The sequence below is a fragment of the Photobacterium gaetbulicola genome (assembly GCF_003025515.1).
Classification (GTDB): Bacteria; Pseudomonadota; Gammaproteobacteria; order Enterobacterales; family Vibrionaceae; genus Photobacterium; species Photobacterium gaetbulicola.
This window is the reverse complement of record NZ_PYME01000006.1, coordinates 1-115,343: the sequence shown is the minus strand read 5'-3', so window position 1 is coordinate 115,343 and position 115,343 is coordinate 1. Positions and strand designations below refer to the sequence as shown.

The following is a 115,343-nucleotide window of genomic DNA, read 5'->3' as shown; positions in this document are numbered from 1 at the left end:
CATTGCTGGCATAGCAGTCGTCACGCTGGTGTTCTCGACTGGCGTCACTGCCCCAAAGATCTGAGGCAAACTCAAGCCAACCAGTACCATAAATAGGCACGCTACCGCTGTTGATACTTTGGCGTCTTCAGCTGATTCATGCTGGGATTTCATCATGCAGCCAAGTACAAATGCAGGGAGCAATACTTCAAAGTGAATATCTGTAGAAATATAAAACAGCTCACAAAGACCAGCGATCAATACGGAATAGCCAACAATCGACCCGGCAGACGAAGGGATATTCCACTTGTGCAGATACTTATAGCCAATTACCAGAAGTACCAGCATAAGGAGCAATGTCATCCCCAAAGCAGGACGCCAGCCGACTACCAAAATAGTGAGCGGGATCATTAACAGAACGGTATCTAAGTCATCAAAAATAGCCAGAACACGGGCTTTCTTGAACATCCAGGTCGCCCCAAGACCGGCCGCAGCAAGCATTGCAAACAGCACACCAGCAGAGGTTGGTGCCGCAAAGCGTCCTATTACCAGGGTTTCTTTCCATGCGTCAGCATTGAACCATAGCTCACTGGGCATCAGCACAAAAATAAAGTACAGCACTACAGCTATCCAAGGAAACGTTGCTGTGGTCATAGCAACAACATAATCCCAGCTGTACTGCTTCAAATTGTTTTTATCAATTTCAAATTCACGCCCTACGTTAATCATTATATAAGCCAATGCCGACATAGTGACAACCATCAGAACAGGTTGCCATGCGCTATAGCCTTCGATATATAGGGGCAGCAATTGTGATAGAAACAAGCCAACCAAAAGTAAAATTGAATAGAGTATGACTTTTTTCACATTGACACCTTATTAAGAGTAACCTTCATTCTACAAACGTCATTTTTGTATTTTTCTTGAGTATGAATATATTGGTTAAACTTATTGCAGTGTTTTATTTAACGTATATAAAAGTATGATTCTGTAATTCAAATGAACTTTTTATTTCTTACTTCAATAAAGGTTAAACAAATATTTCTCAGATTTACATAATGAAATAAATTGGCGGCGATAAATAGGCAGGAAACGTATCTGATTCACAAAAAAAGCGGAAGAAATTGTGTAAGTGAATAATAACCTTAACTCGGGTTTTTCTTCAAGTCTTTTCTGTCTAACCGATAAAAGAAAACATCCTTGCACCTTTCGAATTACTTATTAACAGTTTTCAATATTTACATACCTAAATTACGTGTTGAAATGAGAAATAAGCACCTTGTGGCACATAACGAAACCGCTACAAGTAAAACTGATTATTACCCCTTCACGGCAAGGTAAAAACCAACGTCTGCAACATGTGTTTCAATATCATAACTGTGATATAGCTCGAAACATGGGCGCTGATCAATCACTAAACCCGCTGATTTAACTTCCTTTTCAAGCGCTTCCCAATTTTCTGGGTATTCTGATTTGTGCCTGACTATCACCCTGCGGGTACAGTATTTTCCGGCAGGCAAGATTTGCGATGACACATCGCCCCCAATGGCCGTATTGGCTGGTACTGTCAAACAAATATCAGTACGACACTGTGCCGGTTCGGTCTGGTCAGGATCGTCATGATAAATAAACAAACACTGCCCACCCTGTAAGCCATGCTCCCCGGCCCACCGGTAAAGAAGGTCAACGGCAGGCTCATAATTTTCACCATAAGGGCCTTTTACTCTGATACATGCCAAGTGGATATCGCCAATCGTTACGCTTTTCATGTCATTACCTACACAACGAACTAGTATTAGTAATGTAATTTCACTAAACCGATCAGGTTCCCAATAAGGTTAGCCTATGTTTGAGTGGCTCAAAAATATCTTTAACCCAACACCACCCGATCAGGACAATGTCATTGATCAACACAAGCCTGATGATGAAGATGATCAACTAGATCGTTATGCCAAAGGTAGCCCTGCGGATGACTCTCCACATGGAGAACACCATGATGGCGGAGACGACGGCGGCGACTAATTTATTCCCCCATATGTTGCTTGATACAAGTCAAATCTCACTGAGATAAGTGGTAACTTTTGGCTGCCTCTAACTACAATAGTACTGATGGTTAAATACACAGTCGGAGGCAGTTATGAGCTTAGTACCTCGTGATTCATGGTTCGACTTCTCACAGATGTTTGATCATGCCTTTCCTACTTTAAGACATAGACTTGATGCCGATGTCTATTCACCAAGAATCAATATTGTAGAAAAGGACAAAGTCTTTGAAATAACCGCTGACTTGCCGGGTGTCAACAAGAACGACATCTCTGTACAGCTATCCAATGGATCACTAACCATTGAAGCGGTAACCAAAAAAGACGAACAAGAAGAGAAGGAAGGTAAGGTTATCCGAAAAGAACGCTATGAAGGAAGACTCATGCGGAGTTTCTACCTGGGCCACAATATACAACAGGAAGATGTCCATGCACGCTTTGATGATGGCGTACTCACCATTGAGGTTCCGAAAGTGGAAGGCAGTTCGCCAACCAGCACCAATGTCGAGATAAAATGACATTGCGCCGCTAATTTCATAATTAAGAGGCTAGCAACTAGCCTCTTTTTTCATAACGCTACATTTAAACATGAAAGCTCACTCGCTTACCTTTATAATGGTGGTTTTTCTTTAGCAACCTTGTTCTTACTGCCATGGCCAAAGCAAAACCCGCAGTCAGTATCGAGACGTATGGTATCCATACGACTTGGGATGCTGAATCCAAACACCTGCCAAAAATCAAAACTTTTACCACCGACGTACCCGCTGAAATTGACATCGAGTTTGGTTTTACGGTCAATATTAAGAAAGCCCGTGGTGAAAAAATCCGCTATTGTATCTATCACCCGGGCATAACTGATGAGGATGGTGATGAATTGGACCCATTCGACGGAGAACTCCATGTCCGCACTAACGACTGGGACTTCTACCTTGGTGATACAATTTGGGAGCCGATTGCCAATAAAATCGGTAAATGGCGCATGACTATTGAACTTGGCGGTAAGGTGGTCGCCGAAAAAACCTTTAACCTTTACGCCAAAGACGAGGCTGAATTCTGGAAAAGACGTGGCTACTAGATTAAATAAAAAAGCAGCTCACATAACACACACTCATTTGCTAGGTTTCTAATGTATACAAAACACCCTGCTGACACAGTCATCGTACTCGACTTCGAGACTACCGGCCTATCGCCTAATATGGGTGACCGCGCTATCGAGATTGGTGCAGTCAAAATCCAAAACGGCATTGTGATTGATCAATTTCAGCAATTGATGAACCCTGGCTTCCGCGTCAGCAGCTTTATCGAAGGCTACACCGGCATCACCAATAAAATGTTGGATTCGGCTCCCAGTTGCCATGCGGTGATGGACGAGTTTGCCGATTTCATCCAGGGCTATAACCTCATTGCCCACAACGCCTCTTTCGACCAGCGCTTTCTGGATGCCGAGCTTGGTATGCTTGGCCGCCAGTACAACGGCAGTTTTGTCTGCTCAATGTTACTGGCCCGTCGCCTGTACCAGGATGTGCCCAACCACAAACTGGGCACACTGGTTAGTGAGTTAGACATTGCCAACAACGGTACCTTTCACCGGGCGCTGGCGGATGCGGAAATGACGGCAAGACTTTGGTTACGTCTCATCGATGAGGTTAAAACACAAACCAACCTTCAAACCGTGTCTTTTGATGTGATGCGTAAGTTGAGTAAGACTAGCAAAGCGTCCATTCCGGCCTTGTTCAAAAAACTCGCCGCCTGATCCCCCAAAGCGCCGCAATGTGGTACCCAAAGCCAATCACTTGTTCGGCTTGGGTACCTCTTTTGCAACCCGACTACAAAAGCTTCTCTTGCAACCAGTTAGAAATATCCTTGATTTGCGGATAACAAACTTGATGCTCCATTGGGTATTCTCGCCAATGAGGTGCAAAGCCATACGCCGTCAATGCGGCGACAGCCTGCTTCCCCATCGACGTCAGTACAACAGGATCATAGCTGCCATGCATTACTTCTATATCAAGCTGTTTGTTAGCACTGCTGAGCTGGATCTCTTCCGCGGTAGGGAAATATGTCGATAGCGCCAGCAGTCCCGCGAGCGGTTGCGGATAAGTCAATGCCACTTGATAAGCAACCGCCCCACCCTGGGAAAAGCCGGCCAGTATAATTCGCTCACTGCGAATACCGCTCGCCACCTCGTGATCCACTAGCCTTGCAACCGAACTGGCCGAATCAAGCAGCTGCTCGGTATTGAGTTTTCTTCCCGCTCCCATTTCAAGGATGTCATACCAGGCCGGCATCACCATCCCGCCGTTAATCGTAACGGGAATGGACGGTGAGTGGGGAAAGATAAAACGAATGGCCGCTTCTTTGGGTAGGTTTAATTCGGGAACAATGGCCTCAAAGTCGTGCCCATTAGCGCCAAGTCCATGTAACCAGATAACGGATGCGTTTGGGGTCACCGGCGGTTCAACAATTACGGCTGATAGGGGGTGTGTCATGATGTCTGCGTCCTGCAATGGATTGTTGTCGTGAAGTTTATAACAAAGCCACCCAAGCAGCTATACACTCGGATGGCTCTCAGAAGGCTAAGAATTGCGATCAAAGTTACTCAGGCACAACCCGTGCGGTGCGGCCATCAACATTGACACGTACTCGCTGACCGACACTGAACATCATATTGGGATTTGCTTCCTGCACAATCGCAATAGTCTCACCAGTGTCATCCATTTTAATCGTCAGGTTAACCCCATTTCGCCTTGTCACACCTTCTGCCGCTTTGCTGCCCGCATAACCACCCAGGACCCCACCACCGATTGCCGCTATATCGGAACCTGAACCCCCGCCAATTTTCGACCCCAAAATACCGCCTACCGCAGCACCCGCGATTGCCCCAACCGCTTGGCCTTCGCCCTCAATGGTGACCGGTTCAGTTTTAACGATAACACCATAACGTACCTGCTGAATCGTCCGGGTATCTGCCACCCCATAAGAATCCCCGTAGGGGTTACTTGAACATCCAGCCAAAGATATCCCCAACAAGCCCAACAGCAATACGACCGGATACAACAACCTTTTCATGCCGACACCTTATCCACCTAGGATCCTGCCTTAAGTATAGCGGGAACATGCCAAGCCTCTAACGGGGTCCTCCACGGCTTCTTGTCCATGAAGTGGATGAATATCGAGCAACCGAACGAAAATACATGCTTGCCCGATGAAAAACCGTTGCATTTTTTTACTGACACTTTAATTTACGTGCACGCCTAGACTTTAAAGCCGCTTACCGCTTTGGCTTCGATACAAGCAATGAAGACTCCACTTTCACTTCCCAAGTTCATCACATTGATCTTCGGCCTATCGCTTGCATCCCTATCGGCCTATATCAGTTTTCTTTTTCAACCCGGTTTTGAACATAGTCGCTACCCCGTCACACTAGCCGTCGAATCTTCGGAGCAAAGGCTCGGTGATGAGGAGGTGTGGCACTATTCTCTGCTCCATCAACATCGGCCTATCGGCTGGATAACACTAAGCTCTCCGCCGGTATCACAACGGCACATTGAACTGCAGCAACGTTCACAACCTGTCACACACCTCATCCAAAAGCATGAACGACGCACCCTGGTCAGTTTATGGTTTTTAGTTGCAATGACTGCCATCGCTTTGCCGCTGTCCGTCTATATGCTCTTTAAAGTCAATCACCGACTAGGCGGCTGGAAAGAAGCAAATACCCAATACCGAAGCATTGCCGAACCTCACTGAGGCTTACGTGCTCAAAAACGTAAATCACCCAAACGGTTCCAACAACGGCCTGCACTTTGGCACTTGCTAACGTGCTCATTGTTAATGCTTGCGATAAAGAAATTATGCTCAACTACAGACCCAGAATTGACTATCCACTGCTACTCGCTATCAGCTTGCTGATTTTGCTCGGCTCGCTGACCGTATGGAGTGCAAGTGGCTTCAGCGAACCAATGCTCGAGCGCCACCTGATCCGTGCGCTGATAGCCCTGATTTGCTTGGTTGTAATGTCAGCCATTCCGCCCATCAAATACCAACATGCGGCCCCCTATCTCTACGGCTTGTCGGTGGTGCTGCTGCTTGGCGTCATTGTCATGGGTGACAGCACTAATGGTTCACAGCGCTGGCTGGCACTTGGTCCTATCCGCTTCCAGCCATCGGAGTTGGTAAAAGTTGCCATTCCCATGATGGTGGCCTGGCTATTAGTGGTGGATGCAGGGCGGCCCGACTTGAAAAAAATTGGCCTGTGCCTGCTGGTTACCGGCTTACCAGCCGGGTTGATTTTTATTCAGCCTGATCTTGATGGTGCTATTTTCACTATTATCTACGCCCTTTTTGTTCTGTATTTCGCGGGAATGAGCTGGAAGATCATTGGTTCATTTCTCGGCGGCATTGCCACGGCCGTACCCTTGCTGTGGTACTTCGTCATGGAGGCATATCAAAAAAAGCGTGTCACACAATTCCTCGACCCAGAATCCGACCCGCTTGGCGCCGGCTATCAGATCATTCAATCTCTCATTGCTATTGGCTCTGGGGGGATTAAGGGGAAAGGGTGGACCAATGCAACCCAGGGTCACTTAGGTTTTATCCCAGAAAGCCATACCGACTTTATCTTTTCTACCTATGCCGAAGAGTGGGGGTTTATTGGTAGCCTGCTGTTGTTGGGGTTATATCTTTTTATCACTGGCCGGGTAATTTGGCTCGCTTGTCAGTGTGAGTCACCATTCAACCGCTTGGTCAGTGGCTCGCTATCACTGAGCTTTTTCTTGTATGCCTTTATCAACATGGGCATGGTGAGTGGTGTGCTGCCCGTCATGGGCAGCCCCCTGCCTTTCTTTAGCTACGGTGGTACCGCAATGATCACCCAGGGCGTCTGTTTTGGCATCATTATGTCGCTGTGCCTCTATAAACCCTACAAGAGCAAATAGGTAACTGTTACCGAAGCAAGCTCTGCCCTTGGCCCTCCCCCGGACCGTCCACCAGCCCAGGGGAGTAATGGGATGTAATCTAACCCATAAAGCCCTTACTTTAAGGCGATTCCGCCAACCTTACTTCACGAAGAACATGTCTTTGGCGTAGATGTTGCCCTTCGGGTTATTGGCAGGAAATCCTTTCAGATTAGCCTTGACCAAACGGGTGTGATTATAGTGATAGAGCGGGATCACCGGCGCAGCATCATTGAGAATACCTTCAGCCTGATTGTAGAGCTGGTAACGCTCAGACTCCTTAGCGGCTGTGGCAGCCAGTGCCAGCAAATCATCAAACTTGCTGTCACAGAAGCCGGTTTCATTACTCACGTGGCCACATTGGAAACTCCCGAGCACTGATGAAGGCTCGGCAAAATCGCCAAATGCATAAGAGCGCGCTACGGTAAAGTCGCCCGCGGTTTTCGCCGACAGGTAGGCGTTCCACTCCATATTATTCAGCTGAACATTGACCCCAAGCGGCTTCCACATCGAAGCAATAGCCAGCGCAATTTTCTTGTGATTCTCGCTGGTGTTGTAAGTCAGCTTAATCGTTAGCGGCTTACTCGGTCCGTAGCCGGCCTCAGCCAACAATGCTTTAGCCTTTTCCAAACGCTCTTTGCGATAGGCTGCCTTAAACGACGGCACGGCACCTTCGTATCCGGCAATAATATCTGGCACCACCGAATAGGCGGCAGGTTCACCCTGGCCCGTCACCTTGTCCACCAAAAGCTCTCTGTCGATAACCATACTCAATGCACGTCGAATATCGGCATTATCAAATGGTGCGACGCGGGTATTAAAGGCGTAAACGTATGAACCAAGGAGACGCAGTGCCTGAATTTGCTCTGGGCTTTCTTTCATCAGCTTTTGGTAATACTCAAGCTGGACCCGGTTGGTCATATGAATTTCACCAGCCTGGTAGCGGGTTAACTCGGCATTTTGTGATGACAGAGCAAGATAAGTCACGCCTTCAATCACTGTTTTTGCATCGTCGCGATAGTGTTGGTTTCTGACCACTTCCACCTTTTCATTGGGTACCCACTGCTTCAGGGTGTAAGCTCCATTTGAAACAAAGTGTTCCGCACGGGTCCAGTTGTCTCCGTGTTTTTCAACCGCGGCCTGCGGCACCGGGAAGAAGGTTTTGATACTCATCATGCTGATAAAGTACGGGGTCGGACGCGTGAGCGATACCACCAAGGTCCGTTCATCCTGCGCTTTAACACCCAACTCAGAAGACGGCTTGTCACCTGCGACAATCTGATCGGCATTGACCACATTGGCCGTTTGGAAATTAAAGCCGGTACTGTTACCGGTTTTGCTGTCGACAGCGCGCTGCCAAGCATAGACAAAATCGTTGGCGGTCAGCCGGGAGCCATCAGACCACGTCAGGCCATCGCGCAACACAAAGGTCACCGTTTTACCGTCTTCAGAGATAGACCAAGACTGTGCTTGACCCGGTATCGTTTCACCATCGAGGTTTTCGATCACCAAACCTTCAAAAAGATCGTTGACGATCACATCACCCGGGCTCCCCGAGCCCACAAAACCCGGATCGACGGTATCCGGCTCGGCACCGTTGGCTCGTACCAAATACTGGTTTTGTGCAAGTTCAACACCTTGGGGAACATCGGCTGCAGCCAGGTAAAACGAGGGTAAAGCAAGCGCAGCACTGATCGCTGCGGAAAGTACAAACTTCTTCACTGCAAAGTCCTTTTATATAGTTATATATCCAGGCTACTTGGTATGGCCTGTTTACTTGATAGAAGATACTCGACTAACAATACTTCCTGATGTCTGAGTGACCTATCAATACAACGCTATATTGTCCTGCAAATCAATATGAAATGAACACAACCAACAAACTCAGAACAATCGTTGCCTTCTGGAAAAAGGACAAAAATCAGCACTAAAAAATGATTGATTTACAGTATACTTTTCTAACATTCAATTATGTTATTGATATCCCCTGGCTGCCAAGCAGGATATGGCCACACTACTCACAAAACCTGATAACTATGCTCGTTACCTCCGAAGATATTTACGATACCAAATCTTTGATTGACTACCTCGATAGACACCAAGACAGCCTAGCCATTAAGCCTGTCCACTTCGAGAAAGGCCACACCCTACTCACCCAAGGACAGCAAGTAGAGCAAGTGTTGTTCATCTTGGAGGGTGGCATCGTTTTGCACCGCCAAACCGTGCACGGCCGCCGTTTCCAGCTTGGTACCTACCAATACAATGGCTTTCTTGGACTAATGGAGCTCTTCTCTGAAAAGCCCTGCTTTTATACGGTATGCGCCAGCAGCAAATGCCGTGGATACCTCTTTGATGCGAAACAGTTAACACAGCTGATTTACCACACACCGGAGCTCGCCAAATTTGTATTCAAGCACATTACCTCGAAATGGTATCTATCTGTCGAAAAGATGACGCGAAATATGCTGCATACGATCAAATATTGCGTGATTGACGAATTGCTCGCGTTTGACGAACAGCAGCCGGGGGAAAAGTTATTTATCAACAAAACCCTTGAATCTGAGCGATTGGGGACCAGCATCCGTGTATACAACAGAATTATCAAACAACTGCAGGTCGATGGAGCGATAGAAGTAGGCAGGAATTTTGTCCGCGTCAGCGAGCGGGGGCTGCTAGAAGAAATTATGGAGAAGGAAATTGATAAGTAGCTGGCCGATCCACGACCAGCTACTGGTTAGCAGACAACCAAAAACTTAATTCCAGCGCTCATGCTTGAGCAGGTCCTCGGTCGTGAAGTTTGGATAGGCCTGCTCCCACATCTTCAAACCGTTATATTCATCGCTTGAGTATTGCTCGAAGAAGGCGTCGAGATCGGCAATCATCTTCACGCGCAGCTCTTCGCGTGGTGGCTCGGATAAGTAACGCTCCCCCATCGGGCTGCTCAAATTATACCAATGGTCCTCGGGCTGCTTGTTGACTTCCGGGTTCGGGTAGTAACGTACCAGCTTCCAGTGCCCGTTCGAAATCATTCTCGAGTTGCCACGCTCAGCAAACTGGTACTCGCGCCAGTTGCGAACCCGCTCTCCTTTCAGCATCGGTAACAGGGTCTTACCCGGACCGTAGCTTGTATCGTACTGCTTATCACCCGCCGCCAAGTCCAGTACGGTTGCGTGCAGATCGATCAAGTCAACGAACTCACCACGCACCTGCTTTTGTCTTACATACTTTTCAGGACCGGACACCACAAACGGTATGCGAACGGTCTCTTCGTAATAGTTGTAAGGGAATGACGCATTCACTTTGCCGTATAACCCATACTGCCCCATCAACAGACCGTGATCAGAGACAAACGCGATGACGGTATTGTCAAGCAGGTCACGTCCTTCAAGGCCATCGATCAGCTTACCTAGCTGATCATCGAGCAGGGTCACCGCAGCAAGGTATTGGGCCAAGGTTTCTTCGTGATTATCCGGCACTAACGTATAGTCACTCATGTGCTCGAGCACCGAGTTGCCACCAAAAGCCACCACCTTGTGTGCGATACCACGGTATTTCGTAACCAGGCGCTCGGGGAGCCCTTCAAATGGGAAATGCGGCTCTACGTAATTGAGGCTGACAAAGAAAGGTTGCGTGCTTTGCTGATCGATAAATTTCAGCGTTTCGTCAGTCAGAAATTGTGCTTGAATACCCGTATACTCCATGTTCTCGCCATCACTGGAGAACAAGACGGTACCTGAATGGAGGTACTGGTTTTTCCATCCCGCCTGCAGGGCATCATAGCTTAGCCAACGGTCAAAACCGCGAATCGGATCCTTGCTGTCAGTCGTGGCATGCCACTTACCAATCAAGGCCGTGCGGTAACCTTCGTCTTGCAAGCGTTCCGACAGCAGTTTCTCTCCCTCTAGCCAATCAGCATCGAATTTTGGGTCTTCGGCCAAAAAATCATACACCCCATGCTGCGAAGGCATTTTACCGGTATGAAACGATGCACGGGCCGCTGAACTGACCGGGGCTGGCGTCATTCCGTTTTCGAACCGAACACCATTTTCAGCGAGATAATCTAAATTAGGTGTTTCAATGATGTCCTGGTTGCGAAAGCTGGTTGCCCACTGCCCTAGGTCATCAGCCATAATGACGATGATATTCGGCTGATCAGCGGTACTTGCGCTTTCTGCGGCTTGTACAAGCGGCGAGCATGACAATGCCGCCAATGCGCACCCTTTGGCAATGGCGCTTAGTTTAAACATGACACGTACTCCATTTACTGCTGTTGAGATTCTTTCTTTTGGATGATTTGCATAATTGCTGCAGGTGGATAGTTGTGCAGGTAGAGCTTTTTCATCATCGCCAGATATGGTGATGCATAGTGAAAAAACGCTTTGTATCCTGGACAAAGATAATTGAGATCCGGCTTACCGGACGCAGAGATGGCAAAACGATGTTTTGGGCATCCACCGTGGCAAAGTGGGCGGCATTCGCAGCGGCGGCAGTCTTCACAGAGCGAGTCTGATTTTGCGGCCCCGAACCGCCGGTTCGCATCGCTACGGTTCATTTCTGCGATAGTGGATTCGTGGATATTGCCCAACTTATACTCGGGATACACATAGTGATCACAGCTATACAGGTCGCCGTTTGCCTCTAGGGCAAACGCACTGCCGCACTGTGGTGCAAACACACAGATTTGCGCAGGCTGGCCACATACCAGGGCAAAGGTATTTTCAAACAGCTGGACAAAGACCTGACCAATATCATGCCTCACCCAGTGGTGGAATATCTGGCTCATAAACTGGCCATAAGCCTTAGCATCGACGGACCAGTCGCAGAGCTGCCCGGCGATTTTGCTCTCAGGGTTGATCAAGGTGAGCCCACTAGCGGTAGCTTTGCTGGCTTTTCTTTCGACCAGAGGGATAAATTGCATGTGGCTGCTACCAAGTCCTTTGAGGTAGCGATAAACCGAGAGGGCATGATCAACATTGGCCCGGCTAACGACGGTTAAGGTATTAAATTCAACCTTGTACTGCTTGAGTAGTAATATCGCCGTCTCGACTTTGTGATGAGTCGCTTTTCCTGAACGGGTACGACGGTAAATATCATGTAGCTCAGCAGGCCCATCGATCGAGATACCAATCAAAAAGTTATGTTGATTAAAAAAAGCACACCACTTTTCGTCGATTAAAATACCATTGGTTTGAAAGGTGTTGATGACTTTCTTGCCCCTGGCATACTCATGCTGCAACCGTACAGCCTGTTCAAAAAAAGCCAGTCCTCGTAGCGTTGGCTCTCCGCCCTGCCAGGCAAAAACCACTTCGTTACCACTTTGCGCCTCAATGTGCTGCAAGATATAGGCTGACAGTGTTTCGTCTCCCATCATCCAATCTTGTCCGCGTTCGGGGTACAGTTTTTCTTTTTCTAAGTAGAAGCAATAAGAACAATCAATATTGCATTTTGAGCCTGTCGGCTTCGCCATAACATGACAGCCCGAAGGGCTCCAGGTTTGTGTATTCATCTGCTACCACCAACGTTATGTATCGTTTGCGTGCGGATGTTAGGTAACTTCCAAACGAAGAAATAGGACATTTGTCCCTCTCGATAAAACTCTTTTTATACTGTGATTTTCAGCAACTTTTTCTCTTTTAATGTTCGTGCTCGCAGTAAAGCGCTTAAACATTTGCCATAATTTTTTCTACGCCGTTAATCAAGGAAGAAACAGGATTTACCGTATGAAAGACGAAACACTATCGATTCACAGTGGTTACGAAACCTGCCCCACAACCAAAGCAGTCGCTACCCCTATTTACCAAACTGTTGCCTATGAGTTTGATGATGCCCAGCATGGCGCTGATCTCTTTAATTTGGAAGTTCCGGGCAACATCTATACCCGAATAATGAACCCAACCAATGATGTACTGGAAAAACGCATGGCCGCATTGGAAGGCGGTATTGCCGGGCTTGCCGTCAGCGCAGGAAGCGCGGCAATCAACTATGCCGTCCAGACCCTAGCTGAGGCTGGCGATAACATTATTTCCACCCCGCAACTATACGGCGGTACCTACACCCTGTTCGCCCATATGTTACCCAAGCAAGGAATTGAGGTACGCTTTGCTCCTGATGATAAGCCTGAAAGTCTGGCTGCACTGATCGATGAAAATACCAAAGCTGTCTACTGCGAGAGTATCGGTAACCCGGCGGGCAATATTGTCGATTTAGAAAAAATTGCAGAGCTTGCCCACCAGCAGGGAGTACCGGTGATCGTCGACAACACAGTGGCTACCCCAGCCCTGTGCAAACCCATCGAGTTCGGTGCCGATATCGTGGTTCACTCACTGACCAAATATGTCGGTGGTCATGGCACGACCCTTGGTGGGATGATCATTGATTCGGGTAAATTCCCTTGGGCCAAATTCAAAGACCGCTTTCCGGTATTAAACCAACCAGAAGCGTCGTATCATGGTGTCGTCTACACCGAAGCATTTGGCGATGCCGCCTTCATTGGCCGAGCCCGCACCGTACCATTGCGCAATACCGGCTCAGCCTTATCACCAATGAATGCATTCATGCTGCTGCAAGGGCTGGAAACCCTGCCGCTTCGCATGGAGCGCCATACCGAAAACGCGCTGAAAGTCGCGCAATACCTAAAACAGCACGATAAGGTGAGCTGGGTCAGCTACGCCGGGTTATCCGACTCTCCCTACTACCCACTTGCCGAAAAATATATGAAAGGAAAGCCGTCGGCAATTCTATCGTTCGGGCTAAAAGACGGTTATGACGCCGGGGTGCGCTTCTATGACGCACTGAAGATCTTCAAGCGATTGGTCAATATCGGTGATGCAAAGTCGCTCGCCTGCCACCCCGCCTCCACAACCCACAGGCAACTGAGTGAAAGCGAACAGGCTCAAGCCGGTGTCAGTCCCGAGATGATCCGCCTCTCCGTCGGCATCGAACACATCGACGATATTCTCGAAGATTTAGAACAAGCCCTGAACGCATAGCTTCGCTGATCGTGTAAGTAACAGGGCTAAACGGCAAATTACGTTTTGTTTTTGCATGTTTAGCCCTATTCTATTTACAGGACAACAGCACAGGTAGATAGCAACTTGCCGTATTCAGTCAATGCCCATGACAGCCAGAACATCATCAAAATAGCCACCTTCAACTTATGTAACTACCTTGCTCCGCCCGATGCCTTCTACGACTTCGAAAACATCTATTCAAAGGCGCAATGGGACAAGAAACAAGCATGGATCCAGGCCTATCTGGCTGAGCAGCAGCCGGATATCATCGGTTTTCAGGAGGTTTTCTCTGTTGAGTCATTAAAGGCGCTAACCCAGCAGGCCGGGTACCCCTTCTTCAGTACTGTCGATAATCCAAACGTCCTTGATGACTACATCTATGACAGCCCTGTTGTTGCCATAGCATCTCGCTTTCCTATCCATGATGTAGCGGCTGTTTCGCCTGAACCCACGCTCAACGCCCCACTAGGGCTAAGTAGCAGCTTTGCATTTAGCCGAAAACCGCTCAGAGCCACTGTCCAGCTGCCGCAGGTAGGCCCCTGCGACTGTTATGTCGTCCACTTCAAATCTAAAAGACCCATTGCCAGCGAAGGGTTTTCCTTGTCAAATACCCCAAATCTTCCCATTTCTGATCCAGCCATTGACGACTTTCGCTCACAAGTTCTTGGCCAATGGGCTTCCACCCAACAACGGGTCGCAGAGGCTGCTCACCTGCTTAATTCTATCTGGTTACGCAAAATGGAATCGGAGTATCCGGTTATTTTAATGGGTGACTTCAATGATGAATTAGAGACCAGCGGATTGCATCACTTGCTGGCAGATGGTGGGCGGCATAAAAATGGGGCTTTTTCCGATGCTATCTCACAGCGTTACCGCCTTCAGCATAGCTGGTCATTGTTTCAAGCCAGCCTTTGTCACCGAGAAGCGCGCGACTGGGAGACCAATGAGTCGGTAGACGACCTTGCCAAGATCTCTATGCCGGTTGCGGTAAAACACCCTAGCCCATACACCTATTATTACGGTGCTATAGGCATGGTGCTCGATTACATCTTGTTGAGCGGAGAATTTGACCCCAGTTTCAATGAGAGCCTGGCCGAGGTATACGATTACCATCTTTACGACCGCCACCTGATCAGCCCTAGCTACGATATAGACAGCCACAGTACGGATCACGCCATCGTGATGGTCACCGTCCGTATACGCCAATGAATCCTGAAATAGCCACCATAAAGAGAGTGTCGAACTTAATGCTCTAAAGTTACCCATTCCGCTCAACCTCGCGACAGAATGTAAGCGCCTTCTCACAATGTCATGCAAATAAATACACCCAACAAGCAATAAAGTGATCAATACTGCAAAACCAAACACGTTTAACCTTTAGTATTACGCCACTTTATTCATAAAAATCATAAGTTAATATGAAAAAACACCTTTTAGCCTCAACCATTCTTTTTGCATTGAGCGGCCAGGGCTTTGCCGCAGATGGCGACCTTGTTGATGTCACAATTCTCGGGACATCCGATATTCACGGGCATTTCATGGCATGGGATTACGCCAGTGATAAAGCCAATACCCGAGGTAGCTTGAGCCAAATCGCCACCAAAGTTAGAGAGGTCCGCGACCATACTGACAACGTCATCTTGGTCGATGCGGGGGATACGATCCAAGGTAACTTTGTTGAAACCTTTAAAGATGAGCCAGTTGACCCTATGATGCTCGGTTTCAATGAAATGAACTACGACGTATGGGTACTGGGTAACCATGAGTTCGACTTTGGCCTCAAGGTACTCAACCGCTCGCTGACACAGTTTCAGGGAACCTCTTTGGCCGGTAACATCCAGCGGGCAGATGGCAACCCGTTCCTTCCGGCCTACACCATCATCGAAAGACAAGGGATCAAGATTGGTGTCATCGGCATGGACACGCCAATGACACAGGTTTTCGCCGAAGGCACAAACCGCCTGGAAGGCATGACTTTTACTAACCCATCGCTTGAGGTAAAAAAAATCATCAAGCAGATTGATGACAAAGTCGATGCCATTGTCCTTGTTGCCCATATGGGGCTTGATAACGAAAACAACATCGCGGCAACAGGTGTCACTGATATCGCCAACGACAACCCAGAGCTCGATGCCATTGTCGCTGGCCATATGCATACCCGTATCGACAAGGCTGTGGTAAATGGCGTGATTGTCACCGAGCCAGATAAATACGGCCGTGCCCTCTCTCGCATCGACCTCCAGTTTGAAGAAAGAAATGGCCAATACACCTTGGTCAACAAAGACAGCTTTACCTACAAGATCAATGGCATCGATTCCGATAAAAAAATGGACGAGCTGTACTCTCCTTACCACAACAGACTTCGTGAACAGGCAAATCGTGTAGTAGCTGAACTCACCGGTGTCGATCTGGTACCACGAAACGAGATCAGAGGGATCCCACAGGTACATATCCAAGACACGGGTATCAGCACCCTGTTCCAGGAAGCCAGTATGTACTTCGCGCCAAAGGCCAACGTCATTGCCCTACAGATTGATAACGACTATGCCGAGCTCAATGTAGGCCAAATCAAAGCCAAGGATATCGCTTACAACTACCAGTATGCAGGTGGAGAAATCACTGTTTACGAAATGACAGGTGAAGATCTGAAAACCTACATGGAGTGGTCAGCCGGTTACTTCAACAGTGTGACTCCAGGTGATGTCACCTACAGCTTCAACCCAGAGCGTCGTGCATCGAAGTATTCGACCAATGACTTTTTTGCCGGTGTGACCTACACCATCGATCTCACCCAGCCGCAAGGACAGCGCATCAAGGATCTTCATTTTGCTGACGGAACTGCAGTCACCGACACAACGCCGATCAGATTGGGCATGAACAGTTACCGCATGGGCCACCTGACAAAAGCCGGCGGTGTATTGGAAGGCAAATCATTCCCGGTATTGTTCGATACTGAAGCCGAATACGGCGAGGAAGCAGGTACCATCCGAAACCTCACCATCCGTTACCTGGCCGACGTGAAACAGGGCAAGTACGAAGGCAAAGCAATGCAGCGCTGGGCTCTATCAGGCCTCGAAGGCTATGATAAAGAACGCGAAGTTGTCAAAACACTGGTTAACGAAGGCAAGATTTCTGTGCCGACTAGCGAAGATGGCCGTTACACCAACATTGCGGCCATTAATGTCAAAGGACTTGTCTTTGCTTCTCAACAAGATGCAACTGCCTATATCAAGACGCAGGAGCAATTGCTTGAGGGTGACGTCACCGCGCATCAGGCCGTAGCGATCGAACGAAATATCATCATTGCCAAAGCGCTGAATCATATCTGACGAAGCATGCTCTGACTACGGCTTGGTTGATCGCACCTGACGTGTCCCTGTCTCAGTGATTGTCCGAAATCAGGCCCATAAATTAAGCCCTCTAATAAAGAGGGCTTTATTTTTTAATCGACAATATACGCCATCCAACTACTCAATTTAGCTTATTTACCATACACTTCTGTATAGCTTACTTTTATACCGTTCAAAGATAAGGAAATCATATGTCTAAAAAGGTCTATTGTATTGCCCAATTCAAGCCTAAAGCCGGTCGCGAGCAGGAGTTGTTTACCGCCCTTCAGGCACTAGAGCCCAACACCCTGCGGGAGGATGGCTGCCTACAATATATTGTCACCAGGCAGCTCAAGAGTGCTTTTGCCGAGGGGAGTTCCATGCCCATTGCTTTCAATGAGATCTGGTCAGATATATCGGCTTTCGAAGCCCATTGCCAAAGAAAGGAGATCCAAGCTTTCTTTGCTACTCATTGCGAAGCCAAAAGCGGGGCTGCCGAAGACTGGAACGTGTGTATTTACACTGATGAACCTGAAAGCTTTGATGCGCCACTACTGGGCTGAACCACCAGGTTACCTACATTGAGACTTTTATACGCCTCATGAAATTGCAGTAAACGCAATCTTGCGAACTCTTCTCGCAACTCGCGAAGCTACGCTTACATGAGGCACCTACAGATATCTATGATCTTATGTCAGAACATCAGCAACCAGCCGTACCATCAAGATATACGTTAGCCATCTTGTTATTTGAAGGCTTCGATTTGCTCCAGGTATCAGCAGCAATTTCTCTTTTTCACTCATTACCTGGAAAGTTCGAGATCCTGCTCATTTCTGAAAACGGGGAGTCGGTGGCCAGCCAGCAACAAGTCGTGCTAAATGCAGACCTGAGTTATCAAGCATTAATGGCTTATGACATACTCTATGTGCCGGGCGGCAGTGGCATAGAAACAGTGACGGGCAGTGAGCCGGTGGTCAGTTGGCTAGCAAAACAATGTAGACACGATACCTTAGTATGTTCATCGTGTTTGGGCGCCGCACTGTTGGCGCAAGCGGGGCTGCTTGAAAATCACACGGCAACAACCAACAAACAGCATTTCAATTGGGTAACGCAATTTGGCAAACAGGTTAACTGGAGACCTGTCGCGCGCTGGACACAAGACAAGCGAATTTTCACCTCATCCGGCAATACCGCCTGTTTAGATATGTTCATCGCAATCATTGCAGAATATCTCAATGAAGAAACGGCTAGAAAGCTTGCGATTGCCCTCGAGTACCTATGGATCAATGATCCGGAAGATGACCCATTCGCGCCGCTTCATATCGTGGAGTAACCCCTGCTCCTCAGCACCCTTCCTGCCACATCACATGGCAGTCAGCTTTTTTAGCGGCTTGTAGCATTTCAATGAGCGGTGTAGCACGAGTATGGAGGCTGATCACTGGCTCCATATCTAACTCTGCCACATCGTCAACATCGCCAGCGTCTTCATCCGCAGCCTTCAACTCCAGTTGGTGTAGCTTGTTTATTTCGCTGGTTAGCCGGCATAACGCATCATCGATGTCTTGGGGATCGAGTGCTCCCGGAATATTTTCGCAGTGCCCCATAAACCGGAGCATTTGTTTGGCTACATCACCGAACATGACAACGTTACCATGCACTTTACACTTAAAAGTCACTAGCATCTCTCGTACCTCTGCTTATCACGACGGGCATAAAAAAAGCCAGCAAACCCACCGGAAATTGCGCCAAACAAGTGGCTCTCGTAGCTAATCCACTCTCGGGTCGGTAAAAAACCCCATACCATTGAGCCATAGAAAAACATGACCAGGATGGCAATCGCAATAGATTTAACGCTGCGATACATGATGGCATACATCAGTAAATAGGCCCACAAGCCATAAATTATGCCACTCAATCCGATATGGTAGTGCATCCGGCCAAATAACCAGACTCCAAGACCACTCCCCAACCAGCTAATCATAAATATAGCTATCAGCCGGGCTAACCCGGTGCGGGTTAGCAGAAAAGCCAAGACAGAAAAAGAAAAGATATTACTGATCAGGTGCCCCCATGAGCCATGGAGGAAGGGATAGGCAATGATACCGGTAAAACCAGTGAAGTGACGTGGTAACAGGCCAAAATCAGACAGATAGCCGGCCGTAAGGATATTGAAGACATGGACAACCGTAATGACGACCACAACTGCCGCAATGAATTTAAATGAATCTTTGTCTTTCTCAGCCAGCTTCATCGCCTGTAACCATCAAATATAAGCAGCCTTATCTAATCATCCATCATTGGCGGCCATCTACCAAAAAGACTGTCTCGGTTTGTAATCAATATCAACCTTTTGCCGCTGTCTCTTGCCCGCGATAAGAAAATTCTTACCGAAAAGGAGCCTAATCTGATTCAACGTCTCACTGGCTAGCAGACGGCGCTCAGAGCTATGCCAGCAACGGTTGGTCGTCAATTTGACCGCTGCAATCGCATCCGGAGAGCCATTAATAATGGATTGGCACAACGCTTGGGCGCGTAGCATCGGCTGTGGCACCACTTCAGTGACTAAATTCAGCGCATTAGCTTGTTTAGCTTCAAGGATTTCGCCTGTCATCGTCAAGCGCATAGCCACATCTTTTGGTACTACTTCACGCAATGACATCAAACCCGCCATATCCGGCATTAGGCCCCAGCGTATTTCCATTATCGACAGCTCAGCATCCGGTGCTGCAATTCGAAAATCAGCCCCCAGAACGATTTGTATTCCCCCGCCCCAGCACTTGCCTTCGATGACGGCTATCACCGGACAAGGAAGCTTGCGCCAGTTGCGCGATACTCGCTGGGCCATATTGGCATTGCCTGGTAACCATTTCGCTAGCAGCGATATAGCATTCGACCGTGATGTCACCACACTTTTGATATCAAGGCCGCTGCTGAAATTGCCACCCGCCCCACGAACAATAACTGCACGAACGTCCTTTCGCTTGCGAAGATCACGGCTAACTTTATCCAATTCACGGAACAAAGGCATATCCAAAGCGTTGCACTTATCAGGCCTATTGAGTACAACAGTGACGACACCGTCCTTCTCTTCAACCAGCAATCGTGTCCATGACATAAGCACTCCTTTATGTGGTCAGTCCAGTTACACCATAGACATTAACACAATTTCAACAAAGCACCGCATTGGAAATTCATCTTTGTGGCGGCACAAAACCTTTTTTTTCGGCATAGAGTCGCCACTCAGAGGCCGTAGAGGAAGATATTGGCTCAATGGTATCAACACTTGCCGCTATATTTCCGCCGGAACAGGTCGTTCCCGTGGGTTCTATCGAAGCTCTGAACACGGGATAACTGTGGGTGCTGGAAATACACCACTCGGCATCCATCTTGCCACCTTTGCTGGTACAGATATCGGCCATAAAGCGCTGGAATTCCTCTATCGACCCCTTCCCCTCATCTAAGCACCACAAGCGCTTGTAATGAATATAGCCGTCACGGGGATGATACACCTTGCCAGGTAACAGTGAGGTAAAATCCCACCCTCCCCCTCTTGTTGCGTTAACGTACTGCGCAGAAAGGCTAGCAATGTCTTTGCTATCATCAATTGTGGGTTTGGCATAATGCTGGCTTCCACAAGCTTGTACCAGACTACAACCAAGCAGTACCACAAAAAATTTGCCCATGTATTCACCTTACCTATGGATTAAGACATGACACTACATAATTGAACCAAACAACAATATTGAAGCTTAATAGTCAGTAATTTACGTCTTATTCTCTGCTTTATTAAGCATAGTGAGTATTTCCGTTTAACTCTATCTCATTTGTATTCCAAGTCTATACCCAGCAAATTAATAGCATTAACTTATATAAGCAATTACACTTGCTTAAGCTATGATTAAATCAATCAATTCAAAGTATGATGTGAGTAGGATATGTACTTAGAGCCTGATTCAAGATTATTAATTGCGGATACAACAGAAGTTTTGGATGCATTTCTAGACAATGGATTACACAAGGAATATGAAATTTACTGTCAATTTCCACATAATATCCATCTTCAAGAAAAACTAAGAAACATTGCCCCTTTGTCTGTTGAATTCAACGATGGCATTATCATCAGCGGAAAATAAATTAATAATACCCGCCTAGACCAGCTATATTTTTATAGGTGATTTTATGGCTAAGCCTTTAATATTTCTGATAGTTGCTCTAATCTCTGCCTGCACTAAAGATGTCGTTACGGATTACAGTACGGCAGTTGATTATTCCAATTACAGAACTTACGAGTTCGCCGCCTTCTCTACAACACAGGCAACAACATTAGACGGCAAAAGGGTTGAGGAGGCTATAGCAATCCAGCTCCACACCAAAGGCCTTACCGCCGTTAATGAAAACGGTGACTTACTAGTTAGACATTCAATCATTGAACAAAGTGATTTCAAATCTTATGGCACCTCTGTGGGTTTAGGCTACGGCCGTCGCAATTTTGGTGTTGCCTATTCCTCACCTGTCCATATTCAAGAATATCAATATGGAAAAATCGTTGTAGAGCTTATCGACAACCAATCAAATATTGTCGTCTGGCGTTCTACTTCACAACGTAAGCTTACCGAAAATATGACACCTTCATCACGGCGTACATTCATTAACACTCAAATAAATGAAATGTTTAAAGAATACCCACCGAAAAAGTAAGTTATTTTCATCACACATATAATTACAAGCAACAATTCGAACGAATTTTACAAACTTATTAAAATTAGTATTTAAATCCAGCCAGTAAAGTCAAAGTAACTGATACCACTCATATAGAATATTGGACATTCAACATCGCTATAACAGAAATTATCTCAAACATGAGACATTTACTTTCTTTACTTATCAACTTAGATAAACTAAATAAAAAAGCCTGATATAAATCAGGCTTTTTTATTAATGTTTACTTATTATTTATCGCGGCGCTTTTTCACATCTTCTGCAAGTTGGCGAAGAACTTTCTCAGTATCATCAAAACCAATACAGGCATCAGTAATACTCTGACCATAAGTCGGCTCTTGACCTTCAACGATATCCTGGCGCCCTTCAACAAGGTGGCTTTCAATCATTACCCCGAAAATAGCTTTATTACCTTCTGCGATCTGGCTGCCAACTTCTTCGGAAACCAACAACTGACGCTGATACTGCTTGAGGCTATTGGCATGGCTGAAGTCAATCATCACCTTCTGGCGCAGGCCAGCACTTTCAAGCTGATCGGTAATCGCCTTCACATGCTCCTTGCTGTAGTTAGGCTCTTTGCCGCCACGTAAAATAATGTGGCAGTCCTCATTACCCGCCGTTGAGACAATCGCTGAGTGGCCGTATTTGGTCACAGATAGGAAGTGGTGCGGCGAGCTCGATGAACCTATCGCATCGGTGGCAATTTTAATGTTACCGTCTGTGCCGTTTTTGAAGCCTACAGGACAAGAAAGGCCCGATGCCAACTCACGATGTACCTGAGATTCTGTGGTACGGGCACCGATAGCCCCCCAACTGATCAGATCTCCCATGTACTGCGGCGTGATCATATCTAGGAACTCACCCGCTGTCGGTACGCCCATATCGGTTAGATCAAGCAACAGCTTTCGCCCCATACGGAGACCATCGTTGAGCTGGAAGCTGTTGTCCATGTATGGGTCGTTGATAAGTCCTTTCCAACCCACAGTGGTACGCGGCTTTTCGAAGTAAACCCGCATAACCACCTCAAGTTCACCTTTTAGCTCTTCACGCAGCGCCTTTAGCTTCTGGCCGTATTCAAATGCCGCCTTGGTATCGTGAATCGAACATGGGCCAACAATAACCAACAGTCGATCGTCCTCATCGTTTAAGATATTGTGAATTGACTGACGAGCTTGATATACCGTTTCAGACGCATTTTCAGTTGCAGGGAAACGCTCCAGTACAGCGACCGGGGGGAGAAGTTCTTTAATTTCGCGAATGCGAACATCATCGGTTTTATACATTGTTACTTCCTAATTTAACGCACCTGCCTGCTGTAAACAAAAAATTACAGACTTGATTGACAGTATATTTCAAATCCAATTGACTTTAACTTATCCGTCTTTTATGAGCAGTGCAAACGCTAATTGGTAATTTTGGTGATTTTTTTTCAAATTGGCGACAAATTAATCAACCATATGCATAACCAGTGATATTTCACCATTATTTCACGGATATCGGCCCATATTCGACTCATGTCTTTGAATTCTCTATTACAAAGCAATAACATGGTGCTATACAAAGCTTGGTTTGGGAGAGGTCTGGATGACCGAAGAAACCGTAATTTCGTTTCAGAACATCAATAAGTGGTACGGAGATTTCCAGGCACTTAAGAACATAAATCTAAACATTCCTCGCGGCGAAAAACTGGTGATATGCGGCCCGTCAGGCTCGGGCAAATCCACCCTGATCAGGTGCATCAACGGTCTCGAACAATTCGATGGCGGACAACTTAGCGTGGCCGGCAAGCCACTTGATGCACAGCATTTAAAGCGCATTCGAGGCCAAGTTGGCATGGTTTTCCAGCATTTCAATTTATTTCCCCACATGACCGTACTGGATAACCTTACGTTAGCCCCTCGGCGGACACGAAAACTGAGCAAGTCCGATGCTGAACAAATGGCGATGGAATACCTGGAACGTGTCCATATCGCTCACCAGGCAGATAAATACCCTTCGCAGTTATCTGGCGGCCAACAGCAACGGGTCGCTATTGCCCGCTCGCTGTGTATGAAACCCGATATCCTGCTGTTTGACGAGCCGACCTCCGCGCTCGACCCAGAGATGATCCGAGAAGTACTGGATGTAATGACTGAGCTCGCCAGAGAAGGCATGACTATGATTTGTGTCACTCATGAAATGGGGTTTGCCAGAAAAGTGGCTGATCGCGTGGTCTTTATGGACGAAGGCGAAATCGTCGAGGTCGCCCCTCCAGCACAATTGTTTGATGCGCCACAGCATCCAAGAACACAAATGTTCTTGGAGCAGATCCTTAGCTATTAAGGGATAAACTATGGTTCATAATATCGCTGGCCCTTCATGCAGGCTAAAAGCCATCGGGCGTATTTCCAAACCTTTTTTCACCGGTTTATTGCAAGTCATTTTAGTCGCTGTCTTCTTGCTTTGGTTACTCGATACCGGTGCCGAGGCAATGAACTACCGCTGGCAGTGGTACCGGATTCCTCAATACCTCTGGTTCTTCGAAGACGGAGAATGGTTTCCCGCCGAGTTGCTTGAAGGGCTGAGGGTCACCCTGCAGATTTCGGCTGTCAGTTTGTTGTTGACCCTAGCCATTGGATTGGTGACCGCACTGCTTCGCGTGTCTGGTTCGGTAATTGGCCGTGGCGTCTCCTGGGGATACGTCGAGCTGATCCGCAATACGCCATTACTGGTGCAAATATACCTACTGTATTTCGTTTTCGGCCCCGTACTCGGGCTCGAGCGATTCACAACCGCGGTGCTTGCGCTATCGCTTTTCCAGGGGGCATATACGGCAGAAATTTTCCGCGCAGGGTTAACCAGTGTTGATCGGGGACAATTCGAAGCCAGCAATAGCCTCGGACTCTGTGCTCTAGATAGCTATCGCTTTGTCATCTTACCCCAAGTCATCAAGCGTATTTTACCCCCGCTGACCAATGAAGCTGTTTCTCTTGTCAAAAACTCTTCGATTGTCAGCGTCATGGCTATTTTCGATTTAACAACAGAAGGACGAAATATCGTCGCTGATACCGCGATGCCATTTGAAGTCTGGTTTACTGTTGCCGGCATCTATCTTGTCGTCACCCTCACGCTCTCTGGCCTGGCGGCTTGGTTAGCATACCGGCTCGACACCCCCTCTCATTAATTCAAAGTATGTGTTTAATCCGCACAAGGAGAAAGGAAGCATGAAACGATTACTCTCAGCATTGATTGCTGTTATGGCCTTAACAATGGCCTCCGTATCGACTGCGGCTGAAAAAAGCGCACTGGTCGAAGTCAAGGAGCGCGGTACATTGCGTGTGGGACTCTCGACATTTGTCCCGTGGGCAATGAGGGATAAACAAGGGGAGCTGGTTGGCTTCGAGGTCGATGTGGCACGGCAGCTGGCTAAAGACGCAGGGCTGAAAATCGAATTTATCCCGACCGCTTGGGACGGCATCATTCCGGCTCTGCTTGCTGGTAAGTTCGATGTGATTATCGGCGGTATGTCGATTACCCCCGAGCGTAATATGAGTGTCTTATTTACCAGCCCATACGCCCACTCCGGTGTTCAACTGGCCGCACACAAGGAGCTTGCGGCAGATAAATCCAGTTTCGAGGACTACAACAAACGCAGCGTCACCCTTGCCGTACGCCGTGGTGCCTATACCGTGCAAACCGCGAAGAAGTATTTCCCCAAAGCAAAATTGCGCCAATTCGATGACGAAGCCCAAGCCTTCCAGGAAGTCCTCAACGGCAATGCGCACGCGGCCTTGGCATCGTCACCCAAGCCTGAACACATGGCCATCCAGTACAAGGACAAGCTGTATATTCCATTTGATGAGCGCCTGAGCCGTGGTTCGGAGGCTTTTGCAATCCGCCATGGCGAATTTGATTTGCTTAATTTCTTCAACAACTGGATTTTGCTCCGCACCGAGGATGGTTGGCTGAAAGAGCGCCATGACTACTGGTTCACCACTCTTGACTGGGAAAACCAGATCGCAAAAGGACAATAGCCATTGCAACATTCACACATACAAGCCATGCCGGGCAAAAAAAGTCCGGTAGCATGTAAACTGGGCAAGCTCGATGGGCTGTTAATGCTGCTGATCGCTGCGGCTATCGGCTGGCTTTGGTACCGCTCGTCTGCCGGGGTGCACTACCAGTGGAATTGGCACAAGGCGTTTACCCTTATCATGACGCCAGGCAGAAATGGCGAACTGCCCTATTTTTTTCAGGGGCTCATTGCCACTTTGCGCCTCAGTTTGTGGGGGATGCTGTTTGCTGGCAGTCTTGGCTTGCTGCTTGGCCTCGCGCGCCGGTCCAGCTGGTTTGTCTTTAGGTTCCCAGCCCAGGCCTATATCCAACTGGTCAGGAATATCCCGCCTCTAGTCTTCGTATTTATCTTTTATTTTTTCATTTCCAGCCAACTAATTCCGGTTTTGGGACTGGAAAGTATATTAAGAGACACCCCAAGCGATATCGGCTACTGGCAGTCTTTCTTATTCGGACCAGCCAAGCTTTGGGAGAACCTATTCTCTGGGGTGCTGTGTGTTGGGCTGATTGCCGCCGCCTATATTGCCGAAATCGTCCGCTCAGGCATAGACGCCATTGCCAAAGGGCAATGGGAGGCCGCTGACTCCTTGGGCTTAACACGGTTAGACCGGTTCAGGTTTGTCATCTTCCCTCAGGCCTTGAGCGGGATCGTCCCCCCTCTCGCTGGCCAGTTCATTTCCTTGGTCAAAGATTCATCCATTATCTCGCTGATTTCTGTTCAGGAATTAACCTTTGTCGGTAGTGAGATAGCTAACTCGTCAGGATTGATTTTCGAAATTTGGTTATTGGTGGGGGCGGGCTACCTTGTCCTATGTTTCAGCCTGTCTGTGCTATTTGGCAAACTTGAAAAACATACCCAAAAACATCATCAAACAAGATAGCTTCATCGCGATACTTCTAAAGATTGGGGTACAGGTGAACATGAAGGGAGCCGGTTTATGGCTCCCTCTTGATTTGAAACACACTGAGCTTCCTGTTGTGAAGCTCCCTGTCTCCTATATGTTCCATCCCTATTTTTTTCATTACCTGGCGCGCCGACATGTTGCGAATACAGGTAAAGCCAATAATGCTATGAAAGCCTGCCTCTCGAAAACCATATTCGAGGATCGCCCGGCCAATCTCTGTAGCGTACCCTTGATGCCAATGATCTTCGCAGATCACCCATTCAATCTCAGCGGTTGAATCGTTGTCGCCATAGGGATGCAACCCCACTCGGCCAATCAAGGTATCGCAACCAGATAGGATCAGCGGGCAGTTAAAATAGCCACGGCGCCCATCTGGCATTGAGGACTCAACATGGTATTTCTTCAACTCATGCCGTGCCTTTTCTTCAGACCAAGGCTCTTCTTCCGTAAAGGTATGAACTGATTGATTGGACATTATCCGGTATAAACCAGCAAGATCGTCTTCATCCCATGGCCTGGTGTAAAGACGTTGAGTTTTAATACTCGGTGACACATCTAAAATCATATTCATCCCTCTTCTGAGGGCCTAGCGGTACTTTAGCACTAGGCCCATTGGTTAACGAAAGGGAACACTAGCTCCCCTTCCTACCCAATTGTTCTGACCACTCCGGCCATAGCTTGTCAAAATCCATATGCGCTTCAAGCATGTCAGCAACTCGGTCTATACCTTGCTCGCGGATCAAATCAAAATCCGGTGTGCACGTTGCAGCTAGGCCCGCCCATTTTAAAATGGCATCACAGGCTGCTTTATGCTCAAAGATCCCGTGCAAGTAAGTGCCAAACACTTGATTATCGATACCCAATTTGCCATCAAAGCCATCGGCTAGATGAATCGGCGCCTCATGATCTATGCCATTAGTCACACCGGCATGGATCTCGTACCCCCTGACAGGAACACTGTCCTGCCCTGGCATCGTCAGGCTGCCTCTAACTTGCTTTAGCTGCTTGTTAGGTGCTAAGACTGTTTCGATCGGTAGATACCCCAAGCCTCGGCTGGTTCCGGGCTCACCTTCAATGCCATCAAGATCTGCAATAGATTCACCAAGCATCTGATAGCCACCACATATCCCCATCACCTTGCCGCCTAAGCGAAGGTGGCGGGCGATTTGTTGGTCCCACCCTTGTTCCTTAAGGTAGTCCAAATCACTGCGAACACTTTTAGTCCCTGGAATAATGATAAGATCAGATGGCGGAATTTGCTGCCCTTTACCGATAAATTGCAGATTTACCTGTGGATGCATACGCAATGGGTCAAAATCAGTATGGTTGCTCACTCGTGTTAATACCGGCACCGAAACTCTCAACTGATCGCCGTCGGCATCTACCTGCTGAACATCGATAGCATCTTCAGCCTCCAGCATCAAACCATGCAAATAGGGCAGTACGCCCAATACCGGCTTGCCGGTTTTCTGCTCCAGCCAATCCAAGCCAGATTCAAGCAGTTTGATATCGCCGCGGAAACGGTTAATCACAAAGCCTTTCACCCGTGCTTGTTCGCTGTCCGATAACAAGGCCAATGTACCGTACAAGTGAGCAAATACCCCACCACGGTCAATATCGGCAACGATGATCACCGGAACATCAGCCTCTTCGGCAAACCCCATATTGGCAACATCATTTTCGCGTAAATTAATCTCGGCAGGGCTGCCAGCTCCTTCGATAATAACCGTCTGGTATTCCTGCTGTAGGATATTGAAGGACTCCATAATGGGGCCCAAGACAACTTTTTTGTAGTTGTGGTATCCCACCGCATCCATATCAGCCAGAGCCTTACCCTGTACGATAACCTGAGCACCGATATCGGTATTTGGTTTAAGCAAAACCGGATTCATATGTACCGTAGGCTCGATCATACTCGCCTGAGCCTGGACGGCCTGTGCTCGCCCTATCTCGCCGCCATCTTTAGTTACCGCACTATTGAGGGCCATGTTTTGTGATTTGAAAGGGGCAACTTTGATATTTTTTCGCGCCAATACCCGGCACAAGCCTGCAGCCAAAACACTTTTTCCTGCATCAGAAGTTGTGCCTTGTACCATCAGGGCCTTGGTTGTTGATTGCATTTCTTCTCGCTTAATACTGCTGTGTGACTGGCCACTGGATTTGCGGCCAGTGGACGCCATTTTCATCTGTCATTACCGTAACACGGTAACGGGCGGCGTAAGGTAAATCGATACGATGAAGATAACTCGTGCTTCTAGGCATCTCCAATAAAATCCGCATCAGCTGTTTCATCACCCCTGCATGGGTAACTAGCAAGATATTTTGCCCAGAAAAGTTAGCAAGCAAATGTTCCCATGCATGTTGAATGCGTATATCGAATGCTTTCAAGTCTTCCCCACCATGCGGGGTCGATAACCAGGGGTTTTGCCAGTATTTCTCCAAGATGGTACCGTGCTGCTGCCAGAGGCTATCCTGACTTTGACCATCCCATTCACCGAAGTCCATCTCTTTCCAGTGGCTGAATTGCTGGCAAGGTAAAGTAAACTGCTGTGCGAACAAATTGGCAAAGTCACAGCATCGCTGCAGAGGGGAAGTGATCACTTGCTCAATATCATCCAGCCCTTTTACAGCACTTCGCATTTGCTCCAGGCCTGCCGGAGTAATTGGGAAATCAGTGTGTCCACGCAAGCAGCCGTGCCCCTCCGGTAAGCCATGGCGCAAGATATCAACCCTTGTTTTCATACATCGAGCCATTTACGCCCCCTTTAAATGCTGCGGAATGCCAGCTGTCACAAATGTCACCCTGTCCGCCTGTTTGGCTATTGCCTGATGTAACCATCCGCTTTCATCAACGAAGCGCCGGGACATCTCTCCCATCGGCACTATGCCCTGCCCGACTTCATTGCTAACAAGGATAATATCTCCTTTAGCACGACTTAGAGCGGCAAGAAGTTCGTCCTTTTGTTGCTGCCAAACAACGTCGTAATCTTGATTGAACAGGCAGTTAGTCAGCCACAACGTCAAGCAGTCAACAAGCAAGCAGCTCCCCGGAACAGAGTGCTCAGCGATGGTCTTTGGCAACCCCACCGGCTCTTCAACCACTCTCCATTGGTGGGGACGGTCTTGCCTGTGACGCTCAATACGCTCAGCCATTTCCGCATCTCCTGCGGTCGCCGTTGCGACATAGATAACCGGCTTGCCACTCGCTTGGGCTGTAGACTCAGCATATCGGCTTTTCCCCGAACGAGCCCCACCCAATACCAACTCAATTGTCATTCATCAACCTTGTATTCATTCTCAAGCAAGAGAGCAATGACACTCCCCCACCTAATGCTTGTCCATGCTCACCCAAATCCAGATGTAATATGTCATTATCGCAATGAAAAATCTGATTTTTTTAGTTACCATAGCATTTTATTATAACGCTCATTTCAGCTTACAATACTATGTTTCATCTCAATAACCTATGGCCCGACGGTCTTGTTTGGCTTGCACTTGCTGGCACTGTACTTAGTCTTTTCGTTAGGCCACAGGTTTGGCCTGCGATGCTGAGCATTACAGCCTTAACAGCACTATATTTTTCCCGTATCTCTCCGCTCGCGCTCACTATCGTTGTACTAGGCCTCGCTGTCGCCAAACTAAGCCATCGCCAGAAAAGCGGATACAAGGTTCTGTGCCACATATTCGTTATCACATGGGCGCTCTTTCTCGCTCTGCACCTCATACCAGGCTTCGATAACCTGCTGGTCGTCGAAAAAGCGGTCACAGGTTCCGGCAGCATTCCATTTACCATGTATTTAAATTTGGACAAGCCATTGATCGTATTCGGGTTGCTTTTGCTTTCCCCGACGATGCTCAAGCATGATGGGTCAATAACCCGCCCACAAATAGTGAGCCTTGCGGTACTGTTTTTAGCCTTGCCTCTGATTGCATGGGATACCGGGATCGTTCATCCTGAAAAATCGGTACCTGATTGGATTTGGCTGTTTATTCTCAATAACTTGTTATTTACTTGCGTCGCCGAAGAGGCCTTGTTTCGTGGTTATATTCAGCACAGCTTGGCCCGACGCTTTAGCCCTAGCGTCGGGATCGGTATTGCGAGCTTACTGTTCGGTTTTGCTCACTTTTCTGGCGGTGTTTGGTTCATTGCCATCGCGACACTTGCCGGTCTGCTCTATGGCTTTACCTACCATTGGACCGGAAGACTGCTGTACGCTGTCTTGATCCATTTTGCCTTTAACTTGGTACACCTTTTGTTCTTTACCTACCCACTGGCAAATTAAAGCAAATAGCCAATATGAACCATTTCTGAATAAGCAACTCATCATTAATTCAGATCAACTTGTGTTTAATAGAACCATCAACACAAGGAGACCGAATCATGATTAAGAATACTGTTTTTGCTATTGCCACTGCCGCTATCATTCTGCCAACCGCAGCACTTGCTAGCGAACACAACAAAAATGAAATGACATTGAACTATTCTGGCCCCGTAGAAACAGTTAGCGTAGCTGATCTGCTAAGTGATACCAGCATGTTTACGGAAAAAGAGACAATTGTCGAAGGGCACCTGATCAAACAAATCAACGCCGACACGTTTATTTTCAGCGATGGAACCAAAGAGATCCAAGTTGAAATCGATGATGATATCAATATGCCTGCCGCCATTAATGCCACAACCAGACTCCGCCTGTATGGCGAATACGAAGGTGGCAATACGCCAGAAATTGAAGTGGATCGTATTCAGCTGCTATAAGGCCACAGAACACCGCACAATCCGGCATAGCTCTTGGGTTATGCCGCTTTTGACTATTTGTCGTATAATAGCCCATCAAAAACAGTATAAATTCGTGACATTAGTCACAACAATAAAGGTTAGATATTTATCATTAACCTCACTCTCCATAAGTTAACCTTTCCCTGAGTCTCAACTTTACAAAGCGTCACACATCGGAGCTAAGTCTCAGGGTGCACCGTGCTATACTGCCCGCAGAAAATCAAGATGAGTCGATACATGTCAGATACTTTGTTGTTTCATAAAACTTACCGTCACCCAACCAGCAAAGATTGGGTTGTATTTGTTCATGGTGCGGGCGGCAGCTCTTCTATCTGGTTCAAGCAGATAAAGGCCTATAAGCAGCACTTCAACCTGCTCCTTCTCGATCTCAGAGGCCATGGTCGATCCAACAATATGTTCCAGGACATGATAAAAAACCCTTACACATTCAAGTCTGTCACCACAGACATCGTGCAGGTTTTAAATCACCTCAAAATTCAATCGGCGCATTTCGTCGGCATTTCTCTGGGTACAATTATTATTCGTAACTTGGCCGAGCTCGCACCAGAAAGGGTAAAAACTATGGTGCTCGGCGGCGCGGTAACACGCCTAAACACGCGTTCACAGTTATTAGTCACCGCGGGAAATATGTGCAAACACTTCATACCTTACATGTGGTTGTACAAGTTATTTGCTTACATTGTGATGCCGCAAAAAACACAGAAAGAATCACGGCTGATGTTTGTCAATGATGCCAAGAAGCTCTGCCAGAATGAGTTTAAACGCTGGTTCAAACTCGCTGCCGACGTCAATCCGATAATGAAGTACTTCAAAGAAAAAGAGCTACCAATTCCGACACTTTATTTAATGGGTGGCAATGACTACATGTTCATCAAGCCTGTTAAAGAGATGGTCAACAAACATAAGCACAGTTATCTCACTGAATTTGAAGACTGCGGCCACGTCTGCAACGTAGAGCGCCCGGACGAGTTCAACCACCACTCAATTGAATTTATCCAGCGACATACCCTAGCCGCATAATCAGTACGATAGCCATATTTTAAATCGATCCCAGACAGAAATGGCCAGTTTTTTTAGCTGGCCATTTTTTGTTGGGGTATTACAGCACTTAATTGGAAACGGCCAGTAGAGCTTGTGCCAAGTAACCTAGATGCTGCTCTTGCAAGCCAGCGATATTGATACGGCCATCGCCTACTGCATAGATTGCATAATCATCTCGCAATTGACCAACCTGCTCTGGTGAAAGCCCCGTCACCGAAAACATCCCTTTGTGTTGCTGAATAAAGTCGAATTGATTTGAGCCCAACGCCTGCACCTCACTCACCAAGCCAGCACGCAGCGTCAGCAAACGTTGCTGCATTTCATTGAGCTCTTGCTTCCATATTTGGGTCAGAGCGTCATCTTGCAGGATAGTCGCAACCAACGAAGCCCCATGATCTGGCGGCATGGTATAGGTAGATCGCGCAAGGTTGAGGATTCGCCCCTTGGCTTTTTGTGCCTCCTGCAGAGTTTCCCCGACCAAGATTGCCGCTCCGGTACGTTCACGATACAACCCGAAATTCTTAGAGCAAGAAGTAGCAATGACCATTTCTTCGATGTTGTCAGCCATAAACTGCAAACCAGCGGCGTCTTGCTCAAGGCCATCACCAAAACCTTGATAGGCAATATCAACAAAAGGCATAAAACCATTTTTGTTAGCTAACGCGGTAATAGCCTGCCAATCGGCAAATGAAATATCAGCACCGGTTGGGTTATGGCAGCAGCCATGCAATAAAACCACATCTTTCGGGCCCGCCTTCGCTAACGCCTGTAGCATGGCCTCGCTATTAACCTGCTTTGTCGCCGTATCAAAGTATGGATAGTAACGGACTTTTAGCCCGGCCGCTTCCATCACAGGCTTGTGATTGACATAGCTAGGGTTGGAAATCCATACGGTGGTGTCAGGCTCTGCAAGGTGGATCAAGTCACCCAGCATCCGTAATGCCCCGCTAGCACCTGGCGTTTGTACCGCAGCAGCTCTTGGCTTGGCTGATGTCCCGGTTAACAAAAGATCCATCATCAATTGATTAAACTGCTCGTTTCCGGCAAGACCAACATAGGCTTTTGTTTTCTGGCTAGCTTGTACTTGCTGCTGCGCTAACTGTACCGCTTGCATAATGGGAGTTTCACCCTGGCTATTGCGGTAAACACCAATTCCAAGATCAACCTTTTCCTCTCGGGGATCGTCGCGATAAGCAATAGAAAGCGATAGGATGGGATCGAGCTGCGCTTCGGCAAGTTGCTTAAACATGATTAAAATTCCGTTTCGTTGACATTCATATCTATCAAGCTATCACTTCAACTCAATTCAGTCATCATGAATTTGCAACATTTTCATTTTGTTTAAAATTCAATAATGTGAAGCTCATCGTAACTAGTCGTTGATCTAGATTAATCCTTTTTTGACTTCTTTTGCAGTCTCTCAGTAAACGCCTAAATTTAAGGTAGGAAAACTTCGTTTTGTCTACTTGTTCATGCCTGACAGAAAACCTGCATGAACATGCATCTTAGTTGCATGATGGAGGTCGAAATGAAAAACAGAGTCGATGTACGCACCCTGCTCAGTGTCTACGAGAAAATTAAGAGCCAAGGTAAAACCATTGAGTTTGGCAGCCAACTTGAAGATATTAAGTGTACTGAGTCACCTGATGGCTACAGCGTCAGTTTATCTGACGATAAAGTTACCCTCGATATCAATTTCCACAATACCTACCACTTTCATACCATGAATGAAGATCCCGAATCGGTCATCAACCAAACAACGACTGAATTCCACAATAATAACGAAGCTCAGATCCAGGAATTTGTTCACAAGCTAGAAGAAATTGACAAAAATTACTGAGCTTAACCAACCTTCGATTTAGACGCGCAATTTCGCCCCCTCTGAAATTGCGCAACTCCTTCTTATGCCAATCTCTTTATGACAAAGGCCTGACAGTCCTATGACAGATTGCTTACGCGCAACATATATGATCTTCGTCGAAACTTTATTGCACCAGCTAGAGAACGGGATGCACTATTCAGATTTCATTCATGTTCGCAATCGTATGCTTTTATGGAATGCTGAGGATTTCGAAATGCCTAATCAGCAAGCTATCTTGATGGGAATGATGTTATGCAACTACAACAATTAGAGAATAATCAGGTGGATACAGTACTTCTCGCATTAGATGAGTGCTATCGTAGACTTGAAGAAGCAGAGATCTCAGCCAAAGAGCTCACCCAGGCAGGTTTTACATTGATGTTCAAATCCGCCTATCAGTCGCTTTCTGGCCGGAATCATTAAGCACTGCGCCATGAATTAAAAAAGCTCAAGTTCTTCAACTTGAGCTTTGCTACTGGTCAAAATACCAGAAACTTAGAAATCCCAATCTCGGTTCTGCAGTACGACCCGATAGCCGTCGATATCTTCAAAGGTTTTACCAACCTGCTCCCAGTAAGGATTACTTGACTCGACTACCGAAAAACCTGCATCGATCATATGCCTGCAAGCCCGTTCCCAAGCCTGGCTACAATCTACATAGAAAACCAATAGGTGCTCATTACTAGGGGCCGTCCCCACTTCCGAGCCAATCTTGTGCACAAACTCGATATGATATGGATGCTTCTTATGCCCCAGAACGACACCATCGAAACCATCATAATCTTCAAATTGCTTCAATAAATCAAAGCCGAGTGCCTGTTGGTACATCGCTGCAATTTGGGTTACGTTATCTGTTGGTCTGACCACTCTGAGTGTGGAATCTAGCGGTATCATTTTGAAATTAAACTCCATTTAACTTGTTACTCGCTAAGTGTATTCCTCAGACAAATCTTATTCAACAGAGTTGATAGCAGCAGCATACATTCCTTGATATTGGTCACACCCTGCTAGCAATTTTTACGTACAACAGTTGATCGCACCCCTGTTTTCAGGCCGGCATAGTCATTCAAAATCAAAACCACTGACTAAACCCCAACCACCAAATAAAAGAAGTGGCACTATGGCCACTATCTTGTTCACTGCAGTATTAGCACCTTCACTACTTCAATTCGCCCTCAGCCAATAATGACAAGGCGTCAGCAGAATACTTCTGAAAGCTAATATCTGATTTCTTTGGTGGATAGATATACTTCGTCACTTTGACAACATACTTTGCAATTACGTCGCCGACTGGGTTTTTCTCATCATACCAAAAAGTATCAATATCCTGTTTTTTCCCTATATCCCACTTCATATCAGTACGGATAAACTGATGCTCTGCAGGGATTTCTAATAAATCACGGTACATAATCAGACTCCATTTTTATTTCACTGAAGTCATCATTCCATAATTTATATTTGGGCTTTTCTTCACATGTCACAGTTTACAAAACCGCCAGTTACTGACTGCGTAATCTGCGACCCAGACAATTTTTCATCATAAATATCGAACAAAAGACTGCTCAGTAGCGCATACTATCCCGCATTACAGTGCACCAGTTGTCGCTTGTTCGACTCGGCCCGTAATTCACATCGCGATTTATCCCACAAAAAGCCAGGTGGGAGTCGCCCTTTCTCCACCACAAAAAATACATCTTCCGCAGGTTCCGCCAATAAAGTCGGCAAAGGGGCTTGGTTTAGTTTTGCTTTTCCAACAGAGTAGAACTGCGCTGAAAAAGGTCGCTTGTCGATATAAATCAATTCGCTATTTTCTTTTTCTACCTGCTTTACCCACTGAGAAAGCAATACTTTCTCTGATTCTTTCCCGGCTAAGTTATTGGCCAATAATATCGTGGCAACTACTAACAGCCCGGGAGTAATCAAACCGAACTTGAAGACCTTGTCAGAAAGTGGCCTTTGACTATGGTAGCCCGCGACCAATAAGCCAAGAGCAGGCAAACCCGGCATCACGTAACTAGGCAAAATATTACCCGCCATAGTGAAAAGCAGCATTGGGGACAGCATCCAGCACCACAGGTAACCCATATAACCCTCGGAACTTTGAACGACCTCTCCCCCCTCACGGAATAAACGGATGATCTGATAGAGCAAAACTGGCGCCCATGGCAAGGCGGCTAAAAACCAGAATACCCAGATAGTCCCTCTTATTTCGTCATGGGCTGAGCCGTACAAGTCTCCTTCCCACCCACTAACGACGAAACGCTTGATATGTTCACCAACAATAAAATAATTAATGAAACCCGGCGTCTTCCATTCAGCCAGGATGTACCATGGCAAAGAAATAACTAGGAAGACAACTACCCCCCCTTTCCAAGGTAAGCATGAAGGGATACGGCGCCATCTTTGCTCCTGAGCCAGCCACATCACCAAGCTTATCCCCACAAGCACCAGTGTCAGCGGTCCTTTTGCCAGCATCCCGATGGCCAAGCCAACAAAGAACAGATACCCCCATAGTCGACTGGCTTTTTCCCAGGCCAACCAAAAGCTGACCATACTCATGGTCACCGCAAACGTCAGGGCAGTATCGGTCATAACAGCGCCTGATATGACAATAAATGCGGTGGTTGTAGATAAAATAGCGACAGCCAGCCATGCCTCATTCTTTGTCCGTACTTTTGCAGCTAGTAGCCAAGTGATGATCAATATCGCAATTCCAACCGCAAGATGGGGCACCCGAGCCGCGAACTCATTCACTCCCATCAGCTCAAATCCACCAGCACTCAGCCAGGAAAACAACGGAGGCTTTCCCCAGAAAGGCACGTTATAGTCAAACATCGGGGTGATCCAGTTGCCTGTCTCACTCATGATTCGCGCCATTTCACCATAACGGGCTTCCGTGGTATCCATCAGCGGATAAAAGCCCAAGGTCGCTAACCTGACAAGTACCGTTCCAACGGTAAGCAATATGGCATAGTGGGTCAAAGATAGCTTTGCTTGCGAGTACTGAGTCATGCCTGAACTTCCTCTGGAACAACAGAAGGCACGGTCTGTTTCTCTTCCATCACAACAAACAGCGGTCTCTGCTTGGCCTCAATAAATAAGCGGCCTACATATTCCCCCATCAAACCGATGGACAGCAGCTGTACCCCGCCAACCAGCAGAACAACAATCATCATGGATGGATAACCGGCAACGGGATCACCCCAGAGTAAGGTTTTTGCAAGAACAATCATCGCCAAAAGCATGGCGGAAAAGGAAGTAATCAGTCCCGCCCCTGTTGCAATGCGTAATGGCCGGGTACTGAATGAGGTAATCCCCTCAAATGCAAGATGCATCAGCTTACGGTAATTCCATTTTGTTTCACCCGCCAAGCGCGGATCTCGGTCGAATTGAAGCGTTATCCGCTTAAAACCCGGCCAGGCAAATAAACCCTTCATGAACCGAGTTCGTTCTGGAAGTTTATTGATTTCATCAATAACGCGACGGTTAATCAGGCGAAAGTCCCCGACGTTCTCTGGTATAGGAATATCACTGAGTCGGTTAATTAACCGATAAAAAGCCGCAGCGGTAAAACGCTTGAGCCATCCCTCTCCCTGGCGGCTGCCGCGCTGCATATCAACGACATCGTATCCAGCTTGCCACTGGGCCACCATCTCAGGGATCAACTCAGGAGGATCTTGTAAATCGGCATCAATTAACACCGCCGCTTCCCCTGTCGCCGCCTTTAATCCCGCACTCATTGCGGCCTCTTTGCCAAAATTTCGGCTAAGGCGAATTGATTTCACACTGTGGTAAGCGCTACGGAGGTGACTGGCTTTTTTCCAGCTGCTGTCAGTGCTACCGTCATCGACATAAATGATTTCGCAGTGTTTGCCTAATTCATCCAGCGCTTTGCTCACCCTATGGTGGCAACGGCTGATGACCTCCTGCTCGTTGTACATGGGAATGATGACTGTAATGAACGGGGTTTGTTGCCTAAAAAATGACTGCCGCTCCCTGTGCTGGGACAAAACCGTAATGGAAGACATCGCTCACCTCAAAATGGCATAAGAAAACTAGTGAGCACTAGGGTATTAAAAGGCATGTCAGAAAAAGGTCATTGACACTTTTTTCACTCATTGTTGTCCATGATAATGTGTTACGCAGAGGGTCATTCTACTAGGATACCGCTTCTTTCATTTTGTTTAGGTACCTTCATGAAATTACTATTGGTTGAAGATCATCAAGATATTGCTGGCGTCATTTTTGATTTCTTTGAACTAAAAGGCTACACACTTGATTATGCCAGCAATGGCCAACACGGCTTTGAGCTTGGTAGCAGCGATCATTACGACCTTATTATCCTTGATGTTATGTTACATAAGATGGATGGCTTCCAAGTGTGTCAAAAATTACGAGAGCGTGGCATTGATACGCCGATCCTAATGCTAACGGCCCGAGATACCCGCGAAGATACCTTAGAAGGTTTTTCCCATGGGGCAGACGATTATCTGGTTAAACCGTTTGATCTGGATATTTTAGAAGCCCGTATCAAAGCACTTACCCGCCGTCGCATGGGAGAAACGGCATTGGCCCAACTGAGTTTTGGCGAAATGACTCTTGATCTAAGCTCGCATACGGTCGAGCGAGGAAACTGCAGCTTTGCCCTTAACCCAACCCTGTTTACTATCCTCAAGTTGCTAATGATCAAGGCACCTAAGGTCGTGAGCAAGCAGGAATTAATAGCGGCCTTGTGGGGCGACAATGAGCCTGAAGGTAATGTACTGAGAAGCCATATCTACCAATTACGCCACCAAATCGATAAACCCTTCAAGCGTGCATATATCAAAAATGTCCCTAAGGTGGGCTACCAATTGGTTGATGAGGATGAACTGTGAAGCAACAATTGAAAACCGTGAAGAGTGCCAAGCAGCTGACGGTAACCTATTTTTCGATCATCGCTTTTGCCATCATCACCCTGCACTTTTCCCTGCTTGATGCCACTTTGGAAGATTTTGAACAAATTAACGCCAATAACAGGCTACAGCATGCTAAAGCCGTTGCCGAAGAAGTATTGCAGGAGCAGAGCAACATCACACAATTTGCTATCCCCCCTTTTACCCATGCTTACCTGGATCCTAAGCTGCTCCCTCCGCAAGTCCGTTTCCCTGAAAATACCCCATGGGACAAAGCTTTTGAAATCAGGAGTCAAGGCGCTGATGACACCGAATACTTCGCCATGAAGACCCGTATCACCGACAACAAGACCGACAAAACCCTCTATTTGTTATTTTCAGATTACATCTACGAAATAAGCGAAGAGCAGGTCTTCCTCAATCAACTAAAGCAACTTGGCATTTCGATTCTGCTGCTTGTCGTCAGTTTTGTGGTTGTGCTCAAAGCCTCTGCAAGACTGACAAACCCGCTAACCCAGTTGGCCAATGATATTGATTCACGTAACGCCGGTGATTTATCCCCAATCGCCCCTCCATCTGGGATCAATTCCCGCGAGGTCCTGCAACTGGTCGATAGCTTTAACCTCTATGTCAACCAGATAAATGAATTGCTCAATCGTGAACGATCTTTCAACCGCTATGCCAGCCACGAATTACGTACGCCACTGATGGTCATGAAAGGTGCAACATCACTGTTGGGGCAATCGGATGATCCTGCATTCATTGCTAAACAACAAAAGCGCCTCGAGCAAGCCACTTCTGAAATGAACGATTTCGTTACCACCTTGCTGTCACTGACACGAGAAGAGGATATGGATAACATTTCCAGCCGTCAGCTTGACAGGAAAGAGCTCGAGGAAATAGCCAGTGCTCATACCTCATTACTCTCGGGAAAGCATGTTGACTGGTATGTCGAAGCCCCTCAGCCAATAGAAATCAAAATGCCTGAGAATGCATTTAAGATCTTACTGGGTAACCTTATTAAAAATGCCTTCGCCTTCACGGAACAAGGCCATGTCATCATTAGGATGACTCCATCGGCAATTATGGTCGAAGACACTGGCACCGGGTTGAAAAGCAACGAAACAGGCCATAAAGGGTATGGCTTGGGATTATTAATTGCCGCGGATATCTGCCGGAAATATCACTGGCATCTTCACCACAAGACCAATCAGTATCAAGGTTGCACAGCGACTATCTCATTACAGGCAAACGAAAAACCCAACGGTCTGACAGAATAAAATTAACCCCCATACCAAGCAGTATCCCGGGTACCATCGCCAAGTAAGGCCACCACATAGCACTATCTATAGGTATCAATGAAGTGGTGGCCTGCTCAAGACCAGTGTTCATCAACAACCAGTAGCAACCCCAGTTAGGTAAAAAACCGACACAAGATGCACTCAAGAACTGCAACCATTGCTGAACAGAAGGGCGACTCAGCGCTTGGTCAAATGTGAAGTGCCGATTGAACCACCAGTTTGAACTCGCTGCAATCCAAAAGGCAATCGCCCTTGCCAACTCAACCGCTACAAACCTCGATAACGTGTATGTGGCAATCACATCAACCAGGAAACCACCTGCACCAACCACGGCAAACTTTAAAAAGCGTTTATTTTTCAAAGAACTCAAATCATCTAGCCCAATGACGTCATTAATCGGTTGAGGATAGCAACCGTAAAGTCAAAAAAGTGTCCAAATTCATTTTGCGCTGGCAGGAAAAGACTTTTTTTTCACTCATTGTAGGTATAATAGCGCCAGTTTATTTCTCATCGGTAACAAACGGAAAAGTATGAGCAAAGTGTTTACTTTCCTAAAAGGGATGGCAATGGGAGCGGCTGATGTCGTACCCGGCGTCTCTGGCGGAACCATCGCATTTATTACAGGCATTTACGACACACTTCTTGAAAGCATTCGCCGTGTAAACCCAAGCTTGATCGGCATTTGGCGTAAAGAGGGGTTCAAAGCTGCCTTTGAGCATATTAACGGCACCTTCCTGATCTTGTTGCTGTCGGGGATCCTGACCAGCATCTTTACCCTGGCCCGTTTTATAACTTGGATGCTCCACACCCATCCGATACCTCTATGGTCATTCTTCTTTGGGCTGATCATTATTTCGGTGATCCATATGTTCAAGCAGATCAGCAAGTGGGGCTTAACGCGCCTGCTCTCGGTTACCGCCGGAGCGGCTTTTGCCTATGGTATTACCGTTTTGCACCCACTAACATTGGAGCCGACCTACTTCAACATCCTACTGGCCGGTTCTATCGCCATTTGTGCCATGATTTTACCGGGGATATCAGGTAGCTTTATCCTGCTACTACTTGGTATGTACGCACCCATTCTTGGTGCGGCAAAATCACTGGATATTGTTACATTGGGCTTGTTTGCCTGTGGCTGTGCCATTGGTCTTCTGACTTTCTCCCATGTTCTATCGTGGGTATTGCGGAACTACCGTGATATCGCGCTGACTTTCCTTACTGGTTTGATGATTGGTACCTTGAGCAAAATTTGGCCATGGAAAGAGACATTAACTTGGCGCACCAATTCCAGCGGTGAACAAATTCCTCTACTTGAACAAAACCTATCGCCTTTCAGCTTTGAGCATGTGACAGGACAACCAGCCCTGCTTGGCTATGCCATCGTTGCAATGCTGCTGGGAATCGGCTTAGTCTGGGGACTGGAAAAAGTCGCAGACAAATAGCGACAGAAAAGCCGCCAAAATGGCGGCTTTTTATCATTTTTATCTTATCTCGAAAGAGGTTGCTTAGTAGTACTGGAACATCTTCTGAACGTCTTGGTAGTTCTGAGTTTGCGTCAGAGAAAGCATTAGTAGAATACGGGCTTTCTGCGGATTCAGAGACCCCGCAGCCACAAATCCATATTTGTCATCGTCAACCTCTGCATCCAAGGTTGTTGAACCAGAAGGCGTACGTGAACTGCGTACTACCATAGTGCCGTCTTTACTTGCTTTAGCCAGCTCATCAAAAATGGTGTGGTACATATTACCGTTACCTACCCCAGCACTGACGATACCGTCATAGTTTGCTTCCATCATGGCTTTCACTGGCAGTGCCGATGCATTGGCGTAGTTATAGACAATGCCGACTTTCGGTAGGCTATCGACTTTTGAAATATCAAAGACGGTTTCTGTTGTGTGCTTGCGCTCTGGGCTGCGCTGATACTTCACGTCACCATTATGAATGTAACCCAATGCACCTGTATTTGGTGATTGGAATGTGTTGACTGATGTGGTATTGGTCTTGGTTACATCGCGAGCATCGAACACTGTATCATTCATTGCAACTAATACGCCGCGGCCAGCCGATTCAGTATCCGTAGCCGTTACCACAGCGTTGTACAAGTTCACCGGCCCATCAGCACTCATCGCCGTAGACGGACGCATTGCTCCTACAAGCACCACAGGCTTTTCACTTTTTACTGTCAGATCTAGGAAGTAGGCCGTCTCTTCCATAGTGTCAGTACCGTGGGTAATGACAACACCGTCAACATCATCTTTTGCTAGAAGCTCGTTAACGCGTTTTGCCAGTGTCAGCCACACTTCATCATTCATGTCTTGTGAACCGATGCTGACAACTTGCTCACCAGAGATGTCTGCTAACTTAGTCATCTCAGGGACTGCATCAATCAGCGCATCGACCCCAACCTTACCTGATGTGTAGTTTGACTCGGTGCTAGATTGGCCTGCCCCCGCAATGGTACCGCCCGTTGCCAATATCTTGATATTAGGCAAATCGCCAGCAAAGCTCATTGAGCTCAAACACATACCAGCTAAGAACATACCTACTGAAACAGCATTCTTCTTCATTTTCATTACCTTGTAGTTTTTTATTTCATCATAAACTTTATGAGTAAGATACTATTCCAAATAGATAATACTTTTGTGGTATACATCACCTTTTATAATATTAAAAAAGTGATCCCAATTACACATTGCGCGACTAAGCTCAATCCATTAACTGATTTTCTAAACCTTACAAACAGTTGCCAACATACCATCACATGATTAACACCAACACCAGCCAAAGGCGAACCCATCCATCACCCTCCTCACAAAATTCAACATCTGTTCGAAATCATTAACCAAGCCAGTGATATAATTCACAAATACTTGTAATAGAGGCAGATGATACAGCCAGTGGTACGAACAAAACGTTATAGATATGTTTTCTTTGCCCTAGCGGCTTTTTCAAGCAGCTATGGCTTCTTTCATTATGTGGCTCCTGCTCTTTCTGCTTCTTGGATGAATTTTTCAACAGGCCAAAAAGCTGCCATGTCAGCACAATACTGTTCATTGGGTAAAGAGGGCTGTGAAATAGCAGGTCGGCACATTAAACTGGACCGAAATATCATCAAGCCTATGGAGCCCGCTAAAGTCCAGGTGAGTTGGCCCTCCTTACCTTCAAGCACTAAGGCACTCGAACTGACGTTGGAAGGAAGTGAAATGATGATGGGGACTTATCGCCTGTCTTTGCACCGTCAATCAGATACTGATGAGTTTTCAGGAGAGTTGATGCTACCATTTTGTGTATCAGAGGAAATGACCTGGGTTGGTCAAATTACTCCAGCGACGAGTAATTCACAGCAAGCAGTTTATATATCTGTAAGGATGATGAAGTGAAATATCAATGGATAATACTCGCACTAGCCCTGACAGCCGGGCTTATCACCAGCATTGTTGTTGATCGACAAGCACCTGCACCTCAAACTGGTGCCCCTATCAACTTGCTCAAGAGCGGAAATGAAAGTGTTGACTTGTATGACCCTGATGACCAGCGTATTCGGGTAATTTATTTCGGTTATACCCACTGCCCCGATGTTTGCCCGACCTCCTTGGCCGTTCTGTCAGCGGCCCTCAAGCAAATTGACGATCAGCAAATTGATAAGCTGTGGCCAATTTTTATTACCTTGGATCCTGAACGCGACACACCTGAGAAAAGTGCCCAATATGCACAGTACTTCCATAAAAAAATTATAGGTATGACAGGAAGTGCCGATCAGACAAAAGCGTTGGCAGAAAAATATGGCGTATTATACATGCGTACGGAGCTGGAAGGGTCAGCATTAGAATATGCGGTTGATCACAGCTCATACTTTTATTTTCTTCGCGCTGATGGCACATTGGTTGAAAAAGTACAACATACCTTGAACCCGAATATTCTGGTCGACGCCATCAACCGCGTTCTCGCCGAGGAACACGTCCCGGTGTAATTTCCCAATACCGCATAAATAAACCCGCTCAGGCGGGTTTTCTCATCTTTGAGAGAAAAAAAGCAGCCTCTTTCTTCACTTTCAGCAGCAATTTGCGCAACTTCTGCCATAATGAACTTGCCGACTGAAACTTTTAACAATCAGTCTGTAGTGGCAAACAAAGGAGAAGAAAGAAAAATGAACCGTTCATTATCTATCCTTACCGGTATTATTCTGAGTGCAACACTTATTGGTTGTTCTAGCTCAGATGAAGTTGACCAAATGCAGCAACTAACCAATAAAGTTGATATGCTCTCTGATCAGGTAGGCGCACTACAAAGCCAGCAAGATCAAATGGCTGGTGCAGTTAACGATGCTCGTGCAGCATCAGATGCTGCGTACCAAGAAGCAATGCGAGCTAACCAGCGTATTGACAATATTGCTAGTTCCTATAGTAAATAAAGCTGAAGAGTGGCGCTTCTTGCGCCACTCTTTTATTTATTCAAGTCCCAATCACTTCCAAGAAACTATACCCTTTGCCTCTTACTGTTTTTATATGTTGCTTTGGCAACCCTGATTGAACTATTTTGCGACGAATGTTGCTTATATGCATGTCAAGATTGCGGTCAAATGGACTCAATTCTTTCTTAAGTACGGCTTTTTGTAATTCAGCCTTAGAAACAACAATACCGTTATGGCGAACAAGATACTCCAACAAATCACTTTCTGTATCAGTTAAAGGTATTCGCCTTAGTTGCTCAGTAATCTCAACTTCTGCGGTGCAATTACTGCTTCTCTGCTTTTCTAATCCAACCCGACGCATTGTGGCTTTAATTCTAGCCAGCAATTCAGGTACTTTAAATGGCTTCGCCATATAATGATCAGCACCAGCTTGTAGGCCATCCAGTAATGATGCTTCGTCACCTAATGCCGTTAACATAATTATTGGTGTCGCAAAACGCTGGCATATCCTGCGCGCGAGTTGCATGCCATCAATATATGGAAGCATAACATCGAGAAGAACGAGATCAACCGGCAGCTGCTCTAAATAAGCCAGGCCAGTTTTACCACAATGAGCACAGTGGACTTCATACCCTTCGTCTTCAAGAACTTCCTGAAGCAGTTCACAAAGAACAATATCATCATCTACAACGAGAATTTTAGACACAAAAATCCACACTAATCAAAATCATTATCATTCAATCAGCATTATCATGCCTATATGCAACTCAATCAAGAAGATTGTGGCGCTCGCAACAAATTCGTGCAGACATACTGTTCATCCGTTTGGTAATTAGTAGTGAAAAGCAAAATTGAGCCACATCAAAAACCTTTATTTTTCATTAAGTTTTTATATTATTTTCATGAAACTGAGGCTTGACTTTACTGAAGCCAGCATGGCTATTAGCCCCCAACCATTTCCCACAGAGTTACTCACAAGTTTTGTGGATAATAAAGTTATCCACAGCCTAGTTCTTAATATTCCCCCCACGCCACCACCTTAAGTTCCCTCCCCTGAAACCGGCTCAAAACCACAAAACAAACCACCAAAAACAACCACTACGACACAAAATCACCATATATCAGCCATTTTTCCAACCAAAAGCATAGAAAAAGGAGTATTCATCTTTAGCCCCGGACCAGAAAGAGCAAAATACTCGAAAAGAAATCGTTTTCATATCACCACCTTTAAACATAATCGACATAATCACGAAGCAGGATATAGATTCCTTATTTTTATACACATATGGCAATTTAAAACTCAAACAATCACCATAAAAACGTTTTCTTTTTTTTACAGACAACCATACCAATAATTCTAAGCAGCTGAATTACAATAATATTATTTGCAACTAAACAATAAAAACAAAAATACCAACAAAACCCATTTGACAGCAGTTTTTTATTCACTAAAATACGCGCCGTTTAGCTATAAATCAGTACAATTATTTTAAGACGTTTGAGGTGTTTCAATGGCAGGCGACAACAACTACAGTCTTGGCCCTGTGCCAAAATCGGCACGTAAAGGGGTGGTTTCACTTACCATGGTAATGCTGGGTTTAACCTTCTTTTCAGCAAGTATGTGGACAGGAGGAACCCTAGGAACCGGACTCTCCTTTGATGACTTCTTCCTCGCTGTTCTTATTGGTAACCTCATCCTCGGTATCTACACTTCTTTCCTCGGCTACATCGGCGCCTCCTCTGGCCTCTCTACTCATCTTCTTGCTCGATTCTCTTTTGGTTCTAAAGGCTCATGGCTCCCATCTTTGCTGCTTGGCGGTACACAGGTCGGTTGGTTTGGCGTTGGTGTCGCCATGTTCGCGATCCCGGTTCAAAAAGCCACAGGCATTGATACCAATATCCTGATTTTAGTTTCTGGCTTGCTGATGACGGCCACGGTATATTTTGGGATCTCCGCTTTGATGGTTTTATCCGCGATAGCAGTGCCTGCCATCGCTTTGCTGGGCGGATACTCGGTTCTTGAGGCGATAGGCAGTACAGGGGGAGTCGACGGACTCAAGGCCATTACTCCTGAAAACCCAATCGAATTCTCAACGGCCCTTGCACTCGTTGTCGGCTCATTCGTTTCGGCAGGTACATTAACAGCCGACTTTGTCCGCTTCGGCAAAAAACCTATGGGTGCCGTCATGGTCACCATGATTGCCTTCTTTATCGGTAACTCGCTAATGTTCATCTTTGGCGCTGCGGGTGCCGCGGCTACCGGTCAGTCTGATATTTCTGAAGTGATGATTGCGCAAGGGTTGCTGATTCCAGCAATTATAGTGCTTGGCCTGAATATTTGGACCACCAACGACAATGCCCTTTACGCTTCTGGCCTAGGCTTCTCGAACGTGACGGGGTTGCCAAGCAAGTATCTTTCGATGGCAAACGGTTTAATCGGTACACTATGTGCGCTATGGCTGTACAATAACTTCGTAGGCTGGTTAACCTTCTTATCGGCGGCAATTCCTCCAATTGGCGGCATTATCATTGCAGATTTCTTGAAAAACCGTCATCGTTACAAAGATTTCGCAAATGCCGAATTCAAAACAGTTAACTGGGCCGCAATTATTGGTGTTGCGGTTGGTGTTGCTGCCGGTCACTTCTTGCCTGGCGTCGTACCAATCAATGCGGTACTAGGTGGCGCTATCAGTTACCTTATTCTTAACCCGGTGCTAAATCGCGAACCCACAGCCTGTGCAAGTAACGCGTAAGGACAACTAAGATGCAAACCTCAAATATGCTAATAAAAAACGTCACTATCAAAGGCAAGGATGGCCTGCATCAGATTCTGATTAATGAAGGTAAATTCCACTCAATCAAGCCAATTGAGGAGCAAATTGACTTTTCAGGCACTGTTATTGATGGTGAAGGCGGTATGGCGGTACCACCTTTCTGTGAACCTCATATTCACCTTGACACCACTCAAACTGCCGGGGAGCCTAACTGGAATATTTCAGGTACTCTGTTCGAAGGAATTGAGCGCTGGGCCGAGCGTAAGTCGATGCTCTCCATCGCAGATGTGAAGGCGCGTGCCAAACAGACCCTGAAATGGCAAATCGCCAATGGTGTTCAGCATGTCCGTACCCATGTCGATGTATCAGACCCAACTCTAATCGCCCTAAAAGCGATGCTGGAAGTTCGAGAAGAGATGAAAGAATGGGTAGATATCCAAATCGTGGCATTTCCACAAGAAGGTATCCTATCCTACCCCAACGGCAAAGAACTTCTGGAAGAGGCAGTCAAACTGGGGGCCGATGTCATTGGCGCAATACCACACTTCGAATTTACCCGTGAGTACGGTGTAGAGTCGCTTCATTATGTATTCGAGCTGGCGCGCAAATATGATCGCCTCATCGACGTTCACTGTGATGAAATCGATGATGAGCAATCACGCTTCGTGGAAACCCTAGCGGCACTTGCCCATAAATTTGAAATGGGTGACAAAGTCACTGCTAGCCACACGACGGCGATGCACTCATACAACGGTGCTTATGCCTCACGCCTGTTCCGTCTGCTGAAGATGTCGGGGATCAGCTTCGTAGCTAACCCATTGGTGAACATCCACCTACAGGGCCGTTTTGATGACTATCCAAAGCGGCGCGGTGTCACCCGTGTAAAAGAGATGCTGGCATCTGAAATCAACGTCTGTTTTGGGCATGATGATGTGTTTGATCCATGGTACCCACTTGGTACAGCCAATATGATGCAAGTTCTGCACATGGGGCTGCATGTATGCCAAGTAATGGGCTACGATCAGATCAATCAATCTCTGGATCTGATTAGCACAAATTCTGCTCACACTCTGAACATCCAAAACCGTTACGGTATCGAACTGGGTAAGCCGGGTAATCTGCTTATCCTTCCAGCTGAAAGTGGTTTTGATGCAGTACGACGTCAAGTCCCTGTCCGCTACTCAGTACGTGGCGGCAAGGTGATTGCAGAAACCCAACCAGCCGTCACACATATCCAGTTAGCAGAAGGGAAAGAGCCAGTAACATTCTGCCGCTAACGAAATCAGCCACCCTTTGGGGTGGCTGATTCATTTGGACTAAATCTCAATCATACCGCTTTTTGCAACAAAGCAATATCAACAGACAGACAAGACTGAAAATATTCACTGCTCCCCCACCATCAGCGATGAGCGCGCAATTATTCGGGCTGATGCCTGACACGTTAGGATTACAGTCTTCGTCCGTTTTTCCATCACCAGACTCACCACCACTTCCTCCCTCCCCCTCATTATTGCCTCCTTCGATAAAGTCGGGATTCGTCACTGGCGCCTCAGGAATCGTACCCACATTTTTCTCAATCCATTCGTAGTAATTCCCGACTCGAGCGTAAAATCCAGGTCGAAGATACGCACCGCAAACTGGGGTGCCGACAGGCCCGCCACTTACGATGCCAAGTTGAACCCAATCGCCGTCAGAGTTCTTTGCCACCAAGGGGCCGCCACTATCGCCTTTACAGGAGTCAGGGCCATAGTTTAGGGGGGCACCAGTATGGTCGAACAAGACATCAGGTGGCAAAGCACATACTTTGGTTAAGTTTGTTGGGCTATCAATAACGTAATGTGCATCATTTCCTCTTTCCAGCAAATTAAAGCAGTCAGCTATAGGCAGATAAGATAAATTAGCCTTCATCAATGTATCAGATATACCTGTCCCATCACTCTTTGTTGACCCCCAGCCAGAGACCATTACATTTTCTGGTCGACTTGCCTCATTCCACTCGCCACTTAATTTAGACTCTAATCCTTGGGCAACTTGACTATTTGCTAGTTTAATCGAGCTGACCCTGGGAAATGGAAAAGAGCGATTTACCCGAAGTAATGCAACATCATTATCCAGCGCTAACTGAGTGACTTCTTTTATTTCTTTTCCGTCATCATCCACGGTAATACTGATTACAGCATAGGGCGAATAATCAGGATGTACGACTACATGACTAACCTGATATAAGTCTGAAGGATCAGTCACTTCACTCCCTAAAGTGCCGACCATCACCGCTAAATTATTCGGCGGCACCGTATATTCATTGCCGATATCTCCCTGTACAACACAGTGGGCAGCTGTTAGCACCCACCTCTCATTGACTATACTCCCACCACAAAAATGTGAAGTATCCGCTGTCGTATTTCTTAGAGATGCCATCCATCTCAAATCATCACCCGGCCTGACCGGTGTACCACCCACAACATAACTTTCAATATCTGCACCGTGTCCTATTGCTGAAATACTCATCAATAAACCGACAAGGCCGCCACCCCATATCCCTTTCATTATTTTTCACCCATTTAATCCCGTAGGTATCTGTTTAAAATAACAAACTGAATTAATACGTAGTCAGGGGGACGAATGAATTGCGAGGCGGCTAATAAAATATAACGACAAGAATGAAAGAGCAGCATTGTTTTTATTACACAGCCACAAAAAAGCAAAGCGAGCCTGAGGTTAGCTCACTTTGCTTGTTAAGAACTAGCTGGAAACTATAAGCCTATGCTTGCACAACTAACTCGTTCAATATCAAAATTGGCGTAGGTCTCACCTAAAAAGTCAGCTGCCAGTTTGGGGTAGAAACCATTATCGTACGCGCGCCTGACTTCATCCATATCAATGGTATAGAGTTTGATGCCGAGCTTTGTCACTTCATCCGGTACGCAAACTGTATTGCTCCCCGCGCCAAAGCAAACATCTCCTCTTGTATCTATAACACCACAGTCAGTATCATCTATATCTATGCCTAATGTTCCCAACTTGTTATCCAAATCGGCTTCCGAGCCAGCGGGAAACTCATCGGGTAAAGTGATCGGGTACGTATTTTCGATGCTTTCAATACTGGTATACCCTTGCGCTCCCGCAATTTCAGCCCCGGTGACGGCAAATACTTCAGCATTGCCCGAAAGCGTATTAACCACATCCTCATCATCACATCCAATAAGTGCTAAAGCTGAAAATAAAAACAGTGCCTTTTTCATAACTTTTCCTATTGTTCTATCTATAACTGCTTGGATAGGCTCTTAGAGCTTAGTCTCATTTCAACATTACACCCTACAATTTTGTTGCATTATTTTTACTTAACTTTTTAATTCGGCTGTTTTTTGTCCGTAAATAGATGAGAGTATTGTGATCTTGATCTTCATTCCTTTTCTTCTCAAAATTAAATGGCATAATAAACCGAACAATTACCCGTATGGGTAAGGAACACCATTACACTTCCTTGGAATATTCCTATGAGCATTGAATCTATCGTTAAAGAGCGCGCTGGCGCTAAGTGTGAACTATGTGGTTCAGAAGACAGTCTGAGCGTTTACGAAGTACCTGCTTCTCCTGACCAAACCGCAGGTAGCTGTGTGATGGTATGCGGTACTTGCCGTACAGAAATCGAAGACGCAGAAACACTGGATCAGAACCACTGGCGTTGCCTAAACGACAGCATGTGGAGCCAGGAGCCAGCGGTTCAGGTTATGGCTTACCGCCTACTTAAACGTCTATCTTCTGAAACCTGGGCACAAGACCTGCTAGATATGATGTACATGGAAGAAGACATGATCGAGTGGGCAGAGAAAGGTATCGCCCTTGCTGAGCTAGATGCAATTAAAACCGTTGATGTAAACGGTACACCACTTGAGGCTGGTGACAACGTAACCATCATCAAGGATCTACCAGTTAAAGGCTCAAACCTTGTGATCAAACAAGGTACAGCTGTACGTGGAATCCGCCTGACAGATAACCCACTGCATATTACAGGCAAAGCTGCAGGCACCAACATGGTTATCATCGCAGCATACTGCAAAAAAATGTAATTGAATGGGCAGCCATCTCATGGCTGCCTGTCTCCCCTCCTGTTTTTCTCCTTTCCCCCTCATTTTATTCCTAACATGTTTGCTCTGCGGTAAAAAACATGTTTAGATTACTCGCATCTTCAGGCAGATATGCCAGAAAAAACTTTTTTAAGGTCAATATCTGTTTTTGACCGAATAAACAAAATTTATCCGTTAGTCGGGGAGCCAAGCGCTGAGACCACGTAGTGGGACCCGTTGAACCTGATCCATTTAATAATGGCGTAGGGAACTAGCTAGACTGCTCTATTTCGCCCCTTATATAGGGTCGATGGCAACGGCTACCTTGCGTCTAAAATTAGAGGTAGTTATGCCAATATCATCAAACACTCCTATTACCCTTACCATTGCTGGCTCTGACAGTGGCGGCGGAGCTGGTATCCAGGCCGATATCAAAGCAATCTCAGCGACAGGTGGCTATGCCTGCTCGGTAATCACCGCCCTAACCGCACAGAACACTCAAGGTGTCTCCGGTATCCAGGCCATTGACCCGGCCTTTGTAGAGCAACAACTGGATGCTGTCTTTACCGATCTCGATGTTAAAGCGGTAAAAATTGGCATGTTAAGTGATGCGAATATTATTCGTATGGTCGCTAGCAAGCTGCGCCAATACCAACCGAGATTTTTGGTAGTAGACCCGGTTATGGTGGCAACAAGCGGCGACTTGCTGCTTGAACAGGATGCCATCTCAACGCTAAAAGACGAGCTGCTTCCGCTTGCCGATGTGATCACCCCAAACCTGCCTGAGGCTGCTGCGCTGATTAGCAGCCGCCTGCCAGAGAACGAGCAGCAAATGGCTGACATGATCTCTGCTTTACGAGCAATCGGGTCCCGTTCGATTCTGCTAAAAGGGGGCCACTTGGAAAATGACACCTCCAGTACTGATTTGCTGATCCTCGAAAATGATGTCGTGCGTATGAGCACGCCGCGAATCGCAACCCGCAATACGCACGGTACCGGGTGCACCCTGTCAGCTGCTACGGCTTCTTTCCTTGCTCAGGCGTATCCGCTAGAAGAAGCCGTTAAGCATGCCAAAACCTACATAACCAAAGCAATCGAAAATGCAGATGCTCTCCAGATTGGCGCTGGTCACGGCCCGGTAAACCATTTCTTTGCTGGCCATTTTAAGCCCGAGTAAACATGGAAGCGTTACACCGATGAACAAGACTTTTACGGCTCATACCAAGGGAATGACAGTCTGTATCGAGCAATTAACACTTAGGTACAATGATGCCCATTCTCCTCTGTTCAACCAGTTAGATATTAAGCTTCCGGCTGGGCAATGGACTTGCCTGCTCGGTAAAAGTGGTTGTGGGAAGACTACTCTGCTTCGCCACCTGGCAGGGCTTCTCGAGGACAACGTTGCCTGGAGCGGTTCGATAACCACCAGCAATGATTGGCCGTTGGCTGGCAATCTTGCCTATATGGCACAACAAGATCTGCTGTTGCCATGGCTCAATGTCCTTGGCAATGTCTGCTTGAGTACCCGCTTCGGCGCTAGTCAAGACGCCAATATACCGAAAGCCATGGCATTGCTCGATGCGGTGGGGTTGGCTGACAAAGCCGAGGTCATGCCTAACCAGCTCTCAGGGGGGATGCGCCAACGTGTCGCTCTGGCCCGTACCTTGATGCAAGACAAACCCGTAGTATTGATGGATGAGCCCTTTTCAGCACTCGATGCCGTAACCCGCCATAAACTACAGTCACTGTCTGCACGCCTGCTTGCTGGAAAAACCGTCTTGTTGATAACCCATGATCCGCAAGAGGCACTTCGTCTTGGGCACCATATCTACATGATGGCAGGCTCACCAGCCTCAATGAGTGCCTTGCCGATCCCGTCTGGTCCCCCACCAAGGCAATTTGACGGCGAACTTGCTGCCCACCAGCAAGGAATTATCAACCAGCTGGAGAATGACTATGCCTGAACCTGTCCTATCGTCAAAGCTACCAAACCCCATGCTAGAGCAGCAGGCCGTTAGTCAGGCGTTTCGCAAGGGAAACAGTACCGTCTTGTCATGGCCAATTACCCGCTTTGTCACCAGCATGGCGATCATCTTGGGGTTGTGGCAGGCCTGCGTGGTACTGTTCGGCTTGCCCCCCTTTATCTTGCCTGGCCCCGTCGCCGTGCTGTCCAAGCTGGTCGAACGCGCGGATGTACTCTGGCATCATACCATTGTCACAGGAACAGAAGTCGTATTCGGCCTTCTTCTGGGCTTGGCTATGGGGCTATTTTTCGCTCTGCAAATGCTGCTATTCGAGCCTTTGCGCCGTTGGCTCCTGCCAGTATTGATCACCAGCCAGGCCATACCGGTATTCGCTATTGCGCCCATTCTCATGCTGTGGCTTGGATACGGCATGGCATCAAAAATTGTCATGGCAGCTTTGATCATCTTTTTCCCGGTCACCACCTGCTGCTATGACGGACTTCGCCATACCCCCAAAGGCTACCTGGACTTGGCAATGACCATGGGGGCGACCCGCTGGCAACAGCTATGGCAAATCCGTCTTCCCGCAGCCCTGCCTGCTTTAGCTTCAGGGGTACGGGTTGCGGTTGTCGTTGCCCCCATTGGTGCAGTCATCGGCGAATGGGTAGGCTCAAGTGAAGGACTGGGCTACCTCATGCTCCAAGCCAATGCACGGATGTTTGTCGATGAGATGTTTGCCGCATTGTTTATCTTGGCCTTTTTCTCCATCAGCCTGTACTTCATCACCGACTTTTTATTAAAGAAAGCCATTCCATGGCAGAGCCAATAGTTAATTAACGGAATGTTTTTCTTCGCTCAACAACAAGGAAATAAAATGAAAGCCACTCTTTATTCAGCGGGTAAACCGCATCTTATTGCTGCCGCAGCACTTATGCTGGCATCCTTCAGCTCGTCGGCACAAGAAAAAGTCACTCTCATGTTGGACTGGTTCGTCAACCCCAACCACGGCCCGATTATTCTAGCTCAAGAAAAAGGGTGGTTTGCTGAACAGGGTTTGCAGGTTCAAATTCAAGAACCCGCGGATCCAAGTGTGCCGGATAAGCTGGTGGCCGCAGGCCGAAGTGATCTTGCAGTGTCTTACCAGAGCACGCTTATCTCCAGCACAGCTGCAGACCTTCCTCTGGTGCGTTCAGCCACATTGATCTCGGGCCCGCTGAACTCCCTGATCGTACTGGACAAGTCAGGAATTAAATCACTGGCTGATTTGAAAGGTAAAAACATCGGCGTCGCAATTGGCGGGAACGAAGATGCTACTGTAGGTACCATGCTTCGCTCAGAAGGTGTGGATATGGATAGCGTAAAAATTATCAATGTTGGTTGGGCACTATCCTCTTCGCTGGCTTCTGGAAAAGTGGATGCCATTTGGGGCGGCTTGCGCAACTTCGAGCTTAACCAACTCGCAATCGAAGGCTACGACGCAACGGCCTTCTACCCGGAAGAGCACGGTGTGCCACCGTACGACGAGCTTATTTTTGTTGCCAATAAGCACAAATACAACCCAGAGACCATTAACAAGTTCAACACAGCTATCGAAAAAGCAACGGTATACCTGATCAACCACCCGGAACAGGCATGGAAAGAGTTCGTTGCCTACTCGCCAGATACGCTGGACAACGATCTCAACCGTCGAGCCTGGGAAGATACTCTTACTCGCTTTGCCCTTCGCCCGGGAGCGGTAGAGCTAAAGCGCTATGATGAATACGCCGAGTTCATGAAACAGCACAACATCATAAAAACACTACCAAAAGCCAAAGATTACGTGCTGACGTATTAAGCGTAATGCATTTCGCGAACAAGGACACACCATGAAGTATCAAGATCTGATCAACCATTGCCAACAAGACTGGGGCGATTACACCGAGCACGAATTTGTCAATCAGCTGGCGACAGGTGATTTGAACAAGTACGCCTTTTTCCACTACCTGAAACAAGATTATTTGTTCTTAAAACACTATGCCCGAGCATACGCCCTCGCTATCTTCAAATCCTCAACCTTGGCTGAGATGCGAGAGCCACTACCAGGCTTGAATGCATTGCTTGAGTCGGAGATGAATCATCACATTGAGTATTGCCAAAGCTGGGGGCTGTCAGCCACAGAGATGGAAGCTGAGCCCGAAGATTTCGGCACCGTCTGTTACACCCGTTATGTATTAGATACGGGTATGGCTGGCGATCGCACCGACCTATTTACAGCTCTGGCACCCTGCGCGATTGGCTATGCGGTTGTGGGACAGCGGCTAAAAAAATGGTCTGAAACCAAACTTGAAGGTAACCCATATCGCAGCTGGGTTGAACTCTACAGTGGTGAAGAGTATCAATCTGGGGTCGCAGAAACCATTCGCCGTTTGGATACCATGCTGGAAGAAATTCCGCTTGAAAGTCAACGAGGCCAGCGCCTATGTGAAATATTCAAAACCGCTACCCGTATGGAAGTCGCTTTCTGGGAGCAGGGCATGAATGCTGCGCGATAAAAAGCAATAAACAAAATAAAAGCCCTGTCTTTTGAAACAGGGCTTTTTTAACGGCAATACAAAACCGATTCAATCCTAGCCAAGTAGGTGTTCCTCGAAGCCCAGCTCAACCAATTGTTGATAAGCCTGCCAAACCTCATCAGGAATGTCTTGCTCTACCGAGTAGCCATAAGACGGATAGACCCTTATTCGCTGTAGATCTCCGAGCATGACATTAATCACATCGCTGTATGACAATGTCTCGTTGGGGTATTCGTCAAAACCAATCGGCGGCGAAGATACAAGTACCTTCTTACCTGGCCAGTTCTGCTGGAATGTAGCGTAAGCACGCCGTTCCATAAACGGCTTTTGCACGATGATAAAACAGGAAGGATCTAACCCCTTCACCTCAAGCAAGGCTCGGGTAAACTGGACATTTTCACCGGTATTGGTGGATTGAGGCTCAATCAGAATGGCATGCTCCGGCACACCCATATCCATAGCCACTTCTGCAAACGCTTCAGCCTCTGACCCCTTGAACATCCCCCGCGTCAATTCACCTTCACCGCCAGAAAAAACGATGTATGGGGCATAGCCATCGAGAAACAATCTTGCTGCATGCTCGGCGACTCGAATGTCGTTACTACATAATACAAAAATGCAGTCGCTTGGCGAGAGCGTGTTATTAAGATGATGATAATTCCACACTTTTGTTGCTAAAGCATGCACACTTGATGCCATTGCAATACTCCTTATTGCTGAAATCGCGAAAACGTACCCTAAAAGGCTATGATGCAAGGATTCTGTGACTGATGCGTGACATTCGACAGCGATAGAGCGGTATTAGCGAAGCCACCACTCTGGCGCCAAGGTACAGCTTTTATCACCGGCCATCAACCAACCCTGCTCAGCTTCAATGGTTAGCTGAAGGTTCATAGTTCGCTCAACCAGTGTTTCTAATTCCGCTAGCGTTTCGTCATTGAAAAACACCACGGAGATATTACCGTACTGGCTTACTTTTGCCTGATGCTGCTTCCACCAAACCGGGGCCGCATTGTCACCATAAGCAACAATAATGACTTTTTTTGCCTTGTGAGCAGCTTTCTTCAAACGCTTCTCGTCTGGCAGGCCCAGATCAATCCATAGTTCAATTTCATCACTAAGGTTTTTCTGCCAAAGCGCTGGCTCATCGGCTTCACAAAGCCCCTTAGTGAACTGCAATTCCTCATCAGCATTAAACCCCCATGCTATGAGTCTAAGCATCAAACGTTGTAGGGTCTCTGATGGGTGGCACGCCAAGGTGTGCTGCTGGTCGATGTAAACATGGCGATCTAGATCAGCAACATTGAACTGGGCTTTGTAGATAGTGGCTTTAAGTGCCATAAAATTATCCTGGGAAAATAAAATAATAATATAAAAATGATAAACGCAGTGTAGTTTGAACAAGGAGAAGGTTCAATTTCAATTGCCTGACATACGCGCAAATATCAATCAACAAATGAATTTAAGTTAAAAAAAGACAAATATTATCTATTGGTACGTGTTCTCAGCGACTTCAGTTCATCACTTAACCAAGCTAAATACGCTAAGCCCACGAGCAACTAACTGCTCCTTTTTGCACTTCGATAGGCGCTTGATACGATATTCAAGTTGCATGGCCAGTCGTTTATCACCGACACACTCCGACCATACCAACTGCAGTGGGCCTTTGCCCTTCAAAAATTTGGCTCCCCGCTTGGTAGAAACGTGCTCGTTGAACCGTCTTTCTACATCGGTCGTCACACCGCAATACAGCTGATCGGCAGCCGTCCTAATTAAATAGACCGACCATTCACCCATTTTATTTTTTTGGTTATCGCAATTGGCAGGTTGGTTGCTTTCAGACCCCGTCATGCTAAGTTACTACCTTCACAAAAAAGCCCAGCAATTGCTGGGCTGGCAACATAGATCGCTTATTGGACACTTATGAAGTTAAAGATTCAAGCATTGCCTTGAGCTCTTCCACTTCTTTCTTAAGCTCTGCAACCTCGTCTTCCAAGGCCGTCAGCCGCTCAGAAGACGGTGACGATGGGCTTCCTACCGCAGCGCTTTGCTGTTGTAACGCTTCAATGTCAACTTCGCCACTGAACAGATGCATATAGCGGAAATCTCGCTTGCCCGGCTCTTTAGGCAATTGGATAACAAACGGCCCTTTCGGGTGCTCTGATAGAGTACTCAGTACGGCTTCCACTTCTTTGACATCGGCAAAGTTGCACAATCGATTGGTGCGGGTACGCAACTCTCCAGGCGATTGAGGACCACGCAGCAACATCACACAGATAATTGCCTTCTCTTGCTTACTGAACTGGAAAGTACTGAATTCCGTGTTGCAGAATCGGTGCTGATATTTAGCCACTCGACTCCCGAAACCCGCGGTGACTTCTTGAACAAATCGCTTTGTTTTTAATGCTTCCAGCGTGTCTTGCACCGTAGCTTCATCAAGCGACATCACAGGCTCGCGATTACTTTTTTGGTTACAAGCCGTTGTCAGTGCATTCAATGTTAATGGGTACTGATCAGGTGTAGTTACCTCTTTTTCAAGCAAGCAACCTAACACGCGCGCTTCTGTCTGCGAAAAGCAAATATCCATGATCTCCCCTCACCCTTTTTCTTCTTACAATACAAATTCCATTGAGCATAGCCGAAAACAAGAGCGTCATTGTATATTGGATGGCTTCTACTCAAGAGAATGTATACTGCCAGGGACTTGCCCTTTAAATAGCAGATTATCATTGCAGTGAGCGACAGCAAGCAGACAACAAGTTATTTGGCTGCAAAACAGCCAAATAACGCTTGATATGACACAAAATGTTAACTGGATCAAAGAATAAGAAGTGAGAGATTACGTAAATTCTGCAGCGACGAAGCGATTGCGCCCCTGCTCTTTGGCCTTATAGAGTACACGGTCGACTATCTGATACATATTATCAACTGTCTCTAGCCCCGTTGGTACCCACGACACCATACCTTGACTTACCGTCACAATTTCAGCCGTAGTCGACTTTGAATGAGGGATTTCAAGTTTCTGTATACACTGCTTTAACCGCTCGCACTCGCGAACCGCGCGCGTCTTATCGCAATTACTTAGCACAACAACAAACTCTTCGCCGCCATACCTGGCCGCCAGCTCGCCGGCTCGACTAAAGCTTTTCTTCAGCTCCGCCGCAACCATCTGCAAACAACGATCCCCTTCAATGTGGCCATAATGATCATTGAACAGCTTAAAATGATCGACATCGAGCATAATCAAAGTAAGTGGAAAGTTATTACGGCCATGCCATGAAATAAACTCGGTCAGTTTTGTATCGAGGTAACGACGGTTTGCTAATTTGGTGAGACCATCTTCATTGACTTGCTGAGAGAGTTTTTCATTGGCTAGCTCAAGGCTTTTTGTTGTGTCCTTAAGCTGATGACGCATATAAGCAATGCGCTGCATGGCTTTGAGTTTTGCCGCCAGTACAATGTTGTTTACGGGCTTAACAATATAGTCATCCCCGCCCATATCAATTGCTTTGGCGATCATTTCAGGCTCGTCGTGACCGCTTAAGAAGATAATCGGCACCCAATCAGGATGTTTGATTCGAATTTGCTCGGCAACCTCTGTTCCACTCATATCCGGCATGCTGACATCAAGCAACAGCAAGTCGGGATCAAACAATGGATATTTTTCAATAGCATCCTGACCTGAAGCGACAGCTTCAACCACATGCCCGAGGCGTTGTAGCCTCATGGCTAACTGCATCCTCTCAAGATGCACATCATCTACCAGTAGTATCCGCATCGCTTCCATCTAAGCATCCTATTGAGATATTGGCTTTTCCTTAAGCTATTTATAGCACACAATGCAATGCCGTAAGGTTTTGGTTAACAAGTTTATGCAACTCAGTTACAGCTATCACTTTTCAAGGTATTCGGCGACTCTTCCTTCAGCGGCAGGCGTTGGGGCTATGCATCATCTCACAAAGCTTGCGCTGATAATCGTGAGCAAATTAACGTGATTTGTTGCTATGTTCCGGTATCTTATAGCCAAAGCCATCAGGGTGATTGGCTATACCTGTTGACTTTTAGATAAAGGGCTATAGGATTCCCTCCCTTAACCAAATCATGCTTTAGGAATTAGCTATGTCTGATATTGAGAAAAAAGAAGATCAAACGATTGAAGAAGTAAAATTCACACTTGACGATTGTTCACCAGAACTACGCCAAGTTGTTGAGTTTGAAGAGGTGCCAGAAGAGCTTCTTGACATGCTAATTAACGTTTACAAAGCATCTGAGCCAACTTCTCGTGAAGCTTGGGATCAGCTACCAGCAAGTGCTCAAAACGTACTGGACAACTTCGAACAATTCCACGCTCTGATTGCACTAAGCCAGAGCTATTCAGGTGTCGATTTTCTTGGCGAAATGCAAGAAACTGAAAAGCCTTCAGATATGACCGATGAAGAGTACACAGACTACAAAGCAGTGATGCTTGATAAGGTACTTCACAACTGTGTCAAAGACATGTGTAAGCAGTTGAAAAAAGCTCGCCGTAACCCGCCAATGAAGCGTGAGTTCCAAGAGATCTTCAAGAAATAAGCAACCTGATTCAGGGAAAATTATCTAAATTTCAGGGAGAGCCTATGTGCTCTCCCTGCTTTTATCTCTAAGTAATTATTCGCATACCAATTATTTTTTTTCATGATAAAATAATCGCCTTAAATCATTCGAGCGTTACCTATTTGGGCATATACGCCAATAAGCTATTAAAATATAAAATAAAAAGGTTCTGAGGTATCAATGCCTGGCCAAAAACAGTTCAAATTTACCAATGAGCTTATTTTCATCCCCGCTCTGGGAATCATAAAGTCAGACACAACCAACCAAAAGCTCAACCTCTCGGAGCAATACATACTGCTCTACCTCATTGAGCATGTTAATAGCGCCGTTACAAAAGAGGAGCTGCTAAAAGCTGGCTGGCCTGACCGCGTCGTCTCTGAAGCCTCTCTGTTTCAAGCTATCCGCAGCTTGCGCGTGAAACTGCAGGAAAAAACCAAAGGCGAGATCATTGAGACACTGCCACGCGTCGGCTACCAGATTACCCAAATTACTGTCGAGAAGTATTCCAATTTATCGGCATCCAAAGTCATTAAAAAAACAGCTCCCTTTTTACCATACATAGCCGTTGCTATTTCCATATTCGCAATTGTGCTGACTGGCATACACTTTTGGCTGTCGGGGTATAAATACCCAGACAAACCCCACTACTTTACTCGCACCACCATGTTCCAAACCAGCATAGTCACGCTGGTTGCAACCAGCGAAACAGGTATTGGCGAACTCCAAAATAAACTTGATGAGCTTCACCTCGCCTATAACCAAATCGACAATGCACCAGAATTAGACAACGTTAAGCTCTATGCCTTTAAAGGAGAAGATTCCTACTCACTGGCTTGGTGTCGCGTCGATAAAAACAACCACTGTCTGCCACAGACTGACTTTTCCTACCAAATCGACGAAGATGGGTGGTCGCTATTCAAGTTAAAAGTGCTCCAGGAGCTACCACTATCACGACAAGACCCAATTGTTCAGACCGAACTTGCCAGAGAGCCGACTTCTCAGGTCTTTCTCAACTTCATTGATGACTCGGGTATCGATGCGCAGGTGGTGTATTACTACATCACACAAGATGAGGACAACAAGCTGAACTTCTCATACCTGAATTTCATTTCCGAAGAAGACACGGGTTACCACCATGCTATGTCGATCAGCTCTGCAGCCTTAACCGTGATAGAAAATGAGTCCCCATTTATCTCTACAATTGAAGTGAAACCTATAATGTATCATTGGGCTTACCAGCCTAATGAGTTTGTCAATGAAGACACATCGACGGCAATACGTATCGAAAGCAAGGTGAAAAATCAATTCCTGGGCAAAACGATTGGCTATAGTTACCTACTTTACCAACAGCCTTTCATTGATCTGGTCCTTAATGATCAAGTGGGCATTTATTGGGTTCACAACAGTGAAAAGAACGCCAAAATTTTCAACTACAAACGCCAGCTTCTTAACCAATAATCCGCATATTACAGATTGAATGCAGCTCTAACGGGCTGCTTTCTTGATCACATCCCGCCACCATTCAATAAAAACCAATCATTTTTACAAGCAAGATATGTGTTTTGGTAGACTTAACCATAACATTAGCTTTTAACCCAGCGCGATTTGCTGGTGTAGAACAAAAGAACAATACAGAATGAGTATAAAAAACAAACACCAAAAACATTCGTTGCTATTGATACTGACGCTATTTTTCTCGGGTTGCGCTGTTTATGCAGGACTTACCCTGGATCAGCTTTATGGTAAACCCCAGCCCCAAGAAAGGTTAGCACCGGCCGACTCTCCCATTGCCAATCACTATCTAGACGAGGTCAAGCCCATTATTGAAAATCGCTGTGTGGTTTGCCACGCCTGCTACGATGCGCCTTGTCAATTGAAACTGTCATCAGCAGAAGGGGTCGATCGAGGAGCCAGCAAGCAAAAAGTCTATGAAGGCACCCGCCTTTTGGCGGCCAATACCACCCGGATGTTTATTGATGCGCAATCAACAGCTGAATGGCGCGAGAAAGGTTTTAATCCGGTGCTGAATGAACGTGTGCAATCGGAAGAAGCCAATACCCAAGCTGGGGTTATGGCGAGGATGCTGCAGCTAAAACAGGCCCACCCTTTACCAGATCAGAAAGTTCTCAATCACGATGAGTGGGATTTTTCTTTGGATCGTGATCAACAGTGTCCGACCATCGAGGAAATGGCTACCTATGAACAAAGCTACCCAGAGTGGGGAATGCCCTACGGCCTCCCCCAAATCAGTGATGAAGAGAATCAGGTGTTGATGGACTGGCTGGCCAATGGTGGCATGATGACAGCGGCACCGGCACCCGGTCAACAAACCCTCGGTAAAGTTGCCGAGTGGGAGACTGTACTCAATGGAAGTAGCCTTAAGCAACAACTGGCTAGCCGCTACATCTATGAGCACTTGTTTGTTTCCCATCTCTACTTTTCCGACGAACGGCAGCCGACTTTTTTCAAACTCGTTCGTTCTCGTACTGCGCCAGGCACCCCCATTGATCTCATTGCCACTCGACGCCCTTACGATGATCCTGGCGTCGACCGTGTCTACTATCGCTTTCAGCCGGTAAGAGAGAGTATTGTCGACAAAACACATATGCCTTATGCACTGAACCATGCCAAGCTTGCCCGTTTGCATACGCTCTTTATCGAACCAGATTATGAAGTAACCTCACTGCCTAGCTACGACCCGGAGATTGCAGCTAACCCGCTGATTGCTTTTAAGCAAATACCGGTTGATAGCCGATACCGCTTCATGATCGACAATGCACAGAATACCATCATGGGCTTTATCAAAGGACCGGTATGCCGTGGGCAGCTCGCGCTGAATGTTATCAATGATCACTTCTGGGTCTTCTTTGTTGATCCTGCAATGGCCAATACCCCATCGGTTGATGAGTTTTACGCATCACAAGCAGAGAATTTACGCTTACCGGCTGAAAACGAAAGTAACACCCTGCCCATATCTAACTGGATCTCTTACGCCAAGCAACAAGGGCGGTTCCTCAAAGCAAAGAACGCCTTTCTCAACGATGCGTTCGAGAATGGCGAGCACCTCACAACAGACTTGATCTGGGATGGTGACGGCTACAACGACAATGCTAGCCTTACGGTGTTCCGTCATTTTGACAGTGCCACAGTAACAAAGGGACTCGTGGGAGATCATCCCAAGACCGCCTGGGTTATTGATTATTCCCTACTCGAGCGTATCCACTACCTGCTGGTGGCGGGTTTCGACGTATACGGTAACTTTGGCCACCAGCTGGTCACGCGTATGTATATGGACTTCTTACGTATGGAAGGCGAGTCTAACTTCCTCTCTCTCCTTCCGGCTGATGTCCGCCGACAAGAACTGGCCTACTGGTATCAAGGAGCAGGCAAGCACCTGAGTGATTATCTTCAGGGTGATATAAACGCGTTTGAACAACCAACAGGTATTAGCTTCCATACACCTCAGCCGAAGAATGAGCTATTTGGCATGTTGCAACAAAAGCTTCAAGTTGTATTACCCGACCGCTATGATTTCACCCAATCAAGCATGTACGCAAACAACTCGCAAGCCTTATACCAGTTGAACCGACTTAGCGGAATTCAAGCGAGCTTATTGCCCGAAGTGACATTCATTATGGTAGAACCCGCCCAATCAGGCCGACAAGCTGAGCTGTTTACCCTGATCCGCAATAGCGCACATAAAAATATCTCTAGCCTGTTCGATGAGGAGTCGAACCGTCTATACGAGCAAGATAACGTCACTTTGGTCAGAGGACTACTGGGCAGTTATCCAAGGGCATTTTGGTATCTGCAAGAGGCGGATCTAAAAGATGCAGCCAATCAGATAAACACCATTCAGAGCGAGGAGGATTACCGCCAATTCCTCGACCGGTATGGATTGCGTAGAACCAGCCCGGATTTCTGGTCTTTCAGTGATAAGTTAAACGAGCTAAACCAGCGTATGTTCCCAATTGAAGCTGGGTTACTTGATTATAACCGGATAGAAAACCGCTAAGACAAGCAATCATGACTACACTTTAGGCCCCGAAAGGGGCCTATTTTTATGGCGCTTGTAAAAAATCACAACTGTAAACAAATGAAAAGACAAGTTAATTATTGCCACCAATATGTTTAAATAACGTAAAACAAAACCCCATGCATATTACACGAAAGGAATCAGTCATGACGCTCAGCAACCAGCCCGCGGTGTGGGACAGTTTTATCCGTGGCTATCACTGGTTACAAGCTTTTATTGTCGGAGGCTTGTGGTATACCGGCAGCGAAGGACTAATGGACTGGCATTTTAGCCTGGCCTATCTATTGTTGGCGCTGTTATCTACACGCCTGATATGGGGCATCATCGGCAGTGAAACGGCTCAGTTCCATCGCTTCGTGCGATCTCCCCGAGCTGTGATCCAATATTTGGCAACTAGCACTAGGGGCAATAAGCAGACGAATCCCCCATCAGCAGGCCACAATCCTGCGGGCGCTTATATGGTCGTTGCTTTTATGCTGCTGCTCATCGCCCAGCTGGCAACAGGCTTATTCGCTAACGACGATATTATATCTGAAGGCCCCTTTGCCTATCTTGTCAGCGGTGAAACAAGCAGCTTTCTCACCGAGATCCATGCAGTAAATTTCAATCTCATCCTTGGTGCCATCTGCGTACACCTTGCCGCGATAATGCTCTATTTTTTACGCAAAGATAACCTCGTCACGCCCATGTTGACGGGAAGGAAGGCCATAGGAACAAACAGTGCACCGAAGATGACCAACGGTCTTTTTGCCTGGGGGATCTTCCTCATTATTGGCACGATTGTCTATTTTACCCTCGGCAAGGAAGTCGTGGCTTACCTGCTATGATCAAAAATGCCAGACATACGTCTGGCACCTACCTTCCTTGCATTTTATCTTACCGGCATTAACGCCGTCGAAGCCAAGGCTTAGCGATACTTATAATCACTATGGCAAGACTTGCAATTTTTAGCCGCTTCACCAAATGCACGCTTCGTCGCTCGCTCGTCACCGTCTAGCGATACTTTAGCTAAATTCGCCATATCGGTTTGAAACTTGTCCAGCTTAACACTGAAACCGTCCCAATCAGACCAAATTTCTGGCTTGGCTTTGGTCTGGCCCTTATCCGTTCCATCCACTTTAAAAGCTTCTTCTGGCATATAGGACAACTGCGAAATAAACTGGGCGCGTTGGCTAAATGTTTGCTGATCCCACTCTTTGCGTCCCTTAACCATTTCTGCCAAATCACCAAAGTTAGTCGCGATCATGGTAAAAGCGGCTTGGCGATATTCAATTGCATCTTCGGGCTTTTCAAAAGGCGTTGCAGATACACTGGCTGCAAGCATAACACCTCCTGCAACAAGAATTTTTTTCATGACTTCTTCCCCTTTGTTATTATTCCATTTATAGCGAACCAAGCATTCACCCTTGGGTTTTGCATACTTGGTAGCATATGTGAAATGATACAGCGGGTTACAGACATGTAAACAACCCGGCATTGAAGATTACATTTATTTACATTACATAAAAAAGAGCAAAGTCATGCTAGGAACACTCAGTAAAATGAAATCCCAACTCAGCAATGTGGTTGAATACCACCTGCCTGTTGGCGATGAACTACTTCCACTCAACCCACTGATTGGCAAGCACCTCAAGCTCACCCACACAGGCAATATCTATTGTGATGCCTGCGGAAAGAAAACCAAAAAAAGCTACTCTCAAGGCCATTGCTTCCCATGCATGAAGAAATTAGCACGTTGTGACATGTGTATCATGAAACCGGAAACTTGCCACTTCGCTCAAGGGACATGCCGTGAACCTGAATGGGGAGAGGAGAACTGTATGGTTCCCCATTATGTCTACCTATCGAATACATCCGGCTTAAAAGTCGGTATCACGCGTCATACCCAATTGCCAACCCGCTGGATTGATCAGGGTGCAACACAAGCATTACCTATTTTGAAGGTAAAAACGCGCCAAATATCCGGCCTTGCCGAAATAGCACTGGCCGAGCTAGTGGCGGACAAAACCAATTGGCGGGCAATGCTCAAAGGGGATAATTCACCTATCGCACTTAAGGAAGAGGCCCAACGCCTATTGCCGGAGGTAGCCCAAAAGGTTAATCAATTGCTTGAGCTATACGGGGAGGATGCGGTAGAACAGCTTGAAGAAGAGATCGTAGAGATCCAGTACCCTGTCACTGAGTACCCGAAAAAAATAGCGTCGCACAACTTCGACAAAGAGCCAGTTGTCGAAGGCATATTATTGGGGATCAAAGGCCAGTACCTGATTTTTGACACCGGCGTCATAAACATCCGCAAATTCACCAGCTATGAAGTCTCGGTTGAAACGCCATAAGGCAAAAAGCAAAAAGCAAAAAGCAAAACGGCTGAAGGTAACTCAGCCGTTTTCGTAATTACTTCACCTTGGGTTGAACATACTTCCGATTACTGTCTACCACAGCAACATCGCGAATAAAATTCACCCCCAGCACAATCCCTTTGCCAGCCGTGAGCGCGAACTCGGTTAGCTCATTGAGCTCACCCAATTTCGCCCTCAATTTAACAACAGCCTGAGGCGAATCGCTTTTCTTCTTGAGCCAACGCTCGACCGGCAATTCAACCTCTTGCCCCCCTGCACTGAACTTGACCCAATCCTTGCCGTCCCGTTCAAATGCCTGAACATTGCTTACACCAATAGAAGAAAGTGACTTACCACCATCGACCTTGGCACGAATATGTTGTTGGGCTTGGGCTATCCACAACCATTCTTCACTGCCCAAAATCAATTTACCGTCACCGGTTTTGGTCACAACCGGCTGGGGTTTAGATTGTGGCTTTACCTCAGGCTCAGGAATTAGCTCTGGCTCAGGTAGTGGCTCGAGGATCACCGGGGGCTCCGGTTCAACAACCGGTGGGGTAGTAACGGGTTGCTCCACAACGCCACCACCAACTTCAGGCTCGACGGTGGGCTCAGTCTGTTGTCCTGACTGCTGAGCACAACCCGCTAGCAATAGTAGCGCAAAATAAACTGCCGACTTTCTCATTCTATTCATCCCTACAACATCAAGATTCGCTATACGACCAGATACTTACTTCACAACGACATTACTTATAACATAGTACGGTCAATCATTGGCTTCATTCGAAAAATGATTTCCCCGCTCACACTATAACGGCATTACTGATACGACACAGTGCCATATTCTGCCGTTGCTGTCTGATTAAAGGTAGTCAGCTTATTTTGTATCCAGGCTTCGTCATACCAGCCCATGTTTCGACTGTGCTTGGCATCATCCCACAAACTGAAATACCAACGCCTCAGTTCAAACCCCGGCGGCAGACTCACGGCTTGCTGGTAGCGTTCGGCAAGCCTCATTTCCGGCCTCACATCATACAGATGGAAAATATCCATTTCCCGGTGTTTAAACCCTACATCACATGGGTCTAAAACGCCGGTTACCTCGAAGCTTTTTGGATCGACCAGTATATTCCCAATATGACAATCATCATGGATCAGTGAAGAGATGGGCGAAGCTGTAGACAGGATCTCATCCTTCATTGCCCAAAGAGATTGGTATGCCTGTTTTTGCGCAGGAGAAAAAGGTGAAACCTCACTGATAATATATCGGTATACCGGCCCCATCCAATCTGAAAAAGCCGTAGTCAAACTGGTGTAAAATTGCCCCCGTTCGGATTCAAAGCCCTGAGGAGCATTGATTTCGTGCATTGTGTGCAAAAGCGCAAGATAGCTTTCAGAAAAACGCTCAATAGCGATGGGATCATTAGGAATTTGATGGGCCGAGATCCCTTCTAACCACTCCAGCATGATAAATTCGTAGCCTTCCTCCCGACCGAAATACAATACCTCAGGTACTGGGCATGTTAACGCCTGCCGCAAGCGTTCGAGCCCTTTGATTTCCTTTGCCTGCCGCCCTATCTCTCGGGAAAACTTCACCACAACCTTGGCTTTTTCTGATGCAAGGAATACCACCCAGCCATAAAAAGTTTCATGGATTTCACTAAGATCCGGAGCCTGACGAAACATTGTCCTGTAGCTAAACTCTGCGATTTTTTTTAGCTGTTTTCTATTCAACCTAGCTTCCTTTATCTGACATTGACTTTTACTACCCCTTAACGGTTAACGCGATTATTTTATATAACTAATTGTTTTGATTAACCTTACTATACAATAACCTGTTAAAAGCCAATTTGCGGTTGCCGAAGTCAAATATGAGTTCAAGCTCTCATAAAAATTACCCAAATAACGCAAGTTACTTGGGTATCTGATCACTGAATAGCAATGCCAAGGACGTCAGCCAATGCTGCGAGTTGCTGCTCGGAATCTAAACGGAGCGACCAGTTCACGCCTGATCCCACAGCCGTAATCACGTTCGCCCCCTTGCCAAGCAAGGTAATATCATCAGCGGAGGCCTGTAACGACACCCGCGCATCGCCGTCGAGCCGAACCACAACTTCACGCTGATTAGCTATGATACGGCCCGCAGAAAAAATGATCGTCATGATTCCACCGCCTTCTTGTGTCTCATCACTGCAATCGTCAACCGGCTGGTACATACCATACGGCCCCGAGGGTCCTTGATATCAATCTGCCATACCTGGGTTGTCGCCCCTAAATGCACAGGATAGGCTTTGCCGACAACATGGCCACTCCGCATTGCTCGGAGGTGGTTGGCATTGATATCAAGGCCGACGCAATATTTGCCATCATCGACACACATATTGGCAGCCAGCGAGCCCAAGGTTTCGGCCAGTACTACCGAGGCGCCGCCATGCAACATTCCGAGCGGTTGATGCGTGCGAGGCTCAACGGGCATAACAGCGGAGAGGCTGTTGTCGTCAAACGTCGAATACTCAATTCCCAAGTGCTCGACGAGTGTATTTGTCGATGTCTCATTTAAACTTTCAAGAGTGAAGGATTTTTTCCAAATACTCATTACGTTATCCAAACAATCTTATTTGGAGAGAATGATACAGCAACTGTATAATTCCGCTATTGCGGTTTAGATTAAAAATGAAAGGAGTCTTAGATGAATCGCTTTCGACCTTTCGCGGCTGCGGGCTTTATTGCCTCTGCAATCGCGCTTACAGCTTGCAGTAGCTCCCCCACGGGCAGGCAGCAGGTACTGCTGTTCTCTGAGCAGGATATGTCTCAGTTAGGGGCACAGTCATTTGATGCCTTAAAAGAGCAAGAAAAAATCCATACGGATGCAAAAACCAATCAGTACGTTCAATGTGTGACTGATGCATTAACCGCTCGCCTAGGTGGACCTCAGGTCGCAGATCAATGGGAAGTCGTGGTCTTTGACAGCGATCAGGTCAATGCCTTTGCCTTGCCCGGTGGTAAAATCGGCGTCTATACTGGCCTGTTGAATGTTGCGACCAATCAAGATCAACTTGCGACTGTCATTGGCCACGAAATTGGCCATGTCTTGGCCCAGCACAGTAACGAGCGGCTGTCCCGAACTCAACTTGCCAACATGGGGCTGCAAATTTCCAGCGTCGCTATGGGCGGAGCAGATTACCATGATGCCGCCATGGCGGGCCTAGGTCTTGGGGTGCAATATGGCGTCTTGATGCCTTACGGCCGAGCCCAGGAGTCTGAATCCGATATTATTGGTCTGAGGTTAATGGCTGAGGCAGGCTTTGACCCTAATGAAAGTGTCAGCCTATGGCAGAACATGGCGAAAGCATCTGGGGGCAATCAACCGCCTGAACTGCTCTCGACCCACCCGTCTCACTCGACCCGGATAGACGACTTGCGGGCAGAAATCGCCAAACTGCCAAGCTACAGCACGGCAAAACCACAATGTAGAATGTAACTGTGAAGCACCCAGATGCGGTGCTTTACTCCAACTTCTCTTAATTCAATATAAAGATGCAATGAACTTAGACACAAAATGGCTTGAAGACTTCTTAATGCTGGCAGACATGCAGCATTTTTCCCGAGCCGCAGAAGCCCGGCATATCACTCAACCGGCGTTTGGCCGGCATATCCGAGCGCTTGAGAAAGCCGTCGGCCACACATTGATTGACCGAACGACAACGCCTATTAGCCTCACCGCCGCTGGCAGACAATTCCGAACCATTGCCCAAAACCTGGTTTCACAGATGGAGGCAGGAGTAAAGATGCTCAATGGCATTGAGCAACCCCTGCAAAATCCGATTCGCATCGCCACGCCCCACTCGCTGTCATCACCGACTCTGCTGGATTTGACAGAATTCATCAATCAAGAGCACAACCTACACTTTTCTATCGATATTTTACGGGTTGATTTTGCCGTGGAGGCGCTAACCGAAGCAAGTTGCGATTTTTTGCTAGGCTTCGAAATTCTCTCGCTGCTTCAGCCGCCATTTCAGAACCTGTGTATCGGCCATGGTGACTTTCTGCTGGTTTCCGCCGCAGACGAGCGAGGAGGTGCACTATACAACCCGCTGGAAATGAAATGCCCGATACTCAAATACAGCGCAGAATCATACAGTGCAAGGCTTATCGAGCAGTATCAACCGCAATTCGAATCACTCAATACTTACCCGGTGTTTGAAAGTTCGATGTGTCAACTCCATAAGGATATGGCATTAAGGGGAAAAGGGTTGGCTTGGTTACCCGATGCCCAAATACGCCGAGAACTGGATACCGGCAAGCTGATTGCCGTCTCCCCGCAACAATTCCGGCTTCCTTACCAGATCAGGCTATACCGCAATTCCGCCCCTTTACGACAAGATGCCCAGCAACTATGGAACTATCTACAGCACAGCGTAAAAACAGGTTGGCAAATCAACCGGTCATGGCAGCCCAACTAATACATTAGTGCCAATTGCGTTATTCCCACCCAGGTTAATGCCGAATCGGCACTGGCATACCAATAATTGCATTTCACTTTACAGTTGATCGGAGCGATACTCCCGCCCAAAGGCAAACGTTTGCGCAAATTATTGCGTCAAAGAGGTAACCGTGAAAACAGCTCCAATCACGCTCACAGAATTCTATCACCGCTTTCCTAAAGCCGATCTTCACTACCACCTGCTAGGTGGGGTTAGGCTTGAAACTATGTTGTGGTTTGCAAACAAATACGACATTGTACTCAGTGAACTTGAAGCCAAAGCCTACTATCGCGCTTATCAAGCAGAAACGGGAATTGTAAAAGGCGGCATTGAGGCACTTACCTTCCTCTACCAGTTAATGCGTGAACCGAGCGACTATGCGAAAGTACTGCTGGAAGTCGCTGAAGACGCCCATGCTTGTGGTGTTAAGTATATCGAGACATTCTGGAACCCATCGGATACCCCCCTGAGCTACGCCGAAGTCACGTGTGCACTCGCTGATGCGATTGACAGTGCTTACCAGAACATGGGAATCGTTATTCGCCTGGTCCCTTCTATCAACCGCGAGAAGTCACCGGAACAAGCCATCGCCATGTTGGAGGACATGATTGCCGCCCCCCACCCCTATGTGCTAGGTATCGGCATTGACTACAAAGAGCACGACGCCCCGGTTGAGAAGTTTTGGAAAGCATACCGTTTAGCAAAACAGCATGGCTACAAACTGACAGCTCATTGCTCTGAGTTTGGCTTACATTGGCGCAACGTCGAAACTGGCATTGAACTGATCGGTGTAGACCGTATCGATCATGGTTATACCATCGTTGATAATCCAGCCCTGACCAAAGAGTATGCCGAGAAAGGGATCCCTTTTACCGTTATCCCATCCAATACCTACTACTTCAAACAGTGGCCGCGCTACCAAGACTGGTGCTTGCACCACCCTATCAGAGCGATGGCCAAAGCGGGTATGAACATCATACCCTGTACCGACGACTGGCATATACACAACACAGACAGTGCCAACTGTTACAGGGTAATGGTCGAAGACTTTGGTTTTGACCTTGAGAGTTTGAAACAAATGATGCTCAACAGTATTGAAGCATGCTGGATGCCTGACAGTACTAAGCAACAATGGCTAGCGGAATGGAGCGATGAGTTCGATCTGCTCAGGTCAAATTTGACCACTGAGCCAAGCATCTCGCCAGAAATGAAAATTTGCTACCGACGCTAATCACATCGACGAATATTATAAAGACATGTAGAGGGAATCCATGGAAACTATCGCTGACAAACCAGCTTTGAGTATTGCTAAGTGGTTTGACTTTAAGGGGAATAACACCAATTTAAAAACCGAGATCATTGCCGGTCTTACAACCTTCGCAACAATGGCCTATATGATTGCGGTTGTACCGGGAATGATGAGTAAGGGCGGGATCCCGTTCGAGAGCGCGCTGACTGTCACGGTGCTGATGACCGTTATCACGACAATTGCGATGGCGCTTTATACCAACCGCCCTTTTGTGCTGGGTCCAGGCCTTGGCAGTGTTGCGATCTTCTCATTCACCTTGCTGGGCAACGACGTCCCTCTGAGTATTGCTGCCGGTATTGTCTTTATCAGCGGTGTACTGTTTATGCTGGTCTCCTTTCTCGGTGTTCGCGACTTTGTGGTCCGTATTATCCCGCACAGTGTGAAAGTCTCTGTGGGTGTCGGCATCGGTTTGTTTATCGCCCTGTTGGGATTTAAACAAGCAGGTATCGTAATCGCCGATCCCCGAAAGAATGTTCTGATTTTTGGGGATCTTGCCTCTATTGAAGTGATCACCGCTGTACTCGGCTTTTTCATGGTGCTCTTCTTCGTTTCTCGGAAGATCCAAGGCGGTATCATTCTGGCTGTTATCCTCACCACCCTTCTAAGCCTTCCTTTGGGGATCACATCTATTCCGGCTAACTTCTTTAGCGTACCAGGCAGTATTGATAACATGGTATTCCAGCTCGACGTGCTAGGTGCACTCAGCCCGGCATACCTGCCATTTTTATTGGCTTTCTTTATTCCCGACTTCTTCTCGACACTGGGCGCCATGCTCGGCATAGGCGCACAAGCAGGCTACCTGGACAAAGACGGCAACCTACCGGGTATCGAAAAAAACTTTCACGTTGACTCCAGTGCCACAACCTTTGGTGCACTATTCTCGTGCCCGGTAATGACCACTTATGTCGAAAGCTCGGCTGGCGTTGAGTCTGGCGGACGAACAGGCTTCACCGCTTTGGTCACTGCAGCCTGCTTCTGCCTCACCCTCTTTCTTGCCCCGCTGGCTGGTATGATACCTACTGTTGCTACAGCCCCTGTGCTGATGTACATCGGTATAGCCATGATGAGCTCGATGAAGAAGATCAACTATGACGACATCACCGAATATCTGCCTGCTTTTGTCTGTGTGGTAATGAGCGTCTTTAGCTTTAACGCGGGGAATGGTATTGCTGCCGCTATGTTGGTATATGCCTTCTTAAAGCTAGCCACAGGACGGTATAAGGAAGATCACTGGTCTGTATATCTGATTGCCTCTTCGATGATTTACTACTTCTATATCATCTCTTCACATTAATTATGTACATAAAATACCGGCAAATCGCCGGTATTTTTTATACATTCAAGCAAGCTGATGAACCTACTACTATTGCTTTAACTCTTCAAATTTTTCACTCAGCTCACTGGCAGTATTTGAAGCTTTGTCAGATACATCTTCAAAAACATCCTGTACCTCTTCAAATGATCGTGAATCGGTGAGATCTTCAATTTGATCTTTATAAGTCACACCGATATAAATCCCCAAACCAACCAGTGCCAATACTATATATTTCAACATCGCAATCTTCTCTACGCAAACTCAATCAAAGAGGCAATTCCCGCCTCTAATTAAATTATATGACTTCAAACAAAAAACAGCTTCCGAAGAAGCTGCTTAATAAAACATATCTTTAGCGCACTAGGCTAATAAGAGACTTGCCCAGCAGCCACTCAAGCTCTTTCTGGCTCTCCTCACCAAAGCGCTCAAGGCATAGATCATAGAGCCTATCGATGCCGCGTTTGGCAAACTCACTGGTCGTCTCGGATGAAGCAATGTGATGAAACAGAAGACGCAATGTCGCTTTAAACTTCTCATCATCCAGTGCCGCAATCCAGCTAGAAGAAAAACCAGCTAGGCCATTGTCCAGATCAAGTTTTTCCACAAACAGCCGAAAAATACGGCCATCCAGTGCAGTGGCGAAATCTTGCTTTTTAGGGAAATGGTGGCTAATGCCTGTACGAGAGATCCCCGTTTGCTTGCTAAGGGTGGTGTAAGACATTTTGTCGTATCCCAACGTCAAAATTTGATCCACCACCGCATCCATAATCGTTTGGATGGTAATTTCAGTATCTTCTTTACTACGCTTTGGCATAATGCGTTGACTCTATGATTCTAATTGATCACCCAAAGACCCGCCGGACTCCAAAGCGGGCTACGTAACCATTTAAGCAAATGTGTTGAAACCCTATTCGATGCCACTTTGTTACAAGTAATAAGTCACACAATACAGGATATCATTCCATTAATGGATAATATTACCGTTTAACCTTTAGTTTCAAGTACAAAAGTGTCATGAAATGAAAAGCTAAGTTCGCATTTTATTTGCGCCAACATCATCTATACAAGTGACTATCTTTCGTTAATGAGGCAACTTTATCATATTGCTTAGCTCTTAAAATTAGCACTTTCGACTAATTTTACGTAATTCCACAAACAAGAATAACTTCATTCATGACATAAAATTATCACTATTGTAATAGAAACATGGATTTATGGACATGCCATTAAATGTAAAAAAATTGTACACCTGTTTGAATTTTGTTCTATTTTAATCTCTGAAAGCTAATTATTTTTTTCGGGGTTGCTTTAGTTGGGTGGTTTTCATAGACAGAAAAACCGCAAATATCTACTTGACCAAACAATGGATTTAGCATTACTTTAACAAAAACACAACACGGAAGGATCGAAGTATGACTCTACCTCTGCAATCGGATCGCTTAAGGGATACTCTGATGACTCAACCACTGCCAACTGAAATGATACTCAAATGGGCAGAAGAACGCGCAGATGATGTGTATCTTCGCCAGATCATCAACCGTCAATTTGTAGATTTCACCTATGCAGAGGTAGCTGACAAAGCATTGCGGCTAGTCAGCGCTCTCCGTGCCCAAGGGTTCAAACCCGGCGATCGTATCGCCCTGATGTCCAAGAACTGTGCCGAATGGTTTATCACCGATCTTGCACTCATGCTGGGAAGCTACATCAGTGTACCGATCTTCCCTACTGCAGGCCCGGAAACGATCGAACACTGCTTGACCCACAGTGAATCGAAAGCAGTGCTGATCGGTAAGCTTGATGACAGCAAGGCCGCTATCTCGGTAATGGAAAAACACCCTGATATTGTTTCCATCGCCTTCAACTATCCATCGGCACCGAAATGTGACCACGACTTCAATACCTTGCTCTCGCAACATCAACCTTCTGAAGAGCGTCCCAATCACCAGCAAGATGATTTGATGTCTATTGTCTATACCTCAGGCACCTCAGGGTTGCCGAAAGGGGCAATGCTCAGCTATGGCTCTTTTGCTTGGGCAGCACAACGACTGGTTGATCATATCGGCATGCAAGATGGCGAGCGCCTTTTCTCTTATCTGCCGCTCGCTCACATCACCGAACGCGTCTATATTTTCGGTTCATCCGTGATGTCAGGGATGCAAGTTGCCTTCCCTGAGTCACTCGATACCTTCATCGACGACGTTAAAATGCACCGCCCAACCCTGTTCATTTCGGTTCCGCGCCTGTGGACAGTGTTCCAGCAACGTATTTTGGAAAAGCTGCCGCAAGCTAAACTTAACATCCTGCTCAAGATCCCGTTTATTTCGGGTGTCATCAAACGCAAGCTAGCTGACGGGCTAGGCTTGAACAAGGCTCGAGTCCTAGGCTGTGGATCTGCACCGGTGTCGCCAGCTCTGCTACGTTGGTACGAAAGCATCGGCCTCAACATTACCGAAGCTTGGGGGATGACGGAGAGCTTTGCATACAGCACACTCAACCACCCCTTCCGCAGTGATAAAATCGGTACCGTTGGTAATGCCGGTCCTGGCGTCGAAATCAAGGTCTCAGCCGATGAAGAAATCCTGGTGCGTGGTATGGGGTTATTCTCCGGCTACTACAAAAACGAAGAAGCAACCAAAGAAATGTTCGATGAGGATGGCTGGCTGCATACCGGTGACATCGGCTTTATGGATGAGGACGGCTACCTATCAATTCAGGGGCGTAAGAACGATACCTTTAAGACTGCCAAAGGGAAATTTGTCTCACCAGTCCCAATCGAGAAGCGTATCTTTGAGCTTGCCAATATCGAAATGATGTGTGTAGTGGGTTCGGGTATGCCTGCACCCATCTTGCTGGCTGTACCGCATGACTTCCCCAACTTTGACCGCGAGCGTTACGCCCGTACGGCTGAGCGCGTTATCAATACCCTCAACCAAGAGCTTGAGTCACATGCCAAAATTAAGGGGGTGCTGATGATAAAAGAGCCTTGGAGTATTGAGAACGGTATTCTGACGCCAACATTGAAAATCAAGCGCCATCTGCTTGAGAAGAAGTATCACGATATTGGCGCTCACTGGCCGAAAGATAAACTGGTACAGTGGGAAGAATAACGTCTGACTAGCCATCAAAACATCGCCCCCGCATTAGCGGGGGCGTTTTTTTAACCAGAAAATTAGAGCTTGTAGCGTTGTACTTCCTGCTCTAGCTGCCCTGCTAACGCTTTTAAAGACTCAGCTTGTCGAGCAGCTTCCATGGCTTCTTGTGCCATTTGATTGGCAACTTCTTGGACACCCTCGGTATTGCGGCTAATTTCAGCAGTCACACTTGATTGTTCTTCGGCTGCCGAGGCAATCTGCGTCGCCATGTCACTAATCACATTTATCTCGCTGGCAATACTATTGATACTGTCACCTGCCGCATCGACATCCTGTACGCTGGTATCAGCCAGCTGATGGCTATCGTTCATCACCGTGACTGCGTTATGCGTTGTCGACTGCAAGGTCTCAATCATGGTTTGAATTTCCTGCGTTGAAGTATGGGTACGCTGAGAAAGAACGCGAACCTCATCGGCAACAACCGCAAACCCGCGCCCCTGCTCTCCGGCACGAGCGGCCTCAATGGCAGCATTAAGCGCCAGCAGGTTGGTCTGCTCGGCGATATCGCGAATGGTCGAAAGAATAGTACTGATTTTCAGCGCATGCTCATTGAGATCTTCAATAATGGATGCTGCATTGGTCACTTCACTGGCCAAATTACCAATCGACTGCTGACTCTGCCCTACTTGGCGATGTCCATCCCCCGCTAGCGAAACTGCCTGCTCTGCTGTTTTCGCCGTATTCTCAGCGTTGCCTGCGATTTCTTGTGTTGCACTTGCCATTTCGGTTACCGCCGTCGCCACCATAGTGATCTCATCTTGCTGCTGGCGAATATTGTGGCTACGCTGAGTTGACGAAGTCGCGGCATCTGCTGCGTTACGGTTTAGCTCCAGTGCAATATCACGCAATTTAGACGCCATTACATGCTGATGCGAAACGAACTGATTGAAGCTTTCGGCCAATTGGCCAACCTCATCTTGGCTGTTTACCGGGATCCGAGCGGTTAGATCCCCTTCCCCATGGGCAATATCAGCCAAGGCCGCTGATACTTTTTTCAATTCACTCAGCTGCTTTGTCAATAGCAAACTGATCAAACCGCCCACAACAACCAGAATCACCAGGCCGATAAGCAGCTCGTCAAGCAACATGCTCTTGAGCGGCGCTTCAAGCGCAGACTTATCCATCACCATTACCAGCGCCCAGCCCGAATTAGGGACGGCATGAATTGCTACGGCACGCTCGCGACCATCGAAATCACTAAGGAAATAACCGTCATCCTGCATTTCACTTCGCAGCAAATGTGAATTCAGTCCCAGATCAGTAATGGGCTTTAGCTGCATATCCCGGTTAGGGTGAGCGACAATCACCTGGTTATCCATATCAAGTAACATGGCATAACCCTGTCCTAGTACCGGAATATTCAATACATCACGCATCAAGTCACCGAGTGCCAAGTCTGCACCTACGACACCTTTTAGCTGACCACTCTGCATCACCGGCTCGGCCAAGGTAACAACCAATGTCTGCATGGTGTGGCTCATATACGGCGCGGTAACCACTGCCTCGCGCGCGGATGAGGCCTCCTGATACCAGCCCCTTTCACGTGGATCATATCCTGCACGGTTCAGGGATGGGTCTTGGCGGTACATATCACCAAGCTGGTTACCGTAAAAACTCAAACTGAAATCGCCGGAGAGATGCATTTGCTTCAGATGCTCAACGATATTTGGCGCATTATTGCCGGCCATCGTATTTACCACAGCGTTGACTGCAGCCTGTTTGTTGGCTAGCCAGTCACCGATCCCTTTGGTAACCGCTACCGAGGTATTACGGCTTTCACTTTCAATTGATTGCCAAGCCTGGGTTTTCATTGAATGGTAAGAGAAACCGCCAAGGGCTGTAGCGGTAATAGAAATAGCAACAAAACTCGACAATAGCAGTTTTGTTTTTAAGGATAATTGCATAACGTCCCTTTATCTCGAAACAAAATTGGTGCGATTATAGTGTGTGGCACGAATTAATATCATGATCTACCACTAAAAACGCCTGGCTTATTCAAAAAAATCAAGTAGGTATGCATAGCTATTTCTAGTGGTCATTTCTATTTATAACGACCAACTCCTCATAATACTCAAGAAATAAATGGCATTTTGTCTGTATTCGCACATACAACATACAATCACTTGGGTATATTCATTTTCGGTTCACGTACAATCAGTTACAATTCAATGTATGAATAGAAAAAGCAAATACATAGCCATTTTGTCACTTCTCTTTTTTGCAGTTTCAGCACTGGCAAGCGTTGAGCTGGAAATTGAAGAAGACCACGACGACGTTATGCGAGCAGTTCAACAAGGGCTGGTACAGCCTTTTTCGTCTCTACAATCCAAAGTCGATGAACAGCTTCACGGCCGGATCATTCGTGTCGAGTTAGAAGAGGATGATGACATTTGGATCTATGAATTAAAGCTTATCGACCCCAATAATAATATTGTCAGAGTGGAATACGATGCGAAAACGTTAACCATTCTCGAAATAAAAGGCCGGGGTCTTGAAAACATTATCAAGGTAGACCAATGAAAATACTCGTCGTTGAAGATGAATTAGCCTTGGGCGAACAAATTGTTGAAGGTTTAGAACATAGCGGCTGGGTAGCCGAACTCTCCAGTGATGGCATCGATGCCTTATACCGTGCCACCTCTGAGCCATGGGACGGTATCATCCTCGATTTAGGCCTGCCTAAATTAGACGGCCTGACGGTGCTCAAAGGCATTCGCGACGAGAACGTCACCTGCCCCGTCATTATTCTCAGTGCCCGTAACGAACTCACCCAGCGTGTCGAAGGGCTAAATGCCGGTGCCGATGATTACCTGACCAAACCTTTCCAGATGATTGAACTGGTAGCCCGTTTGCGTGCACAGGTCCGACGCTCTACCGGCAATGCCTCACCCGTTATCCAAATTGGCGGTCTGAGCCTCGATACCCGCACTTCAAAAGTAATGCACAATGGTGAAAGTATCGATCTTACCGCGTTGGAGTTTAAGGTGCTCTCGTACATGATGCACAATGCCGATAAAGTCATTTCCCGTACCGAGTTGGTTGAGCATATTTACAAGCAGGACTTTGACCGCGATTCCAACACGATTGAAGTGTTCATTGGCCGCATACGCCGCAAAATCGGCGGTGATGTTATCAAAACCGTAAGAGGACTCGGGTATCGTATCAATGCCGATTAGAGCCCCACACACCTCTTTACCAAGCTTACGCAGCCGCTTGCTTATTGCCGCGGCTGTGTGGCTATTAGGTACTACCCTTACCGCTGGTTACCTGATGCCATCGTTCATCAAAACTTACCTGGTTGATCAGGAAAAACACCAGCTTTATATCTATCTTGACGAATTAACCGCACAGATAGATGTCGACAACAAAGGGAATTTGATCCCTCCAAGAGCCCTGTCTAACCCTCGCTTCCAGCAACCTTATAGCGGTCTGTACTGGACTTTGAATGTTGCCGATAACGAATTTCGTTCTCGCTCATTGTGGGATACCCGTATCACCGGTGATGACGAATCAGGTTATGCTGGCCCCAACAAGCAATCGCTAATTGTCTTGACCCGAAATATTCTTCTGCCCGAACTGGATGAGCCTGTCACCTTGACGGTTGCAATCAACCAAGAAAGATTGCTTAAAACCCTCAACCAACTCACCGGCGGCTTGTGGCTTATTTTACTTGTCATGGCAGGCGGTATCCTGTGCTTAATCTGGCTGCAGGTAAGCTGGTCACTCTGGCCGCTGCGGCGCTTGCAAAATAATTTGAAACAAGTCCGTGAGGGAGAAACCTCGGAATTGAGTGGGGTCTACCCCGCCGAGATCCGTCCGGTTGTCGATGATTTGAATGCCCTGCTATTTCATTACCAAGAGTTGCTAGAACGAGCACGCAATCACGCGGGCAACCTTTCGCACGCTCTCAAAACACCGATAGCCATTCTTAATAATGAGGTTGCCCACCTCAATGTTCAGGAACGGTCAAAGCTTGAACCTTTGCTGCAGCAGCTTCAGCAGCACATCGACTACCACCTCGTCCGGGCACGAATGGCAGGGGCAAGTAACATCCTGTCAGCTAAAACTGCCCCTTCAAGCCGAGTTGATGCTATCTCCATGGCGATGGACAAGGTATATGCACACAGGGGCGTTGTGCTCGTTAACGAGCTGGACAGTGATTTGCAGGTCGCAATCGAAAAGCGGGATCTCGACGAGATCTTGGGTAACCTGATTGAGAACAGCTACAAATGGGCCAATAGCTTGATAAGGGTCCACCAGCCAGAGCAAACTTCGGAGTCTGTATTGCTGGTTATTGAAGATGATGGCCCCGGGATTGACGATGATGCCTATCACAACGCCCTCAAGCGTGGCGTTAGGCTTGATGAAGCCACGCCCGGAACAGGTCTGGGATTAAATATTGCAAATGAATTAGCCCATAGCTACCGGGGTGAGCTTAGCCTTAGCCGGAGCCAGCTTGGCGGATTAAAAGCATCAATCAAGCTGCCCAAGCCAAGAAACTAACAAGACAGGCTCTCCTACAACAGCCCACCTGGCGAGCAAGTGCTCGCCTTTATTCTTAATGGCGATAGCGTTAAGAATGACTACTACGGCCAAAGAGTCAGATTCAATATTCTGACAACCACACCCAGCACGAGAGAGGCCACGCCCAACCGATACCATTTGAACTCTTCGACGGACATGCCAATACGGTTATAAAACATCTTCAAAACACCAGTCCAGTCGCTTGTCCGACGGCCATACAAAATAATCCCGTTTCCTACCATGGCTAGCCCAGCCAGAATCAACAGGTACTCGGCAACGGTCATTGATAACTGCAGCATGGTGTACTCCCTTTTTTATCATCTACACTCTGATTTAATGCCATTCCCACTAATAGCTCAATTAGACCAAGGTAGAGTTAAACGTCTCTCGGCGGACGGCTTTAATAAAAAATGCAACGAACCGCAAACTTTATATGCTTATTCAAGGCGTTTAGTGTAGAATCCTGCCCCCGGAATTTCTAACGAAGGTATCGAGGCGACATGCAATTACTCGAAGCAAAACTACATAAAATTGACCGTCATAATTACCGCAGCTACTCCAGCTTGCGCGGTGAATACCATTTCGTTGACTTCGATTTCTTCATTGATATCACTCAATCAGACCCTTTTGCGCCAGCATCACGTGTGCGTGCACGCCGCAAGTGGTCATTGACCGATCTTGAATGGCTAAAAGAGCAGTCCCCTGACTACCAGCGTGCAGCTCGTGACTTCATTGCCCGCCATTTCGCTGAACTGGCCCAGCAGATCAACGAGATTCAAATCGACCGCCCGGGACAAGCCGTTCTAGACCGCACCGCCGTTGTCTTTGACGATGACGCACTTGAATTGCGCTTTCGCGTAGATTTGCCATCAGACGGCCGTACAATCATTGCCAAGAAAACGGCAAACCTGCTGACGTTCACCATGCCAAAGATCATCCGTCGCGCCACGATCGCCCGTGAATTGCCGATGGACGAGCTAAAGCGTCATTGTGAAACCGTCGAAGATCAGGTGGCACTGCGCAAGCAGCTTGCGGATAAAGGCTTAATGGCATTTGTTGCAGACGACAGTATCCTTCCTCGCCTGGCCGGTAACAGTGACCTGCCGATGGCTGACGCCCTTCCGTTTGTCAGCCCAGAGAGCCTTGCGGTTGAACTGGAAGCACCTCACCGCGGCAAGATTCGCGGTATGGGTGTCCCTAAAGGTATTACCATGATTGTCGGTGGCGGCTTCCACGGTAAATCAACCTTGCTAAATGCCATCGAGAACTCGGTCTATGACCATATTCCTGGTGATGGCCGAGAGTACATTGTTACTGATGAATCAGCGTCGAAGATCCGTGCAGAAGACGGCCGCTGTGTACACAACGTCGATCTAACGCCATACATCAGCAACCTACCAATGGGCAAGGACACCAGCATGTTCTCTACCCAGAATGCATCAGGTTCCACTTCCCAGGCCTCATGGCTACAAGAGTCTATCGAAGCCGGCTCTAACGCCCTACTGATTGATGAAGACACCTCTGCGTCAAACTTCATGATCCGTGATGAGCGCATGCAGGCCCTAATTGCCAAGGACGACGAACCCATCACCCCGCTTGTCGATCGTATTTCATTGCTAAGAGACCAGCTAGACGTATCGGTATTGCTGGTAATGGGAGGCTCAGGTGACTACCTGGACGTCGCCGATACGGTTATCCAGATGCACAACTATCAGGCACTGGATGTGACCGAGAAAGCGAAAGGGGTTGTCGCGTCTCACCCTACCCGCCGCCAGCTGGAGGGAAGTAGTGAAATCGCCCGTCCGCGTACGCGTAAGCTCAACCGTGCCGGCCTAAAAGCACAGCTGGAAGACGGCAAGTTCCGTATCCAGGTCAAAGACAAGACGTCTATGCGCTTCGGCCGTGAATTCATTGATCTTCAAGCACTGGAGCAAGTCGCCGACTCGAGCCAACTGCATGCTATCGGTTGGTTATGGTTCCAGATTGCACAGGGCAAGGGCTGGGAAAAATCACCAAGTAAAGCCTTCAGCCAGATGCTGGCGAGTGATGAGTGGTTCCGTACCATGCCGAACTACGGTGATATCGCCAAGCCGCGAGTGATTGAAGTCATGGCTGTACTGAACCGTATGCGCAAAGCTGAATTCAAATAATTCATTCTACATAATCAAAAGCCCACAACATTTGCATGTTGTGGGCTTTTTTACACCGGTAATCCGTTAGGTTTCATTCTGATTAATGGCGACGCTGGAACTGATTCATCAACCGCTCTAGACCTTCCAAGCGCTCCACCAGCATCCGGGTACTTTCCACCGAAATATCACTGGTTTTCTCTGTTTCATTGCCTAATAGATTTATCTTCTGAATATGCTCAGAGATATCGGCACTCACCCCCGCTTGTTGCTCAACCGCCGCGGCGATTTGATGGCTGCTATCCGTTACAACATCCAGGACATGGTTGATTTCCTTCAACTGTTCCCCCATTGCCAGGGCTTGTTGACGGCAATGTTCCGACTGTTCGCCACCGCGTTCTACAGCGGCGACTGCCTGGCCGGCAATATCCTGAAGCTGGGTGATCATCTGGTGGATTTCACCGGTCGATGATTGGGTTTTCTGTGCCAATGAACGGACTTCATCGGCAACCACAGCAAAGCCTCTTCCCGCCTCTCCGGCACGAGCGGCTTCTATTGCTGCATTGAGGGCCAGAAGATTAGTTTGGTCAGCAATAGTCCCAATCACATCGAGAATACCCTCGATTTGGCGGCTGCTTTCTGACAATGCATTAATCACCCTTTTTGAGTCATCCAGCTCATTGTGCAAAGCATTAACCGACGTAATGGTTTCCTCTACCCGCACTAGCCCGCTATTGGCGACTTGCTGCGCCTTCACCGTCATTTCAGACGCATTCGATGCATTTTCCGCCACCTCTCTCACGGTTGAGGCCATTTGATCTATCGCCACCCCAACTTGCTCTGTGGCAAGTGTCTGCTCTTGTAAATTAGTTTTGATTTGCTGCGTGTGAGCAAATTCATCCTCGGCCGACAGCAGGATATCCGCTGACGTTTCACTGGCTCGCCCGACAATGGCTCGCACCTCGGCCCGCCGCATCCTCAGCGCCAACTCTATCCCAGAATAATCGTCATACTTTCCGGTATAGATCGGCTCCATCAGTGAATTGTCATACGCTTCACGGGCCAGCGCAGTAACCGCAGACAAGCGTTGTTGCGCATACAGGTTAACCATTAGGCCTAGCAGCAGTGCGGCACTTGTGAGTATCGAAATAACTGAATAGCTAGTTACGGCCTGAAATGTACTGAGTAGCCCTGTAATAACGAGCAGTACATTCAGTAGCGCCCCGTATCTCAGGCGAAAGCCGCTGCTACCACGCTTGCCCTCGTTGATGGCTTTATAAGTGCCCTCTGCGCGCTTTATCTCTTCTTTACTTGGCCGACTGCGTACAGACTGGTACTCAATCACCTGCCCTTCGCTGTTGACGATTGGCGTAACGAACGCAGAGACCCAGTAGTAATTTCCGTTCTTGCACTTGTTCTTCACCAATCCCATCCAGCTTTTGCCTGCTTTGACATATTGCCAAAGCTGCGCAAATGCCGCTTTGGGCATATCCGCATGCCTTACTATGTTATGCGGGTTATCAACTAATTCCTGGTTGCTATAACCGGCGACGTCACAAAAGCTGGTATTAGCATAAGTAATGGTGCTAGTGGGATCCGTCGTTGAGATCAGATTCCAAGAGGATGAATATTCGACTTCCTGCCCTGGCTGCGAAATATTCTGAAAATGTGTGTTTTCCGCTTTCATTTCTGTCACTTATTGTTTTTTTACCGGTTCTAATAAAAACACTCAGGCGAGCAAACTATCGCTTCTCGCAGCCGCTTATTGTGACATTAATTCCAAAGTATCAATTTGATTTATATTAATTATTCTAAAGGCATCAACCAATTGTACGCGTGTTTAGCCATATTCATTCCTAAACCCGAACCACAGATCAAAACGACGAGGCCATTGCCTCGTCGTTTTTAATCTTTATGCTCGGTTTGCAACCGCGGCAATCTAATCCCCTTGCCCCAGATGAGCCTTGAGTTCTGGCAATGCCTGTTTCATGGCTTGGTAACCAACATTCATCGCGGCGGTGCGTTCTACTGAACCACCAAAATTTACTAAACTCGGGTCGGGTGATACTGGCGCCAGCACTATCTCTGCACTATCAATTTCTTCTTTGGTGGCTATGCAGCTTTGGATCCAGAAGGTGTTCGCCATAGTATCAACAGCAGTGTACTTGAGAGGTGGTGGCAAGCTACAGAACACATCAACAGCAATCACAATATCCGCCCCAAGTTGGCGAGCTGCATAGACTGGCACCAGTGACAGCACTCCCCCATCCACCAGGATATCTTCATTGTGATAAATTGGCACAAACACCCCAGGTACACTTGATGAAGTTTGCACGGCTTCACCAATATCTCCTGCAGTGAACATTACAGCCTTCTGCTGGGTCAAGTTGGTAGCAACAATACCGGTTGTGACAGGCAAATCGCTGATATCTTTATACCCGGTATGCTTGTTCACCCATCTTGCCAAGGCTTTGCCTTTTATCAGCCCCTTGCGAGAGAGATTGATATCAACAATCTCATGCTCGGCAAACTCAAACATCTTACGTTCAACATCAGGGTATTCGTGACTGCTATATAGGGCAGCAGCGATCGAGCCCACCGATGTGCCGGTGACAATATCAGCTTTGATTCCGGCTTCTTCCAAGGCCTTCATCACCCCCAGGTGCATCATGCCGCGAGACGCACCGCCGCCGAACGCAATAGCCAGCTTAGGCTTATCGTCTTTTGAAGATCGCCCGTGCAAAACTTGTGGCATCGCCTCTGCCGTTGACACCATGTTAATATCGACAGCCGTAAGGTCATCGTATTTATTGACAGTTGAGCACCCGTATAAGCCAGTCAACAGCAACAGAGAAATAAAGTGACGGACTACTTTTTTAAACGCGGTGTTATTCATTGCCAACTCCTATTGCTTCCATTTCTTTGCTGTCCTGTTGCTTGGCATATCTAGCAATCATTGGGAACTCGGTGTGAACAATACGCTCAGACCACAACTGCTCAGGAATATGGCTAAATGTCGCAGCATAACGAGGCATGATTTCAAGTACTAACGTGGCGATATTATCCAGCTCTAGCGATTCTGCATAGGCTGGCAATGAAAGCGCTATTGCAGACGTTTTCGCCACTGGAGCAAGGTGCTCAAACTGATCCCCCAATAACTCTGGCGTTAGTAAATAAGGGGTTTGCTGATCACCCAGCTCATAATGGCGCTTCAACACCATATATTTGTTTGGAATAGACTCTTTCGAGCTCCACCATTTGCCATCGACAGCAGCGAGAACCTGTTTTGCCTGCGCCTTATCGACTATACCCAGTTCCTGCAAGCTTGCGTTCAGCCATAAGCTTACATTCTGATTGTATTCCTGTTCACTCAACACGTTACGATGTTGGATCAAGTTAAGTACAATCTTTGCACCCAGCATATTGGAGTACAGATCTTCAAGCGAATAGGCAGAAATGGTTTCTGGCCAACCAGAAAAACTGGTATAGCCATGCCACTGGGCAATTTCATGAGATTCCGCTTTAAAGTATGCCAATCGGGCCGCCAAGTGTGCAGCTACTGACCACTGCTGCTTATCAGTCAGCGCTGATACATCGAAAGCCCTCATTTCAATATAGCGAGGTCCAAGCTCGGCAGGTAAGTCTATGCGGTGGGCTTGTCCCAAATTAGCCAAAATTTCGAAGAATAAACCAATGGTGTCATCTGCAGTATCGCGTACATGGGCAAGATCTATAAAGCCGCCTTGTTGGGTGTACACAATACCGTTATTTTCACTACCACCATGATCCAATACCGAAGAGGAAGCTGACGTGTAGTAATAAATCCCACAGGCAAATTTATGTGGGCCGATATCGCTAAGACCTACCACGTTATTTAGGCGAAAAAAAGGCACCGAAACCAAACCAAGCTTTACCTTCTGCATATCGCCGAAGGCGCAGCACGGACGTACGTTTTGAGGCACGGTTAACTTCGGGTAACGGGCTTCTTGCAATTGCCATGGTTGGCTTGTCGACTTCCCTTCTATTAGCATCTCGGTCACTTCAGCATTGCTTGGCACTGCATAGGTTTGCCACGTATTGGATGAACATCCAACCAGTAATGAAAGTAGAGCGGTAGCAAAAAAAGGGCGAAAAGGTGAACAGCTCATTGTTGTCAAAACGCTTCGTTGATAGCAAAGTAAAATCCGCTTTGATCATTACCAAAGCCCATATCTAGGCGCAAATTGACGCGCTGCTTGATTTCAAAGCGATAGCCTATCCCCACGGAGTAAAGCCAGTCCTCTTCGCCCAGTTGATCAAATTCCTCGGCCAATGTCCCCGCCCCTATCCAGTACACCATGCCATGGCGGCCTGACAGCGGTTGACGGTACTCTGCTTGGGAAATAAACAAATTCCGGTCACGGTAGTGACCCTGCTCGTAACCACGCAGTGCCTCGGCTCCTCCAAGCAACGCCATTTGGTCCCAACTCACATCACCGAAATTTGATTCCACCCGCGCTTGCCATGCAAGGACACCAGGGATAAGCGACAATGAGTGGTAATCACTGTAGTTAAGGCTTATCCGCTCGAAATCATTATCTGAACCCAATGCGGTATTAAAATTGTGGTATTCAAGTTGAATCAGCCGCCCTTTTGACGCATTAAGAGCAAAGTCACGGGAATCGTAAGTCAGGCTGATCATCCCGCCGACATTACGCTGGGTTTCCGGAAAATTGGCAACACCGGCCCCAACCCAAGGTGTATCCGGATGCTCCTGCTTAGCATCTGACGCTTCATTGCGGGACAGTTCAACGCCCATGCCAAGATAGGTATATGGCAGGACGCGTACCATACCCGTTACTGAGCCAGAATAAGTACGGCGATCATAATCGACACGCTCATTGTTCATACCGGCATCAACACCAATACCGTAAAAAATATCTGGTGAGTCCATTAGTTCAGCATCGATAAACAAGCGGTACTTGTCGTTCTTTAGGTAGTTTGCGTTGCGTATCGCGACGCCATAGGCACCATTGATCGAACCAAAGCCATTGAGAGTGATAGAGCTTGGTTGCGTGGTGGTATCTTTCATATCTGGCATATACAAACCTACCGCCGATACGCCAATACCGAATTTTTTCTCCGGCGTATAAAACGGCCCTGGCATCACGCTCCAGTCGATCCCCTTTTCAGGATTGAAACCACCATCGGCACCTAGTTCAAGCAACATACCATCAAGCCATTGCTGGTAGCGTTGGTACGCGGTTAGCTCTGGCTCATGCTGGACGGACTCTTGCTCGGTCTGCGTTGCAGCACTGGTGCCAGACAATACCAAGCAAACAAAAGGAAGTATTTTTTTCATTGTTTATTAATTGTTAGAATCGGCGACCTAAGGCAAAGAAGAGCGTCTCTCGCTGTCCAAACCCTGCTTCCATTAAAATGTCCCAATCGCGATTGAAGGCATATTGAAACCCTACGATACCATTCCATTTTTCGTCCGCGCTTTGGCTAACTTCAAACCCCGCGTCAGGGGCGCTATCGATAATGGGGTCGAGAAAATCTGGAAGGTTTAAGCTCTTCAGGTCACCTGACAACTCTTGCTGAACATCCTGATACATCGCACCGACAAATACCCGAAGTTCACGGCCACCATCGTATTCCCAGCGATGACCGACACGCGGAGCCGCGACAAAAGTCTTGATGTTGCCATCAATAGCCGCAATCTTGGTGTAGGTGTAGTTCATGTCTACCAGTGCAAACCAGTTACCCATGCCACCGGCCAGAGTTGTACCAACACCGTAAGTACCACCATCCATATCCAACTCAAACATGACATTATCCGGAAGATTGTCCCCGGCAGCATTAAGCAGCATGCACAGCGGCTTGTTAAGACCTGAAACGGATGATGCATCACAGCTCAAAGAGTTTATCTTGGCCTTACTGGTACCCTGGGTATAACCGAGGATACCGTAGAGGTTCATAAACGGGAAAACCCACACATCTCCGCGCAGGGTAATGTTCGAGCCTGTAAAATCGGCGTGATTGGCATCAACGTCAATCGCTTCTAGCAGAGGGTGGCCGGTTAGAGCAATACTATTTACCGTGATAGGGTTGCTCATATCCATGTAAGACAATGAGAAGCCATATGGCTTTGGCAAGGTGTAACCTAACTTTTCAGCTTCATCGCCCCAAATTGGAAAAAAAGACTGTTGGGCAAAGCTGAGAGGGGAAATAATTACGGCTAATGATAATAAAACTTTAAATTTCAAAATATTTTCTTCATTTTAGTGAAACCCCTCACGGGATTCTTTGTTACAAATCATTGCACCTCATTAATTAACCACTACTGAACCGCGCACTAAAAAAGTGACATAGTTCTCAAAAAAATTGTTACGTTTGTCATTGGTAGAATTATGCCGACAACAAATATAAAAAAACCCGCAAAGTCTGCGGGTTTTTTTATCTATGAAGTTTAGCGATTACTTAAAGCGGTAGAACACTGTCGCCAATGGCGGCAAGTCAACAGCAATAGACTGCTCAAGGCCATGGCTGGCAACCTGCTCTGTCGCGATTGATGCCTTAACCGGTGCATTACTACCCCAGTATTTCTCATCATCCGTATTAAGCAGCAATTCATATTCACCTTCAGCCGGCACACCAAGCAAATAGCCTTCACGTGGTACCGGGGTAAAGTTCGATACCACAAGTACCTTGTCACCATTAAGCGCTATACGTTCATGGGCCAAAATACTATTACCGGCATCGTCTTGAACTCGCCATTCAAAACCGGCAGGATCGCAATCTTGCTCATACATCGCTGGCTCTGAGGTATACAAGGCATTCAGATCTTTAACCAGTGCCTGCATACCACTATGGCGTGGGTACTGAAGCCAGTGCCATTCCAGCTGGCCGTCATGGTTCCACTCTGCACTCTGGGCGATTTCAGCACCCATAAAGTTAAGCTTCTTGCCTGGCTGGCCATACATGTAACCCATGTATGCACGCAAGTTAGCGGTTTTCTGCCACTCGTCACCCGGCATCTTGTCCAGCATTGAACCTTTACCGTAAACCACTTCATCATGAGAGAGTGACAATACGTAGTTTTCGCTGAAGGCATACACCATAGGGAAAGTAATGGTGTTGTGGTGGTAACTGCGGTGAATCGGCTCCTCCTTGATATAAGAAAGGCTATCGTGCATCCACCCCATATTCCACTTAAAGCCAAAGCCCAAGCCACCCATGTCCGTTGGCTTCGTCACGCCCGGGAAGGCCGTCGACTCTTCAGCGATGGTCATCGCATTCGGGTAGTGACGGTAAACTTCTTCATTCACCCATCGCAGCAAGCTCACCGCATCAAAGTTTACGTTGCCGCCTTCATGGTTAGGGATCCACTGATCGTGCTCACGGGAGTAATCCAAGTAGAGCATCGATGCAACCGCATCAACTCGCAGGCCATCAATGTGGTAATGCTCAAACCAGAACAGTGCATTCGACACTAGGAAACGGCGGACATGATCACGGCCGTAGTCATAAATATAGCTCTGCCAGTCCTGATGCCAACCACGACGCGGATCAGGATCATTAAACAGTGCCGTACCGTCGAAATTCGCCAAACCATGTTCATCGGATGGGAAATGGGCTGGTACCCAGTCCAATACCACACCAATGTTCGCTTGGTGACATTGATCAACGAAGTACTTGAAGTCATCCGGAGAGCCGAAACGGCTGGTTGGTGCAAACAGGCCGATTGGCTGATAACCCCATGAACCGTAGAACGGGTGCTCAGAAACCGGCATCAGCTCGACATGGGTGTACCCCATATCGCTTAGGTATGGGATTAGCTCATCGGCAAGTTCACGGTAGTTGAGGAACTCACCCTGATCGTTCTTGCGCCACGAACCAGCATGCAGCTCATAAAATGACAAAGCCTGCTGGTGCTTGGCTGTTACCGGACGGTTTTGCCATGCACCATCTTGCCAAGTATATTTCGCCTGGTCGTAGACTTTTGATGCAAAAGACGGGTATTGCTCAGACTCGTAGCCCCAAGGATCCGCTTTATGTGGTAACCCTTCGCCGGCACTGTCTTTAAGTTCAAATTTATAGTGGGTACCTTCTTCCAGTTCAGGAATAAATAGCCCCCACAAACCATCATCAAGGCGCTGCATTGGGTGACGGCGGCCATCCCACGCATTAAAGTGTCCAACGACACTTACTGCTGAGGCATTCGGTGCAAAGACAAGAAAGCGTACACCGGAAATAGAAGAGTTGCCTCGATTCAAAGTGACAAGCTGAGCGCCCATTTCACTGTGCATCAGTGATGGGTCTGCCAGAGCTTCACCGGACTGAATCAGATTATGGAATTGGTAAGGGTCATAAATCGTTTGTTCGCCTTGCGGCCAATTAACGACAAGTTGATATAGTGCAGTGGTAAAATCGAAATCACCCCCAAGCACAAAACCGCTATCAGCTTCACGTGCGAGGGTAAAACGTTCACCGTTTTCAGTTATTGCTTCAATAGAATCAGCACCTGGCATATACACACGAAGTGCAATGTCGTTCGACTGGTATTGAGGGCCTAAAAATGAAAATGGGTCTGAAAATGCAGCTCTCTCGAGCTGCATGTATTCCTTATCACTGCGGGTCACTGTAGGTGTGTCCAACGCATTACTCCTGATATTACTTATTGTTTGATGCTTCTGCTCGTGTCTCGGTTAAACGACGAGTCAAGTCAACAATATTCTGGCGGGTGAAGATATCATCCAATGTGGTCGACAATTTACGACGCCAGTTCGGGTATTCATCAACGGTACCCGGAATGTTGACCGGCTTGTCCATTTCTAGCCAGTCTTCCAGCTGTAGGCTCAACAAAGCACTAGAGCCGGCAGCTAGGTGGAGTTGCATGGCTTCGCTTAGGTACTGATCCATCGGTACATATGCAGCATTATGCCCAACCCCTTCAGGAAGATAACCATGCCAAGCTAAACTATCAAGGATTTTTTGTTTGCTTTCGGCACGGCTATCAAACAAACCTGCCAGTTGTTCCTTGTCTGGGTACAAGCCAAGCTCTTCACCCATTTTCAGGTCATCACAATGCCAGAAACCACGCAGTGTAGGCATATCGTGCGTACAAAGAGCAGACATTGACTGGTCGGCATAGTGTTTAGGTGAGTAGAAGCCACCGTCTTCGGCTGTTTCGAAGAAGAACACTTTGTATGAGTGAATACCGGCCGTCGCCAACTTATCAACGATTTCATCAGGAACCGTACCCAAGTCTTCACCGATTACCGTACACTGGTAACGATGGCTTTCTAGCGCCAGAATCGACATCATGTCTTCAACCGGATAGTACATGTAAGCACCGTTTTGCGCTGATTCACCTTTCGGGATCCACCATAGACGCAACAAGCCAAGTACGTGGTCGATACGCAAAGCACCACAACTACGCATATTCGCACGAAGAAGCTGGATAAACGGCTCGTACGCACGCTCTTTCAGCACTTCTGGATTCAGCGGTGGAAGGCCCCAGTTCTGGCCTAGAGGACCAAGAATATCTGGCGGCGCACCCACACTGACGTCCTGACACAGTGCACCGTGGTCAGCCCACGTCTCTGAGCCTGAATCACAAACACCTACTGCAAGGTCACGGTACAGACCAATCGTCATACCCTTCTCTTCAGCCAGTTCATTCACCTCTGCCAACTGGGTGTCAGCTAGCCATTGCAGGTACATGTATAGCTGTACTTGTGAATAGTTTTTCTTGATGAACGTCTGTACAGCCGCATTATCAAAGTGGCGGTACTGCTCAGGGAATACAGGCCAGCCCCAAGTATTATCGTCATCTTTCTTCAGCTCAGCATGTAGCGCATCGAATGCCGCTTGGTGAAGCAAGCTCTCACCACCATCTTCAACGAACTGTAAGAACTGCTGGGCACGTGCGGTATTTTTCTCAAGATGGCGCTCGCTGAACGTTTTGAACAACAGAGGCAGAACAGCCATTTTCAGACAAGACACTTCGCTGTAGTTTACCCAGTTTGCATTGCGCGCTTCATTCAGGCGCAGCTGGAACTCAGGGCTACCAACAAGCTGCTGGGCTTCATCACACTGGGCGAACTCAGTCACTGAGCTAACATCAATGTACATCAGGTTCAGCCAACGACGTGAAGATGGGCTGTATGGGCTCGCACCTTCCGGGTTAGCTGGGAATAAGGAGTGAATTGGGTTCAAACCCACAAAGTCACCACCACGGGCAGCAACGTCAGCAACCAATTGCTTCAGATCGCCGAAGTCACCAATACCCCAGTTGTGGTTAGTACGAATTGAATACAGCTGAACGCTGGTCCCCCAAAGCTTCTTGTTATTCAGCAGATCTTGCTGCTTGAAACAAGACGTCGGCGTCACGATCAAAGTCATTTCGAAAGGAGATTTACGACGCTTACGGAACACCTCAAGCTTGTGATAACCCCAAGCCAGATCATCCGGCAAAGCAAAAACCAAGGTACCACCGTCTGCACGCTCGTCAGAAACAAGCTGAGACTGCAGCCAGCCTTCCAGCACATCCCCCTGCTCGGTTTCCAAGCGCCAGCTGAAATCGCTGATACGTGCGCTTTGGCCCAAATGCATTTCAATGTGCATCGGCTCGCCACTGCGAACCACCTTCACTGGTGCTAGCACATCAGGGCGCAGTTTCTTGTTTGCCGATTCCAGCAAGGCTTCATCGCTTTTGGTGTCGTAACCTAGCGCTGCCAACAGGCGACGGATTGTATCGCTGTCAACTTGCGCCTCATCCCCCCAAGCACTGACATAGTTATCGGCAATGCCGACCATGTCTGCCACTTGTTTTAATACTTGATCGTCTTTCATCGTTCTCTCCGTTAGCGGCCTTGCGGCCGCTACGATGTTTAAAGTTTTGCTGATATCAATTCGTACTTTTTGCAGGCTAGAGCAGTTACAGTGAAACTGGCTCTAGTTTCCAGATGTTGTTAGCGTAGTCTCGAATACTACGGTCTGAACTGAACTTGCTCATCAGTGCCGTGTTCAGAATGGCCTTGCGGGCCCATGTCTTCTGGTCACGGTATTCCGCATCAATCTTCTCGTGCGTCTTCACGTAATCGGCAAAGTCAGCCAGTACCAGGTATGGGTCACCACCGTCCAGCAAGTTATGGCGAATTGCCGCTAGCTGGCCAGGGTTGCCTGGTGTGAATTCATCCGTCTCTAACAAATCCAGTGCTGCGCGTAGAAGGCTATCAGCATGGTAGTAACGGTAAGGGTCGTAGCCCTCTTCCTTCAGTTTTTGCACTTCATCAACCAATAGACCGAAGATGAAGATGTTTTCATCGCCCACTTCTTCGCGCATCTCTACGTTTGCGCCATCCATCGTACCAATTGTCAGTGCACCGTTCATGGCGAACTTCATGTTACCCGTACCTGATGCTTCTTTACCGGCCGTCGAGATTTGCTCGGACACATCGGCTGCTGGGAACAAAATTTCAGCCAGGCTGACACGGTAATCAGGAATGAATACCACTTTCAGCTTACCGCCAAGGCGTGGGTCGTTGTTCACTTTCTCTGCCACTTTGTTAATGGCGAAGATAATGTCTTTAGCCAGTGCGTAACCTGGTGCTGCTTTCGCACCAAAGAAGAACACACGCGGGTGCATGTCGAACGTTGGATCGTTCAGTAGGCGATGGTAAAGCGCCAGAATATGCAGCAAGTTCAGGTGCTGACGCTTGTATTCGTGCAGGCGCTTGATTTGGATATCAAAGATAGCATCCGTATCCAATTCGATACCCATGTTTTCTTCAACCCAGTCAGCCAAACGCTGCTTGTTCTCTTTCTTCACTGCCATGTAGCGCTTCTGGAACGCTGCATCGTCAGCAAATTTCTCTAGGCCTGCGATTTTCTCAAGGTTAGCTGGCCAGTCGTTACCCACTTTCTCACTGATCAGCGCAGAAAGGCCTGGGTTACAGTATTTGATCCAGCGACGTGGCGTTACACCGTTGGTCACGTTGGTCAAACGGCCAGGGAACAGCTCGTTGAACTCAGGGAACAGATCGCGCTTGACCAGCTCTGAGTGCAGTGCTGCAACACCGTTCACCGCGTAAGTGCTCACGACGCAAAGGTTAGCCATGCGAACCATACGGTGTGGGCCTTCCTGAATAATGGAAAGCTTGCGCTTCACTTCGTTGTTGCCCGGCCAAGTTTGTTCAACCAGCTTCATGAAGCGATGGTTAATTTCAAAGATGATCTCCATGTGGCGAGGCAGCATCTGCTGGATCAGTGCTTCGCTCCATGTTTCCAGCGCTTCTGGCAGCAAGGTGTGGTTGGTGTAGGCAAAGGTCTTTGACGAAATTTCCCATGCCTTGTCCCAGCCTAGCTTGTACTCATCAAGGAGGATGCGCATTAACTCAGGGATAGCGATAGTTGGGTGAGTATCGTTTAGCTGGATAGTTTCCAGCTCAGCTAGGGACTCGATAGTGTTACCCGCAGCTTCGTGGCGGCGAAGGATGTCAGCAACCGAACAAGCACAGTGGAAGTACTGCTGCATCAGGCGCAGTGCTTTGCCTTGATCGTGGTTGTCGTTCGGGTATAGAACTTTAGTGACGTTACCGGCTTCTAGTGCCGAGTACTGTGCACCAACATAGTCACCATCATTAAAACGCGCTAGGTTGAACGGCGCGTTTGAGCGGCACTCCCAAAGGCGTAGCGGGTAAACACTCTTGTTGTCGTAACCGACAATCGGTAGGTCCCATGCCACACCTTCTACCGTCATACCCGGTACCCAGCGGCGGCACTCAACACCGTTTTCATCGGTGTAAGCTTCAACATGACCGTATAGGCTAACTTCTTGTGCCAGCTCAGGACGAAGTACTTCCCATGGGTAGCCTTCGATACCACGCCATGCATCCGGTGCTTCTACCTGACGACCATCAACAAAAGACTGACGGAACAGACCGTATTCATAGTGAAGACCGTAACCAACAGCTGGATACTCTTGTGCAGCCAGGGAGTCCATGAAACAAGCCGCTAGACGACCCAGACCACCGTTACCCAGTGCAGGGTCACGCTCTTCTTCCAACAGGTCAGTCAGATTCTGGCCCATCTCTTCCATAGCTTCAGCAACGTTTTCGTATAGACCCATGCTGATTAGGTTGTTGCCGGTAAGGCGGCCGATCAGAAACTCCAGTGAAAGATAGTTCACACTGCGTGCTTTCTGCTCAGCAAGATTCTTTTCTGTCGCCAATAGGTTGCCGGTGCTGATTTCAGCCAGCGCTTTACCCATTGCTAGATACCAACTGCGAGTCGTCGCTGTGTCATCTGTTGCTGCGTAAGTTGTTGTGAGGTGTTTTTCTACCGCCGCTTTAAAGGCAGCTTTATTAAATTGTTGTGTCTGACCATTCTTAGGCATGGTTCAATCTCGCTCTAGGATTATTTCCAACTGCTGACAATCTTGCCTGTAATTATCAGCGCTAACATCCTCCCGATTCGGGGAGGAGTAGGGATGAGTGGTAGGGGCGTAGTTATGAAACTCCCCCACTTTCTGTGACATGATGCAAAAATATGGGGTGGAGAAAGACGTAAACACCCATCCATATGCATTTAAAGTCACAATTACAGACTACATTTCCATGTGCAATTAGATAGATATATGATGTTGCAAGATCTAAGATATGTGAACCGTGTCATAAATATAGGGATGAGTTAGCATCTTTTGCTGAATTCAACCTGATGCGCTGTCAAAGTTATCGACTAGATCAAATGCCATACTGCAATTTTTTGAAATGATAACCAGGATTACATGGCATAAATGCTCAGATAATATATTACATTCAGAGCTACGCTCCTGAGCGACAATGGAACTGAAACCTTACAATAAGATAGCAAGACTATGTGGATACCATCTAAATTAACTCGTCCAGCACGCCTTCATAACGCAATTTTACGTCCCCGTTTGCTGGAAACGCTAGAGCAGGCCCCGTTCTACCGTCTTGTGCTGTTTCGATCTCCTGCGGGCTATGGCAAAACCACTATGGCAGCCCAATGGTTGAATGAGCACCCGCATACCGGTTGGTTTAATATTGACGAAAACGACAACGATACCTTCCGCTTTGCAAATTATCTTCTTCAAACAATAAACAAAGCCACCAACAATGCATGCTTGAAAACCCAGGCCATGGCAGAACGCCGCCAGTTTGCTTGCTTATCAACCCTGTTTAGCGAACTGTTCGGTGAACTGGCTGAATATCATGATCAAACCTATGTAGTCCTCGATGATTACCACCTGATTAATAATGACGATATTCACGACGGCCTGCGTTTTTTCCTCAAGCATATGCCTGACAACCTGACGCTAGTTGTGACCAGCCGTACCCTGCCGCCGCTAGGTACAGCCAACCTGCGCATTCGTGACTTGCTCATCGAGGTTGATAACGATCTGCTGGCCTTCGATGAAGAAGAAACCACTCGCTTCTTCGATAAACGAATCGGTGAAAGTATCGAAGCCAATGTTCTGAAGTCTCTGCATCAGCAAGTTGAAGGTTGGCCATCCGCCCTACAACTGATTGCCCTGCACGCCCAGCAAAAACCCCATAACTTGGTTGAATCAGCCGAGTCGATGGCAAGCTTTAATCGAGGCCATTTGTGGGATTACCTTGCTGAAGAAGTTTTTGACCTACTTGACGGTGAAACCCAGCAATTCCTGCTACAGTGCTCGGTGCTTGATATGTTCAATGCACAATTGGTGACCGATCTGACAGGGCGTAGTGACGCGCTGGCCATTCTCGAATCGCTCAACCGCTTCGGCCTGTTCCTCAATACTCTTGAGGGGGACAACAATTGGTATCGCTTTCATAACCTGTTTGCCGAATTCCTCCGCCACCAGCGCTATTCCCAAATTCCGCAACAGCGGGCGGAATTGCATGCACTGGCAGCCAAAGCCTGGTTGAAGCAGAACTCGCCTCAACAGGCGTTGCTACACGCTCAAAAGTGTGAAGATACTAAACTAGTTATCAACATCCTGTGCGATTTTGGCTGGGAAATGTTCCACCACGGTGAAATGAAGCTGCTGCAAGATGCCCTCGGCCAAATTGACGCTGAAGAGCTTTACACCCAGCCGCGCCTGAACCTACTCCACATGTGGCTACTGCAAAGCCAGCATTTATACAACGATGTTGGCGACATGATTGTGGAGACAGAGGCCGAATTTACCAAACGTAATATCGATCTCGATGATGCCCTGCAAGGTGAATTCAATGCCCTTCGCGCGCAAGTGGCTATCAACCAAGGTAAACCGGACGATGCACTGATATTATCCGAGCAAGCACTGGGCCAACTGCCATCGACAACCTACCGTAGCCGTATCGTCGCAACGTCCGTCGTGGGTGAAGTTCATCACTGCCTGGGCAACCTAAGCCGCGCACTGCCGATGATGCAGCAGACCGAGAAAATGGCCCGCCAGTACCATGTCTACCATCAAGCTTTGTGGGCGCTGCTGCAGCAGGCTGAAATTTTATTGGCCCAGGGCTATGTGCAAAGTGCCTATGAATTGCTTGAGCAGGCTTTCAAACTGGTTAAAGAGCAACACCTGCAGCAAGTACCACTTCACGAGTTCCTGCTTCGTCTTCGAGCGCAAATCCTCTGGTGCTGGAATCGCCTTGAGGAAGCCGAAGAATCAGCCCTGAAAAGCTTAGAAGTGCTTGCCCCCTATGACGAGACCAAGTCACTTCATGCCTACTCGATGCTGGCGCGAATCGCCATCACCCGTGGCGAGATAGACAAAGCAAGCCGCTATCTTGACCTGTGTAACAGCTTGATGAGCCGCTCGGTCTACCACATTGACTGGCGCGCCAATACTGATTTGGCCAATTTGTTGTTCTGGCAAATGACCAGTGATATGGATAGCATCCAGCAATGGCTGCTGCATGCAGAGCAACCGGAAGCAGCCTGTAACCACTTCCAGCAGCTACAGTGGCGCAACATTGGCCGTGCGTGTGTCAATATCGGTGAATTCGACCGTGCCGAAGCGATTTTCACTATGCTGGATGAGAGCTGTAATAAACACAACCTGATCACTGATAAGAACCGCAACCTTGTGGTTCAAGCCGTACTGAGCAAACGCCAGGGGCGCAGAGAGTTAGCCCTGCAGCAAATCAAGCAAGCGCTCGAGCTGACGAACAGTACCGGCATGGTGGGTATCTTCCTGTGTGACGGTAGCCAGATCTGCGATCTGATCCAGGAGTTAGTTGACACTAAAGCACTCAACGAACTAGAGCTTCACCGTGCGCGCCAACTGCTCAGGGAAATGACAAGCAAGGAGCGTAACCGCTCAGTTCACTTTGATGAAAACTTCGTCGAAAAACTGCTCAACTTGCCAGATGTACCCGAACTCATCCGTACCAGCCCACTGACCCAACGGGAGTGGCAGGTACTTGGGCTTATCTATACCGGTTACAGCAATGAGCAGATTGCCTCGGAGCTGGATGTGGCATCGACGACAATCAAGACCCACATTCGTAACCTGTACCAAAAACTTAATATCGCAAATAGACAGCAGGCTATTGAAACGGCGGAATATTTACTAAAATTAATGGGCTTCTAGCCTAACACTAGTAAATCTGGTTAAGGATAACCGATGAAAGAATGGAGTAAGGATCGACTCTGGTATCAGGATATGCCATTCAAATTGAATGGCATACCTGTTGGTGCAAGGATGACAGTAATCCGGCTTGATAACGGCAAACTGCTCATTCACTCACCTATCCAACTGACAACCGCGCTCCAGTTGGAACTTAGCCAGCTTGGTGCCATCCAAGCTATTGTCACCCCCAATATGAACCACCACTTATTTCTTTCTGAGTGGTGGCTGGCCTATCCCGAGGCATATTTTTTTGCCCCGCCGGGCCTCCAAAACAAACGCACCGACCTTGTATTTGATGATGCCCTTGGTGCTAAAAGCCCTGAAATCTGGCAGCACCAGCTCTATCAAACTTTACTGAGAGGCAGCGACCGGATGGAAGAAGTGATCTTTTGTGATCCTGAATCCAAAACCTTGATCGTCGGTGATACCCTTGCTTGGTTCCGCTCTTCCACCAATGTATTTACGATTGCGCTGGCTCTCGCTAATAGCTGTTATCAGCACCCTGCCATGCCACTTTATTGGCGCTGGACGTTCAAGAACAAAACCAGGTTACGGCAATCGCTGCAGGAAATCCTTACCTGGCCTTTTGACCGGATTATTCTATCCCATGGCCATAACATTGAGTCTGGCGGAAAGGCAATCTTCCACAGCGCTTTCAAATGGGCCCTTTAGGTCGAAAAAACACCAGATTACAATATCGCTTACAATTAAATACGAACATCGTTCAATAAAATATTGAACGATGTTTTTATGCTTGTATGATTAGCAGCAACACTAAGTAGCTGCCAAATATAGCCATGAATAATATCCTGACCAGACTCTCTGTATTGACCTTGATACTCAGCCCAACTCTTGCCCAAGCTCAGACTTCAACAACTGAATTCGACTATATAAGTGGTGGCTTTCAATACACAGCGCTTAGCCATGAGTTTACCACCTCCCATTATTTTTATGACAATACCCATGGAACAACTGTTGCTGACAGCATGGCAGGAGCCTACCTGAAAGGAAGCTGGAACTTCGCACATCGACTATACGTGGCAGGAAAAGTCGAGTTGTCCAAGCGCAACCAGGTATCACTCACACACCAAATTGCAGGTATTGGATTCTACCAACCCTTTTCGCCATCTCTTTCGCTCTTTTCGACCGTGGGTATTGCCAACCTCAATTTAAAACAGGGAGAGAGCATCGGAAATAAGGATAAAAAATACAGTGATTCCGGTGCGGGTGCCGACATCGGCCTACGCCTCCTTCTGCTGGACAATTGGATGATAGAGCCATCATTCCGCTTTGAGCAGCTTGACGAAAAGTATAATGAATACCGCGTAGGTAATGTCTTCAATGTTTCGAACAATATGAAGATTGAGGCTAATTTCTCCTATGCGACAATCGATAAATATTCGATGACCAACTATCAACTTGGTATTCGCTACGCGTTCTAAAATCGAGCAACTTGCTGAGAATTTGCCTTGAATCAAGAAAATAATAACTATGTTTTAGCCCAACCAGATATGTGATCGACATCACAACGAGAAGCAAAAATAAGCGTATATTTTTATCCAGATTTGTATGAGGAAATGGATATGAATGCTTCTAAACTATATCTAAGGGATTTATTGGGCATTGGCTTGGTGATCTCTGCGATTCTGGTTGTTCTGGGCTTAATCTTCTGCATTTTGGCTGCTTTGAACTTCATTACTCACGAAGAAGTATTGGCCAATACCTATTTACATGAAGCATTACCGTTATTTTTCTTCTTGCTACCTTGTATCGCTATAGCTAGATTCATCAGCCGTCCAAAGTGGGTACACAGTATCGAAGTGTACCAACTGGAATCAGCGAAGAAATACAGCCAATCCCACTAATGCTCTCTGCAATTGCTACAATAAAAGCTTGCTCTCCATCCAAATTGTAGCAATTGCACCCCCTGCGATCCCCTATTCCACCATACAGCTCCTATACTGACATTTGTCAGTAATACCCAGTCGCTAGTATTCTCTATTGAGGGCGAGATTTCGCTTTGTAACTTTTGAAGCTAGGCAAAGGAGTGAAGTGTATTGAGTAAAGAAGACATATACCGACGTTTACCCGAACTCATAGGGCTAGAGAGGCAGGTTAGCTACCCGACTCCAGCCTTAGCCCTCATCCCAATAAACAGCCGGGTTATCAGCTGTCCAAAGCTTGATCATATTGAGCTTGCCAATTTACAAACCAGCCCCGAGTTATCATGAATCGAATAACTACTGATCCCAATCGCCCTATTCTGCTCATAAGAGGCTTACTTCGTGAAACCCGTCACTGGGGTAAATTTCTCGTTATGCTCAAGGCCACTTTTCCCAAGCGTGAAATCATCACATTGGATATCGCTGGCAATGGGCCTCGTTACCGCGAACAATCTGCTACCAGTGTGTCGGAGATGGTTGATGATCTGAGATGCCAACTATCTGCCTATCAATCACACACCAACCGCTTGGCTGAAACTCTCAGCGCAGAAGATGGCGTCGATATCATCGCAATTTCTCTTGGCGGTATGATCGCCCTGGAATGGATGCATAAGTTTCCGCAAGAGATCCATTCGGCAATTTTAATTAACTCCAGCCTTGGCAACTACTCCCCATTTTATAAAAGGCTCAAATGGCAGCAATACAAAAATATCGTGCGCTACTTCTTTATTTCCGAGCAAAAACGTGAAGCACTCATTTTTGCCATGACCACCAGGCAATCTCCACCAAGTATTATCAATAACTGGATCAAGTGGCGAGTAGCCTGCCCGATTTCAGCCTCTAATGCATTACGTCAACTCTATGCTGCTAGCCGATATCAATACGCTGTTGTACCGACAGCCATTACTCTCCTCATTGGCAGCAAACAAGATGCCCTGGTGGATATTTCGTGCAGTAAAGCCTTAGCCAAGGCATGGAATATCCCCTTGCTGCTCCACACCGAGGCCGGCCACGACCTGCCTACCGACGACCCTGACTGGCTAATCGATAAAATACAACTTTACTACCAGCGCCAAGCAGTGCCAGACAAAGAATATGAATGCGAAATGAATTAACCCCTCAGCAATAATTCAATCAAAGCCTTGCAAACTATCTCCAGTACCAACAACTGGAGATAGTTATGACAACTGTAAGCATCGTGATCATCACCCTTAATGAAGAGAAACGTATTGGTCGCCTACTGGAGGATCTGAGTAAACAAAGTCATCAGCAATTTGAAGTTATCGTTGTTGATTCAAACAGTGATGACAACACTTGTGAGGTCGCCAGAGGTTTTGAACAAGCCCTACCCAGCTTGACCGTCCACAAAATGCGCGAGCGCGGAACCAGCCTTGGTCGTAATACAGGCGCACAACTTGCCAAGCATGAACGGCTAATTTTTCTTGATGCCGACGTGCGCTTGAGCCCTACATTCCTGACCAATGCACTTTACGAGTTAGATAACCGCAAACTTGAAGTTGCAGGGGCCTATATGACGGCCAAAGACTTATCGATTGGTTATCGGCTTGGATATGCACTATTTAACGCCGGACTATTCACTACCTCATTTTTCTTCCCCACGGCCGTCGGCGCCTGCATGTTTTCAACCAAACGTGCCCACAAAGAGATTGGCGGTTTTGACCAAAGCATCGTGCTTTGTGAAGACTGCGACTACGCCAAGCGAGCAGCTAAAACCTGGCGTTATAGAATGATCCCGGTGAGCTTTTGGTTTGACCCTCGCCGCTTGGAGCAAGATGGTTTGGTCAAAATGGGCCTGACCTACCTTAGAGCCAATGTCCGCCGCTTTTTCATGGGCGAAATGCGCAACAGCGAAATGGAGTATAAATTTGATCATTACAAGGATGCTAAATAAGTCATGCATGACGTTGCTTGGTGGTGGTATTTTGGCGGCAGCTTGCTTGATGCCCTGATCGGTCCCAATCTGTTTTTTCCTGGTGAACCCTTCTTGCTCGCTGCTGGTTACCTACTCAGTCATGGGGCTATCTACGGGGTACTAGCAGTGCTCGCCGGGGGCTTCATTGGCGATCAAATTAGCTTTTTCATTGGTCGCCGCTTTGGCGCTCGAGGGCGACGCTGGTTAGTGAGTAAATTCAACAAAACAAAACGTCCGATCGCCAAAGCACGATTAATCCTGCAAACAAAAGGGCCATGGATTGTGACAGCTTCACGTCTACTTGGCCCTGTCGCCTGGATAATGCCCTTTATCGCAGGCAGCTATGCCATGCGATGGTCAACGTTCACTTTATATTCATCCATCGGTTTGATACTGGGAGTTGGCCAATTCACGCTTGCTGGATTCTTTATCGGCAAAGGAGTTGACGTAATACCAAGTTGGCAGGCCATAGGGTTATTTTTTCAAGAACACAGTGTCCTGCTAACAGCAGGCCTTATTTCTCTGCTAGCAACGGTAATACTTTACCGTGTTTATCGCTGGAGAAAATGGTTGCTGATAACTTTCTGCTGGCTTACGGCACTGGGCGCGGCAAACTACTACCACTTTTTTCATAGCGATGCCTACCAAATTGAATGGCTCTCCAAGGCACAAGCTAACAGTAATATTACAGCCTTGCAGGATGACAAAATCACACTAGATAATTTAAGCTACACCGTTTATCCGGGGCTGTCTCCGGTATATAAAGCGCAACCAATAAATATTGTTTTATATGGCGAACACCCAAGTACCTTAATGGAAGAGCTAGGCTGGGTGAAAAACAAAACCTTCTCTCGTGATACTCTGAATTTATCTCAGTACCTTGAATTAATAGCCAAACAACAGCCACCAATTTCAGATTTATATTGGAACCAACAACCACAATTATTAGCCTATCAAATTAAAGGCGACTTGATTAACCGCCGGCATATCCGATGGTGGTTTGCTGGAAAATCAGAACAGACAGGCCAGGATATTTGGGTTGCTTCAATTAGTTATGATAACAGACTCAAACTTGCTCATTACAAGGGATTAATCACCATTCTACACGGCATTGACCCAGATACCGATCAAGAGCGGGACACGCTAATGAAAAATGCTGAAGTATTAGCTTGGCGTACCGAATTAAGAAACTTAGCAGAGCCTATCGCTTTTTCCAAATCCAATCATTATTTTAGTGATGGAAAAGTTGCGGTAATCATGCCAAATTAAATCAAATAAAGCCGCCAATTGTTGGCGGCTTTTCATGATAGTGCTAATTAACGCGGCTTGGCAAACACCTGCGTCCAGTAAATCCCGTATTGAGTATCTGGGTTTTCAACAAATGCTGCGCCCATCTCAGTGACATTGCCGTTCATGATGTTTTTACAGTGGCCTTCACTCTTCATCCAGGCTGCCATAACAGCATCAATACCTTTCTGGCCAGCCGCTACATTCTCTGCCCAAGTGCTCCACGAATAGCCTGTCGCATTGATTCGGTCTTCAGGAGAGCTTCCATCTGAACCTGTATGGCTCATAAAGCCATTATTCGCCATATCGCTGGAATGGCGTATCGCCGCCGACTCCAAGTCATAATCCCATTCTAGGGCTGGAACGGCAGGCATAGTTGTAGAGCCGCACACTTGTGATTGTGAGCGCGCTTGGTTAACCGCATAAAGCATCTGCTCGGCAAACGTATCACCCGGGCTTGGGTCTGTATTACCCTCGTCACCACCGCCGGTGTTATCATCGCCGCCACTACCGGCATTGTTATCGTCACCAGGACTTGTGCCGGAGTCATCACCACCACTTTCAGGCAAATGAGACGGGGTACCAGGGTTATCACTATCAGAAGATGCAGAAGAGCTCGAACCACCAGAACCACATCCCACTAATAACAATGATGACAAAACGAATAAGGGTAAAACTTTCATAACATACCTTGTTTGCATTTGATATGTTTTATTAGGCACAATAATAACAATATAAGGATAGTATTTATTTAGCCTAATAAAACACAATAAATAATTTTGCTACTCACTTTTTACGAAACACACTATACTTAATCCTTCCTTAACCATTCAATATGCAACGGTGATATTCTCACCAACCTGACAAACAATTAACAATCAGCCGTCGTGTCTTCATTGATAAAATCAAGAGTAAGATTTTGAATTAAAATAACTTAAATGAATGGTGATACCATGTTGGCCAATGCAAGACTAAACAAACCAAACTGTCCAGCATTCCATTCAAAATGAGGATGAAAAACAGAAATAACAAGGTAAAATAAAAATCAAAGACATAAAAACAATAATAAAAAAAGCATATATATATACATTAGCACTTAATCAATTTTTATATTGTCCGACTCACAAATAAAAAAGTACCAATATTAATCGGTACTTTTCAAATACACGCCAACATGAAGGTGGCTACATGGACGCCAAGTCTTCCTGCGTGACACTCACCCCTTTAATTTGGGCAAAAACTTTGTCTCCAACCGACAAATGCAGCTCATCTGCGGCCCACTTGGTGATATTGGCCCACAATTGTGCCTCCCCGACCCGCAGGCGCACCTCAACACGCTCTTGTTCATCAACCGGATGAATTTTATCTATCTTTGCTGCGAGAATATTCCGAATGCTGGTTTGCTCAGGTTTAGCCTTGGTCAGCGACACATCATTCGAATGAACACGAACCCTAACCCACTCTCCCCTAACACTTTGCAACCGGTTAACCCATAAATAAGCATCATGGTTGAGCATTACCTGGGTAAGACCATAGTGCGGGTGGTGATGGTTAATGCGAGCACTCAACAGCGAACTCTGCTCTTTGGCCGGTAGCCAAGGCCGCATTTCAGGAGAGCCCCAAACACTGTTGATATGGCCAGAGACCACAACCTTCCCATGATGAATCATCGCCATATGATCGGCCAGACGAAGAATTTCGTCCAAGCTATGGGTGACGTAGACAATCGGGATTTTAACCTCTTTGGCCAGCCGCTCCAGATAAGGCATTAGCTCTTGCTTGCGGGGTAGATCAAGTGATGCCAAGGGTTCATCCATCAGCAACAGTGATGGATTGGACAGCAGCGCGCGGCCTATTGCCACGCGCTGCTTCTCACCACCAGACAAAGAGGCGGGATAGCGCTTTAATAAGTGCTCGATACCCAGCAGGTGTGTAACGGAATGAAACTGATCGGACTTTTCACTTTTGCAGCCGTAAAGCAAATTCCCCTCAACGGTATAGTGTGGGAACAGTCTGGCATCTTGGAATACGTAACCGATCCGGCGCTTCTCGGGCGGCAGGTTAATGCCTGCTTGCTGGCTATACAGGACGTGCTGACCGAGTGAAATCGAACCGGAATCGGGCTTCGACAAGCCGCTAAGCACGTTGATCAAGGAGGTTTTGCCTGCTCCCGAGCGACCGAAGATAGCCGTGATCCCCTGCATGGGTAACTCAAGCTTGATATCCATATCCAGCTCACCCAGCTTTTGCTTCACATCAATAACGATCATCTGGCCTCCAAACGGTGCCTAGCCACACGCGACAGCCATTCCGACGCCAGTATTGATGCTAGCGCAATAACAATCGCGATCACACAGAGCCTAGCTGCTTGCTCCTCGGCCCCCGGGGTTTCGATAAAGGAATACATCGCCAGCGGGATGGTTTGGGTCTCCCCCGGAATATTGGACACAAAGGTAATGGTCGCGCCAAATTCGCCCAAGGCACGGGCAAAGGCCAAAATGGCCCCTGTCAGTATCCCTGGTAAAGTAAGCGGCAGTGTAATCGTGAAAAACACTTTTAGCGGACTGGCGCCCAAAGTTCGCGCCGCCTGCTCCAGTTTGTGATCAACGCCTTCGAGTGCCAACCGGATAGAGCGAACCATCAATGGGAAAGAGACCACCGCAACAGCGAGTACGGCCCCGCGCCAGCTGAAGCTAAATGTTAGGCCGAACCACTCATAAAGCACTTTTCCAATAATACCCTGACGTCCCATAACCACCAGTAGCAAATAGCCAATAACCACCGGAGGAAGTACCAAAGGTAAGTGCACTAGGCCATCGAGCAATGACTTTCCCACAAATTGGCAGCGGGCGAGCAACCAAGCGCAAACAACACCAAAAGGCAAACTTACAACAACAGCAACGCTGGCGATTTTCAAGCTCAGCAATAACGCTTGCACTTCATACTCTGTCAGCATCACTTAACGTCCCCGAATCCGTATTCGGTGAAAATTGCCGCCGCCTCTTCTGAATTGAGAAAATCATAAAAGCCTTGTGTACTCTTATTTTGACGCCCTTTCACCATAGCAACCGGATAACGGATAGCTGTATGACTATCAGCAGGGAATTCGCTGACAATTTTCACTCGGTTGGAAACCAGTGCATCTGTTTTGTATACCACACCCAGTAAGGCTTCTTGCCTTTCTACCAGCAACAATGCACCTCTGACATTATTGGCCCTAGCCAGCAGGCGCTGAGCTTGCTGCCATAATCCAATATTCTGCAAGGCTTCTTTGGTATAGATCCCTGCAGGTACATGGTTCGGATCACCTACTGCCAGACGGGTACCATCTAAGGCTTTTGTAAGATCGAGCGAAGCACTCAACGTAACCTGCTGCTGAGGGTAATCGTTGGGGGCAACTAACACCAAGCTATTGTGCAATAGCGGTTTTCTGGTCGAGTCTTCTATCGCACCTTGCTCTGACAAGTAGTCCATCCACTTCTCATTGGCCGAGACATAGATATCGGCTGGTGCGCCTTGTGCAATCTGACGAGCCAACGCCGAGGACGATGCGTAAGAAACCACTGGTTTTTCACCCGTTGTTTGCTCATAGGCTGATACGACATCGTTCATCGCATTGGTCAGCGACGAGGCGGCAAACACGGTAACCTTCTCGGCGGCAATAGTTGAAAACGGCATAACAGGCATAGCTGACATAACGATAGCAGCTACAGTCCCCTTCCAGCACTTCATCTTGGTGATCCTAAGAGCAAAAACACCGTTATATACTAAAGTATATAACGCTAAAGCTAAATACCCAGATGGGGATAGAAGATTTTGGGAAAGAAGGTAATAAACCGGAAATGCCCAAAGAAAGCCGGAAAGACTTCTAGATAGCTGAGCAGCATAATGGGAATTTTACTTGTTCCTAATCATAAACTTAAGGGTCTAGCGGTCTAAAGACTTCATGGTTATATCAAACGGGCTTTTTCAAAAACAGGGGATTTAGGCTTCGGTGGTGGTAAATGATAAAAATGAGAGAAAAATCCATGTTACGCTGTCACTAGGGCTTATGCACTGTTTCAAAAAGTTGAAAAGCTAGAGTTACGCCCTTCAACGTAACTCTGATTTGGACAAAACTGAGTTACAGTTATTTCTAATTTAGCAAGCTCTTAATTAACTTTATTATTCCAAGCCCCTAGTTTCTTGGAAAACACATTATTCTCTGCATTATTTACCTTTACTGCACTTATTTTTATAAGATAGTAATAAATCATGACCAAAGTAGGTAGTTTAGAGCTAAAAAAAATATAGAGTTATTTGAACTTAAGGTATAGCCATATTTATAATAAGTAAAATTAAGCGATATTAAAATTTGCCCATAAAGTTCTTATGTAAAGTCTCAGCTCTTCAGAGGCTAGTGCAGTTACCTGAACCGTACAATGCAGATCATCATTTTCTCCGGAAATTAAAATCCATTCTTCATCTTTTACTGATTCTAATCTATGCCCTAATAAAGCAGTCAAGGAATCCGATGAATTTGTAATATGCGCAACTGCTCCATATTGACCAAAATCTACATCCTGCAAATTATCATGTCGAACATCAACATAAAAGTCACAACTATTGAATAGACGAATGAAACCTTCAACATTTGTACTCGTCTCACAAATCAGCAAGACATTATTTAAAGACTTACTTATTTTTTTAGCCATGTTACCCCCTTCCAGTTTTTATTGAAGGACTATAAATTGTAGCCTTCCCCCTCTAAACACATTCATTGATACGCTATCTTTGCCAGTTATAAATGATTCAAGAGAACGGATATCGTTAACCTTTTTCCTGTTTACTGTGAAGATAATATCGCCTTGACGTATTCCACTGAATGCAGCCTTTGAGTTTGGAGCAACACCCAAAACTCTGATGCCAGCTTCGTTAATAGTATTTTCTAGCTGTATACCGTCAAGTAACGCCGGTGCTATATCAGGGCAAATGACAGCGCTGTTATAATCTCCTCTCAATATATTTTCATACACTTTTTTTTCATCAGTAATCACATCGGGCAAAGTGGCATGAACCGAACCGCAAAAAAATAATAAAAGAAAAAGAGTGATATGAATCAGTCTTATTAACATAATGGCATTTACCTTGGTAACAATAAACTCTAAGAGGAGGCAGCCTTAGCCGCCTCCAGTTGTATTTATGATGAGATGGAAATGCGTTTTACCTCATCCTGTGGTAGTGCTTTTCTCGGAATCTTAATAATCAATAAACCATTTTTCATATTCGCGGATATAGCTTCTTTGTCAGCATCATCAGGCAAGGATAAGGTACGTTGAAAAGTCCCCACGTTTCGCTCCACGCGATAGTATTGCTTACCCTTGGTTTCCTTTTCCTCCTGCTTTTGGCCTTTCACCACAAGCGTATTGGTATTCAGCTCTATCTGAATGTCGCCTTCTGAAAGACCAGGTAATTCAACGGAAATTTCATATTCTTTTTCACTTCCCGACACATCCAGCTTTGCACGAATGGTATCTAATGAGTGCCCACCAACCAAGCTCTGTTCAAACAGTGAGTTGGGGCGAGTTAGTCGCGATGTGCCCGGCATTCCAAATGAGTGCCACACATCATCAAACAAACGGTCCATTTCCTGATGTAGCTGTAACAACGAACCTACAGCACTTTGCTGAGGTGATGTGATAGTGGTAGTTCCTTGGCTAACATCAGAAGAAGCTTCACTTTTTGAAACTGGGATCTGATTAGTTGAGCTCTCTTCATGTTTAAACCAATTCCAGGGTTTTAGCTTTTCAATGTTCATGAAATCCCCCCATATTCAGGTTAATATTAATTAACAGTAAAAGTGAGGGTGCTGCTATTCGCACCCTCCATGCTAATTAGGCAACTTCACCTTCTTTGGTTCGCTTTTCTTCAGCTTTATGTTCTAATACTTTTCCATTGTTGTTAATGGAAATGGATTTAGGTTTCATCGCTTCAGGAATTTCTTTTACCAAAGTAATGGTCAACAAACCGTTAAAAAGGTCGGCATCGATAACTTCAACATAGTCAGCTAAATTAAATTTACGTTCGAATGTACGATTAGCTATACCCTGATAGAGATATTTCCGCTCTTCGTCAGAGTTTTTATGTCCACGCACAGTCAACACGCCCTTTTCTACCTGTATATCGAGCTCTTCCTGAACAAATCCGGCTACAGCCAGACTAATGGCATAGCGGTTATCACTCAGAACTTCGATATTGTATGGGGGGTAACCGTTCACAGCATTTTCACTGGTTAACGCATGGTCAATTAATGATGCTAGACGGTCAAAACCAATACTATTGCGATATAGTGGAGATAGGTCAATTGAGTTCATAATATATCCTCCATAAGAAGCAACATAAAATAAAAACAATTTGTGAAAAAATGGTTTCTAATCAGACAACCATTTCACTCTTTTTATAGTATTAAAGAACACAAAGATCAACTGAATTAATATAAAATATTTTTATTAAATGATTATTGAAATATTCCATTTTTATATATTCATTCTAAAACTCTATGGCTAAATACTAGGTTGATATAAGCGGGTAATCAATTACCCGCTTATGCCTTTATAAGAGTTAGTCGGTGAACTCCTTCTCTTTAACGTGCTCTGAAATCATTGCTTCAGTCGTTATCATTAAGCCAGCAATAGATGCAGCAAACTGAAGCGCCGAGCGGGTCACTTTGGTTGGGTCGAGAATACCCATATCAATCATATTCCCGTACTCACCCGTTGCAGCATTAAAGCCATAGTAGGCATCGCCAGTTCTTACGGCATTTGCTACCACAGAGGCCTCACCGCCAGCATTGGTCACAATTTGTCTAAGTGGCTCTTCCATAGCCCGTAAGGCAACACGGATACCCACATTTTGGTCGTCATTGTCACCTTTAAGGTCTCCTAATTCATAGCCGATCTTAGCCAGAGCAACACCACCGCCTGCGACGATACCTTCTTCTACGGCAGCACGGGTTGCGTGCAGAGCATCATCAACACGATCTTTCTTCTCTTTCATCTCAACTTCTGTCGCTGCACCGATTTTTATCACGGCCACGCCGCCAGCAAGTTTGGCAATACGCTGTTGAAGTTTCTCTTTGTCGTATTGAGATGTTGTGGTTTCAATATGCTTCTCTATAGATACAACACGATCTTTTATTACGTCTTCTTTTGCAACACCGCCCACGATGGTGGTTGCGTCCTTAGTAATCGTGACTTTCTTCGCACTACCCAGCTGCTCCAATGTAACTTTTTCAAGTTCAAGACCAAGGTCTTCAGAAATGAGCGTCCCATCTGTCAGTACCGCGATGTCTTCCATCATTGCTTTTCGGTTATCACCAAAGCCGGGCGCTTTCACTGCCGACGCTCGAACAATTCCACGCATATTATTCACTACCAGTGTGGCGAGCGCTTCTCCTTCGATATCTTCGGCAATGATAAGTAGTGAACGAGATTGCTGCGCAACACTTTCAAGTACTGGGAGTAGTTCTCTGATATTACTGACTTTTTTGTCTACTAGAAGAATATAGGGGTTATCTAGCTCTACCGTGCCAGCCTCCTGGTTAGTAATAAAATAAGGGGACAGATAACCTCGGTCGAATTGCATACCCTCGACAACAGCAAGTTCGTTGATAAGGCCTTGACCTTCTTCTACCGTAATAACACCATTGCGACCGACTTTATCCATTGCTTCAGCAATGATTTCACCGATATCTCTATCACTGTTAGCAGAAATGCTACCTACCTGAGTGATGGATCCTTTGTCGCTGCATGGCTGAGATATCTCTCGTAACTTCTCTACCGCGGCCTCCGTGGCTCTATCAATACCACGTTTGAGATCCATTGGATTCATTCCCGCGGCGACCGCTTTCAATCCTTCGTTAATTAATGATTGAGCCAATACGGTTGCCGTTGTGGTACCGTCACCAGCCTCATCGTTGGCCTTTGATGCAACCTGTTTTACCATTTGTGCACCCATGTTTTCGAACTTATCTTCTAGCTCGATCTCTTTTGCCACGGATACACCATCTTTGGTGATAGCAGGGGCACCAAAAGATTTGTCCAAGACCACATTCCGCCCTTTAGGGCCCAGAGTGACCTTAACCGCATCGGCCAGTAAATTCACACCTTTAAGCATCTTTTGACGCGATTCATCAGCAAATAAAACATCTTTTGCAGTCATGATTATCTCCCCAAAAAATAAATAAAAATCAATTACTCAACGATTGCTAACACATCAGATTCAGAGAGGATTAAGTACTCCGAACCATCGATTTTCTCAGATTTAACGCCATAACCGTCATTGAAAATGACGGTGTCGTTCACTTTTATATCCATAGCTGCTCGTTCACCATTCTCCAGTCGCTGGCCCAAGCCGACGGCAACAACTTTCCCCCGGTTGGATTTCTTGACGGATTGGGATGTAAGTACAATTCCTCCTTCAGACTTGCTTTCTGCTTCCAGTCTTTCGACAATCAGCCTGTCATTTAAAGGACGAATATTCATGAGGTTAGCCTCCTATAGTTACAAAAAATAAAAGACATATAAGTGATACTGAGAGCGCTACCTTGTGCTCTCTATCAGAAAAATAGGGGCGATGAAATCAAGTTCAAGGGGGTTAAAAAAATTTTTTTCACTTCCTCAAATATTAGCTATTGCATTAAACAGAGCTTGGTCTGTTCTAGACACATTAATGAAGCAAATTGAGGGACTTTTACGTTGCGTTGTGATGCACTATCAGTAGCTGAAGATATTTGGATGGTTTTGATTACTTCTGGGAGTTTTCAAGCATTACCGACTCTGACCTGCTCCCCGCTTTCTAATCCAGCCATAACTTAGTAATGTTCATCTTATAAGAAGGAAGGTGAATATGAAGAAGCGATTCAACGAACAGCAGATCATTGCCATTCTCAAGGAAGCGGAGGCGGGTTTGCCCGTCAAAGAATTATGCCGCAAGCACAATATTTCTGATGCCACATTCTACCTCTGGCGTAAAAAGTACGCGGGCATGGATG

The 115,343-nt window shown here is 47.0% G+C and carries 116 protein-coding genes, 1 pseudogene and 1 riboswitch (1 of these 118 running past the window's edge); of the genes and pseudogenes, 59 read left to right on the top strand and 58 right to left on the bottom strand.

What is annotated here, in order from left to right:
* Both C9J03_RS07155 and C9J03_RS07150 read right to left on the bottom strand, forming a co-directional pair.
* Positions 1-846, bottom strand: the 5' portion of a protein-coding gene (locus tag C9J03_RS07155) for a hypothetical protein (RefSeq protein WP_044621164.1). Its footprint begins 321 nt before the window's first position; 846 of the gene's 1,167 nt are visible here — the first part of the coding sequence; it begins with the start codon at positions 844-846; its stop codon lies beyond the left edge, outside the window.
* A 452-nt stretch (positions 847-1,298) separates the two neighbouring features.
* Positions 1,299-1,748, bottom strand: a complete 450-nt coding sequence (locus tag C9J03_RS07150) for an AraC family transcriptional regulator (protein ID WP_052829622.1) — start codon at positions 1,746-1,748, stop codon at positions 1,299-1,301.
* Positions 1,749-1,824: 76 nt separating this feature from the next.
* Between C9J03_RS07150 and C9J03_RS26655 the strand changes: the two genes are divergently transcribed.
* From C9J03_RS26655 to C9J03_RS07135, 4 genes are all read left to right on the top strand, one after another.
* Positions 1,825-2,001, top strand: coding sequence for a hypothetical protein (locus C9J03_RS26655; protein ID WP_156149925.1), 177 nt, complete (start codon positions 1,825-1,827; stop codon positions 1,999-2,001).
* A 115-nt stretch (positions 2,002-2,116) separates the two neighbouring features.
* Positions 2,117-2,539: an Hsp20/alpha crystallin family protein gene (locus C9J03_RS07145; protein ID WP_052829623.1), complete on the top strand. Its 423-nt coding sequence runs from the start codon at positions 2,117-2,119 to the stop codon at positions 2,537-2,539.
* A gap of 134 nt (positions 2,540-2,673) precedes the next feature.
* Positions 2,674-3,096, top strand: a complete 423-nt coding sequence (locus C9J03_RS07140; RefSeq protein ID WP_044621165.1) for a DUF3859 domain-containing protein — start codon at positions 2,674-2,676, stop codon at positions 3,094-3,096.
* Positions 3,097-3,147: 51 nt separating this feature from the next.
* Positions 3,148-3,774, top strand: a complete 627-nt coding sequence (locus tag C9J03_RS07135) for a 3'-5' exonuclease (protein WP_044621166.1) — start codon at positions 3,148-3,150, stop codon at positions 3,772-3,774.
* Positions 3,775-3,847: 73 nt separating this feature from the next.
* On the opposite strand, the gene C9J03_RS07130 is transcribed toward C9J03_RS07135, so the two are convergent.
* Both C9J03_RS07130 and C9J03_RS07125 read right to left on the bottom strand, forming a co-directional pair.
* On the bottom strand, positions 3,848-4,510 hold the full coding sequence (locus tag C9J03_RS07130) for an alpha/beta hydrolase (RefSeq protein ID WP_044621167.1): 663 nt from the start codon (positions 4,508-4,510) through the stop codon (positions 3,848-3,850).
* A gap of 106 nt (positions 4,511-4,616) precedes the next feature.
* Positions 4,617-5,090 carry an outer membrane lipoprotein gene (locus tag C9J03_RS07125; protein ID WP_039460977.1) on the bottom strand — a complete coding sequence of 158 codons (474 nt, stop codon included), beginning with the start codon at positions 5,088-5,090 and terminating at the stop codon, positions 4,617-4,619.
* Between the two features lie 228 nt (positions 5,091-5,318).
* Between C9J03_RS07125 and C9J03_RS07120 the strand changes: the two genes are divergently transcribed.
* On the top strand, positions 5,319-5,771 hold the full coding sequence (locus C9J03_RS07120; protein ID WP_044621168.1) for a hypothetical protein: 453 nt from the start codon (positions 5,319-5,321) through the stop codon (positions 5,769-5,771).
* 104 nt (positions 5,772-5,875) lie between these two features.
* Positions 5,876-6,958 (top strand): rod shape-determining protein RodA, encoded by a 1,083-nt coding sequence (gene rodA / locus C9J03_RS07115; RefSeq protein ID WP_044621169.1) that lies wholly within the window; start codon positions 5,876-5,878, stop codon positions 6,956-6,958.
* 120 nt (positions 6,959-7,078) lie between these two features.
* On the opposite strand, the gene C9J03_RS07110 is transcribed toward rodA, so the two are convergent.
* Positions 7,079-8,698, bottom strand: coding sequence for a peptide ABC transporter substrate-binding protein (locus C9J03_RS07110; RefSeq protein ID WP_044621170.1), 1,620 nt, complete (start codon positions 8,696-8,698; stop codon positions 7,079-7,081).
* 314 nt (positions 8,699-9,012) lie between these two features.
* Here C9J03_RS07110 and C9J03_RS07105 point away from each other — a divergent pair, with 314 nt between their 5' ends.
* Positions 9,013-9,684 carry a Crp/Fnr family transcriptional regulator gene (locus C9J03_RS07105; RefSeq protein WP_044621171.1) on the top strand — a complete coding sequence of 224 codons (672 nt, stop codon included), beginning with the start codon at positions 9,013-9,015 and terminating at the stop codon, positions 9,682-9,684.
* Between the two features lie 45 nt (positions 9,685-9,729).
* Here C9J03_RS07105 and C9J03_RS07100 read toward each other — a convergent pair whose 3' ends face one another.
* Together C9J03_RS07100 and C9J03_RS07095 are read right to left on the bottom strand one after the other, a co-directional pair.
* The gene (locus tag C9J03_RS07100; protein ID WP_044621172.1) at positions 9,730-11,223 is read right to left on the bottom strand and encodes a sulfatase family protein; all 1,494 of its coding nucleotides are present in this window, start codon (positions 11,221-11,223) and stop codon (positions 9,730-9,732) included.
* Between the two features lie 14 nt (positions 11,224-11,237).
* A complete protein-coding gene (locus C9J03_RS07095) occupies positions 11,238-12,482 on the bottom strand; it encodes an anaerobic sulfatase maturase (RefSeq protein ID WP_044621173.1) in 1,245 nt (414 codons plus the stop codon).
* Between the two features lie 214 nt (positions 12,483-12,696).
* Between C9J03_RS07095 and C9J03_RS07090 the strand changes: the two genes are divergently transcribed.
* The 5 genes from C9J03_RS07090 (at position 12,697) to C9J03_RS07070 (ending at position 18,648) form a co-directional block, all read left to right on the top strand.
* Positions 12,697-13,965, top strand: a complete 1,269-nt coding sequence (locus C9J03_RS07090; protein ID WP_044621174.1) for an O-acetylhomoserine aminocarboxypropyltransferase/cysteine synthase family protein — start codon at positions 12,697-12,699, stop codon at positions 13,963-13,965.
* A 105-nt stretch (positions 13,966-14,070) separates the two neighbouring features.
* Positions 14,071-15,195, top strand: a complete 1,125-nt coding sequence (locus tag C9J03_RS07085) for an endonuclease/exonuclease/phosphatase family protein (RefSeq protein ID WP_044621175.1) — start codon at positions 14,071-14,073, stop codon at positions 15,193-15,195.
* 209 nt (positions 15,196-15,404) lie between these two features.
* Complete coding sequence (locus C9J03_RS07080) at positions 15,405-17,315, top strand: bifunctional metallophosphatase/5'-nucleotidase (protein ID WP_044621176.1); 1,911 nt, start codon at positions 15,405-15,407, stop codon at positions 17,313-17,315.
* A 212-nt stretch (positions 17,316-17,527) separates the two neighbouring features.
* Positions 17,528-17,878 carry a putative quinol monooxygenase gene (locus tag C9J03_RS07075; protein ID WP_044621177.1) on the top strand — a complete coding sequence of 117 codons (351 nt, stop codon included), beginning with the start codon at positions 17,528-17,530 and terminating at the stop codon, positions 17,876-17,878.
* A 128-nt stretch (positions 17,879-18,006) separates the two neighbouring features.
* Positions 18,007-18,648, top strand: coding sequence for a DJ-1/PfpI family protein (locus C9J03_RS07070; RefSeq protein WP_044621178.1), 642 nt, complete (start codon positions 18,007-18,009; stop codon positions 18,646-18,648).
* A gap of 10 nt (positions 18,649-18,658) precedes the next feature.
* Here the strand turns inward: C9J03_RS07070 and C9J03_RS07065 are convergent, their stop codons facing one another.
* The 4 genes from C9J03_RS07065 to C9J03_RS07050 all read right to left on the bottom strand — a co-directional run bounded on the left by C9J03_RS07065 (position 18,659) and on the right by C9J03_RS07050 (position 20,998).
* The gene (locus C9J03_RS07065) at positions 18,659-18,997 is read right to left on the bottom strand and encodes a DUF1840 domain-containing protein (RefSeq protein ID WP_044621179.1); all 339 of its coding nucleotides are present in this window, start codon (positions 18,995-18,997) and stop codon (positions 18,659-18,661) included.
* Positions 18,991-19,566: a rhomboid family intramembrane serine protease gene (locus tag C9J03_RS07060; protein ID WP_044621180.1), complete on the bottom strand. Its 576-nt coding sequence runs from the start codon at positions 19,564-19,566 to the stop codon at positions 18,991-18,993. Before C9J03_RS07060 ends, C9J03_RS07065 begins: the two co-directional genes overlap by 7 nt.
* Positions 19,567-19,623: 57 nt before the next feature.
* A complete protein-coding gene (locus tag C9J03_RS07055) occupies positions 19,624-20,430 on the bottom strand; it encodes a crotonase/enoyl-CoA hydratase family protein (protein ID WP_044621181.1) in 807 nt (268 codons plus the stop codon).
* Between the two features lie 76 nt (positions 20,431-20,506).
* Entirely contained in the window at positions 20,507-20,998 is a 492-nt protein-coding gene (locus C9J03_RS07050) for a hypothetical protein (protein WP_044621182.1), read from the bottom strand.
* 252 nt (positions 20,999-21,250) lie between these two features.
* Between C9J03_RS07050 and C9J03_RS07045 the strand changes: the two genes are divergently transcribed.
* Both C9J03_RS07045 and C9J03_RS07040 read left to right on the top strand, forming a co-directional pair.
* Positions 21,251-21,448 (top strand): hypothetical protein, encoded by a 198-nt coding sequence (locus C9J03_RS07045; protein ID WP_082060479.1) that lies wholly within the window; start codon positions 21,251-21,253, stop codon positions 21,446-21,448.
* 46 nt (positions 21,449-21,494) lie between these two features.
* Positions 21,495-22,013: a DUF4136 domain-containing protein gene (locus tag C9J03_RS07040; protein WP_044621183.1), complete on the top strand. Its 519-nt coding sequence runs from the start codon at positions 21,495-21,497 to the stop codon at positions 22,011-22,013.
* Positions 22,014-22,264: 251 nt separating this feature from the next.
* Here the strand turns inward: C9J03_RS07040 and aroG are convergent, their stop codons facing one another.
* The gene (gene aroG, locus C9J03_RS07035; protein WP_044621184.1) at positions 22,265-23,317 is read right to left on the bottom strand and encodes a 3-deoxy-7-phosphoheptulonate synthase AroG; all 1,053 of its coding nucleotides are present in this window, start codon (positions 23,315-23,317) and stop codon (positions 22,265-22,267) included.
* A gap of 301 nt (positions 23,318-23,618) precedes the next feature.
* Here aroG and C9J03_RS07030 point away from each other — a divergent pair, with 301 nt between their 5' ends.
* From C9J03_RS07030 to C9J03_RS07015, 4 genes are read left to right on the top strand one after another with little or no spacing between them, the layout of a single operon-like run.
* Positions 23,619-24,356, top strand: a complete 738-nt coding sequence (locus tag C9J03_RS07030; RefSeq protein WP_039460951.1) for an amino acid ABC transporter ATP-binding protein — start codon at positions 23,619-23,621, stop codon at positions 24,354-24,356.
* 10 nt (positions 24,357-24,366) lie between these two features.
* Entirely contained in the window at positions 24,367-25,197 is an 831-nt protein-coding gene (locus C9J03_RS07025; protein WP_044621185.1) for an amino acid ABC transporter permease, read from the top strand.
* A gap of 40 nt (positions 25,198-25,237) precedes the next feature.
* On the top strand, positions 25,238-26,047 hold the full coding sequence (locus C9J03_RS07020; RefSeq protein WP_044621186.1) for a transporter substrate-binding domain-containing protein: 810 nt from the start codon (positions 25,238-25,240) through the stop codon (positions 26,045-26,047).
* A 27-nt stretch (positions 26,048-26,074) separates the two neighbouring features.
* The gene (locus tag C9J03_RS07015; protein ID WP_044621187.1) at positions 26,075-26,968 is read left to right on the top strand and encodes an amino acid ABC transporter permease; all 894 of its coding nucleotides are present in this window, start codon (positions 26,075-26,077) and stop codon (positions 26,966-26,968) included.
* A gap of 55 nt (positions 26,969-27,023) precedes the next feature.
* Here C9J03_RS07015 and C9J03_RS07010 read toward each other — a convergent pair whose 3' ends face one another.
* The 4 genes from C9J03_RS07010 to cobU all read right to left on the bottom strand — a co-directional run bounded on the left by C9J03_RS07010 (position 27,024) and on the right by cobU (position 30,268).
* Positions 27,024-27,563 carry a GNAT family N-acetyltransferase gene (locus C9J03_RS07010; protein ID WP_082060480.1) on the bottom strand — a complete coding sequence of 180 codons (540 nt, stop codon included), beginning with the start codon at positions 27,561-27,563 and terminating at the stop codon, positions 27,024-27,026.
* A gap of 61 nt (positions 27,564-27,624) precedes the next feature.
* On the bottom strand, positions 27,625-29,112 hold the full coding sequence (locus tag C9J03_RS07005) for a cobyric acid synthase (protein WP_044621188.1): 1,488 nt from the start codon (positions 29,110-29,112) through the stop codon (positions 27,625-27,627).
* A 10-nt stretch (positions 29,113-29,122) separates the two neighbouring features.
* Complete coding sequence (locus C9J03_RS07000; RefSeq protein WP_231580582.1) at positions 29,123-29,734, bottom strand: histidine phosphatase family protein; 612 nt, start codon at positions 29,732-29,734, stop codon at positions 29,123-29,125.
* A gap of 12 nt (positions 29,735-29,746) precedes the next feature.
* Complete coding sequence (gene cobU / locus C9J03_RS06995; protein ID WP_044621190.1) at positions 29,747-30,268, bottom strand: bifunctional adenosylcobinamide kinase/adenosylcobinamide-phosphate guanylyltransferase; 522 nt, start codon at positions 30,266-30,268, stop codon at positions 29,747-29,749.
* Positions 30,269-30,537: 269 nt separating this feature from the next.
* Here cobU and C9J03_RS06990 point away from each other — a divergent pair, with 269 nt between their 5' ends.
* From C9J03_RS06990 to C9J03_RS06980, 3 genes are all read left to right on the top strand, one after another.
* Entirely contained in the window at positions 30,538-31,275 is a 738-nt protein-coding gene (locus C9J03_RS06990; RefSeq protein ID WP_231580583.1) for a CPBP family intramembrane glutamic endopeptidase, read from the top strand.
* Between the two features lie 101 nt (positions 31,276-31,376).
* Positions 31,377-31,748 carry a YgiW/YdeI family stress tolerance OB fold protein gene (locus C9J03_RS06985; RefSeq protein ID WP_044621920.1) on the top strand — a complete coding sequence of 124 codons (372 nt, stop codon included), beginning with the start codon at positions 31,377-31,379 and terminating at the stop codon, positions 31,746-31,748.
* Between the two features lie 258 nt (positions 31,749-32,006).
* Positions 32,007-32,810 carry an alpha/beta fold hydrolase gene (locus C9J03_RS06980; protein WP_044621192.1) on the top strand — a complete coding sequence of 268 codons (804 nt, stop codon included), beginning with the start codon at positions 32,007-32,009 and terminating at the stop codon, positions 32,808-32,810.
* Positions 32,811-32,898: 88 nt separating this feature from the next.
* Here C9J03_RS06980 and C9J03_RS06975 read toward each other — a convergent pair whose 3' ends face one another.
* Positions 32,899-34,080 (bottom strand): amino acid aminotransferase, encoded by a 1,182-nt coding sequence (locus C9J03_RS06975; RefSeq protein ID WP_044621193.1) that lies wholly within the window; start codon positions 34,078-34,080, stop codon positions 32,899-32,901.
* A 279-nt stretch (positions 34,081-34,359) separates the two neighbouring features.
* Here C9J03_RS06975 and C9J03_RS06970 point away from each other — a divergent pair, with 279 nt between their 5' ends.
* Both C9J03_RS06970 and C9J03_RS26650 read left to right on the top strand, forming a co-directional pair.
* The gene (locus tag C9J03_RS06970) at positions 34,360-34,671 is read left to right on the top strand and encodes a DUF3081 family protein (protein WP_039460922.1); all 312 of its coding nucleotides are present in this window, start codon (positions 34,360-34,362) and stop codon (positions 34,669-34,671) included.
* Positions 34,672-34,944: 273 nt separating this feature from the next.
* Positions 34,945-35,115, top strand: coding sequence for a hypothetical protein (locus C9J03_RS26650; RefSeq protein ID WP_162845547.1), 171 nt, complete (start codon positions 34,945-34,947; stop codon positions 35,113-35,115).
* Between the two features lie 72 nt (positions 35,116-35,187).
* Here C9J03_RS26650 and C9J03_RS06965 read toward each other — a convergent pair whose 3' ends face one another.
* From C9J03_RS06965 to C9J03_RS06950, 4 genes are all read right to left on the bottom strand, one after another.
* Positions 35,188-35,586, bottom strand: coding sequence for a VOC family protein (locus tag C9J03_RS06965; protein ID WP_039461031.1), 399 nt, complete (start codon positions 35,584-35,586; stop codon positions 35,188-35,190).
* Positions 35,587-35,851: 265 nt separating this feature from the next.
* Positions 35,852-36,100: a hypothetical protein gene (locus C9J03_RS06960; protein ID WP_044621194.1), complete on the bottom strand. Its 249-nt coding sequence runs from the start codon at positions 36,098-36,100 to the stop codon at positions 35,852-35,854.
* A 167-nt stretch (positions 36,101-36,267) separates the two neighbouring features.
* Entirely contained in the window at positions 36,268-37,704 is a 1,437-nt protein-coding gene (locus C9J03_RS06955; RefSeq protein ID WP_044621195.1) for an ArnT family glycosyltransferase, read from the bottom strand.
* Entirely contained in the window at positions 37,701-38,720 is a 1,020-nt protein-coding gene (locus C9J03_RS06950; protein WP_044621196.1) for a glycosyltransferase family 2 protein, read from the bottom strand. The genes C9J03_RS06955 and C9J03_RS06950 overlap by 4 nt, the downstream gene beginning before the upstream one ends.
* A 168-nt stretch (positions 38,721-38,888) precedes the next feature.
* Between C9J03_RS06950 and C9J03_RS06945 the strand changes: the two genes are divergently transcribed.
* Both C9J03_RS06945 and C9J03_RS06940 read left to right on the top strand, forming a co-directional pair.
* Positions 38,889-39,569 (top strand): response regulator transcription factor, encoded by a 681-nt coding sequence (locus C9J03_RS06945; RefSeq protein WP_044621197.1) that lies wholly within the window; start codon positions 38,889-38,891, stop codon positions 39,567-39,569.
* Positions 39,566-40,867 carry a sensor histidine kinase gene (locus tag C9J03_RS06940; protein ID WP_231580584.1) on the top strand — a complete coding sequence of 434 codons (1,302 nt, stop codon included), beginning with the start codon at positions 39,566-39,568 and terminating at the stop codon, positions 40,865-40,867. The genes C9J03_RS06945 and C9J03_RS06940 overlap by 4 nt, the downstream gene beginning before the upstream one ends.
* Here the strand turns inward: C9J03_RS06940 and C9J03_RS06935 are convergent.
* Positions 40,821-41,249 (bottom strand): GtrA family protein, encoded by a 429-nt coding sequence (locus C9J03_RS06935; RefSeq protein ID WP_082060481.1) that lies wholly within the window; start codon positions 41,247-41,249, stop codon positions 40,821-40,823. The genes C9J03_RS06940 and C9J03_RS06935 overlap by 47 nt on opposite strands.
* A 169-nt stretch (positions 41,250-41,418) precedes the next feature.
* Here C9J03_RS06935 and C9J03_RS06930 point away from each other — a divergent pair, with 169 nt between their 5' ends.
* Complete coding sequence (locus C9J03_RS06930) at positions 41,419-42,330, top strand: polyprenyl-phosphate transporter (RefSeq protein WP_044621198.1); 912 nt, start codon at positions 41,419-41,421, stop codon at positions 42,328-42,330.
* 63 nt (positions 42,331-42,393) lie between these two features.
* Here the strand turns inward: C9J03_RS06930 and ansB are convergent, their stop codons facing one another.
* Positions 42,394-43,455 (bottom strand): L-asparaginase 2, encoded by a 1,062-nt coding sequence (gene ansB, locus C9J03_RS06925; RefSeq protein ID WP_044621199.1) that lies wholly within the window; start codon positions 43,453-43,455, stop codon positions 42,394-42,396.
* A gap of 318 nt (positions 43,456-43,773) precedes the next feature.
* Between ansB and C9J03_RS06920 the strand changes: the two genes are divergently transcribed.
* From C9J03_RS06920 to C9J03_RS06910, 3 genes are read left to right on the top strand one after another with little or no spacing between them, the layout of a single operon-like run.
* Positions 43,774-44,268 carry a hypothetical protein gene (locus C9J03_RS06920; protein WP_052829625.1) on the top strand — a complete coding sequence of 165 codons (495 nt, stop codon included), beginning with the start codon at positions 43,774-43,776 and terminating at the stop codon, positions 44,266-44,268.
* The gene (locus C9J03_RS06915) at positions 44,265-44,858 is read left to right on the top strand and encodes an SCO family protein (RefSeq protein WP_044621200.1); all 594 of its coding nucleotides are present in this window, start codon (positions 44,265-44,267) and stop codon (positions 44,856-44,858) included. Before C9J03_RS06920 ends, C9J03_RS06915 begins: the two co-directional genes overlap by 4 nt.
* Before the next feature lie 48 nt (positions 44,859-44,906).
* Entirely contained in the window at positions 44,907-45,299 is a 393-nt protein-coding gene (locus tag C9J03_RS06910; protein ID WP_420812999.1) for an Lpp/OprI family alanine-zipper lipoprotein, read from the top strand.
* Between the two features lie 40 nt (positions 45,300-45,339).
* Here the strand turns inward: C9J03_RS06910 and C9J03_RS06905 are convergent, their stop codons facing one another.
* Entirely contained in the window at positions 45,340-46,005 is a 666-nt protein-coding gene (locus C9J03_RS06905) for a response regulator transcription factor (protein ID WP_044621923.1), read from the bottom strand.
* An 805-nt stretch (positions 46,006-46,810) separates the two neighbouring features.
* Here C9J03_RS06905 and codB point away from each other — a divergent pair.
* On the top strand, positions 46,811-48,052 hold the full coding sequence (codB, locus tag C9J03_RS06900; RefSeq protein WP_044621201.1) for a cytosine permease: 1,242 nt from the start codon (positions 46,811-46,813) through the stop codon (positions 48,050-48,052).
* A gap of 11 nt (positions 48,053-48,063) precedes the next feature.
* The gene (locus C9J03_RS06895) at positions 48,064-49,350 is read left to right on the top strand and encodes a cytosine deaminase (RefSeq protein ID WP_044621202.1); all 1,287 of its coding nucleotides are present in this window, start codon (positions 48,064-48,066) and stop codon (positions 49,348-49,350) included.
* 46 nt (positions 49,351-49,396) lie between these two features.
* On the opposite strand, the gene C9J03_RS06890 is transcribed toward C9J03_RS06895, so the two are convergent.
* Together C9J03_RS06890 and C9J03_RS06885 are read right to left on the bottom strand one after the other, a co-directional pair.
* Complete coding sequence (locus C9J03_RS06890) at positions 49,397-50,620, bottom strand: S1 family serine peptidase (RefSeq protein ID WP_052829626.1); 1,224 nt, start codon at positions 50,618-50,620, stop codon at positions 49,397-49,399.
* Between the two features lie 206 nt (positions 50,621-50,826).
* Positions 50,827-51,315 (bottom strand): hypothetical protein, encoded by a 489-nt coding sequence (locus C9J03_RS06885; protein ID WP_044621203.1) that lies wholly within the window; start codon positions 51,313-51,315, stop codon positions 50,827-50,829.
* A gap of 255 nt (positions 51,316-51,570) precedes the next feature.
* Between C9J03_RS06885 and C9J03_RS06880 the strand changes: the two genes are divergently transcribed.
* From C9J03_RS06880 to tenA, 6 genes and pseudogenes are all read left to right on the top strand, one after another.
* A complete protein-coding gene (locus C9J03_RS06880; RefSeq protein ID WP_039466551.1) occupies positions 51,571-52,143 on the top strand; it encodes a PhnA domain-containing protein in 573 nt (190 codons plus the stop codon).
* A 187-nt stretch (positions 52,144-52,330) separates the two neighbouring features.
* Positions 52,331-52,427, top strand: a riboswitch (TPP riboswitch).
* A 62-nt stretch (positions 52,428-52,489) separates the two neighbouring features.
* Positions 52,490-53,317 (top strand): bifunctional hydroxymethylpyrimidine kinase/phosphomethylpyrimidine kinase, encoded by an 828-nt coding sequence (gene thiD, locus C9J03_RS06875; protein ID WP_082060482.1) that lies wholly within the window; start codon positions 52,490-52,492, stop codon positions 53,315-53,317.
* Between the two features lie 19 nt (positions 53,318-53,336).
* On the top strand, positions 53,337-54,104 hold the full coding sequence (locus tag C9J03_RS06870) for an ABC transporter ATP-binding protein (RefSeq protein WP_044621205.1): 768 nt from the start codon (positions 53,337-53,339) through the stop codon (positions 54,102-54,104).
* A 115-nt stretch (positions 54,105-54,219) separates the two neighbouring features.
* Positions 54,220-54,933, top strand: a pseudogene (locus C9J03_RS06865) (ABC transporter permease); the annotation flags it as partial.
* Positions 54,934-54,978: 45 nt separating this feature from the next.
* Positions 54,979-55,938: an ABC transporter substrate-binding protein gene (locus C9J03_RS06860; RefSeq protein ID WP_044621206.1), complete on the top strand. Its 960-nt coding sequence runs from the start codon at positions 54,979-54,981 to the stop codon at positions 55,936-55,938.
* A gap of 31 nt (positions 55,939-55,969) precedes the next feature.
* A complete protein-coding gene (gene tenA / locus C9J03_RS06855) occupies positions 55,970-56,635 on the top strand; it encodes a thiaminase II (protein WP_044621207.1) in 666 nt (221 codons plus the stop codon).
* 75 nt (positions 56,636-56,710) lie between these two features.
* Here the strand turns inward: tenA and C9J03_RS06850 are convergent, their stop codons facing one another.
* From C9J03_RS06850 to C9J03_RS06830, 5 genes are all read right to left on the bottom strand, one after another.
* Positions 56,711-57,355 (bottom strand): YdcF family protein, encoded by a 645-nt coding sequence (locus tag C9J03_RS06850; RefSeq protein WP_044621208.1) that lies wholly within the window; start codon positions 57,353-57,355, stop codon positions 56,711-56,713.
* A gap of 102 nt (positions 57,356-57,457) precedes the next feature.
* Entirely contained in the window at positions 57,458-57,997 is a 540-nt protein-coding gene (locus tag C9J03_RS06845; RefSeq protein WP_044621209.1) for a YaeQ family protein, read from the bottom strand.
* Positions 57,998-58,177: 180 nt separating this feature from the next.
* Positions 58,178-58,453 carry a GIY-YIG nuclease family protein gene (locus tag C9J03_RS06840; protein WP_044621926.1) on the bottom strand — a complete coding sequence of 92 codons (276 nt, stop codon included), beginning with the start codon at positions 58,451-58,453 and terminating at the stop codon, positions 58,178-58,180.
* Positions 58,454-58,577: 124 nt separating this feature from the next.
* On the bottom strand, positions 58,578-59,243 hold the full coding sequence (locus tag C9J03_RS06835) for a YceH family protein (RefSeq protein ID WP_044621210.1): 666 nt from the start codon (positions 59,241-59,243) through the stop codon (positions 58,578-58,580).
* A gap of 252 nt (positions 59,244-59,495) precedes the next feature.
* Positions 59,496-60,443, bottom strand: coding sequence for a GGDEF domain-containing response regulator (locus C9J03_RS06830; RefSeq protein WP_044621211.1), 948 nt, complete (start codon positions 60,441-60,443; stop codon positions 59,496-59,498).
* A gap of 332 nt (positions 60,444-60,775) precedes the next feature.
* Here C9J03_RS06830 and C9J03_RS06825 point away from each other — a divergent pair, with 332 nt between their 5' ends.
* From C9J03_RS06825 to C9J03_RS06810, 4 genes are all read left to right on the top strand, one after another.
* Entirely contained in the window at positions 60,776-61,228 is a 453-nt protein-coding gene (locus C9J03_RS06825; protein WP_039466580.1) for a DUF3069 domain-containing protein, read from the top strand.
* 201 nt (positions 61,229-61,429) lie between these two features.
* Positions 61,430-62,707: a winged helix-turn-helix domain-containing protein gene (locus C9J03_RS06820; RefSeq protein WP_044621212.1), complete on the top strand. Its 1,278-nt coding sequence runs from the start codon at positions 61,430-61,432 to the stop codon at positions 62,705-62,707.
* A 178-nt stretch (positions 62,708-62,885) separates the two neighbouring features.
* Positions 62,886-65,264: a fatty acid cis/trans isomerase gene (locus C9J03_RS06815; RefSeq protein ID WP_044621213.1), complete on the top strand. Its 2,379-nt coding sequence runs from the start codon at positions 62,886-62,888 to the stop codon at positions 65,262-65,264.
* A gap of 167 nt (positions 65,265-65,431) precedes the next feature.
* The gene (locus C9J03_RS06810) at positions 65,432-66,112 is read left to right on the top strand and encodes a cytochrome b/b6 domain-containing protein (RefSeq protein ID WP_044621214.1); all 681 of its coding nucleotides are present in this window, start codon (positions 65,432-65,434) and stop codon (positions 66,110-66,112) included.
* A gap of 80 nt (positions 66,113-66,192) precedes the next feature.
* Here C9J03_RS06810 and C9J03_RS06805 read toward each other — a convergent pair whose 3' ends face one another.
* Positions 66,193-66,639 carry a c-type cytochrome gene (locus C9J03_RS06805; protein WP_044621927.1) on the bottom strand — a complete coding sequence of 149 codons (447 nt, stop codon included), beginning with the start codon at positions 66,637-66,639 and terminating at the stop codon, positions 66,193-66,195.
* Positions 66,640-66,805: 166 nt separating this feature from the next.
* On the opposite strand from C9J03_RS06805, the gene C9J03_RS06800 reads away from it, so the two are divergent.
* A complete protein-coding gene (locus C9J03_RS06800; RefSeq protein ID WP_044621215.1) occupies positions 66,806-67,621 on the top strand; it encodes a DUF2797 domain-containing protein in 816 nt (271 codons plus the stop codon).
* Positions 67,622-67,679: 58 nt separating this feature from the next.
* On the opposite strand, the gene C9J03_RS06795 is transcribed toward C9J03_RS06800, so the two are convergent.
* From C9J03_RS06795 to C9J03_RS06780, 4 genes are all read right to left on the bottom strand, one after another.
* The gene (locus C9J03_RS06795; protein ID WP_044621216.1) at positions 67,680-68,309 is read right to left on the bottom strand and encodes a putative ATP-dependent zinc protease; all 630 of its coding nucleotides are present in this window, start codon (positions 68,307-68,309) and stop codon (positions 67,680-67,682) included.
* Positions 68,310-68,443: 134 nt separating this feature from the next.
* Complete coding sequence (locus C9J03_RS06790; RefSeq protein ID WP_044621217.1) at positions 68,444-69,358, bottom strand: phosphotransferase; 915 nt, start codon at positions 69,356-69,358, stop codon at positions 68,444-68,446.
* A gap of 194 nt (positions 69,359-69,552) precedes the next feature.
* Positions 69,553-69,786, bottom strand: a complete 234-nt coding sequence (locus C9J03_RS06785) for a DUF3389 domain-containing protein (protein ID WP_044621218.1) — start codon at positions 69,784-69,786, stop codon at positions 69,553-69,555.
* A complete protein-coding gene (locus C9J03_RS06780) occupies positions 69,783-70,220 on the bottom strand; it encodes a hotdog fold thioesterase (protein WP_044621219.1) in 438 nt (145 codons plus the stop codon). Before C9J03_RS06780 ends, C9J03_RS06785 begins: the two co-directional genes overlap by 4 nt.
* A 93-nt stretch (positions 70,221-70,313) precedes the next feature.
* Here C9J03_RS06780 and C9J03_RS06775 point away from each other — a divergent pair, with 93 nt between their 5' ends.
* The 4 genes from C9J03_RS06775 to C9J03_RS06760 all read left to right on the top strand — a co-directional run bounded on the left by C9J03_RS06775 (position 70,314) and on the right by C9J03_RS06760 (position 74,711).
* Positions 70,314-71,105: a M48 family metallopeptidase gene (locus C9J03_RS06775; RefSeq protein ID WP_044621220.1), complete on the top strand. Its 792-nt coding sequence runs from the start codon at positions 70,314-70,316 to the stop codon at positions 71,103-71,105.
* Positions 71,106-71,166: 61 nt separating this feature from the next.
* Complete coding sequence (locus tag C9J03_RS06770) at positions 71,167-72,087, top strand: LysR family transcriptional regulator (RefSeq protein ID WP_044621221.1); 921 nt, start codon at positions 71,167-71,169, stop codon at positions 72,085-72,087.
* 151 nt (positions 72,088-72,238) lie between these two features.
* Positions 72,239-73,339 carry an adenosine deaminase family protein gene (locus C9J03_RS06765; RefSeq protein ID WP_044621222.1) on the top strand — a complete coding sequence of 367 codons (1,101 nt, stop codon included), beginning with the start codon at positions 72,239-72,241 and terminating at the stop codon, positions 73,337-73,339.
* A gap of 40 nt (positions 73,340-73,379) precedes the next feature.
* Positions 73,380-74,711, top strand: a complete 1,332-nt coding sequence (locus C9J03_RS06760; RefSeq protein WP_044621223.1) for an NCS2 family permease — start codon at positions 73,380-73,382, stop codon at positions 74,709-74,711.
* 69 nt (positions 74,712-74,780) lie between these two features.
* On the opposite strand, the gene C9J03_RS06755 is transcribed toward C9J03_RS06760, so the two are convergent.
* Positions 74,781-74,972: a hypothetical protein gene (locus tag C9J03_RS06755; protein WP_039466622.1), complete on the bottom strand. Its 192-nt coding sequence runs from the start codon at positions 74,970-74,972 to the stop codon at positions 74,781-74,783.
* A gap of 112 nt (positions 74,973-75,084) precedes the next feature.
* Entirely contained in the window at positions 75,085-75,546 is a 462-nt protein-coding gene (locus tag C9J03_RS06750) for a TetR family transcriptional regulator (RefSeq protein ID WP_039466625.1), read from the bottom strand.
* A gap of 664 nt (positions 75,547-76,210) precedes the next feature.
* Between C9J03_RS06750 and C9J03_RS06745 the strand changes: the two genes are divergently transcribed.
* The gene (locus tag C9J03_RS06745; RefSeq protein ID WP_197078586.1) at positions 76,211-77,839 is read left to right on the top strand and encodes an AMP-binding protein; all 1,629 of its coding nucleotides are present in this window, start codon (positions 76,211-76,213) and stop codon (positions 77,837-77,839) included.
* A gap of 62 nt (positions 77,840-77,901) precedes the next feature.
* Here the strand turns inward: C9J03_RS06745 and C9J03_RS06740 are convergent, their stop codons facing one another.
* Entirely contained in the window at positions 77,902-79,788 is a 1,887-nt protein-coding gene (locus C9J03_RS06740; protein WP_044621225.1) for a methyl-accepting chemotaxis protein, read from the bottom strand.
* A gap of 268 nt (positions 79,789-80,056) precedes the next feature.
* Between C9J03_RS06740 and C9J03_RS06735 the strand changes: the two genes are divergently transcribed.
* Genes C9J03_RS06735 through C9J03_RS06725 form a run of 3 tightly spaced genes read left to right on the top strand, consistent with a single transcriptional unit; the run spans position 80,057 to position 82,387 of the window.
* Positions 80,057-80,404 (top strand): PepSY domain-containing protein, encoded by a 348-nt coding sequence (locus C9J03_RS06735; RefSeq protein WP_044621226.1) that lies wholly within the window; start codon positions 80,057-80,059, stop codon positions 80,402-80,404.
* On the top strand, positions 80,401-81,060 hold the full coding sequence (locus C9J03_RS06730; RefSeq protein ID WP_044621227.1) for a response regulator transcription factor: 660 nt from the start codon (positions 80,401-80,403) through the stop codon (positions 81,058-81,060). The genes C9J03_RS06735 and C9J03_RS06730 overlap by 4 nt, the downstream gene beginning before the upstream one ends.
* A complete protein-coding gene (locus tag C9J03_RS06725; RefSeq protein WP_044621228.1) occupies positions 81,050-82,387 on the top strand; it encodes an ATP-binding protein in 1,338 nt (445 codons plus the stop codon). Before C9J03_RS06730 ends, C9J03_RS06725 begins: the two co-directional genes overlap by 11 nt.
* A gap of 83 nt (positions 82,388-82,470) precedes the next feature.
* Here C9J03_RS06725 and C9J03_RS06720 read toward each other — a convergent pair whose 3' ends face one another.
* Positions 82,471-82,707, bottom strand: a complete 237-nt coding sequence (locus C9J03_RS06720) for a hypothetical protein (RefSeq protein WP_044621229.1) — start codon at positions 82,705-82,707, stop codon at positions 82,471-82,473.
* A 201-nt stretch (positions 82,708-82,908) separates the two neighbouring features.
* On the opposite strand from C9J03_RS06720, the gene C9J03_RS06715 reads away from it, so the two are divergent.
* Complete coding sequence (locus tag C9J03_RS06715; protein WP_044621230.1) at positions 82,909-84,558, top strand: ABC-ATPase domain-containing protein; 1,650 nt, start codon at positions 82,909-82,911, stop codon at positions 84,556-84,558.
* 82 nt (positions 84,559-84,640) lie between these two features.
* Here C9J03_RS06715 and C9J03_RS06710 read toward each other — a convergent pair whose 3' ends face one another.
* The 8 genes from C9J03_RS06710 to C9J03_RS06675 all read right to left on the bottom strand — a co-directional run bounded on the left by C9J03_RS06710 (position 84,641) and on the right by C9J03_RS06675 (position 97,921).
* Positions 84,641-86,224, bottom strand: coding sequence for a methyl-accepting chemotaxis protein (locus C9J03_RS06710; protein WP_044621231.1), 1,584 nt, complete (start codon positions 86,222-86,224; stop codon positions 84,641-84,643).
* 252 nt (positions 86,225-86,476) lie between these two features.
* Positions 86,477-87,433: a patatin-like phospholipase family protein gene (locus C9J03_RS06705; protein ID WP_044621232.1), complete on the bottom strand. Its 957-nt coding sequence runs from the start codon at positions 87,431-87,433 to the stop codon at positions 86,477-86,479.
* Positions 87,426-88,568 carry a DUF4056 domain-containing protein gene (locus C9J03_RS06700; protein WP_231580643.1) on the bottom strand — a complete coding sequence of 381 codons (1,143 nt, stop codon included), beginning with the start codon at positions 88,566-88,568 and terminating at the stop codon, positions 87,426-87,428. The genes C9J03_RS06705 and C9J03_RS06700 overlap by 8 nt, the downstream gene beginning before the upstream one ends.
* A gap of 122 nt (positions 88,569-88,690) precedes the next feature.
* Entirely contained in the window at positions 88,691-89,878 is a 1,188-nt protein-coding gene (locus C9J03_RS06695; protein WP_044621234.1) for a BamA/TamA family outer membrane protein, read from the bottom strand.
* A 13-nt stretch (positions 89,879-89,891) separates the two neighbouring features.
* Positions 89,892-90,785, bottom strand: a complete 894-nt coding sequence (locus tag C9J03_RS06690; RefSeq protein ID WP_044621235.1) for a hypothetical protein — start codon at positions 90,783-90,785, stop codon at positions 89,892-89,894.
* Between the two features lie 210 nt (positions 90,786-90,995).
* Entirely contained in the window at positions 90,996-93,137 is a 2,142-nt protein-coding gene (gene glgB, locus C9J03_RS06685) for a 1,4-alpha-glucan branching protein GlgB (RefSeq protein WP_044621236.1), read from the bottom strand.
* Between the two features lie 55 nt (positions 93,138-93,192).
* Entirely contained in the window at positions 93,193-95,376 is a 2,184-nt protein-coding gene (malQ, locus tag C9J03_RS06680) for a 4-alpha-glucanotransferase (RefSeq protein WP_044621237.1), read from the bottom strand.
* A gap of 85 nt (positions 95,377-95,461) precedes the next feature.
* Positions 95,462-97,921 carry a glycogen/starch/alpha-glucan phosphorylase gene (locus tag C9J03_RS06675; RefSeq protein WP_044621238.1) on the bottom strand — a complete coding sequence of 820 codons (2,460 nt, stop codon included), beginning with the start codon at positions 97,919-97,921 and terminating at the stop codon, positions 95,462-95,464.
* 480 nt (positions 97,922-98,401) lie between these two features.
* Between C9J03_RS06675 and malT the strand changes: the two genes are divergently transcribed.
* From malT to C9J03_RS06640, 7 genes are all read left to right on the top strand, one after another.
* Complete coding sequence (gene malT / locus C9J03_RS06670; RefSeq protein ID WP_044621239.1) at positions 98,402-101,110, top strand: HTH-type transcriptional regulator MalT; 2,709 nt, start codon at positions 98,402-98,404, stop codon at positions 101,108-101,110.
* 33 nt (positions 101,111-101,143) lie between these two features.
* The gene (locus tag C9J03_RS06665; protein WP_044621240.1) at positions 101,144-101,821 is read left to right on the top strand and encodes a DUF4336 domain-containing protein; all 678 of its coding nucleotides are present in this window, start codon (positions 101,144-101,146) and stop codon (positions 101,819-101,821) included.
* A gap of 125 nt (positions 101,822-101,946) precedes the next feature.
* Positions 101,947-102,591 carry a hypothetical protein gene (locus C9J03_RS06660; RefSeq protein WP_044621241.1) on the top strand — a complete coding sequence of 215 codons (645 nt, stop codon included), beginning with the start codon at positions 101,947-101,949 and terminating at the stop codon, positions 102,589-102,591.
* Positions 102,592-102,732: 141 nt separating this feature from the next.
* Entirely contained in the window at positions 102,733-103,014 is a 282-nt protein-coding gene (locus C9J03_RS06655; RefSeq protein WP_044621242.1) for a hypothetical protein, read from the top strand.
* A 362-nt stretch (positions 103,015-103,376) separates the two neighbouring features.
* Positions 103,377-104,207: an alpha/beta fold hydrolase gene (locus C9J03_RS06650; RefSeq protein WP_044621243.1), complete on the top strand. Its 831-nt coding sequence runs from the start codon at positions 103,377-103,379 to the stop codon at positions 104,205-104,207.
* A 65-nt stretch (positions 104,208-104,272) separates the two neighbouring features.
* Positions 104,273-105,004: a glycosyltransferase family 2 protein gene (locus C9J03_RS06645; RefSeq protein WP_044621244.1), complete on the top strand. Its 732-nt coding sequence runs from the start codon at positions 104,273-104,275 to the stop codon at positions 105,002-105,004.
* A gap of 3 nt (positions 105,005-105,007) precedes the next feature.
* A complete protein-coding gene (locus C9J03_RS06640; RefSeq protein WP_044621245.1) occupies positions 105,008-106,294 on the top strand; it encodes an LssY C-terminal domain-containing protein in 1,287 nt (428 codons plus the stop codon).
* A 47-nt stretch (positions 106,295-106,341) separates the two neighbouring features.
* On the opposite strand, the gene C9J03_RS06635 is transcribed toward C9J03_RS06640, so the two are convergent.
* The 10 genes from C9J03_RS06635 to C9J03_RS06590 form a co-directional block, all read right to left on the bottom strand.
* Entirely contained in the window at positions 106,342-106,995 is a 654-nt protein-coding gene (locus C9J03_RS06635; protein ID WP_044621246.1) for a CAP domain-containing protein, read from the bottom strand.
* Between the two features lie 501 nt (positions 106,996-107,496).
* Positions 107,497-108,582: a molybdenum ABC transporter ATP-binding protein ModC gene (gene modC, locus C9J03_RS06630; RefSeq protein ID WP_044621247.1), complete on the bottom strand. Its 1,086-nt coding sequence runs from the start codon at positions 108,580-108,582 to the stop codon at positions 107,497-107,499.
* Positions 108,579-109,268, bottom strand: coding sequence for a molybdate ABC transporter permease subunit (gene modB / locus C9J03_RS06625; RefSeq protein WP_044621248.1), 690 nt, complete (start codon positions 109,266-109,268; stop codon positions 108,579-108,581). Before modB ends, modC begins: the two co-directional genes overlap by 4 nt.
* Positions 109,268-110,044, bottom strand: a complete 777-nt coding sequence (modA, locus tag C9J03_RS06620; RefSeq protein WP_044621249.1) for a molybdate ABC transporter substrate-binding protein — start codon at positions 110,042-110,044, stop codon at positions 109,268-109,270. The genes modB and modA overlap by 1 nt, the downstream gene beginning before the upstream one ends.
* Positions 110,045-110,649: 605 nt before the next feature.
* Positions 110,650-111,006 carry a hypothetical protein gene (locus tag C9J03_RS06615; RefSeq protein WP_044621250.1) on the bottom strand — a complete coding sequence of 119 codons (357 nt, stop codon included), beginning with the start codon at positions 111,004-111,006 and terminating at the stop codon, positions 110,650-110,652.
* Positions 111,007-111,024: 18 nt separating this feature from the next.
* The gene (locus C9J03_RS06610) at positions 111,025-111,426 is read right to left on the bottom strand and encodes a PDZ domain-containing protein (RefSeq protein ID WP_044621251.1); all 402 of its coding nucleotides are present in this window, start codon (positions 111,424-111,426) and stop codon (positions 111,025-111,027) included.
* A gap of 65 nt (positions 111,427-111,491) precedes the next feature.
* A complete protein-coding gene (locus C9J03_RS06605) occupies positions 111,492-112,109 on the bottom strand; it encodes an Hsp20/alpha crystallin family protein (RefSeq protein WP_044621252.1) in 618 nt (205 codons plus the stop codon).
* A 76-nt stretch (positions 112,110-112,185) separates the two neighbouring features.
* Positions 112,186-112,665: an Hsp20 family protein gene (locus C9J03_RS06600; protein ID WP_197078548.1), complete on the bottom strand. Its 480-nt coding sequence runs from the start codon at positions 112,663-112,665 to the stop codon at positions 112,186-112,188.
* 247 nt (positions 112,666-112,912) lie between these two features.
* Positions 112,913-114,511, bottom strand: a complete 1,599-nt coding sequence (gene groL / locus C9J03_RS06595) for a chaperonin GroEL (RefSeq protein ID WP_044621253.1) — start codon at positions 114,509-114,511, stop codon at positions 112,913-112,915.
* Positions 114,512-114,543: 32 nt separating this feature from the next.
* Positions 114,544-114,834, bottom strand: a complete 291-nt coding sequence (locus C9J03_RS06590; protein ID WP_044621254.1) for a co-chaperone GroES — start codon at positions 114,832-114,834, stop codon at positions 114,544-114,546.
* Positions 114,835-115,198: 364 nt separating this feature from the next.
* On the opposite strand from C9J03_RS06590, the gene C9J03_RS06585 reads away from it, so the two are divergent.
* On the top strand, positions 115,199-115,343 hold a 145-nt coding region (locus C9J03_RS06585; protein WP_146149067.1), incomplete at its 3' end, for a transposase.

Excerpts from the sequence above, each read along its gene's own strand:
- C9J03_RS07065 (WP_044621179.1), bottom strand. The coding sequence starts at position 18,997 with ATGCTAGTGACTTTTAAGTGTAAAGTGCATGGTAACGTTGTCATGTTC.
- C9J03_RS06635 (WP_044621246.1), bottom strand. The coding sequence starts at position 106,995 with ATGAAAGTTTTACCCTTATTCGTTTTGTCATCATTGTTATTAGTGGGA.
- C9J03_RS06745 (WP_197078586.1), top strand. The coding sequence starts at position 76,211 with ATGATACTCAAATGGGCAGAAGAACGCGCAGATGATGTGTATCTTCGC.
- C9J03_RS06775 (WP_044621220.1), top strand. The coding sequence starts at position 70,314 with ATGAATCGCTTTCGACCTTTCGCGGCTGCGGGCTTTATTGCCTCTGCA.
- C9J03_RS06950 (WP_044621196.1), bottom strand. The coding sequence starts at position 38,720 with ATGTCTTCCATTACGGTTTTGTCCCAGCACAGGGAGCGGCAGTCATTT.
- C9J03_RS06965 (WP_039461031.1), bottom strand. The coding sequence starts at position 35,586 with ATGATACCGCTAGATTCCACACTCAGAGTGGTCAGACCAACAGATAAC.
- C9J03_RS06750 (WP_039466625.1), bottom strand. The coding sequence starts at position 75,546 with ATGCCAAAGCGTAGTAAAGAAGATACTGAAATTACCATCCAAACGATT.
- C9J03_RS06770 (WP_044621221.1), top strand. The coding sequence starts at position 71,167 with ATGAACTTAGACACAAAATGGCTTGAAGACTTCTTAATGCTGGCAGAC.
- C9J03_RS07145 (WP_052829623.1), top strand. The coding sequence starts at position 2,117 with ATGAGCTTAGTACCTCGTGATTCATGGTTCGACTTCTCACAGATGTTT.
- C9J03_RS06795 (WP_044621216.1), bottom strand. The coding sequence starts at position 68,309 with ATGAGAAAGTCGGCAGTTTATTTTGCGCTACTATTGCTAGCGGGTTGT.
- C9J03_RS06760 (WP_044621223.1), top strand. The coding sequence starts at position 73,380 with ATGGAAACTATCGCTGACAAACCAGCTTTGAGTATTGCTAAGTGGTTT.
- C9J03_RS06830 (WP_044621211.1), bottom strand. The coding sequence starts at position 60,443 with ATGGAAGCGATGCGGATACTACTGGTAGATGATGTGCATCTTGAGAGG.
- C9J03_RS07095 (WP_044621173.1), bottom strand. The coding sequence starts at position 12,482 with ATGAATACACAAACCTGGAGCCCTTCGGGCTGTCATGTTATGGCGAAG.
- malT (WP_044621239.1), top strand. The coding sequence starts at position 98,402 with ATGTGGATACCATCTAAATTAACTCGTCCAGCACGCCTTCATAACGCA.
- tenA (WP_044621207.1), top strand. The coding sequence starts at position 55,970 with ATGAAGTATCAAGATCTGATCAACCATTGCCAACAAGACTGGGGCGAT.
- C9J03_RS06845 (WP_044621209.1), bottom strand. The coding sequence starts at position 57,997 with ATGGCACTTAAAGCCACTATCTACAAAGCCCAGTTCAATGTTGCTGAT.
- modC (WP_044621247.1), bottom strand. The coding sequence starts at position 108,582 with ATGATCGTTATTGATGTGAAGCAAAAGCTGGGTGAGCTGGATATGGAT.
- modB (WP_044621248.1), bottom strand. The coding sequence starts at position 109,268 with ATGCTGACAGAGTATGAAGTGCAAGCGTTATTGCTGAGCTTGAAAATC.
- ansB (WP_044621199.1), bottom strand. The coding sequence starts at position 43,455 with ATGAAGAAGAATGCTGTTTCAGTAGGTATGTTCTTAGCTGGTATGTGT.
- C9J03_RS06675 (WP_044621238.1), bottom strand. The coding sequence starts at position 97,921 with ATGCCTAAGAATGGTCAGACACAACAATTTAATAAAGCTGCCTTTAAA.
- C9J03_RS06650 (WP_044621243.1), top strand. The coding sequence starts at position 103,377 with ATGAATCGAATAACTACTGATCCCAATCGCCCTATTCTGCTCATAAGA.
- C9J03_RS26650 (WP_162845547.1), top strand. The coding sequence starts at position 34,945 with ATGCAACTACAACAATTAGAGAATAATCAGGTGGATACAGTACTTCTC.
- C9J03_RS07150 (WP_052829622.1), bottom strand. The coding sequence starts at position 1,748 with ATGAAAAGCGTAACGATTGGCGATATCCACTTGGCATGTATCAGAGTA.
- C9J03_RS07135 (WP_044621166.1), top strand. The coding sequence starts at position 3,148 with ATGTATACAAAACACCCTGCTGACACAGTCATCGTACTCGACTTCGAG.
- C9J03_RS06955 (WP_044621195.1), bottom strand. The coding sequence starts at position 37,704 with ATGACTCAGTACTCGCAAGCAAAGCTATCTTTGACCCACTATGCCATA.
- C9J03_RS06835 (WP_044621210.1), bottom strand. The coding sequence starts at position 59,243 with ATGGATATTTGCTTTTCGCAGACAGAAGCGCGCGTGTTAGGTTGCTTG.
- malQ (WP_044621237.1), bottom strand. The coding sequence starts at position 95,376 with ATGAAAGACGATCAAGTATTAAAACAAGTGGCAGACATGGTCGGCATT.
- C9J03_RS07105 (WP_044621171.1), top strand. The coding sequence starts at position 9,013 with ATGCTCGTTACCTCCGAAGATATTTACGATACCAAATCTTTGATTGAC.
- C9J03_RS07020 (WP_044621186.1), top strand. The coding sequence starts at position 25,238 with ATGAAACGATTACTCTCAGCATTGATTGCTGTTATGGCCTTAACAATG.
- aroG (WP_044621184.1), bottom strand. The coding sequence starts at position 23,317 with ATGTATAAAACCGATGATGTTCGCATTCGCGAAATTAAAGAACTTCTC.
- C9J03_RS06655 (WP_044621242.1), top strand. The coding sequence starts at position 102,733 with ATGAATGCTTCTAAACTATATCTAAGGGATTTATTGGGCATTGGCTTG.
- C9J03_RS06975 (WP_044621193.1), bottom strand. The coding sequence starts at position 34,080 with ATGTTTAAGCAACTTGCCGAAGCGCAGCTCGATCCCATCCTATCGCTT.
- C9J03_RS06755 (WP_039466622.1), bottom strand. The coding sequence starts at position 74,972 with ATGTTGAAATATATAGTATTGGCACTGGTTGGTTTGGGGATTTATATC.
- C9J03_RS06605 (WP_044621252.1), bottom strand. The coding sequence starts at position 112,109 with ATGAACATTGAAAAGCTAAAACCCTGGAATTGGTTTAAACATGAAGAG.
- C9J03_RS07055 (WP_044621181.1), bottom strand. The coding sequence starts at position 20,430 with ATGTCATGGACACGATTGCTGGTTGAAGAGAAGGACGGTGTCGTCACT.
- C9J03_RS07025 (WP_044621185.1), top strand. The coding sequence starts at position 24,367 with ATGGTTCATAATATCGCTGGCCCTTCATGCAGGCTAAAAGCCATCGGG.
- C9J03_RS26655 (WP_156149925.1), top strand. The coding sequence starts at position 1,825 with ATGTTTGAGTGGCTCAAAAATATCTTTAACCCAACACCACCCGATCAG.
- C9J03_RS06815 (WP_044621213.1), top strand. The coding sequence starts at position 62,886 with ATGAGTATAAAAAACAAACACCAAAAACATTCGTTGCTATTGATACTG.
- C9J03_RS06700 (WP_231580643.1), bottom strand. The coding sequence starts at position 88,568 with ATGCTAATAGAAGGGAAGTCGACAAGCCAACCATGGCAATTGCAAGAA.
- C9J03_RS07100 (WP_044621172.1), bottom strand. The coding sequence starts at position 11,223 with ATGTTTAAACTAAGCGCCATTGCCAAAGGGTGCGCATTGGCGGCATTG.
- C9J03_RS06695 (WP_044621234.1), bottom strand. The coding sequence starts at position 89,878 with ATGAAAAAAATACTTCCTTTTGTTTGCTTGGTATTGTCTGGCACCAGT.
- C9J03_RS07050 (WP_044621182.1), bottom strand. The coding sequence starts at position 20,998 with ATGGGCAAATTTTTTGTGGTACTGCTTGGTTGTAGTCTGGTACAAGCT.
- C9J03_RS06960 (WP_044621194.1), bottom strand. The coding sequence starts at position 36,100 with ATGTACCGTGATTTATTAGAAATCCCTGCAGAGCATCAGTTTATCCGT.
- C9J03_RS06945 (WP_044621197.1), top strand. The coding sequence starts at position 38,889 with ATGAAATTACTATTGGTTGAAGATCATCAAGATATTGCTGGCGTCATT.
- C9J03_RS06710 (WP_044621231.1), bottom strand. The coding sequence starts at position 86,224 with ATGAAAGCGGAAAACACACATTTTCAGAATATTTCGCAGCCAGGGCAG.
- C9J03_RS06735 (WP_044621226.1), top strand. The coding sequence starts at position 80,057 with ATGAATAGAAAAAGCAAATACATAGCCATTTTGTCACTTCTCTTTTTT.
- C9J03_RS06980 (WP_044621192.1), top strand. The coding sequence starts at position 32,007 with ATGTCAGATACTTTGTTGTTTCATAAAACTTACCGTCACCCAACCAGC.
- modA (WP_044621249.1), bottom strand. The coding sequence starts at position 110,044 with ATGAAGTGCTGGAAGGGGACTGTAGCTGCTATCGTTATGTCAGCTATG.
- C9J03_RS06780 (WP_044621219.1), bottom strand. The coding sequence starts at position 70,220 with ATGAGTATTTGGAAAAAATCCTTCACTCTTGAAAGTTTAAATGAGACA.
- C9J03_RS06920 (WP_052829625.1), top strand. The coding sequence starts at position 43,774 with ATGATACAGCCAGTGGTACGAACAAAACGTTATAGATATGTTTTCTTT.
- C9J03_RS07040 (WP_044621183.1), top strand. The coding sequence starts at position 21,495 with ATGGCTAAGCCTTTAATATTTCTGATAGTTGCTCTAATCTCTGCCTGC.
- C9J03_RS06970 (WP_039460922.1), top strand. The coding sequence starts at position 34,360 with ATGAAAAACAGAGTCGATGTACGCACCCTGCTCAGTGTCTACGAGAAA.
- C9J03_RS06840 (WP_044621926.1), bottom strand. The coding sequence starts at position 58,453 with ATGGGTGAATGGTCGGTCTATTTAATTAGGACGGCTGCCGATCAGCTG.
- C9J03_RS06725 (WP_044621228.1), top strand. The coding sequence starts at position 81,050 with ATGCCGATTAGAGCCCCACACACCTCTTTACCAAGCTTACGCAGCCGC.
- C9J03_RS06665 (WP_044621240.1), top strand. The coding sequence starts at position 101,144 with ATGAAAGAATGGAGTAAGGATCGACTCTGGTATCAGGATATGCCATTC.
- C9J03_RS07075 (WP_044621177.1), top strand. The coding sequence starts at position 17,528 with ATGTCTAAAAAGGTCTATTGTATTGCCCAATTCAAGCCTAAAGCCGGT.
- C9J03_RS06615 (WP_044621250.1), bottom strand. The coding sequence starts at position 111,006 with ATGGCTAAAAAAATAAGTAAGTCTTTAAATAATGTCTTGCTGATTTGT.
- codB (WP_044621201.1), top strand. The coding sequence starts at position 46,811 with ATGGCAGGCGACAACAACTACAGTCTTGGCCCTGTGCCAAAATCGGCA.
- C9J03_RS06640 (WP_044621245.1), top strand. The coding sequence starts at position 105,008 with ATGCATGACGTTGCTTGGTGGTGGTATTTTGGCGGCAGCTTGCTTGAT.
- C9J03_RS07130 (WP_044621167.1), bottom strand. The coding sequence starts at position 4,510 with ATGACACACCCCCTATCAGCCGTAATTGTTGAACCGCCGGTGACCCCA.
- glgB (WP_044621236.1), bottom strand. The coding sequence starts at position 93,137 with ATGCAGCTCGAGAGAGCTGCATTTTCAGACCCATTTTCATTTTTAGGC.
- C9J03_RS06645 (WP_044621244.1), top strand. The coding sequence starts at position 104,273 with ATGACAACTGTAAGCATCGTGATCATCACCCTTAATGAAGAGAAACGT.
- C9J03_RS06880 (WP_039466551.1), top strand. The coding sequence starts at position 51,571 with ATGAGCATTGAATCTATCGTTAAAGAGCGCGCTGGCGCTAAGTGTGAA.
- thiD (WP_082060482.1), top strand. The coding sequence starts at position 52,490 with ATGCCAATATCATCAAACACTCCTATTACCCTTACCATTGCTGGCTCT.
- C9J03_RS06810 (WP_044621214.1), top strand. The coding sequence starts at position 65,432 with ATGACGCTCAGCAACCAGCCCGCGGTGTGGGACAGTTTTATCCGTGGC.
- C9J03_RS07000 (WP_231580582.1), bottom strand. The coding sequence starts at position 29,734 with ATGAAAACAAGGGTTGATATCTTGCGCCATGGCTTACCGGAGGGGCAC.
- C9J03_RS06730 (WP_044621227.1), top strand. The coding sequence starts at position 80,401 with ATGAAAATACTCGTCGTTGAAGATGAATTAGCCTTGGGCGAACAAATT.
- C9J03_RS06870 (WP_044621205.1), top strand. The coding sequence starts at position 53,337 with ATGAACAAGACTTTTACGGCTCATACCAAGGGAATGACAGTCTGTATC.
- C9J03_RS07010 (WP_082060480.1), bottom strand. The coding sequence starts at position 27,563 with ATGAATATGATTTTAGATGTGTCACCGAGTATTAAAACTCAACGTCTT.
- C9J03_RS06930 (WP_044621198.1), top strand. The coding sequence starts at position 41,419 with ATGAGCAAAGTGTTTACTTTCCTAAAAGGGATGGCAATGGGAGCGGCT.
- C9J03_RS06590 (WP_044621254.1), bottom strand. The coding sequence starts at position 114,834 with ATGAATATTCGTCCTTTAAATGACAGGCTGATTGTCGAAAGACTGGAA.
- C9J03_RS07140 (WP_044621165.1), top strand. The coding sequence starts at position 2,674 with ATGGCCAAAGCAAAACCCGCAGTCAGTATCGAGACGTATGGTATCCAT.
- C9J03_RS07120 (WP_044621168.1), top strand. The coding sequence starts at position 5,319 with ATGAAGACTCCACTTTCACTTCCCAAGTTCATCACATTGATCTTCGGC.
- C9J03_RS06990 (WP_231580583.1), top strand. The coding sequence starts at position 30,538 with ATGCTGAGCATTACAGCCTTAACAGCACTATATTTTTCCCGTATCTCT.
- C9J03_RS06785 (WP_044621218.1), bottom strand. The coding sequence starts at position 69,786 with ATGACGATCATTTTTTCTGCGGGCCGTATCATAGCTAATCAGCGTGAA.
- C9J03_RS06825 (WP_039466580.1), top strand. The coding sequence starts at position 60,776 with ATGTCTGATATTGAGAAAAAAGAAGATCAAACGATTGAAGAAGTAAAA.
- groL (WP_044621253.1), bottom strand. The coding sequence starts at position 114,511 with ATGACTGCAAAAGATGTTTTATTTGCTGATGAATCGCGTCAAAAGATG.
- C9J03_RS07060 (WP_044621180.1), bottom strand. The coding sequence starts at position 19,566 with ATGAAGCTGGCTGAGAAAGACAAAGATTCATTTAAATTCATTGCGGCA.
- rodA (WP_044621169.1), top strand. The coding sequence starts at position 5,876 with ATGCTCAACTACAGACCCAGAATTGACTATCCACTGCTACTCGCTATC.
- C9J03_RS06660 (WP_044621241.1), top strand. The coding sequence starts at position 101,947 with ATGAATAATATCCTGACCAGACTCTCTGTATTGACCTTGATACTCAGC.
- C9J03_RS06600 (WP_197078548.1), bottom strand. The coding sequence starts at position 112,665 with ATGAACTCAATTGACCTATCTCCACTATATCGCAATAGTATTGGTTTT.
- C9J03_RS06860 (WP_044621206.1), top strand. The coding sequence starts at position 54,979 with ATGAAAGCCACTCTTTATTCAGCGGGTAAACCGCATCTTATTGCTGCC.
- C9J03_RS07030 (WP_039460951.1), top strand. The coding sequence starts at position 23,619 with ATGACCGAAGAAACCGTAATTTCGTTTCAGAACATCAATAAGTGGTAC.
- cobU (WP_044621190.1), bottom strand. The coding sequence starts at position 30,268 with ATGACAATTGAGTTGGTATTGGGTGGGGCTCGTTCGGGGAAAAGCCGA.
- C9J03_RS06715 (WP_044621230.1), top strand. The coding sequence starts at position 82,909 with ATGCAATTACTCGAAGCAAAACTACATAAAATTGACCGTCATAATTAC.
- C9J03_RS07015 (WP_044621187.1), top strand. The coding sequence starts at position 26,075 with ATGCCGGGCAAAAAAAGTCCGGTAGCATGTAAACTGGGCAAGCTCGAT.
- C9J03_RS07005 (WP_044621188.1), bottom strand. The coding sequence starts at position 29,112 with ATGCAATCAACAACCAAGGCCCTGATGGTACAAGGCACAACTTCTGAT.
- C9J03_RS06740 (WP_044621225.1), bottom strand. The coding sequence starts at position 79,788 with ATGCAATTATCCTTAAAAACAAAACTGCTATTGTCGAGTTTTGTTGCT.
- C9J03_RS07080 (WP_044621176.1), top strand. The coding sequence starts at position 15,405 with ATGAAAAAACACCTTTTAGCCTCAACCATTCTTTTTGCATTGAGCGGC.
- C9J03_RS06805 (WP_044621927.1), bottom strand. The coding sequence starts at position 66,639 with ATGAAAAAAATTCTTGTTGCAGGAGGTGTTATGCTTGCAGCCAGTGTA.
- C9J03_RS06800 (WP_044621215.1), top strand. The coding sequence starts at position 66,806 with ATGCTAGGAACACTCAGTAAAATGAAATCCCAACTCAGCAATGTGGTT.
- C9J03_RS07090 (WP_044621174.1), top strand. The coding sequence starts at position 12,697 with ATGAAAGACGAAACACTATCGATTCACAGTGGTTACGAAACCTGCCCC.
- C9J03_RS07045 (WP_082060479.1), top strand. The coding sequence starts at position 21,251 with ATGTACTTAGAGCCTGATTCAAGATTATTAATTGCGGATACAACAGAA.
- C9J03_RS07125 (WP_039460977.1), bottom strand. The coding sequence starts at position 5,090 with ATGAAAAGGTTGTTGTATCCGGTCGTATTGCTGTTGGGCTTGTTGGGG.
- C9J03_RS06895 (WP_044621202.1), top strand. The coding sequence starts at position 48,064 with ATGCAAACCTCAAATATGCTAATAAAAAACGTCACTATCAAAGGCAAG.
- C9J03_RS06885 (WP_044621203.1), bottom strand. The coding sequence starts at position 51,315 with ATGAAAAAGGCACTGTTTTTATTTTCAGCTTTAGCACTTATTGGATGT.
- C9J03_RS06890 (WP_052829626.1), bottom strand. The coding sequence starts at position 50,620 with ATGAAAGGGATATGGGGTGGCGGCCTTGTCGGTTTATTGATGAGTATT.
- C9J03_RS06705 (WP_044621232.1), bottom strand. The coding sequence starts at position 87,433 with ATGAATAACACCGCGTTTAAAAAAGTAGTCCGTCACTTTATTTCTCTG.
- C9J03_RS06820 (WP_044621212.1), top strand. The coding sequence starts at position 61,430 with ATGCCTGGCCAAAAACAGTTCAAATTTACCAATGAGCTTATTTTCATC.
- C9J03_RS06610 (WP_044621251.1), bottom strand. The coding sequence starts at position 111,426 with ATGTTAATAAGACTGATTCATATCACTCTTTTTCTTTTATTATTTTTT.
- C9J03_RS06720 (WP_044621229.1), bottom strand. The coding sequence starts at position 82,707 with ATGCTGCAGTTATCAATGACCGTTGCCGAGTACCTGTTGATTCTGGCT.
- C9J03_RS06850 (WP_044621208.1), bottom strand. The coding sequence starts at position 57,355 with ATGGCATCAAGTGTGCATGCTTTAGCAACAAAAGTGTGGAATTATCAT.
- C9J03_RS07070 (WP_044621178.1), top strand. The coding sequence starts at position 18,007 with ATGTCAGAACATCAGCAACCAGCCGTACCATCAAGATATACGTTAGCC.